A 110,878-nucleotide genomic window follows, 5' to 3' on the forward strand; every position below is an offset into this window, starting at 1 on the left:
CATAACCCGAAATCCATAAACAGAGGTGGCTCACTTCTCGATGAAAAACCCGGCTCACTTCTGGGTGGAAATCAACAGTCCAGGGTCCTGAAGGCCCGGGACCCGGCCCTCCACCACCCGCTGCTGGTCTCCCACTGGCCCTCGGTCACAGCGCCGACAAAGATTTGTCGGCCCTCGGATGTCTCGAATATGTCGTAGACCGGCCACGAGAACTCGCGCTCCGGCATCGGTGGCGCCTCGCGGCCCTCAATGTCGAACTGAACCATGTGTTGTGCCACCAGCAGTAGGCAATTCTCAAAGAGGCCGGTGCGCAGCACATGCCCTTTGCCGTCCTTGCCCCGTTCGAGCAGCGCCGCCAGAACGGCAAAGGCCCCGAACAGTCCGCCCATGATGTCGTTGGCCGAAGATCCGATCCGCAGCGGTCGTCCGGTCGGTCCCGTCATGTAGGCCATGCCGGTCATCATCTGTACGACCTCGTCCATCGCCGTGCGGTTCTCGTATGGACCTTTCAGAAACCCCTTCAACGAAGAGACGATCAGCTGCGGATACCGCGCCCGCAAGACCTCGGGCGCAAATCCCATCTTTGCCAGTGAGCGATCCCTGAAGTTCTCGATGAAAACGTCGGCACCCTTCAGCAGCTTGTGAAGTGCGTCGCGTCCTGCGTTCTGCTTGAGGTCGAGCGTGATGCTCTTCTTGCCGCGGTTGAAAGTCGGATAGAACCCACGACCCATGCCGGTCAGCTTGCGCGTCTTGTCGCCCTCGGGCGGCTCCACCTTGATCACCTCGGCCCCCAACAGGGCCAGAAACATTCCGCAGGACGGCCCCATAATCATGTGGGTCATTTCGACAACGCGGATACCCGCCAGTGGCCTGATGTCTTCGGTCATTGGATTTCCTCTCGAATCCGACCATAGCCAAACCCTTGCGAACGCAATACTATAACGTTCTGATGCTTCCCTTCTGGTTTTTAGAATGCTGGATACAAGACAACTCCTCTATTTCGCGACGATATATGAAACCGGATCGCTGGCGCAGGCATCGACCAACCTTCGGGTTGCGGCCTCTGCACTCAGCCATCACCTCGCTCAGTTGGAAACCCGGCTCGGCACACCGCTGTTTCTGCGCAAACCCCGTGGGATGGAGCCGACCGCCGCCGGACACCGGCTGCACGAACACGCCCGCTCGATCCTCAAGGTGATCGAGGCCGCGGAAACTGATCTGCTGAATCGCGAGGGAAAGGTTTCGGGACCGGTGTCCGTCGGCATGTCCTACTCCGCCGTCAAGGCAATCGGAGTTGCGTTCGTATCGCAGGTTGTGCGGGATTACCCGGCGGTGCAACTTGCGCTGACTGAAAGCCTTTCCGGAGCCGCGCTGTCACATTTGCTTGCTGCGGACATCGACACCGCGCTGGTCTACAATCCGCCATCTGATCCGATGATCCGCGCCGAGCCTGTGCTGGAGGAAAAGATGGTTTGTATCGGCAGGCCGGAAATCATTGGTGATACCGACAGCCCCATCACCTACGCCGAACTTCTGGAACTGCCCATCATCCTGCTCCGCCAGGGCGTTTCGGCGCGTGCTATAATGGATGACGTCACGCTTCTGAAAAAGATCGAAACGCGCGCGGTCCTGCAGATGAACTCGGTGCAAGCCATTGCCGGTGCGATCGAGGCCGGCCTTGGGTGCGTGATTGGCACCTCGCTGTTCATGCGGGATCAGCTGCAACGCGGCACCGTCCGAGCACGATCGATTGCAAGCCCGGAACTGTCCCGCACGCTCTACCTTTGTCATCTGTCCTCGCGGCCGCACACATATGCCTCTGAAGAAATGCGTGCGTTGTTGCTAGCTCATGTCCGTGAGGCTGTCCGGTCCGGCATCTGGGAAGCACAACTGGTGTTGGCCGAATGACGTGAACCACAGGCAGCTGCCGCTTGCCAAGCGAGGAGCACCCTGATCAAGTAAAACTTTCCCTGAGTTGGAGTGGAAATGCCATGACTATATCTCACTCAGATGATCGGGAAGTTGAGGAGAAATGGATAGACCCAACGGCGCATCCCATTGAGTTTCTGGGTCATTGAACTGCGCGAAGCCCTAGTACCCCTATGTGAAGATCAATGGGATGCATTCTGGCGCCGCTATATCCACTACTCGAAAGCTTCCATAGGAAACAGCGTGGGGATTGTGAACAAACCGCCTGGAGATAGAGTCTGCGGAACCCGAAATGAAGGCGAAGACCCTCGATCTTGACTGTGCAATTTGCGCCAGACCACACTGGCCGGAGCGTGACTGCGGGGTGTCACACCCACGCCAATGCCGCCAGGATCACCACCAGATAGCGCGTGCCCTTGGCCAGCAGGACGATCGGGATGAAACTCCGTAGCGGTTCGCGCATTACCCCAGCCACCACGGTCAAAGGATCGCCGATGATCGGAACCCAGCTGGCCAGCAAGCTCCAGCGTCCGTAACGGTGATAGCGGGTTTCCGCGCGTTGCAATGCAGCCGGCGACACCGGGAACCAGCGCCTGTCGCGGAACCTCCGCAGGAAACGGCCACAATACCAGTTCACCACTGACCCGAGCACGTTGCCAAGGGTGGCCACGCAGAACAGTCCTGCCACCCACAGGTCGGGGTTGGTGACAAGGTAGGCTAGCAACGCCTCGGATTGCATCGGCAGGATGGTGGCTGCGGCAAATGCCGCTCCGAACAGGCCCAGATAGGTCCACACGCTATTGGCAGCCCGGCGGCAGTATCACGCCGCCTCGTAGTGGCGATACACCTCGGCCGATCCATCCCGGCGCATCAGCATCACGTCATAGGCCTCGCGCTCAGCCTCCGGCCCCATTCCGGGCGACCCGTAGGGCATGCCCGGCACCGACAGCCCCACTGCATCAGGTCGCTCGGTCAGGAGACGGTAGATTTCGGCGACCGGAACGTGGCCCTCGACCACGTAACCCTCAACAAGGGCGGTATGGCAGGAGGCCATTGCCTCGGTCACCCCGCTGATCGCCTTGAAGCGATTGAGTTCGTCCTGCCCGACATTCGCCTGCTGGACCTGGAATCCCTCTGCCTCGAGGATCTCAATCCAGGCCGAGCAGCAGCCACAATCGGGGTTCTTGAAGACCCGGATTTCAAGCCCGGCAGCCGAAAGACGGGCAGGCACACAGCACGCCGCCGCAATCGCACCCAGAAATCCCCGTCGTGAAAGCCGATCAATCATGCCAAACCCTCCAAAGCCGCAATGATCAATGTGTAGTCTGCCGCTGACGCTGACAAGACCATGTTGAGCTGTGGTCAGGGTCGTGATCGCATCCGGAAGGGACCGGATACGTCGGTCCATCAGTCAGCAACGTGCCGCGCTCGCCGTATCTTTCCGCTCGTACAACACATCACGTTCCGGCCATTGAGGGGCGACCGGAAACCCGAGGACGAACGTGGGCCGCATCCTGATGGCGCTGGTCAAAAAAGGCAGAGCCACATTCAGGCCAGGGCCTTCACGGTCGCCTCCCGAGATCTCAGGCTCTTTTCAACATCAGAAGCGCAAAGAATGCCGCAAGGCCGATCCCGGCCGTCAGCCAGATGGCCGACAGGCCCCAGGCCGTGAGCGCGGCGCCAAAGACAAGCGGTGCCGCCGCTTGCAAGATCCGCGCCGGCGCATTGAGCCAGCCAAGGCGCCGCCCATATCCGGCCGCACCGAACAGGGCCAAGGGCAGTGTGCCCTTGGCAATGGTCAGGATCCCGTTGCCTGCCCCGTGCAGCAGGGCAAAGGCATAGGCTGCCGGCCCGCCAAAGCTGACCAGCACCACGGCAGCGACCGGATGCGCCGCGGCGGCCACACGGGTCAGGACCAGGGGATGAACCCGGCGGAGCAGGCCGAATTCCAGGACGCGCGCAGCGACCTGCGCCGGACCGATGAGCGCCCCGGCTGCGATGGCGACCGCTGTGCTGGCCCCCGCGGCCTGTAGCAGGCCGGGCAGATGCGCGGCCATCGCGGTCGAGTTGAACCAGGTCGCAGCAAAGACGAAGGCAAGCAATCCCAGCGCCAGGCGTGACGGCGGCGGGCCGTCCTCGACGGGCATGGCAGGCGCGGGGGGCGTCCTGGTGCCCTTGGGCAGCCAGGCGTTCAGTGGCAGCGCGACAACCAGATGGATCAACGCCCAGCCCAGGCAGGCCTCGCGCCAGCCCCAGGTCGCCAACATCAGCCCCGACAGCGGCCAACCCACCGTGCTGGCAAAGCCGGCGATCAGGGTGATGCCGGTGATCGGCCCGCGCGCCTCCCTTCCATAGATGCCCGCCAGTGTGGCGAACCCCGCCTCGTAAAGCCCGATCCCCATGCCAAGCCCGATCACCGCCCACCCTGCGAACAGGACCACCGCAGTTGGCGCCACCGCAAGCAGAACAAGCCCGGCGGCAAAAACGAGGTTCGACAGCATCAGGACGCCCCGCCCGCCAAATCCGTCTATGCGCGCTCCGGCCCAGGGACCGACCATTGCCGAGACTACCATCGCCATCGAGAAGGCGCCAAAGACCCAGACCGGCGACAGGCCGAGGTCTTTGGCCATCGGCACGGCCAGGACCGCAGGGATGTAGTAGCTAGAGGCCCAACTCACGGTGAGGGACGTGCCAAGCGCCGTGACGATCAGACCGCGCCGGTCCGGGGAGAGTCTGGAGATCATGATGCGGTTCGATCTGAGAGAGAACGGCGAGACGATGCGCCTCGCCGAAAGGGATCATAGCACCGACACCAAGAGCTGGAACAGCATCCCCGCAGCAATGGCGCCGTTCGGCGACAGCCCTATATAAGCCGCAGAGACCGGCGGCTGCGCCAGAGCCCAGACCGCCATCGCCGCCGGGACCGAGGTGGCGCCACCTGCCACGGGAAAGGCCATCCCGGCCGCCAGCGCCATGCCCTACTCAATCGGCCCGCCGACCAAAGGCAGGGCGGCATAGCCTGTCCACTTAACCTTCTTGACTGACGAATGACATGACGATTTCGATGGGCCGTCGGCCCATGTTGCGGTATCCGAGATGCGGGCGCTCGGTGTTGTAGTGGATTAGCCAGGTATCGAGATTGGCCTGCAGCGCCTCGACGGTCTCGTAGAAAGTCTCGCGCATCTTCACCCGGAAGAATTCGTCAGTCAATAAGGTTAAGTGGACAGAAAGGTTAATCAAGAACGAACAGGGTTCAAAACTTGACGAACCCAATAAGAAATGTTCGACAAAGTGAATAGTAATGTAAATTAAAACAGTCGCATGGATGCGACATTGGTCGGAGTGAGAGGATTCGAACCTCCGGCCCCTGCCTCCCGAAGACAGTGCTCTACCAGGCTGAGCTACACTCCGACCGTGGCGCGTGATCTATACCCGACATTTCGCACATGCAAGAGGTATTCTGTCCGATTGCGTGGAATCAGGACCGCTTGCCCACCACGGGGAGTTGCGGGAAACTGGACCCAAACGAGCGGTGAAAGATGGACGGAAATTTCTTCTTACTGGTTGGCGGTATAGGCATGTTTCTCCTGGGGATGGAGATCATGACGGCCGCCTTGCGCGATGCGGCAGGCAGCAACCTGCGCACGATCCTGACACGCTTTACCACCACGCCCATGCGGGGTGTCCTGACCGGCGCCGCGACGACGGCGGTGGTACAATCCTCAAGCGCGACAACCGTGATGACGGTCGGATTTGTCGGAGCGGGGCTGTTGTCCATGCCACAGGCGCTGGGCGTGCTGTTCGGGGCCAATATCGGAACAACCGCAACGGGCTGGCTGGTCTCTATACTGGGCTTCAAGCTCAAGCTCGGCAACATCGCCATGGCGCTGCTTCTGCCGGCGGCGCTGGCCGATCTTCTGGGCAGGGGCACCATCGCGCGGGCCGGGCGTGTCCTCGCTGGGCTGTGCCTGTTGTTGATCGGTCTTGACCTGATGCAGTCCGGAGCAGGCGACCTTACGGCCTATGTCACTCCGGACATACTGCCCAGCGCGGGGCCGCTGGGGCTCTTGGCCATCGTCGGGCTTGGCGCGGGCATCACGATTGTGATGCAATCCTCCAGCGCGGCAATGGCCTTGTCGCTGGTCATGCTGTCGGCCGGGGCGATTTCGCTGGTGCAGGCGGCGGCGATTGTCATCGGAATGAACATCGGCACGACTTTTACCGCCGTGCTTGCCTCGACCGGCGGATCGGTCCCGATGCGGCAGACGGCCCTGGCCAATCTCTTGTTCAACATTGTGACATCCGTCATCGCCTTTCCCACTCTGCTGCTGATACGTCCGTTCCTGGAGCATATGGCCGATAACAGAGACGCAATGACCGCGCTGCTGGTGTTTCATACCGGGTTCAACCTGGTGGGAACCGCGTTGTTCCTGCCATGGACCGCCCGGTTCGCCGATTGGGTTGCGCGTATCATGCCGGACAAGAAACCCGACCGCCTGTTCATTCTCGACCGTGGAATACTGGGCGATGCAAACACCGCCCTGCTGACGGCGCAATCGGCCACGGCCCTGGTCGCCGGGCGGCTGTTTTCAGCGCTCGCCTCGGCAATGGCCGAGCGGCCGGATTATCGGCCTCTGTCCGCGCTCGGCGTATGTGAATACGCACTCGAGGATCTGCGCGGCTTCCTGTCCGAGATCAGTCTTTCCAAGGAACGCCGGACCGAGATGCTGGTCTATTCCGACCTGTTGCACCAGATCGACCATCTGTCACGGTTGCTGGAGCGGGCGACACAGACCGAGAACATCGACAAGCTGTTGAACGACCGGCTGTTGCGCAGGCCAACCCTTGCCACTGGTGCCGCGCTTGGGCAAGCCAGTGGAGCTTTGGCTGCCAGTGGGACGGTCAAGAGGCTGGAACGCCTGGGCGGGATCGTTCACGCCCGGCGCAATCGTCACCGGCGCGCGATGCTGCTCGGGGAACATGCCGGATTATTCAAGTTGACCGAGGTCTTTTCGCACACCGATGCCATGCGCTGGCTGGATCGGGTGCTGCACCATGCCGAGCGCGTCGCGCATTATCATCGGTCGGCGGCCGGTGGATTGCCTGCGGCGGACGGGTCCACCGCAGGCTGAAAGGTTTTACAGGCTGGCGTCGAGCGCGGCCACCACGGCATCGCCCATCTGGGTGGTCGACACGGGGGTTACCCCTTCGTCGCCCAGCAAGTCCGCGGTACGTACGCCATCGGCCAACACCTTCTCTACTGCGGCTTCCAGGCGGTCCGCCTCAGCGCCCTGGTCAAAGCTGTAACGCAGCGCCATGGCAAAGCTGAGAATGCAGGCGATCGGGTTCGCCTTGCCCTGGCCCGCGATGTCGGGGGCAGAGCCGTGTACCGGTTCATACAACGCCTTGGGGCGGCCATTGGCCATCGGGGCGCCCAGCGACGCCGACGGCAGCATGCCCAGAGACCCGGTCAGCATGGCTGCACAGTCAGACAGGATGTCGCCGAACAGGTTGTCGGTCACGATCACGTCGAACTGCTTGGGTGCGCGGACCAGCTGCATGGCGCCGTTGTCGGCGTACATGTGGCTCAGTTCCACTTCGGGATAGTCCTTGCCCACCCGGGTCACCACCTCGCGCCAGAGCACGCCGGATTCCATCACGTTGGCCTTTTCCATCGAGCAAAGCTTCTTGTTCCGGCGCATCGCCAGTTCAAAGGCGGAACGCGCGGCGCGTTCGATCTCGCTCTCGGTATAGCGCTGGGTGTTGATACCCACACGTTCGTTGCCTTCCTCGAAGATGCCGCGCGGCTCGCCGAAATAGACGCCCGATGTCAGTTCGCGCACGATCATGATGTCGAGCCCGGCCACCACGTCCTTTTTCAGCGACGAGAAGTCGGCCAGCGCATCGAAGCACTGGGCCGGACGCAGGTTCGAGAAAAGGTCCATCTCCTTGCGCAGGCGCAACAGGCCGCGTTCGGGTTTCAGGCTGAAGTCGAGGTCGTCGTATTTCGGGCCGCCCACGGCGCCCAGCAGAACCGCGTCGACTTCTTGCGCTTTGGCCATGGTTTCATCGGCCAACGGCACACCGTGCACGTCATAGGCCGCACCGCCGACCAGGTCTTCGCTCACGTCGAATTTCAGGCTTCGATTGGCACCGAACCAGTCGATGATCTTGCGCACTTCGGCCATGACTTCCGGGCCGATACCGTCACCGGGAAGGATGAGGAGCGAAGGGTTGGGCATGGGGCGTCTCCTAGCGTTACGTCGCAATCGCCCTAGCGTGGCGCGCGCATCCGGTCAATGCGGCGCAGGACCCAAAATCAACGGAAAACACCAGAAAACGGGCGGTTTGGGGCCTGAGAGGCTTTGTCTTACATCCGGGCTGTGCGCAATCCGTCGGCCAGCAGGTCCCACACCCGGCGGATGCGTGGCGTTTGACGCATCGCCTGGGGTGCGGCCAGCCAGACTTCGAGCCGCGGGATCTGCAAGTCGAACGGAAGGATTTCGACCAGCGGGTCGTGTTCAGCGATGGCGCGCTGGGAAAATCCGATGCCGCAACCAGCGCGGATCAACTGCCAATAGGCGCTTTGATTGTCGCAGCGCACGGCGAAGTCATGCCGGGTGACGGGCCAGTCCAAGGATTGCATCGTATTGATAATCAACGGGTTTTCATCGAACCCAACAAGGTCGTGGCTCAGAAGGTCCTGTGCGGTGGCGGGGCGGCCGGCGCGGTCCAGGTAAGAGGTCGCGGCGCAGGCACACATTTCGATGTCGCGGATGTGGCGTGCGACGATGTCCACCTGCCGTGGCCGATACATGCGCACGGCGATGTCAGCGGCGCGGAACAGCAGGTTTTCCGAGGCGTCCGTGGGCACGAGTTCCAGTTCGATCGAAGGCTCAAACCCCCGTATTTTCGAGATAATTTCCGGCAGAATGTAATGAGACGCAAAGACCGAGGCAGTGATGCGAACGGTGCCTGCGAGGGTTTGCGACTGGCCCTCGGCCGCCAGTGCAATGGCGCTCATCGCCTCTTGGGCCTGTTGCGCCAGCGGCAGGATGCGTGTGCCCGCCTCGCTAAGCTTCAAGCCCCTTGGGTGCCGTTCGAACAGGGAAAGATTCAGCGCCTTTTCAAAGGCTTGGATGTGACGACCCAAGGTTGGTTGGCTGAGCGCAAGGCGCCGTGCGGCAGCGGAAAGAGAGCCGGTTTCAGCCACGGCAAGAAAGCTTTGAACATGCGACCAATCTGTATGGGAGGGGAGTCTATCCATTCACGAATGAAGACATGAAATGCGAAAATGTGCAATTTATACATGCCCGATGAATGGATATGTCCGTTTTGTACCATGATGTACACGACAGGAGACCAGCCATGACCCAGACAGTTCTGATCCTCGGCGCCTCGGGCCGGTTCGGCCGCAATGCGGCAACAGCCTTTCGCCAGGCGGGTTGGACCGTGGTCGCGTTCGACCGTACGCGCGACGACCTGCAAGGCGCCGCGCGCCGGGCGGACGTGATCGTGAACGCCTGGAATCCGCCATACCCGGACTGGGCGCGGCAGGTGCCCGGGCTGCATGCGCAGGTGATCGAGGCCGCGAAAGCCGCAGGGGCGACCGTCATCGTGCCCGGGAATGTTTATGTGTTCGGCGCGGAAACGCCAGCGCCCTGGGGGCCGGATACGCCGCACCGGGCGACCAACCCGCTGGGCCGGATCCGGATCGAGATGGAGGCGGCTTATCGCGCCTCAGGCGTGCGCACCATCATTCTGCGCGCGGGCGATTTCCTGGATACCGAAGCCTCGGGCAACTGGTTCGATCAGATCATGATCAAACCACTGGCGCGGGGGCGGTTTACCTATCCCGGCAATCCCGACATCGCCCATGCCTGGGCGTTCCTGCCGGACCTGACCCGCGCCGCCGTTGCGCTGGCTGAACGGCGAAAGGCGCTGCAGCAATTCTGCGATGTGACATTTCCGGGATACACCGCGACCGGCCGGGACATTGCGCAGGCCCTGACACAGGTGACGGGCCGTCAGGTGACGCTGAAACAGATGAGCTGGCTGCCATTGCATCTGGCGCGGCCGTTCTGGCCGATGGCGGGGTGCCTGCTGGAAATGCGGTACCTGTGGAACACGCCGCACCGGCTGGATGGTGCGGTGTTTGATGCGCTGCTGCCGGAGTTCCGGCAAACGCCGCTGATACAGGCGGTGGCACAGGCGATACCACCCGGGTTACGGAAGGGCGATGTCCACCCAGACCAACCGGTGGCGGCTGGCGTCTGAGGCGTCTTGCGCGCCGGGTTCCCCGGGCACGGGCCAGAACACGCCGCTGTCCATGACCCGCCAGTGGGTCGAGGGCAGGACGTAGTCGACCCGGTAGCGGCCCACACCGGGCCAGTCGACCGTATCCTGCGCGTCGGGCCCGGTGTGCCCTTGATCGCCCGCTTTGGCGCCACCTGTGCTGGTGGGGGCGGGGTCTTGTACCCGAGGGTCGGCCAGCAGGGCGCGCAGGGTCTGGTTGAACCCCTCGCCATCCCAGGGGTCGAGATTGCTGCCTCCGAGCAGCACGAAAGGGGCGTCGGGCAGGGGCCCGAGGTCGCCGTCCAGTAGCACCTGCCAGAAACGGTTTTCATCGCGGTTGCGCAGGCCGTTGCGATCCTCGGCCCCGTCGAACACGGGCGGTCCCGCCTGATAGGTCAACAGCGATATCCGGCCCAAGGGCGTGTCGATCGGAACCAGCCAATGCCCGGTCGAGGACAGGCGCTGCGTGGCCTGGGCCGTGGCCGAGGGAAACGGCGCTCCGTTCCGGGTGGGCAGGGTTGCGCCCGGCAGGTCGCGCCACAAGAGCGTGGAGAAATCGCGCGCCTCGTCCGCCGCGATTGGATAGCGCGACAGGATGGCGATACCGTTCTGGCCGGTGAACCGGCCATAGCCCTGCGAGTCAGCGGCGCCGCCGATGCGCCCATCGCCGTCGAGATCCAGATCGCTGGCGAGGCCGCTGTTGGGCCGGTTGGCAAAGAGATGCGGCATGACCCAGCCCGCCTCGACCAACCGGGCCGACAATGCCGCCATTGCGCGCCCATCAAGGTCCCAATCCACGCCCTGCAAGGCAAGGATGTCGGGCTTGATCCGGGCGATGACGGCAATGACAGCGGCAACCTGTGTGTCCCGCCCGCCCTGGATATCGCGCAGCATCAGGCCGGGACCATCGCGACCCAGCTCTGCGTTGAAAGTGGCGATGCGAAGCGGCTCGGCACCGGCGCAGGTGGCCAGAAGTGCCACCAGCAGGGCCGCCCAGCGGATCATGCCGTCTGTATCGCCTCGGCGTTCAGATAGGCGCGGCGGCGTTTTTCCTCGATCATCTCGGCAATGCGCATCATCGCCAGCCCGCGCATGATCATCGAGGCCGGAAGGAAGGCCCATGCGCTCATCGTCCAGATCAGGGTCTGGGGGCTTTGCAGGCTGATCGGGTTGATCAGATCGGCGGCCATCTTGACGATGGCCGGGATGAAGAAGGGCAACAGGACGCCCAAGATCATGTTGAACCGGCCGTCCCGCTGCATCCGCGCGACGACATCGCCGCCGGTTGTCGGGTCAAACAGCGGCAGGTTGATCCAGACGTTGAAGGCGCCGTTGCCGGCCGGCCATCCCCGGACCCGCACCGCGAACCAGAAGGCCAGCACGGTTATCAGCGCGATGACATAGGTCACGGCGGCGGCAATGCGGACGTTCTGTATCAGTTCGGGGGTGGCGCCGACGGGCAGCATCAGAACAACCAGGCGGACCGGGGAATAGGGAAAATCCGCAAGCCGCGCGATCAGCAGACCGAGGCCGGAAAACAGCGCGGTGACATTAGTCGGCTCGTAATTGTGTTTCACGATCAGCGTCAGGCAGGTGATCATGGTCATCAGCGCGATGAACCGCATCCGGTTCAGCGGCGGCGCATCGCGGAATTCGATAAAGCTGGGAAAGGCGGCGCTGTATTCGGAGAATGTCATCACAAAGCCGAGGATCGCCAGAAGAACGACGATCTCGGTCGATGTAGCAGCGGTGCTGGGCAGATACAGTGCAGGAATGACGACGACCAGCGCCACCAGTATTCCACGCAGAGCTGCGCCCGTGATGCGTCCTATCACTGTCCGATCCCTTCAAACTGGACAGGCCGATGCGTTGCCGAGCCTTTGTTCCAACTTGATCCCGCTTTCGCGGGTGCCTCATTTTGGCCTCATTTGTGCCGCCATTTGGTCATGCGCTCAAGCTGTTGAGTCACGAGACCCGGCATTTGGGGCGAAATCATGGCAAAACTGGTGCCTTCTTGCATCAGAAAGCGTGAATTTTCAGGCCGCTTGCACAGATTAAACCACATTTAGTGGTTGTGACAATTCCTGGACATATTCGTCTTATGAGTGTGCGATTGGACCGCAAAGAAAACAATGCCGCACCCAAGGGGCGCGGCATCGTCAGGCATCGTGATCCGGTCAGGTCAGACCCAGGGGCGCGACTGGGCGGACCGAGATTCGAACGTGTCGATGGCGGTGGCCTTTTCCATGGTCAGGCCGATATCGTCGAGACCGTTGAGCAGGCAGTGCTTCTTGAAGGCGTCGACCTCGAACGGGATAGTGTCGCCGTCCGAGGTTGTGATCTCCTGTGCTTCGAGATCGACGGTCATCCGGGCGTTTGCGCCCTTTTCTGCGTCTTTCATCAGGGTATCGACTTGTTCCTGCGGCAGGACGATGGGCAGGATACCGTTCTTGAAGCAGTTGTTGAAAAAGATGTCGGCGAACGAGGTCGAGATCACGCATTTGATGCCGAAGTCCTTGATTGCCCACGGCGCGTGCTCGCGCGACGAGCCGCAGCCGAAGTTGTCGCCGGCCACCAGAATCTCGGCATCGCGGTACTGAGGCTTGTTCAGCACGAAATCGGGGTTCTCGGACCCGTCGTTGTTGTACCGCATCTCGTCGAACAGGTTCACGCCAAGGCCAGACCGCTTGATGGTCTTGAGAAACACCTTGGGGATGATCATGTCGGTGTCGATGTTGATAAGCGGCATCGGCGCGGCGATACCCTGCAATTTTTCGAACTTGTCCATATCCAGGCTCCTGGTTCGGGCCCGTGTTTCATGCGGGCGCTATATCTCTGATAGGGATCGGGTTTGCGCATTCACGCAACCCGATCCAGTTTCAAAGAGTCACAGGCGCGGACGGACTGTCCCCGGTCCCGTGACCCGGTTACGCGTGTTTTCCCGCGCTGCGCACGAAGAGCGCGGCGAAGATCAGGCCGAAGCCGTTGAAGAGCATCTCGATACCCATCAGGATACCCAGAAGGCTGAACGCCAGGCCAACCCCCGCATTCGCCATGACATAGGCGGCAAGGCCCAGCGACAGGATGCCGGAAATGAGTGTCGGCAAGAACAGACCGGTGCCGCGCATCTGGAACGACAGAATGATCCGGGCGATGCCACCAGCGGCAAACAGGATCATAACCACCGTGGCGAGCGTCAGCGTGCCTTCGAGCGGGTTCGACAGGAACGACCAGCCGAGGAAGACCATGATGATACCCATGATGATCGACAGGATCTTGTTGCCCGCGCCTTCGACGGTGAACCCGCCCACAACCTGAAGCCCGCCGCCGATCAGCAGCATGATCCCGGTCAGGGTGGTAATGGCCACCGATGCCACCACCGGCGCGCCCAGGACGATAATCCCGAACACGACCGATAGCAGGCCCAGCAGCATCAATTTCAGCCAGTCACTCATTTCCGTATCCCTCAAAAGTTAATTTGTGAGGGTAGTTTACATCAGTTCACGCACATCTGTCAGCTTTCCCGTGATTGCCGCAGCGGCAGCCATCGCGGGGCTGAGCAGGTGGGTGCGTCCGCCGCGGCCCTGACGGCCCTCGAAGTTGCGGTTCGAGGTCGCGGCACAGCGCTCGCCCGGCTGCAACTGGTCGGGGTTCATGGCCAGGCACATCGAGCAACCGGCAAGGCGCCATTCGAAACCGGCCTCCTTGAAGATGTCGGCGATGCCTTCTTCCTCGGCCTGGGCGCGGACAAGGCCCGAGCCGGGCACGACCATGGCGCGAATGCCGTCCTTGATCTTTTTGCCTTTCAGGATCGCGGCGGCGGCGCGCAGATCCTCGATCCGGCCGTTGGTGCAGGAGCCGATAAAGACGGTGTCGATCTCGATATCCGACAGTTTCTGGCCGGGAGTCAGACCCATGTATTCGATCGAGCGGCGCGCGGCCTCGACCTTGCCACCCGTGAAATCCTCGGGGTTGGGGACGGTCGCGGTGATCGGCAGCACGTCCTCGGGCGAGGTGCCCCAGGTCACGACGGGGGCAATATCCTCGCCCTTGATCGTCACCACCTTGTCCCAATGGGCGTCGTCATCGGAATAGAGCGTCTTCCACCAGGCAAGCGCGGCTTCCCACTGGGCGCCCTTGGGGGCGTGCGGGCGGCCCTGGACGTAATCGAACGTCTTCTGGTCGGGCGCGATCAGGCCAGCGCGGGCGCCGCCTTCGATGGCCATGTTGCAGACGGTCATGCGGCCTTCCATCGAGAGATCGCGGATCGCCTCGCCACAGTATTCGATGACATAGCCGGTGCCGCCGGCGGTGCCGGTCTTGCCGATCACGGCCAGCGTGATGTCCTTGGCGGTGACGCCCGGGTTCAGCTTGCCGGTGATCTCCACCTTCATGTTCTTGGATTTCTTCTGGATCAGCGTCTGGGTGGCCAGAACATGTTCGACCTCGGAGGTGCCGATGCCATGGGCGAGCGCGCCAAAGGCGCCATGGGTGGCGGTGTGGCTGTCACCGCAAACCACGGTCATGCCCGGCAGGGTCCAGCCCTGTTCGGGGCCGACGATATGCACGATACCCTGACGGATGTCCGAGACCGGGTAATAGTGGATGCCGAAATCGCGCGCGTTCTTGTCGAGCGCCTGCACCTGGATGCGGCTTTCCTCGGTCATCTGCGCGGGATCTTCGCGGCCCTCGGTCGTGGGCACGTTGTGGTCCGGCACGGCGATGGTCTTTTCCGGCGCGCGCACCTTGCGACCCGCCATGCGCAGCCCTTCGAAGGCCTGCGGGCTGGTCACCTCGTGTACGAGGTGGCGGTCGATGTACAGCAGGCAGGTGCCGTCTTCGGCCTGGTGCGCAACATGCGCATCCCAGATCTTGTCATAGAGTGTCTTGGGGGACATCTGTCCTCTCCCGTGTTTTGATTGAATTAGCTGTGGTCATTGCTGGGACCGCCTTATAGGCGGGCCAGCACCGACCGGGTCGCACCGAAGAACCGCTCGCGCAGGCGGGCGCGGTCCTGAAGGTTCATGTTCGGTGCGTTATAGGGTTTCATGAATGTCCAGATACAGGTGTCCCCTGAGTCTCGCAAGGTCTTGCGAAACAGGGTGTGGGACTGTCAAGCTGGGGGCGGGAGCGACCGAATGAACAATGACATCCTGCCCGCCACGCTGGAAGAGCTGTTGGCGGCGATCCTGACCACCGGCCAGAAGCTGCTGGAGCTGTTCACGACACCGGGTTGGCGGCAATACCAGATGCTGGTCATCGTGGCGCTGGTCGCCGTGTCGATGCTGTTGTCGCTGATCACCCGGCGGTACTGGGAAGACTGGGCACGGACGCGCGAAGGCTGGCCGAAATGGCAACTGCGCACGCTGGTGCTGCTGATGCGGCGGCTGTCGCTGTTGTATTTCGTGGTGCTGAGCTGGATCGTCTACCTGGTGATGCAGCAGGCCACATGGCCGTCGCGCAGTTATCTCATCGGGGTGGTGGCAACGCTGGCGACCGCGCTTTTGGTGATTGCACTGGTCGCGCGGGCGGTGCGCAACCGCACGCTGCGGCTGATCTTTCGCTGGTCGATGTGGGTCTATGCCACGCTTGTCGCGCTGAACCTGACCGATACGGTTGCCTCGTTCCTCGACGGTGTAGCCATCGAGGTGGGGGCGCTGCATATCTCGGTGCTGGGGATCCTCAAGGCGGCGTTGCTGATCGGGGCGCTGATCACACTGGCACGGCTGGCCTCGCACGGGGCGTCGAATGCGCTGAAGCGCAACGACGATATCTCGCCCTCGATGCAGGTGCTGCTGGGCAAGGCGGTGCAGGTGCTGCTGTATGGCTGGGTGCTGATCGTGTCGATCCGCACGCTGGGGTTCGACCTGACCGGGCTGGCGTTCCTGTCCGGTGCTATTGGTGTCGGCATCGGCTTTGGCCTGCAAAAGGTGGTGTCGAACCTGATTTCGGGCGTGATCATCCTGATGGACCGGTCGATCAAGCCTGGTGACGTGATTTCCCTGGGCGAGACCTTCGGCTGGATCAACGCGCTGGGCGCGCGCTACGTCTCGGTGGTGACCCGTGACGGGCGGGAGTACCTGATCCCGAACGAGGATCTGATCACCGGGCAGGTGGTCAACTGGTCCCATTCGGACCAGTTCGTGCGGCTGGATCTGACTTTCGGCACCAGCTATGCCGACGACCCGCATGTGGTGCGTGCGGTGGCGATCCGGGCCGCCAAATCGGTCAAGCGGGTGCTGAGCGGGCCGGGCCACGACCCGGTGTGCCATATCACCGGTTTCGGCGACAGCAGCGTCGATTACATTCTGCGCATCTGGATCAGCGATCCCACCGCCGGGCTGACCAACATCCGCGGCAACGTGTTCCTGGCACTTTGGGACGCGTTCAAGGCCGAGGGAATCTCCATTCCTTTCCCGCAGCGCGAGGTGCGCCTGCTGGGTGACACGCCCGAAACAGGGGCGGATGCGCAACAAATCGGGGCAGAGTGAACCGACGTTGCGCTCATGGCGCCAAGGTTCATTGAATTGTCGTCACCGGATTGCTAAATTTACCGAACCCCAGCGTCGGGGGAACTGTCGACGCGTTGTATAGGAGGACGATGTCCTGTTACCTCATTCCGTGGCGGCCGAGGCCGTCCAGTCCGGGGCCGCGCTGATGGCCTCAACTGACACCACCAGCGAATTGCTGCTGGAGCGAATTCTTTCCTCTCTCGATGATGACAAGGCCGAAGACGTTGTGCAGATCGATCTGCGCGGCAGGTCCTCGATGGGCGATTACATGGTGATCGCATCGGGGCGTTCGACCCGTCAGGTCTCGGCCATGGCCGAAAAGCTGGCGCAGCGCATCAAGGATGAATTCGGCTTCACGGCCAAGATCGAAGGCAAGGACGCCGGCGACTGGGTGTTGATCGACACCGGTGACGTGATCGTTCACATCTTTCGTCCCGAGGTTCGTGAATTCTATCAGCTGGAAAAGATGTGGCTGCCGCAGGGCGCCAGGGCATCGGCCAACTAAGGCGGTCCGCCGGTCCCGGTTGAGGGGCCGGAGAGACGAAAGAGCATGCGTGTCAGCATATGTGCGGTCGGCCGAATGCGCGCCGGACCGGAGAAAACCCTGATTGACGACTACATGACCCGGTTCGAGCGCACTGGCCGTGCGCTGGGCCTTGGTCCTGCGCGCGTGGTCGAGGTCGACGACCGCAAGGGCGGCGGCATGGGCGCCGAAGCGTTGTTGTTGCGCAAGGCGGTCCCGGCGGGTGCGGTGCTGTGCACGCTGGACGAGCGGGGCAAGGTGATCTCTTCGCCCGATTTTGCCGATCGGCTAGCGGGCTGGCGCGATGCCGGGCGGCAGGATCTGGCGCTGGTGATCGGCGGGGCGGATGGCATCGACCCCGACCTGCGGGCCGAGGCCGATTTCTCGATCTCCTTCGGGGCGATGGTCTGGCCGCATATGCTGGTGCGGGTGATGCTGGCCGAGCAACTCTACCGGGCGGCCACCATTCTGGCCGGCAGCCCCTATCACCGGGTCTGACGGGCATGGCGGGCCTGCTGATCGTCCATCATTCCAGAACCGGCGGCAGCCGTCAGATGGCCGAGACCTGTGCCGACGGAGCCCGGACCGAAGGGCCGGTTCTGCTCCTCGGCGCCGAAGAGGCCGGGCCAGATCACCTGTTGGCGGCGGGCGGCTATGTGTTCTGCTGTCCCGAGAACCTGGCGGCGATCTCGGGCGCGATGAAGGAATTCTTTGATCGCTGTTATTACCCGGTCTTGGGCCGGATCGAAGGCCGGGCCTATGCGCAGATGATCTGCGCCGGGTCCGACGGGCAGAACGCCGCCCGGCAGGTGGCGCGCATCGCCACCGGCTGGCGCCTGAAAGAGGCGCAGCCGCCCCTGATCGTCTGCACCCATGCGCAGACGCCCGAGGCCATTCTGGCCCCCAAGACCATCTCTGCCCCGGATCTGGAGACCTGCCGCGATCTGGGCCAGGCGCTGGGCGCCGGGCTGGCGATGGGGATTTTCTGAGAAAGGCACGTTTTCCTTGCCGCCTTGTGCCGGGCAACGGTACCCTTCCTTTCTGTCGAAGGTGAAAGGAGACCGGGCAATGCTGGCCGATGTCTGGCTTGCTATCCGGAATTGGGCGACCGAGCGACCAGAAGGTGTGGACGACCGGTTGGCCCGTATCAACGTTCTGGCGCGGGTCGGGTTTCCGAATGCGTTGATGGTTCACGCCGCCTTTGTGTTCCTCTTCTGGTATCTGGAAATCTGGCCGCTGATGATCTTCAACATCTTCAGTGTCCTGCTTTGGGCTGGCGCGACCTGGTGGATCACGATTCACAATATCCTGCACAGACCGCTGTTCTATCTGTGCCAGTTCGTCGAGGTCCCGCTGCACGGTGTTGTGGCAACGGTCTATCTCGGGCTTGCGCCGGGGTTCTTCTTTTACCCGCTGCTGACGATGCTGATCACTTGTATCCTGACTTTTGTCAGCCGCCCGATGCGTGCCTCTCTGTGCATCGTGTTCATCGTGACGCTGGCGGCCAGTGGCGCCTATGTCATTTCCGCTGGACCCATCGCGCCGCAGTCGGCCACGTTCGATGCGGTTCTTTTCGCGATAAATTCGGTGATGTTTTCCGGCATGCTGGCTGTGCTGTTGGGCTTGTTCGAATGGTTGGAGGAGGTCTCGGAGGCTGAACTCGTCGACTCGCGCCAAAGGCTGGAGTCCGTGTCCGCGCATCTGGCCAAATACGTGTCGCCGCAGCTGTATCAGGCCATTCAAAGCGGAAAGCAGGAAAGCCGCGTGGTGTCGCGCCGTCGCAAGCTGACGGTGTTCTTTTCCGATGTCGTGGGGTTCACCGAAACCGCCGAGCGGATGGAATCGGAGGAGCTGACGGCGCTGCTGAACGAATACCTGACCGAGATGTCGAAGATCGCGCAGGCGCATGGCGCGAATTTCGACAAGTTCATCGGCGATGCGATCGTTCTGTATTTCGGTGATCCCGACACGCTGGGTCCTGAAGGGGACGCGCTGCGATGCGTCGAGATGGCTTGTGCCATGCAGAAACGGATGAAGGAGTTGCAGCAGCGCTGGAAGGCGAAAGGGCTGGAACATCCGTTCCGCATCCGCATCGGCATCAACACCGGTTATTGCACGGTGGGCAATTTCGGCAGCGACGAGCGGATGGATTACACCATCATCGGGCGTCAGGTAAACCTGACGGCACGGCTTCAGGCGGCGGCCGAGCCGGGGCAGATCCTGTTGGCGCACGAGACCTGGGCGCTGGTGAGCGACCGGGTCGCCGCCGAACCCGGCGAGACGGTCACGATGAAGGGGATCGCACATCCGGTGCGCACCTATCGGGTGGTGACGGGCGTGCCGGCTCAGAACCCGGTGGTGAGGGTGGACACGCCGGGGATCAGCCTGCGGCTGGATCCGGGTGGCATGGACGAGGCTGCGCGGGCCGAGGCCGCAGCGACGCTGCGGGCGGCGCTGGGCGCGCTGGAAAAACAGTAAACAGCGGGTTATTGCGCCTGCCGCAGCCGTTCGAGCACCCGCAGCGAGGCATAGCCGTCGGGCATGATCCCAAGCGACAGCTGATAGTCGCGCACTGCGTTGATGGTAAGCGGGCCGATCTTTGCGTCAATCTTCTGCGTGTCGAACCCGGCGGCGGTCAGGCGTTCCTGCAACTCGATCCGTTCGTCGAATGTGAGCGCGCGGTCCTGGCGTGGCCAGTCGCCGCGGATCGGGCCGCGACCGGCGATGCGGTCACCCAGGTGACCGACCCCGATCACATAGGCATCGGCGGTGTTATACGTCTCTAATACAGCGAAATTGTCAAAGATCATGAAGACCGGGCCGGTGCCGCCGCCCGGCAGCAGGATTGAGGCCGGGCCATGGTCGGGGACCGGTTTGCTATTGGAATCGCGCACCCCCAGAGCCGCCCATTCGGACGGCATCCGCGTCAGTTCCCGCCGCGCGCTTGCCAGATCGAAGCCTTGTGGCAAGGTCACCTCGACCCCCCAGGGCTGGCCGGTGACCCAGCCGTTGGCCTTGAGATAGGCGGCAGTCGAGGCCAGCGCGTCGGCCGGATCGTCCGACCAGATGTTGCGCCGCCCGTCGCCATCGAAATCGACCGCGTGATCGCGGTAGGAAGTGGGCATGAACTGGGTATGCCCCATCGCGCCCGCCCAGCTGCCGCGCATGTCGGTGAGCCGGACCTCGCCCGCGTCGAGGATTTGCAGCGCGGTCAGGAATTGTTCGCCAAAGAACTCGGGCCGTCGCGTGTCGAAAGCCAGCGAGGCCAGCGATTTCAGCGTACTGTCATTGCCGCGCACCAGCCCATAGGCGCTTTCCAGCCCCCAGATGGCGGCGATGACATGGCGGTCGACACCCCATTGCGCCTCGATCCGGTCGAACAGGGCGGCATGGCGGGCGATGGCCTTTTGCCCCGCGTCGATGCGGGCAGAGGAGACCGCGGTGTCAAGATAGTCCCAGACGGTCTTGGTGAACTCGGCCTGGTTGCGGTCTCGGCGCACCACCTCGGCGTCGTAGGTGAGGCCGGGCAGGGCGGCGTCGAGCGCTTTCGCGGACACGCCTTGGGCCAAGGCCCGGGTCCGGAACTCGGTCAGCCAGAGCTGGAATCTGGCTTCGATGTCTGCTGTCGCGGGTGTTGTCATCTCGGGCCGACTGACGGGGCGGGCAGAGCTGGCCACGGCCAGTACCAGAGGCGCTTCGGCCAGTGCCGGGGCGCCAAGGCAAATCGCCAGCGTGAGGGTGAGTGGTTTCATGCTCTGTCCAGTCCTGCTGCCGTGTCTTAATTTAGCGGCAAACCAGGGTTCGACAAAGGGGTCAGGCCGGTTGCGCGCGGATCTGTGCCAGCGCATCGCGCAGCATCGGCACCCGCCGGGGTCGAAAGCTGTCACTTGTCACCACAAGGTCGCGCATCCGGTCGAGCCGGAACACCCGCACATCGACCCGCAAGAGGCACCAGGCGATCAGCACGCTGGAGCGATCCATGTAGACGATGGACAGTGGATACACCGTGCGCTGGGTCTGTGCCCCGTGCATGTCGGTATAGCCGAATGCAACGGCAAGTTCGTCCCAGGTGGCGGCGCGCAGTGTGGCGACCGGGATCGTTGGCGGTTCGGGCCGGTCGAACCGGGTTGCGGTCAGCACCGCATGGGTCAACCGGTGCGACTGGCGCGGCGGCAGGCGGCCCTGCAACTTGCGCAGGGCCTGGCTGGCAGCATGGCTGAGGTCGGGGTCGCCGATCAGTTCGGCCTCGCGCAGGCCAAGAACCAGCGCCTCAAGCTCGTCATCGGTAAACCCCAGCGGCGGCAGGGTCGCGTCCTCGATCAGTGTAAAGCCGAACCCCGCCTCGCCGTCGATCACGGCGCCAAGGCCACGCAGGGTATCAATGTCACGGTGGATCGTGCGGGGTGAGACGCCAAGATCCTGTGCTAGCGCGGCGGAGGTATGCGGCGGCGGGCCGGAGCGCAGCGCCTGCATGAGCTGGAACAATCGGGCAGTTCTGGACATGGGTTATGTTGACCCGGATCTGATGACAGAAATTGTCATCTGACTATCCTATCCCTCGGGACATCATACAAGGATGAACCCGATGCTGACCCTTTTGACCTTTCCTTCGGCCTTTGGCCTCTATTCCGGCAGCCCGTTCTGCGTGAAGGCGGCCTATATGCTGCATCTCTCGGGACTGGACTGGCGTCGGTCCGACCTGCTCGATGCCCGCAAGATGCCGCATGGAAAACTGCCGGTGTTGCGTACGCCCGAGCGCCTGTTGGCGGATAGCGAGGCTATCCGCCACTGGCTGGAGGCGCAGGGGGCGGAGTTCGATCAGGGCCTGAGCGACCTGCAACGGGCGCAATCACGGGCGATGATCCGGATGGCCGAGGATCATATGTACTTCCAGCTTCTCATGGATCGCTGGAGCAATGACGAGGTCTGGCAACATCTGCGCGATCGCTTCTTTGGTGAGGTGCCGCGCCTGATCCGCAATCCGGTCGCCAATGGCGTGCGGCGGTCGGTGTTGCGGGGTCTGAGGGCGCAGGGCATGGGGCGGTTCAGCGCGGCTGAGCGGATGGACCGGGCAGAACGCGATTTCGAGGCGATCACTGCTTGCCTGTGGCATCGGTCGTTCCTGCTGGGCGACCGGGTCAGCGCCGCCGATCTGTCGGTTGCGCCCATGCTGGCGGCGATGCGGGCGACACCGGCGGCGACCCCCTTGCAACGGCGGGTCGCGGGTGACCGGATATTGTCTGACTATGTCGATCGGGTGGATGCGGCGGTCGGCCTGCCGTAAGCCTGAACGGCAACGCGCGCCATGCCTGGAGGAACACGGCGCGCGCCAGTGCTGCGATAACCGAGGGAGGTACGGTTTATCGCAAGAGATCCGCCAGCCCGGTAAACCGCAGGGGCGGGCGGATCCGAGGTCAGTTAACCGCCTTGGCCTCGACGAGATCGGACTCGTCGGCAGGTTTGACCGAGGCAATCTCGATCCGGCGGGGCTTCAGCGCTTCGGGCACTTCGCGCTTCAGGTCGATGTGCAGCATGCCGTTTTCATGGCTGGCGCCGGTGACACGCACATGATCGGCCAGGGTGAACCGGCGTTCGAATGCGCGGGTGGCAATGCCGCGATGCAGATAGGTCCGTGCGGTGTCATCGGCCGCTTTGCGGGCCGCTACCACCAGGGCGTTTTCCTTGACTTCGACCGACAGGTCGCTGTCGGCGAAACCGGCCACGGCGATCGAGATGCGATAGGCGTCGGGCGCGGTCTTTTCGATGTTGTACGGCGGATAGCTCGGCTGGGTCACGTCGCTGGTCATCACGCGGTCCATCAGATCGGCGATCTGATCGAAACCGATGGTGGCACGGTGCAGCGGAGCAAAGTCGAAAGTACGCATGGGACAATCCTCTTCTTCGAGCGATTTGTGATGAGTGCCCTCCTGTACGGACGGGCGGTTTTCCACACCGGACCCCGCCCTGCGGCGATCCGGTACACTCGAGATGGGAAAGACTGGTCCGGGTTTCAAGACCCGCCGGGGCGGATGAACTTGGGGCCGGTTCCAGAGCTGCCGGACAGGCCGCTGCCGACCTTGAGCCGTTTGATCGCGGCCTGTGGGGCAGGAGTGTCGCGCCGCATCTGGCGTTTGAGATCCTCGACCGTGCCGGACAGTTCCATGCCAAAGCCGACCGGGCGGCCCTCGACCGAGGTTCCGGCCGAAACCAGTGACAATATGCGACCCCGGCTACCCTCGTGCGCCAGAATGGCCGCGCCGGACGAGCCAAAGGTCACGTCGCAGTCAAAGGACATCAGCCCGGCCTGCCGCCACAGCAACTGGCACGAGCGCTGGCGCGAGATCGCCTCGGCCCGACCGCGCCCATAGGACGAGACGCTGATTTCGCTGCCGCTGAGGTCGCCGGAATGCAGGGCAAAGGGATCGGCCAGCGCGGTGGGGATCGGATCGGCCAGCCGCATCAGTGCCACATCGGCGCGGATGCGGTCGGCCGACGGGGCGGCATTGGGGATGAACCCGTCGGGGGTGACGATCTGAACCACGGTGCGTTCGGCAACCGACTTGCCATCGCGGAACCCGGCGCGAAAGGTGATCTCGCCGGGCTGGTAATGGGCCCGTGTACGGGCGTCGAAGGCGCAGTGCGCTGCGGTCAGCACCAGGTCCGGGGCGATCAGGGTGCCGGTGCAGAACCCGGTACCGGTGATGTCGAGCCGCCCGACCGCCTCCCATCCAAAGAGGTCATCGCGCTCGGTCAGGCGGCGCAGACCCGAATTCTGCGCCGCCGCCGGCAGGGTGAGGCAAAGGCCAAGGAGAAGGGCGAGCAGAGCCCTCATGGCTTGACGAACTTTGCCCCGGAAACGGTGCCGGTGCCGCCGGGTGTGCTGCGGTTGACGCGCGGCAGGGTGCCGGGCGCGGCGGGGGCTGGGTTTTCCAGCCCCGCCTTGAGCAGCACGAGCGTTTCCCCCAGGGACGAGCCCAGCGCGACGCGCGCCCCTTCGACCTCGGCCTTGGCCGAGACAACGGACACGATGCGGGGATGATCGCCGTCAAAGCTGAAGACAGGTGCGCCCGACGAGCCGAAATCGACATCGCAGGACATCACCAGCACCCCTTGCTGACGGGCCATTACCGGGCAGAGCCGTTGCAGCGACGGTGCCTCGGCCCGATCGTGGGCATAAGACACGACGCCGACCGACTCGCCGGTCCGGGGCTGGTTGCCGGTTTCGAACGGGATCACGGTGGTGTTGCGGATCGGCTGTTGCAGTTGCAGCAGGGCAACATCGTTGCGGACGCGGTCGGCCGAGACATCGCCATCAAACCGATAGTCCGGGTGTTCGACGGCGCGGCGCACCGGGCGATAGGCCGAAGCTGCACCCCGCCGCCAACCGGCCAGAAACTCGATCCGGGTCGGGTCGATCCGCTGTTTCGTGCGTTTGTCGTAAAGGCAATGCGCGGCGGTCAGAACCAGGTCGGGCGCGATCAGCGCACCGGTACAGAACCCGGTGCCATCGACATCAAGCCGCCCGACCGCCAGCCATTCGCGGCCCGCGTCGGTGGTTTCCAGGCTTTGCAGTCGGGTCGCCTGGGCCTGTGCAACAACCGGCAGCGCGGCCAGCGCAAGTGTGATGATCCATTTGTACACGTGGCCCTCCTGCAACGGCTGCTGTTCGGGGTACGGGATGCGTGGGGCGAAAATGGGGCGCAGTCTGGGCATCTTGGCGCGCCGCGTGCTCTGCCGTGGCTTGCGCCGCGTGGCCAAGCTTGGCAGGGTCGCGTCAGGCTTGCGCATGGCGCGACGCCGCAGTCAGAACGAGGGTTCCCAATTGCAATTTTGTCGAGCGGTCAGGCCATGACGCTGTCTGCATCTCGGTCGTGGCTGGTTCTGGCGGGATTGGCGCTGGGCGTGACGGTGACCAACGGGTTTGCCCGTTTTGCCTACGGCCTGCTGCTGCCCGCGATGAAATCGGAGATGCAGTGGAACTATGCCCAGGCGGGCTGGCTGAACACCGCCAATGCGCTGGGGTATATCGCGGGCGCGGTGCTGACCATGGTGGCGATCCGGCGCGTCGGACCGGTACGCCTGTTCATCACCGGGCTGATTGCCACCACGCTGGCGCTGCTGGCCACCGGAGTGAATGCCGAACTGTGGTGGCAAACCCTGTGGCGCATTCTGGCCGGGTTTTTTGGCGCGATGTCCTTTTCCACTGCCGGAACGCTGACCGCTGGCCTGTTCCGCGACGATCCAAGGCGCAACGCGCTGGCCATCGCGATCCTGTTCGGGTCGGGCGGGGGGCTGGGCATCGTTCTGGCCGGTGCCGCGCTGCCGCTGTTTCTGGAGGCGTATGGCCCGGCGGCCTGGCCGCTGGCCTGGTATCTGATCGGCGGCGCCAGCCTGACCTTCCTGCCGCTTGCCCTGTGGGCTGCGGTGCAACAACCCGCCCCGGTCCAGTCGCAGGCCGGGCATGCCCCGTTGCCGCTGCGCCGGATGCTGCCTGAGCTGGCGGGCTATGCCGGATTTGGGCTGGGATATATCGTGTACCTGACCTTCCTCTCGGCCTGGATGACCGAGCAGGCGGCCAGTGCCCCTTTCATCGCGCTGGTCTGGGTGATCCTGGGGCTGTGCATCTCGGTCTCGCCGCTGGTGTGGCGGCCGGTGCTGGCGCGGCATGCCTCGGGCCTGCCGCTGGCGATGATCCTGACCGGTATCGCCGTTGGCTCAGCCTTGCCGGTGGTGTTGCCCAATGGTCCGGCCCTGCTGGTCTCGGCGGTGGTTTTTGGCCTGTCGGTGTTCATGGCGCCGGGCGCGGTGACCAATTTCGCGCGCCAGAACCTGCCGCCGGAAAGCTGGGGCCGGGCGATCAGCCTGTTCACAGTGGTGTTCGCAGTGGCCCAGACGCTCGGCCCCTATGGCGCGGGGCTGGTCGGCGATCTGGTCGGAGATATCGGCATAAGCCTTCTGGTCGCCGCCGGCCTCTTGCTGGCCGGGGCGGCGATTGCGTTGCGGCAGAAACCGCTCTGAGATTAGCGCAGGATCGGCACCTCGGGTGCGCGTTTGCCCGGTGCCGTCATCGCCGGAGGCTGCGGTCCGCCCGTAGCCCAATCCAGCAGTTCGACCGTGTGCATGATGGGCAGTTCGGTCCCCGAACCGATCTGCATCAAACAGCCGATATTGCCCGCCGCGATCAGGTCGGGCTTTTTTGCCTCAAGCGTGCGGATCTTGCGGGCCTTTAGCTTGCCCGAGATCTCGGGCTGCATCAGGTTATAGGTTCCGGCCGAGCCGCAGCACAGGTGGCTGTCGGCAGGTTCGACCACCGAAAAGCCCGCCCGTTTCAGCAGGTCCTTGGGATAGGTCTTGATCTTTTGCCCGTGTTGCAGCGAGCAGGCGGCGTGATAGGCCACGGTCAACCCCTTGTCGGTCCCTTCTGGCAGGTCGAGCTGCATCAACAGCTCGCTTATGTCCATGGCGATGGCCGATACCCTGGCGGCCTCGGCCGCCAGCGGCTCGTTGCGGAACATGTGGCCGTAATCCTTGACGGTGGTGCCGCAGCCGCTGGTGTTGATCACGATGGCATCAAGACCGGCGCCATCCATCTCGCGCACCCAGGCACGGATGTTCTTGGCCGCCGTAGCGTGGCTCTCGCTCGTGCGCCCCATGTGATGGGTCAGCGCACCGCAGCAGCCCGCGCCCTCGGCCACCACGACCTCGCAGCCCAGCCGGGTCAGCAGGCGGATAGTGGCATCATTGATATCTGTGTTCAGCGCCTTTTGCGCACAGCCTGTCATCAGGGCGACCCGCTTCTTGCGCGTGCCAGCCGGTGCAAAGCTCTGCGGATCGTCGTTGCGGCTGACCGGCGGGATATGTTTCGGCGCCATGTCGAGCATCGCGCGCAGCCGCGCATCGGGCATCAACCCGCGGAACGGACGGCCGATCTTGGCCCCCAAGAGCGCCAGCCGGAACCGTGTGGGATAAGGCAGGATGCGCGCCAGAATCCAGCGCAGCGCCCGGTCGCTGAACGGTCGGCGGTAGGTCTGCTCGATATACTCGCGCGCATGATCGACCAGATGCATGTAATGCACGCCCGAGGGGCAGGTCGTCATGCAGGCCAGGCAACTCAGGCAACGGTCGATATGCTTGACCGTTTTGGCATCCGGCACCCGGCTGTTTTCCAGCATGTCCTTGATCAGGTAGATGCGCCCGCGCGGGCTGTCGAGCTCGTCGCCCAGCACCTGATAGGTCGGGCAGGTGGCGGTACAGAACCCGCAATGCACGCAGGAACGCAGGATCTCGTTGGCGCGCTGGATGCCGGGATCGGTCAGTTGTTCGGCGGTGAAATTCGTCTGCATCGCTTACCCCATAAGTCCCGGATTGAAGAGCCCTTTCGGGTCGAACCGCTGCCGCAATCCGCGCGACAGGGCGGCGAGCGGAGCCGGTTCCGGCTGGAACATGGCGCGCTGGGTCCGGTCGCCCCGGACCAGTGTCGCATGGCCCGCAAACTCGCCCAGCCGACCGCGCAGGTCGGCGCCTTCGGGCATCAGCGCCCAGATCAGCCCGCCGCCCCAGTCGAACAGCAGCGCTTCGGCCTTGCAGCGCTCGGCCAACTCTGGCGCGTCGCCCGGTTTCACCGAGATCCGCCAGACATCGCCCACGCGCCCTTGGAACGGGGTCACGTCACGAATGCCCGGCCAGGGATCGTCCTCCAGCCGCGCCACCGTTCCAAATGGTGCAAACAACCGGCTTAGCGCCTCCGCCCGATAGTCGACCGAGGCTTCGAACCCCTCGATCCGAACCAGAGCCTGCCCCAGGGCCGGATCATAGGCCGCGCCGGTCACCTCATAGGGAGAGCCCAGCCCGGCCGACAGCGCGCGCACCGCGGTTCCCGCATCGGGCACAGAAACCATCAGCGTGGCTTGTGTCTCGGCTTTTGGCAGCACCTTCAGCGAGACCTCGCTCAGCACCCCCAGCGTGCCCCAGGACCCGGCCATCAGCTTGACGAGGTCATAGCCGGTGACATTCTTCATCACCCGGCCACCATTGCTGATCACCTGGCCCATGCCGTCGACATAGCGCACGCCCAGCAGGAAATCGCGCGCCGCGCCCGCCTGTATCCGGCGGGGGCCCGAGATATTGCCAGCCACCACGCCGCCGATGGTGGGCGTGCCCTCGGTCGCCATCACCCCGCGATGATCCATCGGCTCAAACGCCAGCCGCTGCCCTTCAGCGGCCAGCGCCGTCTCGATCTCGGCCACGGGCGTTCCGGCCTTGGCGACCAGCGTCAGCGCGCCGGGCTCATAGAGCGTGATGCCGCTCAGCCCCGAGACGTCCAACTCGGCATCCGGCCCCGGCACGCCCCGCGTCCCGCCGCCCCGTATCCGGACCGGAGCAGTCAGCCCGGCCACGATCTGGGCCAGTTCGGCCTCGCTTTCTGGTCTCAGCATTGGCTTTCCTCTTGCTGAAAATATCCCGGGGGGAATTGGCCGCAGGCCAAGGGGGGCAGCGCCCCCGCTACTCCGCGGCCACCTGTACCGCGCGTCGGCTTTCCGAGACCGACAGCGGAAACACCTTGGCGGGGTTCAACAGCCACTGCGGGTCGAACACGTCCTTGACCGCCATCTGCGCCTCAAGATCTTCTGCTGCGTATTGGTGCAGCATCAGGTCGCGTTTCTCGATCCCTACCCCGTGTTCGCCGGTCAGGCAGCCGCCCGCATCGACGCAGAGTTTCAGGATATCGGCGCCAAATGCCTCACATTTCTCCAGGTCACCCGGCATGTTGGCATTGAACAGGATCAGCGGGTGCATGTTGCCATCGCCCGCGTGGAACACGTTGCCTACTTTCAGACCGTATTCGCGGCTGAGTTCGCCAATCCGGCGCAGCACCATCGGCAGGGCGGAGACGGGGATAGTGCCGTCGAGGCACATGTAGTCGTTGATCTGCCCCATGGCGCCAAAGGCCGACTTGCGGCCCAGCCAGATGCGGGCGCTTTCCTCGGCCGATTGGCTTTCACGCAGTTCCAGCGGGTTATGGCGCCGGGCGATCTCGATGATGCGGGTCAACTGGTCGTCGATTTCGGCCTCGGACCCCTCGACCTCGACAATCAGCAGTGCTTCGCATTGCGGGTAACCGGCCTTGGCAAATGCTTCGCAAGCCTCGATGCAGAGCCGGTCCATGAACTCGATCGCCACCGGCAGCACGCCGGCCTTGATGATGTCGCTGACGCAGGCGCCGGCGACCTCGTTGCTGTCGAACGCCATCAGCACCGGGCGTGCACCCTCGGGCTTGCGCAGGATGCGCAGCGTGGCTTCGGTGACCACGCCCAATTGCCCCTCGGACCCGCAGATGACACCGAGCAGGTCCAGCCCGCCCGCATCCAGATGCGCGCCGCCGATCTCGACCACGGTGCCGTCCATCAGCACCATGGTGACACCCAGCAGGTTGTTGGTGGTCACCCCGTATTTCAGGCAATGCGCCCCGCCCGAGTTCATCGCGATATTGCCCGCGATGGCGCAGGCCAGCTGTGACGAGGGGTCGGGGGCGTAAAAGAAATCCTCTGCCTCGACCGCTCCGGTGACGCTCAGGTTGGTGCGACCCGATTGCACCCGGATGATGCGGTTGTCATAGTCCGTCTCCAGCACCTCGTTCATCCGCGCCACGCCCAGGATCACGCTGTCGGCGGTGGGCAAGGCGCCACCCGCCAGCGACGTGCCCGAGCCGCGCGGCACCACCGGTACGCCCTCTTCATGGCAGATCCGCAGCACATCCGACACTTGCTGCGTGCTCGACGGAAGCACTGCCAGCAGCGGCGGGCAGCGATAGGCGGTCAGCGCGTCACATTCATAGGCTCGGGTCTCGGACAGGTCGTCGATCACCGCGTCGGCGGGCAAGACCTGCCGCAGCCGTTGCACCAGGCGCGGTTTCTTGGCCAGAACGGTCGGGTTCGGGGTGGGCATGTCCATGAACAATCCTCCATCTGGTAAATTAATATTACCAATTTTAGGTTCTGGCAAGAAAAACCGGTAAGCCGTACTGTCGCGCCATGACCTGGACTGACCGCATACTTGTTTTTTCCGCGTTCGACTATGGCGCCGTGGCCGCGCTGATCTGTTGCTGGGTCTGGATCGGCTGGCGGATCGAGCATCCGGCGCCGGGAAGGCCGTCTGTTTCGGCTCTGATGGCCGATTTCCGGCGCGACTGGATGCGCCAGATGGTGACCCGGCAACCACGGGTGTTCGACGCGCAACTGATTTCGATCATGCGGCAGGGAACCTCCTTCTTTGCCTCGACGGCGGTGATCGCGGTGGGGGGCGGGCTGGCGCTGATCGGCAATACCGACCGGCTGGCCGGGGTGGCCGACGATCTGGCGCTGGGCGTGGCGCCCGCGCTGGTCTGGGAGATCAAGATACTGATCGTGCTACTTTTCCTGTCGAACGCGTTTCTGAAATTCGTCTGGGCGAACCGGTTGTTCGGCTATTGCGCGGTGTTGATGGCGGCGGTGCCGAACGATCCCGAAGACCCGCATTGTTTCCCGCGGGCGGCGCAGGCCGCCGATATCAACATCACCGCCGCCCGCAGTTTCAACAAAGGGCTGAGGGCCACGTATTTTGCGCTGGCCTCGGTCGCCTGGTTCGCGGGGCCGCTGGCGTTGGTCGCGGCGGCCGTGGTGACGACGGTCATCCTGTATCGGCGCGAGTTCGCGTCGCATTCGCGCGAGGTGCTGTTGCGGCTGCCGGCGGATAGCGGGTCGCACACGCCATCGTGAAACGCGCCAAACCGGTGTTGCGATAGACTGCGGTAATGCGCAGCCTGTTTCCCTTGCTTTTCGTGGCCTCACCCGTTCTGGCCGATCCCCCATCCATCGAAGCGGTAACCGCGACTCGAGCGGCCGACGGGTGGCGATTCGACGTGACACTGCGCCACCCGGATACCGGTTGGGACCACTATGCCGACGGCTGGCGAGTGCTGGACTTGCAGGGCAACGAAATCGGGATGCGGACCTTGTTGCATCCCCATGAGACAGAGCAGCCCTTTACCCGGTCCTTGAGCGGGGTACAGCTTGCCGAAGGGGCGCGGCAGGTTCAGGTGCAGGCCCGGTGCAATGTCGATGGCTGGGCACCCGTGATGCAAATCGTGGACATCAAGTAGATCGCAAAAGAAAAGGGCCGGTCACCCGGCCCCCTGGTCTTTGATTTGCGGATCCGATCAACCGGGCGACATGCCGCGCAGCCGTTCCGAGCGGCGGCGCAGCAGTTCCACCACCGTCAACAGGGCGATCGAGATGATCACCAGGATCGTGGCCACCGACAGAATCGCCGGGCTGATCTGTTCGCGGATACCGTTCCACATCTGGCGCGGGATCGTCTGTTCGTCGAGTCCGCCGACAAAGAGCACCACCACAACCTCGTCAAACGAGGTGACAAAGGCAAAGAGCGCGCCCGAGATCACACCGGGCAGGATCAGCGGCATTTGTACCCGAAGGAAGGTGGTGACCGGATCGGCGCCCATGTTGGCGGCGGCCCGGGTCAGCGAGTGGTCGAAACCCACCAGCGTTGCGGTCACGGTGATGATCACGAAGGGAATGCCAAGGGTGGCATGCGCCAGAATGATGCCCAGATAGGGAATGCCCCAATCCTGGATCCGGATCGACGAGTAAAAGAAGAACAGACCGGTCGCGGTAATGATGATCGGCACGATCATCGGCGAAATCAGGATTGCCATCACCGCGCGGCGGCCCGGCATCTCGGGCCGCGACAGGCCCAGGGCGGCAATCGTGCCCAGGGTGGTCGCCAGGATCGTCGAGAAGAAGCCGATGATGATCGAGTTCTTGGTCGCCTGGATCCATTGCGCGTTCGACCATGCGTCGGCCCACCAGGATCCGTCGCGCGGCGCTTCGGGGGCCTGCATGCCAAAGGTCAGCAGCAGGTCGTACCAGCGCATCGAATAGCCCTCGGGATCGAACTTCAGCATCTTGTCGCTGAAGGTGAAGTAGGGCTCGGCGTTGAAGCTGAGCGGGATGATCACCAGGATCGGTGCGATCAGGAAGATGAAGATCGCGACACATATCACCAGGTAGGTGTAGTGCCAGACCCGTTCCAGCGTCGAGGCATGTTTGGGAAGAGCCATGTGCGGTTACCCCAGCTTCAGGTTGTCGATGCCCACGAGCTTGTCGTAGAGCCAATAAAGGAGCAGCACACCGCCAAGCAGCAGCGCGGCCAGAGCGGCGGCCAGCGACCAGTTAAGCGATTTCTGCATATGGAAGGCGATCAGGTTCGAGATCAGCTGCCCGTCGGCGCCGCCGACAAGGGCGGGGGTGATGTAGTACCCGACAGCCAGGATGAACACCAGGAGCGCGCCGGCGCCAATGCCGGGCACGGTCTGCGGAAAGTAGATGCGGCGGAATGCTGTCCAGCTGGTCGCGCCCAGAGAGCGCGCGGCGCGCACATAGGACGGGTTGATCATCCGCATTACCGAATAGAGCGGCAGCACCATGAAGGGCAGCAGGATATGTGTCATCGCAATGACGGTGCCGGTGCGGTTGTACATCATCTGCAACCGGTTATCGTCACCCAGCAGACCCATGCCGACCAGCGCGTCGTTCACCACGCCCTGGCTTTGCAGCAGAACCATCCAGCTGGTGGTCCGCACCAGAAGCGAGGTCCAGAAGGGCAAAAGAACCAGGATCATCAGCAGGTTCGAATGGCGCAACGGCAGGGTCGCCAGCAGATGCGCGATCGGGTAGGCCAGCACGAAGGTGAGGAAGGTGATCAGCAGCGACAGGGTCAGCGTGCGGGTGAACAGCTTGACATAGACCTGCCGGTTTTCCGGCACCATCACGATAGAGCCGTCGGCATCACGCTCGCGGTCGATCGCGGCCAGATAGAAGTTCAAGGTGTAGGACGACGAAGCACCGCGCATCGCCTGCCACAGGTCCGGGTTGCCCCAATCCTTGTCGAGGTCCAGCAGCGCCTCTTTGTAAGGCGGTTCCAGCTTGTTGGCACTGCGGGCGGCCTTGGTGAACATCGAGCGCGAGCCCGACAGTTCATAGTTGATGCGCGTCCCGGCCTGGCCAGGTGCCTTCAGCTCGCGCAGCACAACTAGGTCGGCGGCCAGCGCGGCATAGGCCTCTTCGTTTGGCTCGGTACCGGGCGGGTTGGCGTCGAACCAAGCGGCGAGATTGGTCATGATCGGCGTACGGTCGCCGGTTGTGACGTCTTCCTGCCAGGTGAACCCTTCGTTGTAGACCGATTTGTACAGCATTTGACCGATCGGAAAGACGAAGGTGATCAGGATAAAGGCCAGTAGTGGCAGCACGAGCAGGAAAGCCCGGCGGCGGGCGCGGGCCTGAGCTCGCATCAGCGCCCCTTTGAGCGGTTTGCCGTCAGCGGTCGTTAGCGGCTGAGCGATATCGGTCATCTGGCGTTGTCCTGGATATTCGGGAAAGGCTGGGCCGCCCCCCGGTGGGGAACGGCCCGGTTTTCAGATCAGTTCGCCAGCCAGGCGTTGAAGCGCTCGTTCAGTTCGGCGTCCTTGTCGACCCAGAACTCGAAGTTGTTGACCAGCGCGTTCTTCAGGGCTGCTTCCGAGGTCGGCATGTGCGGCGCCATCTCGGTCTTGCCGTCCTGATAGAGGCCGACCAGAGCGCCCGAAGATTTGCGTGCCGGGCCATAGCTGATCCACTTGGCCTGGTCCGCCAGCGCCTGGGTGCTGGTCGAGAAGGCGATGAACTGCATCGCGGCTTCTTTGTTAGGCGCGCCTTTCGGGACCACGAACAGGTCGAAGTCGAGGATCTGGCCGTCCCACATGATCTCGAAGGGCTGGCCTTCGGCAACGGCTGCGTTGAAGATACGGCCGTTATAGGCGGTCGACATCACAACTTCGCCGTCTGCCAGCAGCTGCGGCGGCTGTGCGCCGGCTTCCCACCAGACGATATCGCCCTTGATCCGGTCGAGCACGGCGAATGCGCGGTCGACGCCTTCGTCGGTGTCGAGCACTTCATAGACTTCGTTTGCCGGAACGCCATCGCCCATCAGAGCCATTTCCAGCGTCGCCTTGGCCGACTTGCGCAGGCCGCGCTTGCCCGGGATCTTGCCGGTGTCGAAGAAATCGGCGATCGAGGCCGGTGCCATCGAAACGTTGGCGGTGTTATAGGCAACCGCGGTCGACCACACGATGTTGGCGACTGCGCAATCCTGGATCGCACCGTCGATGAAGTCGTCGGTGGCTGCGGTGCCATCGGGTGCGGCAGCCAGCATGCCCGGATCGATTTCTTCCAGCAGGCCTTCGTCGCAGAGGCGCACGGCGTCCGAGAACTCGACGTCGGCGACGTCGACCGACACGTTACCGGCTTCGACCTGTGCCTTGATCGGGGTTGCCGGGTTGTCGGCGTCGACCGAGTTCACCTTGATGCCGGTCGCCGCGGTGAAGGGCTTGTGATAGGCCTCAACCTGGCTCTTGGCATAGGCGCCGCCCCAGGACATGACGGTGACTTCTTGCGCCGAGACGGCAAAGGCCGCCGACGTCAGAGCTGTTGCCAGCAATGCGGTCTTGAGTTTCATGTAGTTCTCCCATGTTGACCATTTTGGTTCGGTTTTTTGGATCGGTCGAAGCACGCCCCGGCCGTTTCCGAATTCAGCGCCCGTGAAAACGGGCGCGTGTTTGCGGCACCGGATCAGGCGTCCAGCGCGCGGCAATCTTCGGGCAGCCAGCCGATCTCGATCTGGGCGCCGGGCTCGAGGCGGACCTGGTCGGGTGCGTTCCGGGTCTTGATGATGAATTCATCATTGCCGGCCACCTTCAGGCGGGTGCGGAAAATGTCACCCATATAGATGAACTCCATCACCTCGGCCTTGAGCGTATGCGCGCCAGGTTTGAGCCGCGATTTGTTGAATTCGACCCGTTCCGGGCGGATCGACACCCGCGTGCGTTCGCCGGGCTTGCTGACGTTGACCGGTTTGCAGTCGATCAACTCGCCATCGTCCAGCCGCACCACCGCGATACCATCGCGGACTTCCATGACCTCGCCTTCGAGCGTGTTGTTCTCGCCGATGAACTGGGCGACGAAGCTGTTGGCCGGTTGTTCGTACAACTCGTCGGGCGGCGCCAGCTGTTGGATCACGCCGTCGTTGAACACGGCCACCCGGTCCGACATGGTCAGCGCTTCGGTCTGATCGTGGGTCACGTAGACAACGGTGATACCCAGGTCATGAGCCAGGCGGGTAATTTCGAACTGCATCTTCTCGCGCAGCTGCTTGTCGAGCGCGCCCAGGGGTTCGTCCATCAACACCAGTTCGGGTTCGAACACCAGCGCACGCGCCAGCGCGACCCGCTGTTGCTGACCACCAGACAATTGTGCCGGCCGGCGTCCGCCAAAACGACCCATTTCCACCATATCGAGCGCGCGCTTGATCTTCTCTTCGCGGTCGGACTTGCCGATCTTGCGTACCTCAAGCGGGAAGGCGAGATTTTCGGCGATCGTCATGTGGGGGAACAGGGCATAGTTCTGGAACACCATGCCGATGCCGCGCTTGTGCGGCGGGATGTTGTTGATCGGGCGCCCGTCCAGCTTGATCTCGCCATGTGTGGCTGTTTCGAACCCGGCCAGCATCATCAGGCAGGTCGTCTTTCCCGAACCCGACGGCCCAAGCATGGTCAGGAACTGGCCCTTAGGCATGGTGAGATTAAGGTCTTTGACGACTAGAGTTTCGCCATCATAACTCTTCTGAACGCGTTCGAATTCAACGAACGCGTCATTGCTGGCGCGTGTGGTCAATGCCACCTCCCCGTAATGAACGTACTGGCGATCTGCGTCGCGATTGACCCAAAGTTAAGCGCGCATGGCGGGTCGTTGCAACCGAATTGCGACAGTTTCAATACAGTTGCGACGCTTTCTGAGGGCATTCGACCAAGAGGGGCGAAAAAACAGGCCGCTGAAAAAACAGCGGCCTGTCGATTCTCTGCGGGTGCCTAACGGGTCAGGCGGCGCTTTTCAGAAGTCCGCGTTCGTTGATCTCGGCATGCGCTTCGTCCAGCGACTTGCGGATACGCACAAACATCTCGTCAATCTCGTCCGGGGTGATGACCAGCGGCGGGGAAATGATCATCCGGTCACCGACGTGGCGCATGATGACGTTGTTCTTGAAGCAGCGCTCGCGGCAGATATAGCCGATCGTGCCCGGTTCCGACGCGAACTTCGCGCGGCTTTCCTTGTTCGGGGTCAGGGCGATGGAGCCCATCATGCCCACGATCTTTGCCTCACCCACCAGCGGATGATCCAGCAGGGCCTCCCATTTCTGCTTGAGATAGGGGGCGGTCACGTCGCGGACCCGGTCGACAATCTTCTCTTCTTCGAGAATGCGCAGGTTTTCGAGCGCCACGGCCGCGGCCACCGGGTGACCGGAATAGGTGTAGCCATGGTTGAACTCATCCATGCCGATGACTTCGGCCACCTCGTCGCAGATGATCGAGGCGCCGATCGGCACATAGCCCGAGCTCATGCCCTTGGCGACGGTCATGATGTGCGGGCGGATGCCCAGGGTTTCGCAGCCGAACCAGTTGCCGGTACGGCCGAACCCGCAGATCACCTCGTCCGCGATTAGCAGGATGCCATACTTGTCGCAAATGCGCTGGATCTCGGGCCAATAGGTGTCGGGCGCCACAATGACGCCACCGGCGCCCTGCACCGGTTCTGCGATAAAGGCCGCGACGCGGTCCTGACCCAGTTCCAGGATCGCCTCTTCCAGCTCGCGGGCGCGGGCCAGGCCGAATTCGGCCGGGGCCATGTCGCCGCCCTCGGCCCACCAGTTGGGCTGGTTGATGTGGTGGATGTTCGGAATCATGCCGCTTTGCGCATGCATTCCGGCCATGCCACCCAGCGCGGACGAGGCGACCGAGGAACCGTGATAGGCATTCTTGCGGCTGATGATGATGTTCTTGTCCGACTGGCCCTTGTTTTGCCAGTAGGTGCGCACAAGGCGGATATTGGTGTCGTTGGCGTCGGATCCGCCCGAGGAGAAGAACACGTGGTTCAGATCGCCGGGCGCCAGTTCCGCCAGTTTCTGGGCCAGTGCGATGACCGGCACATGGGTGGTCTTGAAGAAGGTGTTGTAATAGGGCAGCTCGCGCATCTGGCGGGCGGCGACCTCGGCCAGTTCGTCACGGCCATAGCCGATGTTGACGCACCACAGGCCGGCCATCCCGTCGAGGATCTCTTCGCCTTCGCTGTCGGTCAGCCACACACCCTTGGCACGGGTGATGACACGGGCGCCTTCGCGGCCAAGTTCGGTATTGGCCGAAAACGGGTGAACATGATGTGCGGCATCCAGCGCCTGCAACTCGGCCGTGGGCATGTGGTTGGTAATTGTCACCATCGGGTGAGTCTCCTGCGAAATTCGGTTTAGGGGCAGAATATGATCAAATTTTTCGGTGTCAAATCGAATCGTGTCACGCCTCGTTTTCGGATAGCACGCCAAGCATCTGTTCCATGCCTTGTTCGACGTCCTGCTCCATTGCGCGCGCAACGCCTTCGGCATCCCCGGCGCGCAGGGCATCCAGCATTTCCTTGTGCCGGTCGGGCAGGTTCTGGGTGCCGAATCGGCCGCATACAACCCGCAGCGACGGACCGAAGCGAAGCCACAGCCGATCCGCCATTTCGGTGAGAATCGGCGCATCCGCGATTGCGTAGAGTAAAGCGTGGAAATCGTAGTTGGACCTCAGATAGCCGCTGACATCTCCGGTCTCGATTGCGAGGTCCAGGGCGATATCCAAATGGTCCAAAGCTTCGACCGCCGCCGGCGTCATCTTCTGCGCGGCGCGGCGTGCAAGCTCGGCCTCGATTGATTTCCTTACGAAAATGACCTGGCGCAGATCCTCTTGCGTCAGCACCGGCACACTGATGCGGCGATTGCCCTGGAACATCAGCGCGCCCTCGGACATCAGGCGGCGGATCGCTTCGCGCACAGGGGTCATGCCAACACCGAGCGAATCAGTCAGTCCCTGGATGGTTACAGCCTGTCCCGGAGCCAGCTCTCCGAACAGAATCATGGCCCTCAACGTCTGGTACACCTGTTCGTGAACAGGTTGTTTCGTGTCCTGTTGGACGGGTTTCGACGCCTGTTTTTTGATCATATTCAAAGGACTTGCCCCTATTTCGACATCACGGCTTGTCAGGTGTTCTACTTGATGAAAACATAAACACTGTTGCCGTAGAAGGCAAAACTTGATCAAATCTAGGCAGGCGGGAAAATACCCTCCAGCTCGCAGGGAGACATTCAATGACTTTTAAATCGCTGACACTCACGGCGGTGATGGCGCTGGCCACATCGGCGGCCTTCGCCGAAGAGGTGCGCGTCTACAACTGGTCGGACTACATCGACGAAGAGTTGCTGACCAAGTTCGAAGAAGAAACCGGCATCAAGTTGATCTACGACGTGTTCGACAGCAACGAGGTTCTGGAGACCAAGATGCTGGCCGGCGGGTCCGGCTATGACGTTGTGGTGCCCACCGGGACTTTCCTTCAGCGTCAGATCCAGGCCGGCGCGTTCCAGAAACTGGACATGTCGAAACTGCCGAACCACGCCAACATGTGGGACCTGATCGAGTCGCGCACTGCGCAATACGACCCCGGCAACGAATATTCGATCAACTACATGTGGGGCACAACCGGTCTGGGTGTGAACGTCGGCAAGGTCAAGGAAGTGCTGGGCGAAGACGCGCCGATGAACAGCATGGATCTGGTGTTCAAGCCCGAGAATATGGAAAAGCTGGCCGCCTGTGGCGTGCATTTCCTGGATGCACCGACCGAGATCATCCCGGCAGCTCTCAAGTATCTGGGCGAGAACCCGGACAGCCACGAAGCCGACGTGATCGAAAAGGTAGAACCGCTGCTGATGGGAGTGCGGCCTTACATTCAGAAGTTCCACAGCTCGGAATACATCAACGCGCTGGCCAATGGCGATATCTGCGTCGCGGTCGGCTGGTCGGGTGACATTCTTCAGGCCCGTGATCGCGCCGCCGAAGCGGACAACGGTGTCGAGATCGAATACCACGCCTTCAAGCAAGGGTCGCTGATGTGGTTTGACCAGATGGCGATCCCTGTCGACGCGCCGAACCCCGACGCCGCGCACAAGTTCCTGAACTTTATCATGGACGCGCAGAACATGGCGGCGGCGTCGAACTATGTTTACTACGCCAACGGCAACAAGGCCTCGCAAGAGTTCCTGGTCGAGGATGTGATCGGCGATACCGCCATCTATCCGGACGACGAAACCATGCAGAACCTCTATACCACCTCGCCCTATCCGGCGAAGACGCAGCGGACCGTGACCCGCCTGTGGACCAAGATCAAGTCGGGCACCTGATCGCCGACATCAATTGCGGGGCGGGCCGAGTGGCCTGCCCCGTTGCGTCTACCCCACTTTAACGAGACAGACGGGGGCTTACCTTGCAATCTTCGAAATTTGCGCCTTGGGACGATCCTGACGCGAAACCGTTGATCCGTTTCAAGAACGTGACCAAGCGGTTTGGTGAATTCACTGCAATCGACAACCTGACACTGGATATTTACGAGCGTGAGTTCTTTGCTCTGCTCGGTCCCTCGGGTTGTGGCAAGACGACCATGATGCGCATGCTGGCCGGGTTCGAAAGCCCGACCGAAGGCGTGATCGAACTGGCCGGGCAGGATATCGCCCCGGTGCCGCCGAACAAGCGGGCGGTGAACATGATGTTCCAGTCCTATGCCCTGTTCCCGCATTTGTCGGTCTGGGACAACATCGCCTTTGGCCTGCGCCGTGACCGCATGCCCAAGCGTGATGTCGAAGATCGCGTGGAAGAGATGCTGCGGTTGGTCCGGCTGGAGAAATTCGCAAAGCGCAAGCCGCACCAAATCTCGGGCGGGCAGCGGCAGCGGGTTGCACTGGCACGGTCGCTGGCCAAGGCGCCAAAGCTGTTGTTGCTGGACGAACCGCTGGGGGCGCTGGACAAGAAGCTGCGTCAGGATACCCAGTTCGAACTGATGGACATCCAGGAAAAGACCGGCACCACCTTTGTCATCGTGACCCACGACCAGGAAGAGGCGATGACCGTCGCCAGCCGGGTGGCGGTGATGGATCAGGGGCAGTTGATGCAGGTGTCGACCCCGGACCGCATCTATGAAACGCCCAATTCTGTCTATGTTGCCGATTTCATCGGCGACGTGAACATCATCCAGGGCCGTGCCACGCCCGAAGGCGAAGAGACCTATCGGATTGACTGGTCCGAGGGGGTGCAACCCCTGACGGCCAAATCGTCGAACGAGTTCGCGGCCGGTCAGACTTGTCATCTGGCCATTCGACCCGAAAAGGTGGCGATCACGGCCGAACGCCCCGAGGATGCCGCCAATGCGGTGCAGGGCCGGGTGCATGACATTGCCTATCTGGGCAACCTGTCGACCTATTACGTGGAACTGCCCAACGGTACGATCATCAAGGCGCAGACCTCGAACACGCGCCGGATCTCGCGCCGGACCTTTACATGGGAAGACACTGTCTGGCTGTCCTGGACGGCCACGGCGGGCGTTCTGCTGGCCAACTGATGCGCAGATTTCTTCTGATCGCCATTCCCTATGCCTGGCTTACGGTGCTGTTTCTGGTGCCGTTCGCCATCGTGTTCAAAATCTCGCTGTCGGACTATGCCGTCTCGATCCCGCCTTATGTGCCCCAGTTCGACTGGGCCGAGGGGATCATGGCGTTCATCCGCGAACTGGATTTCGAGAACTTCGTCTTTCTGACCGAGGACGACCTGTATTGGAAAGCCTATCTGAGCAGTCTCAAGATCGCCATTTCGGCGACCTTTCTAACGCTCTGCGTTGGTTACCCAATCGCCTATGGCATGGCCCGCGCGCCCGAGGAATGGCGCCCGACGCTGATGATGCTGGTCATCCTGCCGTTCTGGACCTCGTTCCTGATCCGGGTCTATGCCTGGATGGGGATCCTGTCGAACGAGGGATATCTGAACCAGGTCCTGCTGTGGACCGGGATCATCAACGAGCCGCTGACCATCCTGAATACAAATACCGCAGTCTATATCGGTATCGTTTACACCTATCTGCCCTTCATGATCCTGCCGGTTTACTCGGCCCTCGACCGTCTTGACGGATCATTGATCGAGGCGGCCGAGGATCTGGGCTGCTCACGGGCAAAGGCATTCTGGCTGGTGACCATTCCGCTGTCGCGGCCGGGCATCATCGCGGGCTGTTTCCTGGTCTTCATCCCGACATTGGGTGAATTCGTCATCCCGTCGCTGCTGGGTGGATCGGGCACGCTGATGATCGGCAAGGTGTTGTGGGAAGAGTTCTTCTCCAACCGCGACTGGCCGGTAGCCTCGGCTGTGGCAGTCATCCTGCTGCTGATCCTGGTGATCCCGATCGTGCTGTTCCAGCGCAATCAACAGAAACAGGCGGAGGCGGAGCAATGAACAGGCTGAGCTGGTTCAATACCGTATCCCTGACCCTGGGATTCGCCTTTCTCTACATCCCGATGGTCATCCTGATCGTCTACAGCTTCAACGAAAGCAAGCTGGTGACGGTCTGGGCGGGCTTCTCGACCAAGTGGTATGGCGAGTTGCTGGGCAACGACGCGTTCCTGAGCGCGGCCTGGGTGACCGTGAAGGTCGCGGTGCTGTCCTCGACTTTCGCCACCGTCCTGGGCACCATGGGCGCCTATGTGCTGGTGCGCGGCGGGCGCTTCATGGGTCGGACCCTGTTTTCCGGCATGATCTATGCGCCGCTCGTCATGCCCGAGGTGATCACCGGCCTGTCGCTCTTGCTGCTGTTCATCGGCATCGGGATCGAGCGCGGTGTGATGACCATCGTTCTGGCTCATACGACCTTTTCGATGTGCTACGTGTCGGTGGTGGTGTCATCGCGACTGGTGACATTCGACCGCTCGCTGGAAGAGGCCGCGCTGGACCTCGGTTGTTCGCCGGCAGAGGCGTTCCGTCTGGTGACCCTGCCCATCATCGCGCCTGCGGTGATCTCGGGCTGGCTGTTGGCCTTTACCCTATCGCTTGACGATCTGGTCATCGCTTCGTTCACCTCGGGACCCTCGGCAACCACCCTGCCGATCAAGATCTTCTCGGCCGTGCGTCTGGGCGTCAGTCCGGAAATCAACGCGCTGAGTACGATCATGATCGGAATCGTCACGGTTGGGGTCATATCTGCCTCGCTGATCTCGAAACAGGCACTGGTTCGCCAGAAACGGGACGAGCAGGCGGCAGCACGCGCGCAATGAAGCGGATATTCTCTGACTTCGCCTATGGCGCCGGGCCGCGCCAGGCTTGCTGGTGGGACGAGACCATCGATGCGCCGGACTGGCCGGTCGCCTCTGGCGACATCCGGACGGATGTCGCCATTGTCGGCGGCGGTTTCACGGGCATGTCGGCCGCCCTGCATCTGTCCGAATGCGGCGTGGCGGTGACCCTGCTGGAAGCAGAGGCGCCCGGTTGGGGCGCCTCGGGGCGCAATGGCGGGTTCTGCTGCCTGGGTGGCACCAAGCTGAGCGATGCGCAAAAGCGCAGACGTTTTGGCGACGATGGCGCCCGGGCGTTCGACCAGGCCGAGGTGGACGCGGTCGACCTGGTCGCGGAGCTGATCGCGCGCCACGGGATCAATGCCGATACGCATTCCAAAGGGGAAACGCGGCTGGCGCATTCCGCGCGCGCCATGGAGTCCCTTCGGCGCGAGGCGGACGCGGGTCATGGAAGGCTGCACGAGAAACATGATCTGGAGGCTGATGGGCTGAACGGTCAGTTCTTCGGTGGGCTAACCAGCGATGTCGGATTTGCGCTGAACCCGCGCATGTATCTGTTCGGGATGGCTTCTGCGGCGGCCGCGCGGGGTGTACGCCAGTTCCGCAACAGCCCCGTGACCCGGATAGAGCCGGGTAGACGGGGTCATGTTCTGCATACGCCTGCGGCCCGGATCGAGGCAGAAACCGTGCTGATCTGCACCAATGGCTATTCCAGCGAGGACATGCCACCCTGGCTGGCGGGCCGCTATATGCCCGCGCAATCCAGTGTGATGGTAACCCGTCCGATGACCGATGCGGAGCTGCGGGCACAGGGCTGGACGTCGGATCAGATGGCCTATGACACCCGCAACCTCTTGCACTACTTCCGACTGATGCCGGATCGGAGGTTTCTGTTCGGGATGCGGGGTGGCTTGTTTTCCTCGCCCAGAGTCGAAGCGGCGATCCACGCCCGGATGCGTCGTCATTTCGATGCAATGTTCCCGGCCTGGACGGGGGTCGAGGCGACAAACCTGTGGTCCGGCATGGTGTGCCTTGCGCGGGATCTGATGCCCTATGTCGGGCCAGTTCCCGGGTCGCCGGGCATGTTCGCGGGGCTTGCCTATCACGGCAACGGGGTTGCGATGGGCACCTATTCGGGCCGCGCCTTGGCGCGGTTGGCGCTGGGCGAACCGGCGGATCTGCCGCTGGCCATGCAGGGTCCGCTCAGGCGGTTTCCCCTTGGTCGCTTCCGTCGCGCGGTAATGCCACCGGCCTATCTGGCCTTTGGACTGGCCGACCACCTTTGAGCCTTGCTTATTCGGTCAGCGCTGCGACCTCCAACCGGTAGGCGGGCGCATAATCAGGCGCGCCATTCTGCGCCCGCCACAGGCAATAAGCCGCCATGCGCCAGTGGAAAAAGGGTTTCAGCGCCTGATACCGACCGGTGACCTCAGGTTCCGCGTAGGCGGCAAGGAAGGAGCGTTCTTCGGCGATGGTCAAAGCCTTGCCGCGATAGACATGCTGCATGGCGGGGGACAGGAAGATTGCGATATCCTCGGCCGGATCGCCGATCGCCGGACATTGCCAGTCGATCAGCACCACCCCGCCTGCATCCAGCAGCAAATTGCCCGGCACCGGATCGCCATGGATCAAAGATGTGCGTCCGGGAGCAATCATGCCTCCGGTCGGGCGCAATCTTTGCAGCTCAACGCACGCCTCGGCGGCGCACAAAGCCAGTATGTCTTCGGCATGGTCAAGCAGTTCGCAACTGCCATTGCGGCCGCTGGGCAGGTCTATACCCGGCTCAAGGCTGTGCAGCCTGGCCAATGCTTCTGCCGCGCGGCGCGTATTGTCTTGCCAGGGCGCGCCCGGCGCATGATCGTAAAGCGCCCAGGCCTGGTCAGCATATTTCCCGGTTGCGCGCAATCGCGGCGCAAGGCTGGTATCGGCCAGCCGTTCAAGGCAAGCCCTTTCGGACATGGGATCGTTCCGGAACAGGGGATTGTGGAAATCCGTCCTGTAGAGTTTCAACACCAGATCTCCGGCATGACCATGCAGACGCCAGACCCGGTTGGTGCGGCCACCGTACAGAATCTCGAACCGGTCGCCGACGCTGGACAGGCCGCGCGCGCGCAAGTCCGCGACAATGTCTGCTGGCGGTTTCTGGTCTGGCTGGGACAGGACGGGCCTCGGTCATTTGATTGGGCCTGATTGCCCTGGGCGACGATACGGCGTCCGGTTTAACCATTGGCACGCACCGCTGTCACCGTCGAGGCCAAGATTGCCTGACCGCCATCGAGGATCAAGATCACTTCGCCATCTTCGATCTGTGCTTCTGTGACGGGGTGATAAACGGCGCTTGCTTCCTCCAGCAAAAGTTCATCGCCCTGATAGCTCTGGATTGCAAAGCTATACAAGCCTTCGGGCCGCGCGTCGCCGTTGTCGTCAAGGCCGGACCATTCGACAGGCTCGGCCGAGATCGGCACTTGGAACCGGTCGACAACCTCGCCCGAATCATCTCGGACAACGATGAAAGCCTTGTCTGCCGCTGCCAGCGGCGCGGGTGAAATCGTCACCGGCTGACCCGAAAAAAACGCTGGGGCAACGGCGCGCGCCTCTTTGCCGATCCAGCCGGACAGACGCGCCATGTCCGTTGCGCCCAGTTGCTGAACCAGCGCAACAAGGGTGTCGTTGGTCTTTGTCTGCTGCTCGACCATCGAGAACTGCGCCAGTTGCGACGCGTATTCGGAGGAGTCCAGCGGCTCCAGCGGGTTTTGGTATCGGGCCTGTGTCGTCAGCATCCGAATGAACGTGTCGAAATCCGAAACACTGCTTTTGGTTTCGTTTTGTCCTGAACGCGGTGTTTGCGTGGCGCTCTGGGTAGCGGAATGTACTGGTGCCGTCATTGTCAAAGCCTCATATCCAAACCGTTTGCGACGATGTGCGGACGGCTGGTTTCCTGTGCGCCAGGCACGGTTTCGGGAGTCTCGGGGGCAGCGTGGCCTTGATAGCCGGTTTGGCGCCCTTCGGTGCCATACCCGTTCTGCGACCCAGCAAAACTCAAGGTCACGTCGCTGTAGCCCATCGCGCGAAACTCGGCGGAAAGCTGGTCGATATGTCGCCTCATGAGATCCAGGGTTTCTGGCCGGTCAGCGACAATGGCCATTGTCAAACTGCCGTCGCGCAACTTGAGCGACATCTGGACCGAACCAAGTTCTTCGGGATCCAGTCGGATGTCCACTGTTCCGGCCTCGGGCGAGGCGGCGATGGCGCTGGCCATCTGGCTGGCGATTTGCCGAGCGGTCTCTGGCGGAGCGGTGGTGGTCGCGGGAAATGGAGATGCTCCTATCGCAGGACCGGAATACAAGGTATCGCGACCGCCAAGGGCAAAATCGATTCCATGGCCAAGCTCCCCTTGCAGCAACCCGCCATCGTTTGCCGATGTCAGGGCGTTCCCGCCATCGTCCGCCGACCACAGCCCGGTGGCCATGTCCGGTCGCCCAGGCGTACCCGATCCGGACAGCGGCGGCGTTGACGGGGCCCTGAGGATCGGGTCGGGGCCACGGCTCGGCGTATCCGGTTGGGTCGCTCTGGCTTCGGCAGGCACTGGCTCAAATGACGCGGGCGTAGAGGAAAGCTGTCTTGAAACAGGCCACTGAGGAATGTCGCGGGCATTGATCCCCGCGGCACTTGGTGTTTTGGGCTGATTCTCTCCGTTGGCCTGCCCGACTGGCACGAGTTGTGAGGGGTTGGCCAGACCTGCCCGGTGCGCGTCACCGGAAACAGCAGCGGTCTCGGGATCGACGAAGCCTGCCCAAGTAGCTGGATTGATTGAATGTTGTAGCGCGCCGTCTCTGGCGCGACCCGGCCTCACCTCTGCCTGAAGAGGGTACAAGGCCTGTTGGGGCCGGGACATGGCTGAGATTTCGACGGCACCGCGCGGTTGGCCCGTTTCTTTCCCGGTTCCGAGTGTGTAAGGCGTTTCGAGAGCCAAGGTTTGATCGGTCGATTGATCCTGGTGCGAGCGGGCATCGGGCGGCGGCGCAGACAATGCCGCCCGTGGAAAAAGAGATTCTCCTTGCCCGTATGTCGTCGGTGCATTGGGCCAGGTGACAAGCCGATCTTCAGGGCGAACTCTGCGCCCCTCAGGCGCGGGGTCTTCCGCGTTCAGCCCGGCGGTCACGTCGACCCGCGTCCGCTCATCCTCTGGCGCGCGTGCCTTTGTTTCCACTGGCGTCAACTCAAGGTGATCTCCGACGGGCGAATCGGGAACCGTGGTATCGCCCGGCTCAACCCCGATAGTTTCGAGCCCATCATCGCGCTTAGTATCGGGGCTCCGATCGACTGGTCCGGAGGACTCTCCATCTGTTTCGGTCGTCTTGCCCTGGCTTGCCGGGACCGCATCCTGCAAAGAATAAATTCCCAGAAAATCCACAGCCAGAGCGGTGCCATTCGGGCGGGTCAACGCCGCGCCCGGTCCGGTCGTCTGGCTGCTCCCGGTCGACGAGAAAAGCTGGGAGAAGGTCGATAATTTCATGCGAAACCCGTTTGCTGCCTTGTGGATCTTTGCGGCAATTCGGTTACGTTTTTTTTAACCGCTTTTCGGTCTGATCGGGAAAGTTCGAAACAATTTCGAGGTTCCCCATGGAAATTCCTCACATATCACGGCCGCCAGTCGCGGTTTCTCAGGACGCCGCAACATCGCCCCTGCGAGAGGCGGCCGTTCGGCTCGAGGCGACCTTTCTTGCCGAAATGCTCAAGGCTGCTGGTCTGGGGCAGACACGCGATGAATTTGGTGGTGGTCCGGGGGAGGACCAGTTCGCCACCTTCCTGGTCCAACGACAGGCCGAACACATAGCCCGGGCGGGCGGGATTGGTCTGGCTGAAACCTTTTTCAATGCCCTGAAGGATACCCAAAATGGAACATGACACCCTTAGCGAGCTGCTTGCGTCGCTCGACAAACTGCTTGATTTGGAACGGACCGCGCTTGTCAGTGGCGAGCTGGATCAGCTTGGCCCCATGACGGACGAGAAAGAAAGGCTGGTCGCGCAGATCAATGCATCCGTCGACCTGACGCCCGAGCAACTGGAGCCGCTGCACAGGAAGGTGACCCGCAACCAGGCGCTGTTGAACAGCGCTTTGGATGGGATTCGTTCGGTTGCGAACCGGATGGCCGAGTTGCGCCGGGTGCGCCAGGGGCTCGAAACCTATGACAGCGCCGGCCAGAAGCACCGGTTCAGCGCCACACGCAGTTCGCAACTGGAGAAACGGGCCTGAGGTGGAATTGAGTCAAATTCGCCGAATGGGACGGCGGCGTTTTAGCGATCCATTAGGAGATCGGGGGCAATGGTGGCCTCGCACCTCGGAATGAGTGTGGCGCGAGACCGGATCCCGGACTTTCGCACTCGTCAGAAAGACGTTTCCGAACGCCTGAACGGGCGGATGCAAACCCGGGCCAAAGGCCCACAAGATCAAAGGATGATGCTATGTCCAGCATTCTGACGAACAATGGCGCCATGGTTGCGCTGCAAACCCTCAAGTCGGTCAACATGAACCTGGGTCAGACCCAGAACGCCATCTCGACCGGCAAGAACGTGGCCACCGCCAAGGACAACTCGGCCGTCTGGGCCATCTCGAAAGTGATGGAATCCGACGTCAAGGGGTTCAAGGCGATCAAGGACAGCCTGAGCCTGGGTGAATCGACCGTCGCCGTGGCCCGCAACGCGGCCGAAACCGTGACCGACCTGCTGACCCAGATGAAGGGCAAGATCGTTGCGGCGCAGGAGGACAACGTCGATCGCAACAAGATCAACGCCGACGTCACCGCTCTGAAAGACCAGATTGCGGCCGTTGTGGGCGCCGCCCAGTTCAACGGGCTGAACCTGGTTGACGGGACTGCCGCGTCGGCATCGGTCCTGGCCTCGCTCGACCGTGACAATGCGGGCAATGTGACCGCCTCTTCGATCACCGTGGCCGGTCAGAACCTTTCCACCGGCGGCTATACCGCCAAGGCAGTGTTTGACGCCACCAACACCGATGGTGTGTCGGCGGACGGTCAGGACACGTTCGGCTTCTCGCTGGACGCCAATGGCGGCACCGACGATAACGGCCAGATCGAGTTCGAAGCGCTTGCTACCGCCGCCTATGCGGCAGGCGACAGCTTCACGCTGCGTCTGGGTGATACCGAGGTGAGCTATACGGTGACCGCCGAAGATATCGCCTCGACCTCGGCGGCAGATGTGATCGCTGTCGGCATGAAAGCGGCGATCGAGGCCTCCGGTGCCAACGTGACTGTCGACTACAACGCGGCAAACTCGGGTCGGCTGGTGATCACCAATGGCGGGACCGACAGTCTGCAAGTGTCGGGCCAGTTCTCCAACGCCAACGCTGGCGGTCTGGGCGCGCTGGCTGCGATCGACGTGTCGAACTCGGCAGGTGCGGCAGCGGCTCTGGGCTCGATCGAAACCCTGATCGATACCTCCATCGACGCAGCCGCGGCCTTTGGTTCGGTCCAGGGGCGGATCGAGACCCAGAAGACCTTCATCTCGAACCTGACCGACTCGCTGAAGTCGGGCATCGGTTCGATGGTGGATGCGGATATGGAAGAGACCTCGGCGCGCTTGCAGGCGCTTCAGGTCCAGCAGCAGCTGGCGGTTCAGTCGCTGTCCATCGCCAACCAGGCGCCGCAGTCGATCCTGTCGCTGTTCCGCTAAGCGTTCCGGCCGGGGCAGTCTTGCCCCGGCCTCCCTCGCCGATATTTCCCAACAGTAAGGACATCACGTGAACGCGCTTCTTCAGGCACGCCAGGCCTATTCGGCCGCTTCCGCACCGATTCGGACGCCGCGGAACATGGAATACGAGGTTCTGTCCAGAATCACCCACCGCATGCACGACGCGGCCCAGCGCGGCAACGCCGGGTTTGGGGCCCTGGTCGAAGCCCTGCACGAAAACAACCGTCTGTGGGGCGTCCTGGCCGCCGACGTGGCTGACAGCGCCAACAGCCTGCCTGCCGATCTGCGGGGGCGGTTGTTCTACCTGGCCGAATTCACTCAGGTCCACACCAGCAGGATCCTTCGCCGCGAAGCGTCCGTTCGGCCGCTTCTGGAAATCAACACGGCCGTTTTGCGCGGCCTTCGCAACGGAGGGTCGGCGGCATGAGCGGCCTTGTCCTGAAACTCGCTCCCAAGGAACGGGTGCTGATCAACGGAGCGGTGATCGAAAACGGAGATCGTCGTGGCAGGTTGTCGATCATGACACCCGACGCGAACATCTTGCGCCTGCGCGATGCCATCCACCCCGAGGAAGCGACGACCCCGGTACGCCGTGTCTGTTATGCGGCCCAGCTTATCCTGTCGGGCGATAGTGACCCATCCGCCGCCAAACTGTCGCTTTTGCGGCGCATAGAAGAGCTGAGCCAGGTCTTCACAGACCGGGACAGCCGCAAACTTCTGTCCGAGGCGACCGAAGCCCTGGTGGCGGAACACTACTACAAGTGCCTCAAGGCGCTGCGCGGTCTGTTGCCGCGAGAGGAGCGCATTCTGGCGCTGCGCCCGCAATGAGCTTTCAGCCCGTTCTTGTTTCGAACGGGATCGCGGGTTGGCGGTTCCTGCAACGGACATATGACAGTCAGTTACAGAGCTTCTCGAAATCCGCCGCGAGAAACCGAGAGGCCGATTATTTCACGGATAAGATCGGTACCGTCAAAAGCGCCGAGGATCTCGTGTCTGACAGGCGCCTTCTGCAAGTGGCGCTCGGGGCGTTCGGGCTTCAGGACGACATCAACAATACCTATTTTGTCCGCAAGATCCTGGAGGATGGAACCACCTCGCCGGATGCGCTGGCCAACAAGCTGTCGGACAAGCGTTACCGCGAATTTTCCAAGGCGTTCGGTCTGGGTCCGGGCGAGATCCGCACCACCGGGCTGGTGACCTTCATGGAAGATATCGTTGCTCGCCACGAAGCTGCCGGTTTCGAGACGGCGATCGGCACCCAGGACGAAAGCCTGCGCATCGCGCTTTATGCGCAGCATGAACTAAAGGCTCTGGCCGAAGATCGCTCGGGCGAGAACGCGAAATGGTTCTCCCTGATGGGTGTTCCACCGCTCAGGCAGATGATGGAGACCGCGCTGGGCCTGCCGTCGGGACTGGGGCGGATCGACATCGACCAGCAGCTTGAGATTTTCAAGGACAAGCTGCAAGAACTGACCGGTTCGGATTCGATCTCTCAGTTCACCGACCCCGAAACGGTGGAAAAGATCACGATCGCCTATCTGGCGCGGGCACAGATCAACAGCCAGGTCATCGGAACCTCGGCCGCGCAAAATGCGCTGACCCTTCTGGGTGCCGCGTTCCGCTGAGGCATGGCGGTCGCTCCGGCAGGCGCCCGGATCGGTTCCCCGAACATGTTCAGGCGGCAATCGCGTAACAGCTGACCGGATCGGTCACGTTGTGAAGCGTCACGGCGCCCAGGGACAGGCAATCGCCGCAGACCGGGCGAATGTCCTCTGACACCACGATCCGATGCTGTGCAGATTTTCCGTAGTCGCCCAGACGGGCGGCCACATTGGCCGCCTGGCCGATCACGGTGAAATCCAGCCGTTCGCGAGATCCGACATTGCCATAGGTCACCCGGCCATAGGCAATCCCGATGGCGCAGTCGAGCGTCGGCGCCCCGTCGGTGCCTTGGTCCAGGGTCGACACGATGCGGGTCGCGGCGTCCAGAGCGTTTCGTTGCGCGGTCTCGGCCGTCGTGGCATTTGGAAACACCGCCAGTACCGCGTCGCCGATGAACTTCAAAACCTCACCGTCATGTGCATGCACGATGTCCGACACGGTTTCAAAAAAGCGGTTCAGCAGGGCGATGTATCGGGCGCGACCCATCTGCTCCTCCAGCCGGGTCGAGCCGCGCAGGTCGCAGAACATGATGGCGGCATCGATATCGTCGCCGTCGCCGCGCCGGATATCGCCGCCCAGCACCCGCGCGCCGGTGCGCTTGCCGACATAGGTTTCCAGCAGCGCGCGGGCATTCTCGGCTTGGGTGAACACCTCGTAATAGCGCCCGATCACCGCCGTGCATTCGAACACCAGGCCGAGGTTCGCGGTGGTGAACCCGTCTGGGTGATCGCAAGTCAGGGTCAGGACATTTGTGCGGCCATCCGAAAACGGCATCGGCATGGCGACGTAATCTGTCGCCCCCCGTGCCCTGAGGTCTTCCATAATCGGAAAGCTGTTTTCGGGAGTGTCATCGTTCAACCGTTGACGCACGCCGCCCAAACCGTTCGAGACATGCCGCAGCGGGCTGTTCTGATAGGCGGGATTGTCGTGCAGTTCGTATGTCGGGGCAAAGGTCGAAATCTCGGTCTTGCCCTTTTCCCAGATGTAATGTTTGCCGGCGATCAACGGGTGCAAGGACCAGACCATCACGCCCAGGCGGGACACGGCAATGCCGTGTTCCAGCATCTTTTCGGCCAGCGCCAGGGTGAATGCCTCGGGGCTGCGGATTTGGGACGCCCTGCGCATCAGCCAATCCACCAGCGGTCCGCTGATATGGCCGGGATCGCCCTCGCTCAGCTCGTTCTCGCCCAGGTCCATCCGCGTGTAGGCACCGGGCATAAAACCGACATGGCCGCGAATGCCCTCGCTTTCCGGCAGGGGGTTTTCATAGGCCCAGACCGCGTTTTCCACGCGCTCGTCCTCCAGCAGCAGATCCTGGTAACTGGCGGTGCCCTTGAAGGGACAAAAGGTCTGCAATTCGGATCGGTCGCCAAGGCGCACCAGGACATCTTCGCGTGGCACGTAGACGGTTGGCGAAAGCCGGGTTTCGTACATCACCCTTGCACGGGATGTCACGGCCAGCAGGGTGCTGCCGCGGTATATCTCGACACGGCCCTTGAGCGGTTCGGTCCGGATGCCGTAACCTTGGCCCAGCGACGTGGCATGGACGTTCATGAGCGGACTCCTTTTTGCCCATCCTATCAAAGGATGGGCGGGCAGGATCCCGAATCCAAGGGCACGCGCGGGGATTTTACCGGTGGTTGGCGGATGCGACTTGTTCTGATGACACTTCTTGGCATGGTTCTGACCGGGCCGGTGGCCGCGCAATACAAGAAACCGTGGCAGCCGACACGCGACCAGTGCATCTGCATCGCCGTATGTCAGGCACGTGAAAACCCGGGCCGGATGATCAGCCAGCCGGGGTATGGCTGCCCTCACATCCGGGACGAGCTGATCATGGACAACATGGCGCGCTGCAAATGTCCGGCCTGGACACCGAATAAACCGGTAAAACCCGAGCCGGGGCGCCCGTCGCCCAACCACTGAGCTTCAGACCATCTGGATGACCGACTTCTCGATTGCCAGCATGTAACCGCGCTTTGCGATATTCTTGACCAACAGCGCGCTGATCATCTGATTGCCGAGCGTATCGCGCAGCCGCTTGATCCGGGTGGCGCCTGCCGCCTCTTCACAATCAGTAGCATCGCGGCCGGAAATCACCGCCTCGATCTGGGCGCCTGACAGCACCTCGTCATCCATCCGCGCCTCGGCCAGAACGGCAAGGGTTTCGATGGCGGCCGGGGTCAGCTGGAACTCCATGTTGTTGAGATACACGGTGTTCTCCTCGCGGCTGATCAGCAGCGAGGTGACCTGAATGCCGGTCCGCTCGATCTGGGCCATGCGGCGGTTGATAAGCACCAGCATTGCCAGAAAAACCAGCGCCGCGATCATCATCGCGCTGGCAAAGACCAGCAGGACGAAGATCACCATGCGATAGCTTGACAGGGTATCGGCAAAGGCGGTGCCCGATTGGGCGAGAATTTCCAAGAGCCGGATCTCGGCCTGGGTGGTCAGATCGTTTTCGATAAACACCCGCTCGACCCGCGCGTTGAACGCGTTGGCGTCGGGCAGGGTGAGGAACAGGAAGGTGGCGGTCGTGGCGAGGATGACCACGATTGCAGCGATCCCCATCCCGATCAGCCGCGTGCCCGAGCGGCGCGCCTCAGAAACGGAGAAAATAGGGTCCGGCATCGGCCTTCCTCTTGTCCAGGCCTTCGGGACCGAAGACAGAGATCACGTTCAGCAGGGTCCAGCCGGCAGCTTGCAGGCGCGCGGCGACTTCCGGAGTGGCCTGACCGGCAGAGCAGGCGGCCACCTGCATGACCCCGTAGTGAAGACGCAGGGGTTGCTCTTGCTTGGCCTTGTATTCGGCATAGCAATCAGCGGCGCGGGCTGGAACCGGAAGCAGGGACAGGGCCAGAATGGCCAGTATCGGGACGATGTGTTTCATGCCGCTCATCCTGCGCCCGAAGCCGGGGATATTCAATAACAACAGGGCGATGCGGCCTTTGATATCGGATAACAGGGCGGCGATATTGCTTGTCCGGCACGGGCGGCTCCAGGTTGGTGGCATCTCGAACACGCCCCTTGATGCGGGGCGCCCCAATCACCGCTGGACAGGAGTTCACCATGCACCGCAAGTTCATCGCCCTCGTCGTATCCACCGCCATTGCCGTCACCGGTGTTTCCGCCAGCCAGGCCCGGGCCGCAGATGCAAAGGACATTCTCGGTGGACTTGCCGCCATCGCCATTCTGGGAGCCGCGATCCACCAATACGACAAGAAGAAGGAGCGGCGCAGACAGCAGGAAGAGCATGTTTCGCGCAACCCGATCCACCCTTATCCGATCCCGCAGCCCGAACCCAAGACGCACGGTTATCCCAAGCCGCGCCCGCTGCCCAAGGACATCGCCGGCTATAGCCTGCCGTCGCAATGTCTGCGCGAGGCCGAAGGGTATCGCGGTGCCGGGCCGGTTCTTGGGGCGCGCTGCCTGTCGCGCTACTACAAGTATTCGGAAAGCCTGCCGGAACAGTGCAAGGTCGCCTATTGGAATGGCGAACGTACCCGGTCGGCCTATGAGCCCAACTGCCTGCGCAAGTACGGCTACAAGGTCGCCTACAACTATTGAATCGAGCAGCCCGACGCGAAACGCGTCCACGGGCAGGGGGTACGCCTCCTGCCCATTTTCTCTTGTCTTGATGGCGGAATTGCGGTTTGCCAGAGAGATGATCTATCCGGATTTCGAATTTGAAAAGGCGCTTGCTGCGCGTGGGTTTCTCCGCATCGCGGGGGTTGACGAGGTGGGGCGCGGTCCGCTGGCTGGCCCGGTAGTGGCCGCCGCCGTAGTCCTGAACGCCGAGGCCATTCCCGAAGGGCTGAACGATTCCAAGAAGCTGACCGGCAAGCGGCGCGGCTTGTTGAGCGACCTTCTCAGGCAAGCCGCCGAGGTTGCGGTCGGACAGGCTTCGGTCGATGAGATCGAGCAGTACAATATCCTGCGCGCCTCGCACATGGCGATGCGACGCGCGGTCGAGGCATTGGACCCACCGCCCGATTTTCTGTTGATCGACGGGAACATGATTCCACAGGGGATCGACATTCCGGCGCAACCGGTGGTCAAGGGCGACACAAGGTCGGTGTCGATTGCAGCGGCCTCGATTGTGGCAAAAACATGGCGCGACAGGGTCATGGTGGATTTGGCGCAACAGCATCCCGGTTATGGCTGGGAGCGGAACGCCGGATATCCGACACCCGAGCATCGCGCGGCGCTCCAACATCTTGGCCCAACCCCACACCATAGGCGTTCGTTCAAGCCGGTGCACAAGATATTGTATCAAGAGTAATTTGTAACCTGCTGATTCAAAAAAGAATTTGACCGGGAATCCGGTTTGACTCATCCTGTCCTCAACCAAATGAGCGCAAAAAGCGCCGTGGAACTTGAGGCAGTATATGACGACCACAAAGACTCTGGGCGCAACCGCGCTCCCGTTAAACACGATTCTTTCCGGCGATTGCGTCGAGGTGATGAATTCATTGCCTGCGGCCTCTGTCGATCTGATCTTTGCGGACCCGCCGTATAACCTGCAACTCAAGGGCCAGCTGCACCGCCCGGACAACAGCCAGGTCGATGCGGTCGACGACCATTGGGATCAATTCTCCAGCTTTGCCGCCTATGACCGGTTCACCCGTGACTGGCTGAAAGCCGCGCGGCGATTGCTGAAACCGAATGGCGCGATCTGGGTGATCGGATCTTATCACAACATCTTCCGGGTCGGCTCGGCGCTTCAGGATGCGGGTTACTGGATTTTGAATGATGTGGTCTGGCGCAAGTCGAACCCGATGCCGAACTTTCGCGGCAAGCGGTTCACCAACGCGCATGAGACGATGATCTGGGCCTCGAAATCCGAAGGCGGCAAGTACACGTTCAATTACGAGGCGCTCAAGGCGCTGAACGAAGGTGTGCAGATGCGCAGCGACTGGGTCCTGCCAATCTGTACCGGGCACGAGCGGCTCAAGGATGAAAACGGCGACAAGGCGCATCCGACGCAAAAGCCCGAGGCGCTGCTGCACCGGGTTCTGGTCAGCTCGACCAATCCGGGCGACGTGGTGCTCGACCCGTTCTTTGGTACCGGCACCACCGGTGCGGTGGCCAAGATGCTGGGCCGTGAATTCATCGGGATCGAGCGCGAGGAATCCTATCGCAAGGTTGCCGAAAAACGCATCGCCAAGGTGCGCAAGTTCGACCGCGAGGCGCTGGAAGTCAGCGCCAGCAAGCGGGCAGAGCCGCGCATTCCATTTGGCCAGCTGGTCGAGCGCGGCATGCTGCGCCCGGGCGAAGAGCTCTACAGCATGAACCAGCGGCACAAGGCCAAGGTGCGGGCCGATGGCACCCTGATCGGCCAGAACATCAAGGGCTCGATCCACCAGGTCGGCGCGTTTCTGGAAAACGCGCCCTCGTGCAACGGCTGGACCTATTGGTGTTTCAAGCGCGACGGCAAGGTGGTGCCGATCGACGTGCTGCGCCAGCAGATCCGTTCGGAACTGGAAAACTAACCTCGCAAGACCCAAGCATACCGCCGGTGCCTGTGGCCTGACACAAGGCACTACACCTTGCCCCGCCGTACTTCGGCGGGGTTTTTTTCAGTGTCGCACCCGGTTTGCGGTTGCGGTTATCATGCCTATCTCGACCGTAGGAACGAGGAGCCGACCGAAATGGCCGACATCACAGCACCGGCACGCCGTCGCGAACGCTTTTTCTTTACCCAACCGGACGAGTTCGATTTGGAAAACCGGTTCACCGAGGCGGCGCTGGAACGGCACAAGCGCGAGGGGCTGGAACTGGCCGTGCGGGCCCGCTGGGTTGCCATGGTGGTCATCGCGGTGTTGCTGGTCTTCGTCAATCCCCAGTGGGAGGTGCTGTATTATCACGGCATTCTTGGCCTGATCGCGCTGAACGGCTGGTTCATTCGCCGTGCCGGGCGGGTGGGCCAGTCGCGGACCGAATTGTTCCTGATCTTTGTAGATCTGTTGATCATGACGCTGGGCATGATCGTGCCAAACCCGTTTTCCGAGGATGTGCGCCCACTGGCGATGCAATACCGGTTCGACAATTTCCAGTATTTCTTTGTCATTCTCGCCGCCGGGACGCTGGCCTATTCGTGGCGAACGGTTATCGCGATAGGAACCTGGACCGGTGTCATGTGGACGCTGGGCTGGGTCGCCGCCTGGTGGCTGGCCACCCCGATCCCCGAGTTGACCCAACGTGCTGCGACGGCCTTTTTCGGCTATCCTGACGTGATCGAGTTTCTTGACCCCAACAGCTTCATGCCCGAGCTTCGCGTGCAGGAGGTGGTGGTCTTTCTCATCGTCGCGGTCACCTTGGGTGTCTCGGTCCGGCGCTTCAACCGGCTCCTCATGAACAACGCCGGGCTGGAGCGCGAGCGGGCCAACCTGTCGCGCTATTTCTCGCCGAATGTGGTTGATGCGCTCAGTCAGAACGACGAGCCGCTGAAACAGGTGCGGCAAGAGGATATCGCGGTCCTGTTCATTGACATCGTGGGGTTCACCCGTTTTGCCGCGGGTCGCGATCCCTACGAGGTGATCGAGGTGCTGCGCGGTTTTCACGCCCGGATGGAGGCGCAGGTGTTCCGCCATCACGGAACGCTCGACAAATATCTGGGCGACGGGCTGATGGCGACGTTTGGCACGCCGGTGGCCGGCGAGCGCGACGCCACCAATGCGTTGGCCTGCGCCCGGGAGATGGTGGTCGAGATCGAAAAATGGAACCGTGAGCGGAAGCATGCAGGCGAGACGGAAATCCATGCCGGGATCGGCCTGCATTTCGGGCCAGCGGTTCTGGGTGATATCGGTGCCAACCGGCTGGAGTTCGCTGTGATTGGCAACACGGTCAACGTCGCCGCCAAGCTCGAGGCGCAGACCCGCCTCTGCGCCGCGAAAATCGTGATCAGCGACGAGCTGCACGACCAGGTGCTGGAGGAGAATGGCGGCGCCAGCCGCTTGCTCGAAGGGTTCAGCAAACGCGAGAACGAAAGCCTGCCCGGCATCGGCGATCCGATGACGGTCTGGACGCTCTGAAAGGGCGGGCTGCTCTCGCCCGTCGGCCGGCGCATCGCAGATGCGCCACCTCCCGTTGGGCCGGGCGGCGCGCGCGGCGCGCCGCGGTTCAGCGCGGGGCCGGGTTCAGCGCCTTGTTGTAAGGTTTCCAGTCGGAAATCTCGGGGTAATATTGGCGCCGCCAGGCGCGCACGCGGGGGTTCATCACCCGCCGCCACAGCGGCGGGATCATCGCCGCCACGGTCATAACGGGATAGCCATAGGGCAGTTGCGGCGCGTCCGCCTCGGTATGGTTTTGCAACAACGGAAACCGGCGGTCAGGCTTGTAGTGATGGTCGGAATGGCGTTGCAGGTTGATCAGCAGCCAGTTCGACGCCCGTTTTGCCGAGTTCCAGGAATGGCGCGGTTTGACATGTTCGTATTTGCCCTCGCCCAGGTGTTTCCGTGTCAGCCCGTAATGTTCGACGTAGTTGACCACCTCGAGCTGCCAGATCGCGGTACCGGCCTGCACCAGGAACAGGCCCAGACCGGCCCAACCGCCGATCAGCCCGGCGAGCGTCAGCATCACCCCCTGCAAGGCCCAATAGCGCCAGAACGGGTTGGCCGGATCGGTCCAGCGCCTGTCTTTGCGCGCCAGCATCTCGCGCTCGGCGCGAAAGGCCGAGCGCAGGCATTGCACCAGCACCCGCGGATAGAACCGGTGAAACCCTTCGTTATAGCGCGCGGTTACCGGGTCGCGCGGGGTGCCGACATAGCGGTGATGCACCAGCAGGTGTTCGGACCGGAAATGCGAGTAGAGAACCATCGCCAGCAGGATATCGCCCAACCAGCGCTCGAACCGGTCCTTCTGGTGCATCAATTCGTGCGAATAGTTGATCCCAATGGTCCCGGTGATGACACCGACTCCAAAAAACAGCGCGATCCGTTCTCCTGTGGAAAGGTGGTCGGCGCGGGTGGCGTACCAGATCAGGCCATAGAGCGTGATGAACTGCACCGGCACCCAGAGCTTGGTCAGCAGGATGTACCAGCCCAACGCCTCTTCGCCGGTCTCCGGGTCGGCGTTTTCCAGGTTCTCGCCCGTCGCCTGGTCAAGGGCCGCAAAGGCCCACCAGGTCGACAACGGAACCGCCAGCAGCCAGCAGCCGCCCTCAGTTGCCGCGAACCAGACCAACGGCACCAGCAGGTAGGATATCCAGAAGGGCAGGGCGCTTTGCCGGCGCGAGAGTTTCTCTGGGGCGATCATCGCACACTCCACAACAAACTGCCTGAATCCTAGACGTTTTTCCGGTCTCTGCCCATCGGTCTATTGGCCGCGCCACAGGTCATATGCCTTGCGCATCACAGTCGGCAGGTCCGAGGGGCGGAAGGCGTCCCTTTCGACGATATGCAACCCCTCGGGCGGTGGTCCTTTGGGCAGTTCGGCGCTGTGGATGCGCAGGATCAGGTGAAAATGGGTAAAGGTGTGGCGCACCTCTCCCGGCAGTTCGCGCCAGTCTGCCGCAAAGGGTGGCTTGGGGGCGGGGGCTTCGGACCAGTCCGACCCGGGCCAGCCCAGCATCCCGCCCAAGAGGCCGCGATCGGGCCGCCGCTCCATCAGCCAGCTGCCATCGGCATGCCGCGCCAGGTAGACATGGCCGAGGCGCACCGGCTTGTCCTTCTTCGGCGCTTTGCGCGGCAGGTCGGGCGCGGTCCCACGCGCCCGCGCCAGGCAGGGGTCGCGCAGCGGGCAGATGCCGCAGGCGGGCGATTTTGGCGTGCAAATCGTGGCGCCCAGATCCATCACCGCCTGGGCATGATCGCCGGGTCTGTCGATGGGGGTCAGGTCGGCGGCCCGGGCCTTCAAGACCGGTTTAACCCCCGGCAGCGGTTCGGGAATGTCGTAAAGCCGGGCCATCACCCGCTCGACATTGCCGTCCAGCACGGTTTCTGCCCGGTCAAAGGCAATGGCGGCAATCGCGGCGGCGGTATAGGGGCCGATGCCGGGCAGGGCGATCAGGCCCTCGTAGGTATCGGGAAAGGTCCCGCCACGGTCCTGTGCCACCACGCGAGCGCATTTCAGCAGGTTGCGGGCGCGGGCGTAATATCCCAGACCTGCCCATTCGCCCATCACCGCCTCGTCCGGGGCGGCGGCCAGCGCCTGAACCGTGGGCCAGCGCGCCGTGAAGCGGTGGAAGTAATCGCGAACGGCAGCGACGGTGGTCTGTTGCAGCATGACTTCGGACAGCCAGACCCGATAGGGATCGGGGCGCACGCCAGCGGCGCGCGCCGCCGGGCCGACCCGCCATGGCATTTCGCGGGCATGGACGTCGTACCAGGCCAGCAATTCAGCGCTCACGTTTATGTGTTGCTGATCGCGCACGGAAAATTCTCCCTGACTGTCGGGTTTCTCTGGCGCCGCTGCGCCCGGGACATACAATAGCGCCATCAGAGTCGGATGCCAGATGACAGACAGACGTTCCACGACCCGCGGTTTCAAACGCACGGCGATCCTGCTGGGCGACCAGATCCGCCGTGCCGGCGAAAGCCGGGGGTTTGCGGTCAGCCGGGTGTTGACCCACTGGCCCGAGATCGTGGGCCAGGACCTCGCCGCTATCGCCCGCCCGGTCAATATCGGTTATGGCAAGGGTGGCTTTGGCGCCACGTTGACGGTCCTGACCACCGGGGCACAGGCCCCGATGCTGGAGATGCAAAAAGAGCAGCTGCGCGAACGGGTCAACGCCGCCTATGGATATAACGCGATCAGCCGTGTCAGGATCACCCAGACCGCGCCGACCGGTTTTGCCGAAGGGCAGGCAACATTTGAACACCGACCCAAGGCCGTCTCGACCGGTCCCGCGCCGGAAATCGTGACCGAAGCGTCCCGTGTCGCGCAGGGTGCCAAAGATGAAGATTTGCGCGCTGCCCTTGAAAGACTAGCACAGAGCGTTTTATCGAAGCAGAAATCATAAGAAAGGGCCTGAAATGAGCCGTATGGGAACCGTGATCTGTGCTGCCGTGGCGATTGCCGCGGGTGCTTACTGGCTGAGCCTGCCGTCGTCGTCCGGCAGCCTGCCGGCCTCGCCGCTGATCGGCAGCGCCGATGCACAGCAGGCCGAGGTCGATACCTCGACCATCGTCGAAATGGTGCAAGGGGCTGAGGACGCGCCGGTCGAGGTCATCGAATATGCCTCTTACACCTGCCCGCATTGTGCCCGGTTCCACGAGGACGGATACAAGCAGCTGAAGGCCGATTTCATCGACACCGGCAAGGTGCGGTTCATCTATCGCGAGGTCTATTTCGACCGTTATGGTCTCTGGGCTTCGATGGTGGCGCGCTGCGGCGGCCCCGAGAAATTCTTTGGCATCACCGACCTGATGTTCAAGAGCCAGTCGGAATGGGCCCGCGCCGGTGGCCCGGCCGAGATTGCCGACGAACTGCGCAAGATCGGCCGCCTGGCGGGCATCGACAATGACAAGCTCGACGCCTGCCTGGGCGATGCGACCATGGCACAGATGCTGGTCGCCTGGTACCAGGAACACGCCACCCGTGACGAGATCGACTCGACGCCGAGCTTCATGATCAACGGCAAGAAGGTCGAAAACCAGCCCTATGCCGAATTCAAGGCCTTGATCGAGGCAGAGCTGGCGAACTGATGTCACGGGCCGCGCCGCTTTCGGGCCTCAGGGTCGTCGAACTGGCGCGCGTGCTGGCTGGCCCCTGGGCCGGCCAGACCCTGTCAGATCTGGGCGCCGAAGTGATCAAGGTCGAAAGCCCCGCAGGTGACGACACGCGCGCCTGGGGGCCGCCTTTCGTGACGCGCGACGACGATGTGTCAGCCGCGTATTTCCACTCGACCAATCGGGGCAAGGCATCGGTCGTTGCCGATTTTTCAACCGGCGAGGGGCAGGAAAAGGTGCGCGCACTGGTGCGCGACGCCGATATCCTGATCGAGAACTTCAAGGTTGGCGGGCTGGCCAAATACGGGCTGGATTACGCCTCGCTGTCGGCGATCAACCCCCGGCTCATCTATTGCTCGATCACCGGCTTCGGGCAGGACGGCCCCTATGCCCATCGCGCCGGATACGATTTCATCATCCAGGGCTTGTCCGGGCTGATGTCGATCACCGGCGAGCCCGAGGGCCAGCCGCAGAAATCGGGTGTGGCGATCACCGATATCTTTACCGGCATCTATGCGGTTACCGGCATTCTGGCCGCCCTGCACCAGCGCGACCGTACCGGTCGCGGACAGCATGTGGATATGGCACTGCTCGACGTGGCGGTTGCCGTCACCGCCAACCAGGCGCTGAACTATCTGACCACGGGCGAAGTGCCGCCGCGCATGGGCAACGCCCATGTCAATCTTGCCCCCTATCAGGTGTTCGACTGCGCTGACGGCCATATCATCATCGCCACCGGCAATGATCGGCAATTCCAGCGGCTGTGCCGGGTGCTGGGGCTTGATGACATGGCCGAGGCGCCCGAGTTCCTGAAAAACCGTGATCGCCTTGCCAACCGCCGGGTGATGATCGCGCGGCTGAACGGCGCTACTGCGATCCGCGCCAAGGCCGAGTTGCTGGCCGCATGCGAGGCGCAGGGCATCCCTGCCGGTCCGATCAACGACATGGCCGAGGTGATGGCAGACCCGCAGGTGATCGCGCGCGGCATGCAGATCGCGCTTCAGGGTGTGCCGGGCGTCCGCGCACCGTTCCGGTTCTCGGACGCCGACCTGGCCCTGCACCGACCCGCGCCCAAGCTGGGCGAGGACGGTTGAGGTTTAGGGCGCGGGGGCAACCGCCAGCAGCATGTCGCGCACCCGGTCCGCATCTGCCATTTCCAGCCGCACCGGCAGGGTGATGACCTTGGACCGGAACGCGGGCGGCAGCCGAACCGCGTCTTTTTCGGTTGTCACCATCTGTGCACCAAGCAGCCGCGCCTCGTTTTCGAGCCGTGACATCAGCGCGGGCGTCAACGGCTGGTGGTCGTCCAAGGCCTCGGCCCGCAACACGTCCGCCCCTTCGTTGCGCAATGTGCGAAAGAACTTGGCCGGGTTGCCGATACCGGCAAAGGCCAGAACCGGGGTAGCGGCCCAGTCCATGCCGGTTTTCAGGGGTTTGAGTTCCGCCGTGGCATGCGGCAGGTCAATCATCGCCCCCCATCGGGCGGCGAAATCCGCCTGCGCGGCGGCATCCCCCAGCGAAAGGAGCATATCGGCGCGCCGCAGCCCCACGTCGACCGGTTCGCGCAGCGGCCCCGCCGGAATGCACAGCCCGTTGCCGAACCCCTGCGCCGCATCCACCACGATGACCGAGAAATCCTTGACCACCGCCGGGTTCTGGAACCCGTCATCCAGCACGATCACAGTAGCGCCGGCCGCTTCGGCTGCCCGCACGCCAGCGGCCCGGTCCTTGGCGACCCAGACCTCGGCAAAGGCCGCCAGCAGCAATGGCTCGTCGCCCACCTGTTCCGACCTGTGGCGTCCCGGATCGACCTGCACCGGCCCTTGCAGCGCGCCGCCGTATCCGCGCGTGACGACATGCGGTTCGTGACCTGCGTCGCGCAGCCGCTCGACCACCCAGATCGCGGTCGGCGTCTTGCCGGTTCCGCCCGCGTTCAGGTTGCCGATGCAGATCACCGGCACAGCGGCGCGGATCGGCTGACCCGTCCGCAACCGCCGCGCGGTCGCCCCGGCATAGAGCGCTCCCAACGGTCGCAGCAGAGTTGCGCGCAATCCGGGCCTTGCCGGATCGGTGTTCCAGAAATCAGGCGTCCGCACGTTCTGCCCCCCGCCGGTCCAGGCGATCCTGGACAAGTTCGATCAGCTCATCGGTCAGGTGCGCGGTTTCGGTCACCACCTCCCACCCGGCCAGCGCCATCGCGGCGGCGGCATCGGGCGCCAATAGATGCACGACCTCGGACCCCAGCGCATCGGCGTCGCGGACCGATCGCGCGGCACCGGCCGAGGCCAGACGAACATATGTGTCGATATGGTTGCGCACGTTCGGACCATAGAGTAGCGCCGAACCGAGAGCCACCGCCGTTAGCGGGTCCCGTCCGCCCGCGCCGGGCTCCAAAGAACTGCCCAGAAAGGTCAAGGGCGACACCCGGTACCAGAGCCCCAGGGTCTCGGGGTCCGCGCTGATCGCCACCTGGGTGTGATCGTCGATCATGTCACCGATATCCCAGTTGATACAGCGCAGGTCCATATGCTCCAGCCGTTCGCGCAGGGGCCCGGCCTCTTCGGGGTCGGCGACATGCACGACCAACAGCGCCCGGTGCAGTGATCGCAGTGCAAAGCGATGGGCGGTCAGGACCGAGATGAACTCCTTGGCCTGGGTCCAGGCAGACAGCCAGACCGGGCGCCCCCCCAAAGCCGCATTGACGGCCGCCAGCTCGTCTTCCGGCCAGGGCGCCGGGTTCGCACTGACCTGTAACGGAGGCGAAGAGCGCACCTTGGCAGGGGCGACGCCTGCACGGCGCACCTGGCGGGCGGCGGCCTCTCCATTGGTCACGATCAGGTCAAAGCAATCCAGAACCGTGCGCGTAAGGTCGGGCAACCACCGGTGCTTGCGCGCGGCCAGGTCGCTTTCGGCAATGTCGATCAGAACCATGGGCAGCCCGGATTGCGCCGCCTGGTCGATCAGGTTCGGTTTCAGCCCGCCGCCGGACCACAGGCACATGTCCGGCGTCCAGTGGTTCAGAAAACGCCGTGCCGACATCGGGTGATCTTCGGGCAGGACCGATACCAACCCTGTGGGCGACGGCCAATCGTCAGTTCTTGTATCCCCGGGAATGGTGAACAGTGTCGACAGGTCGGGGCGCAACGTGACAAGGCGCTGGGCCAGATCGCACAGGGCCGGAAAACGGCCACGGTCGGCCACGTGAATCCACAGCAACTCCCCTTCGGGCCGCGACGGCATGTCCTTGCCCGGGGGATGCGCGCCCCGCCAACTGAGCACGCGATAGGCCGTAAGGCTGAGCGAACGCGCCATGGTCTAACGTCTCACCGGCCCGGGGCGGGCCGTGAAACGGGAAAACGGGAAAAGGGCGCAGGCCATGCGGTCGCTCCGGCGGGTTCGGTTCAAAATCCGCGGCAACCTAAGGCATCCGCGCTACAGGTCAAGCTTGCCCAATCCCGGCAAGACGCGGTCAATGGGCCGAAATCCCCGTGCCTGCCGGGTCAAGCGCCGCGGCCAGCCCTCCATGCACCGTGTATCCGCCGGCGATCACCCCGGCCAGGCGAGGCCGGGCGTTGTTGAACCTGAGCGGGGCGCCGAAGCGGTCGGTACAAAGACCGCCCGCCTCGCGCAGGATCAGGTCACCGGCGGCAATGTCCCATTCCCAGCTGGGCCGCAGCGTCAGCATGCCGTCGAACCGGCCTTGCGCCACCAGCGCCAGCCGGTAGGCCAGCGATGGTCGATAATCGCGCTGGAACGCAGGCGGCGTTCGCCCGATCCAGTGTTCCGGTAGCAGATTGGGCCTTGCGGCCAGAATATGCGCCTGCGCCAGATCGGCAGGGGCCGAAACCCGGATCGGATCTCCGTTCAGAAACGCGCCACCGCCCGTCACGGCCGAAAACAGCAGGCCGCGCATCGGCAGATAGATCACCGCCGCTGTCACAACGCCGCGTTCAGCAACTGCCAGGGCATGTGCCCAGGTGCGCGAGCCGTCGGCAAAGCTGCGGGTACCGTCGATCGGGTCGACAATGAACACCCGGTCGCGGTTCAACCGGGCGGCACTGTCCTCTGTCTCCTCGCTCAGCCAGCCGTATCCGGGCCGGGCGGTTGGCAGCATATGCTCCAGCATGGCGTTCACCGCCAGATCCGCCTCGGTCACTGGTCCTGCACCGTCGGGTTTGTCCCAACGCTGCGCCTCGCGACCCGAATACCGGGTGGCGATACGCCCGGCCTCGTGTGCGGCACGGATCAGCAGGTCGAGGTCAGTTTCCGGCAAGCGTCATCCCCTCGATCAGGATCGACGGCACCACCCGCGACAGCCAGGTGCGGGCGTCGTTTGCAGGCACCATCCGCAGCATCATGTCACGCAGGTTGCCCGCTATGGTGCATTCGTTCACCGGATAGGCGATCTCGCCATTCTCCACCCAGAACCCCGAGGCCCCGCGCGAATAGTCGCCGGTGTTCGGGTTGATGGTCGAACCGATCATGGATGTCACCAACAGACCGGTTCCCATGTCGCGCAACAGGTCGGCCCGGCTGGCCGTTCCCTGTGTCATGGCGATGTTCCAGTTGCTGGGCGAGGGCGGGCCGGAAATGCCACGCGCCGCGTTTGCGGTCGATCCCATCCCCAGCTTGCGTGCACTGGCCAGATCCAGCGTCCAGCCGGTCAGCACCCCGTTTTCCACGATGGCGCGACGCCGGGTCGCCAGCCCCTCGGCATCGAAGGGGCGCGAGCCCGAGACACGCGGGCGATGCGGGTCTTCGATCACCGACAGATGAGACGGCAGCACCTGTTCGCCCAATGCGTCCTTGAGCCAGGACGATCCGCGCGCAATCGCGGCACCATTGGCCGCGCCCAGCAGATGACCGATCAGAGACGACGAGATTCGTTCGTCGAACAGCACCGGGAATGTGCCGGTCGCGGGCTTTCGGGCACCTTGCGCGGCAACCGCCCGTTCACCGGCGATGCGCCCGATTTCGGCGGGGTCGCGCAGGTCCGACTGCCAGCTGCGGCTGTCGCCGTCGTATTCCCGTTCCATCCCGGTGCCGGTACCCGAAATCGCCATGCAAGAGATTGAGCGGGACGTGCGCCTGTAGCCGCCGGAAAACCCGTTTGTGGCGGCAATATGGATCGTATTGGCCCCGTATCCGCCGCCTGCATCCGACACCTGTGTCACGCCTGCGATGGCCAGCGCAGCGGCCTCGGCCGCCAGCGCATCCTGCATCAATGCTTCGGCGGTGGGTTCGGGGGCCGGATCACACAGTTCCAGCGCAGTCGTATCAAGGTTCTGGCAGATCTCCGACGGGTCAGCCAACCCGGCATAGGGATCCTCTGGCGCCTCGCGTGCCATGGCCACCGCCCGTTCCGCCATCGCCGCCAGTGTCTCTGGCCGACTATCAGAACTCGACACGATGGCCTGCCGCTTGCCGATGAACACCCGCAGCCCCAGATCCGTGCCTTCCGACCGTTCGGCATGTTCCAGTGCGCCACCTCGGACCTCGACCGAGACCGATGTGCCCTGGGTGACCATCGCGTCGGCGGCCTCGGCCCCCGCCTTGCGGGCCGCATCCAGAAGTGCGTGACTGATTTCCTCTACGGTGCGCGGCATGGCCCCTCCTGTCATCCTGTCACCGAGGTAGCCGCCGACCGGACCTGCTGCAAGCCCCGCGCCGCGAATTGGCGAACCGGGCGCCGTACGCCCGGTCCCGAGAGTGTTCAGATCACTTGATCCGCTGGCCGTTGGCCATGATATGGCCTTGCTTGTTGATCTCGATGGTCGAGTTCAGCGTGTCGGGCGCATCGCCCGGTACCGCCAGCATGCCCATCATCATCCGCGCGCCCATCGCGTCCTGGTCCGAAACGAAACCCATCGCGATCAGCTTGTCGATCAGCGCATTTGCCCCCACCAGCGTCAGGTTGGCGACACCCGAGGGCGCGGGCATCCCGTCGAAGCTCTCCAGATCGCTGTTGTCGAACTCGAACGCGCCGGTGCCGGTCAGCTTGGCGCCCACCATCGACACCAGCAGCTGGTTGATTTGCAGGGTGTTCAACTCACCCGGTGCGGCTCCGGTCGCTTCCAGCGTCTCGGCAACGGTGGGGTCGAGGAAATCGACCAGCACCTTGGCCGTCCCCGTCAGGTCGAGCGCGATGGTCGCCGGGTCACGCGGCAGCGCACCAACAGGGTCGAACATGCCCCAGATCATGTCGGACATGGTGAAATCGGTCAGGTTCAATCCCAGGCCAAAGGGTTGCGGCGCATCGCCCGCCTGCACCGGGATATCCAGCTTGAACCCCGATTTCGCCATCGCCAGATCAACCGGGAACGGCAGTTCCTGCGTGGTCATCGAAATCTCGGCCCTATTGCTGGTCAGGTCATAAACCACATGCGAGGAATCCATACCGATCCGGAAATCGCCGCCCTGCGATTTCGAGCTGAAGGCAAAGGTCTCGCCATCGCCGGTGCCGTTCATTGACCCGTTGCCCGCCGTGTAGCTCAGCGTGCCGTCAAAGGCGAAACCCGACTTCAGCATGTTCGAGAAGTTGGCGGCATCGAACTCGGTCGGGATGGTGCCACTGCCGGCATAGGTAATGCCGCTCATTGCGCCGTTGAACGTGCCTTCATCGTCGGATTCGGGGTCGTCGAAGGACAGCGCATAGCTCAGCCCGTCGGCGGTGAAACTCTGCACCATGTCGCGCATCGCGCCGATCTTCATCTGCGAGGTTCCGGCGACGCCGGTGATGTCCATCGACGCGGTAATCGCGCCTTCGGGCATCGCTTCGCCTTCTGCTTCCAGCGCGGCGAGGCTGACCGTCACCTGATCCGCCGAATAGGCATAGGTCATGTCCTCGGGGGCACCGGAGACGACCATCGACATGTTGCGGTTCAGATAGTTCACCGTGCCCTTGACCGCGTCCTCGCCTTCCGGGGTCACCACGAAATTGATCGGGAACTCTTCGGGCAGGACGATGCGCACGGTTCCATCGCCCTGATCCGTCAGGCTCATTTCCGGCAAGGTCACGGCCAGCGCGCCTTCGGCGTCGGGGATCTGCATGGTCATCGACATGCCCGAGATTGTCAGCGTATTGCCCGACCGGCTTTCGGTTCCGGAAACCTCGTAACCCATTCCACCAAGATAAGCTTTCCAGTCGGCCCAAACCTGATCGGCGCTCAGATCGGCCCAGGCGCTCTGGCTGGCTATGGCATAAGCGATCACGGCGCCTGACGTGCGGCGAAGGAAAACGGACATTCCAAGAACCTCTCTGGATAAATTTCGCGGCTATCGTCGGTTGTGGCGCGGCAGGCGTCAAGGGGCAACCACTAGACCCTTTATCCGAGCCAGAGTAGGACTTGACCGAAGTTGAAGGAGATTTGAATGACCGACATGCAGGGAAAAACCGTTCTGATCACCGGTGCCAGCCGCGGAATCGGGGCCGAGGCCGGGCGAATCTTTGCCGAGGCGGGCGCCAATGTGGTGCTGCTCGCCCGCAGCGCCGACGCTGTGGCCACGCTGGCTGCCGAACTGGGTGATCGGGCGATGCCGCTGGCCTGCGACGTGGCCGATGCCGGACAGGTGGCCGGGGCGGTGAATGCCACGGTGGCGCGGTTCGGCGGTCTGGATGTCCTGATCAACAATGCCGGTGTCGTCGAACCGATCTCGCATCTGGCCAGTTCCGACCCGGCCGGTTGGAGCCACGCGATCGATATCAACCTCAAGGGCGTCTACTATGGCATGCGCGCGGCATTGCCGGTGATGCGCAAGACGGGCGGCGGAACCATCCTGACGGTCAGTTCGGGCGCGGCCCACAACCCGGTCGAGGCCTGGAGCCATTATTGCGCCTCCAAGGCGGGTGCGGCGATGCTCACCTCCTGCCTGCATCTGGAAGAGGCGCATCACGGCATCCGCGCGATGGGCCTGTCCCCGGGCACCGTTGCCACCCAGATGCAGCGCGAGATCAAAAGCTCGGGCATCAACCCGGTCAGCCAGCTGGACTGGTCGGCGCATGTCCCCGCCGACTGGCCCGCGCGCACGCTGCTGTGGATGTGCGGCGCGGATGCGGACGAATTCCGGGGCACCGAGATCTCCCTGCGCGACGAGACCATTCGCCGCCGGGTCGGCCTGATATGATCGAGCTGGAGCAGGACGGCGGTCTGTGGACCGTCACGCTGAACCGCCCCGACAAGGCCAATTCGCTGACCGTGGCCATGTTGGAGCGGCTGGTCGAGATCGCCGAAGCGGCGGGCGAGGCGCGGGCGCTGATCCTGACCGGGCGCGGCAAGGTGTTCAGCGCCGGTGCCGATCTGGAGGCGGCGCGCGCCGGTCTCGCCACTTCGGACCTGTGGGAGAGGCTTTCAGGCGCCATTGCCGCTCTGCCCTGCCTCACCGTCGCGGCCCTGAACGGGACCCTGGCGGGTGGCGCCAACGGCATGGCGCTGGCCTGCGACCTGCGCATCGCGGTGCCCGAGGCGAAATTCTTCTACCCGGTGATGAAGCTCGGCTTTCTGCCGCAGCCGTCGGACCCGGCGCGCATGGCGGCGCTGATCGGCCCGGCCCGGACGCGGCTGATCCTGATGGCGGGGCAGAAGATCACCGCGCAGGAGGCCTATGATTTTGGTCTCGTGGACCGGATCGTGCCTTCCGACCAGTTGATGGAGACCGCCCGGTCGTTGGTAGCTGATTCGGTTACCGCCGACCCGGGCATCGCGGCTGGGATCGCAGCCCTCTGTCCATGAGGTTGGCCGCCCTCCACCTGCGCGCCGCCGATGCGGCGGCGCTTGCGGGGTTTTATCGCGACACTCTCGGCATGACCGCCGGTAAACGGGGCGAGGCGTGGCATGTCGGCTATGGCGGGCCAGATGCCGACCTGATCCTGCATGCCGGTGGCGGCGGGTATCAGCATGATCGTGGCCAGTGCTATTGGAAGATCGGCATAACCCTGCCGGATGTTGACCTTGCCGTACAAGCGCTGCGGGCGCAGGGCGTCGCCGTCAGCGATCCGCGCCAGTTCGGAGACATCGGATACTTGTGCCACCTTACCGACCCCGAGGGCTTCGTCATCGAGCTGCTGCAACAGGATTTCGAAGGCAACCGGCCGCCCGGGGCGGCCGATCCTTCGGCACCGTTCGCCGCGGCGACCTTGGCCCATATCACCTTGCGCAGCGGCGATATCGCCCGGGACGAGGCGATCTGCCGAGGGCTGGGGATGACCCTTCTGTCGGTGCAGGAGGTGGTCGATTATGAGTTCGATCTGTTCTTTTTCGGGTTCAGTACCGAAACTCCGCCGGACCCCGACCTCTGGTCGGTGACGAATCGCGAATGGTTGTGGAAACGCCCCTATACGCTGATCGAGTTTCAGCATGTCGAAGGGGCGGAATTCGCCCCCGCTCCGGCGCTGGCGGGTATCGGCGTCGAGGGGCTGACAGCCACCGGCCTTGACCTGCGCGGCACGCCGCTCTTGCCATCGTGATCAGCGCCCCCGGCGCTTGCCCGGAACCTTTGACCGGAATCCTGGCGGGCGCTTGCTGACCCACTCCAGGAAACGTTCCAGCCGGGGATGTCTGCGCAGCGCCTCAATCGTGTGAAACCTGCGCGCCAGTTCCGTTTCGGTCAGGGTTGCGTGCACTTCCTTGTGGCAGATCTGGTGCAGCAGCACCGTCGGCCCGCCCTTGCCGCCCTTGAGCCGGGGGATCAGGTGATGCAGGCTGCCGCCTCCATCCGGGATCGGCCGGTCGCACAGCGGGCAGACCGGCGCGCTCTTGTCTTCCGTGTCCGTCATGGGCAAGAGGATGCACCACCACGCGACCGGTGCAAATAGGGACGGCAGGAAAGGCGACATGCGGATATCGGCCGAAACGGAACGTCATGCCGTGAAACCGGCTCTGGTCATCGGCGCCGGGCCTGCGGGCCTTATGGCGGCGGGCGAACTGGCCCGTGCCGGTTTGCCGGTGGTGGTGGCCGAGGCGAAACCCTCGGTCGCGCGCAAGTTCCTGATGGCGGGAAAATCCGGGCTGAATCTGACCAAGAACGAACCGTTCGAACAGCTTCTTTCCGCCTATGGCAATGCTGCTGGTTGGCTACGCCCGATGTTGGCCGAGTTTGACGCCGAGGCGGTGCAGCACTGGGCGCAGGATTTGGGGCAGGAGCTGTTCACTGGCTCCACCGGGCGGGTGTTTCCCAAGGTGATGAAGGCCTCGCCGCTGTTGCGGGCCTGGCTGGCCGAGCTGGCGGCGCAGGGGGTGGATATCCGCACCCGCTGGCGCTGGACCGGCTGGGATGGGGAAGCGTTCGTTTTCGACACTCCCATCGGCGCGCAGCAGATCCAACCCGTTGTCACCGTTCTGGCGCTGGGCGGGGCAAGCTGGGCGCGGCTTGGCTCGGACGGGCAATGGGCCGCCCTTCTGGAGGCACACGGGGTGGATCTGTCCCCGTTCACGCCCGCCAATGCCGGGCTGCTGGTCCATTGGTCCGATCACATGACCCCGCATGTCGGCGAACCGGTCAAGAATGTCACCTGGCGGGCCGGTACGCTGTCCAGCCGGGGCGAAGCGGTGATCTCCGCCCGCGGGCTCGAAGGCGGCGGCATCTATTCGGTCTCGACCGCCGTGCGCGACGGTGCGGCGCTGACGGTGGATCTCTTTCCCGATCTTGCAGAGGCCGAGCTGTCGCGCAGGCTGGCGAAACCACGCGGCAAGGCCAGCCTGTCGGCCCACCTGCGCAAGTCGCTGAACCTGTCGGGAGCGCGCGCGGCGCTGCTGATGGAATTTGGCCGCCCCTTGCCCCAAGACCCTCCGGCGCTGGCGGCGATGCTCAAGGCGCTGCCGGTCCGACATGCGGGGCCGCGCCCGATGGACGAGGCGATTTCGACCGCGGGCGGTGTGGCCAGAACCGCATTGGACGAAACGCTCATGATCCGCGCGCTACCGGGCGTCTTTTGCGCCGGTGAAATGATGGATTGGGAGGCGCCTACCGGCGGCTACCTGCTGACAGGCTGTTTTGCGACCGGCCGCTGGGCCGGCCGCGCGGCGGCAAGTTGGGCTCAGGCCGGGGTCAGTGCGCCCATGCGCTGAGACGCGGGGCGTGCGCGCATTTCCTTGGCGTAATCCTTGATCTTGCGAGAGGTGACCGGGAAGCCCGCGCCATTTGCCCAGTTCAGACAATGGGTCAGCAGGATATCGGCGATGGTCATCTTTTCCCCTTGCAGGAAGGGGCCTTCCAGCCGCGCCTCCAACCGGGCAAGGTTGCGCTCGAACTCCCATTTGGTGCAGTCGATGACGGCCGGAACCCGCTTGTCCTCGGGCAGGATGAACCCATGCCGGGCCGCGACCCACAGCACCGCGTCGATTTCGTCCAGCACGGTGTGGAACAGCGCATCCTGTTTGGCGCGTTCGATCGTACCGGCGGGATAGGTGAAATCGCCGTGTTTGTCGGCGAGATAGGTCATGATCGCCGAACTGTCGGTGATCATGTGCTCGCCGTCGACCAGGACCGGTACCTTGCCACTGCCGTTCAGTGCCACGACCTGCGGGTCATGCGGGCCGACATCGATATGCTCATAGGGCACGCCCAGCTCTTCGAGCAACCACAACACCCGCGCCGCGCGGCTGCGGACCCGGCCATAGACCTTGTACATTCGGAACCTCCGTTTCAGTTGTCCTGCAGAATGGCTTTCGCGCCGCCCGCGTCAAGGGCGCATGCCGCCTGCTCACATCAGCGCGAGCGCGACAGCATCGCCAGCCGGATCATTGCCCGCTCCACCAGCGGCATCTGCGGCGCCGACTGCCCGGCAGAGCGCAGGGCAAGGTCGGTGTCGGTCAGCACGGTCAGGGCCGTCTCCAGCCGCCGCGCGCCCCAGGTCTGCGCCTGCCCCAGGATGCGGTCGCGACGCGGGCCATAGACCGGCGGGCGCAGCCGGTTGATCCCCTGTCCCGGTCCGCCCGGGTCCGAGGCGCAGGCGTAAAGCGTGCGAAAATGGCGGGTGGCAGCGATGCACAGGCCGGTCGCATTGGTGCCCTGCGCCTGCAACCGGCGGAGCAGCGGGCCAACGGCATCCATCTTGCCCTCGGCCACGACGTTCAACAGATCGTCCAACCCGGCCTCGGTCGAGCGCGGCGCGCAATCGGCAATATCCTCAAGGCTGAGCGGCGCTGCGTCATTCAGCTTGTAAAGCGCCAGCTTCTCCAGCGTCTGGGCAAAATCGCCCGGACCCAGTTCGCGGGCAAGGTTGGCCAGCACCGACATCGGCTCGGTCGGAACATCCCGGATACCCGCCTGCGCCAGCATCCGTTCGATTTCGGCCCGCGACGGCGGATCGTCATAAATGCCCACGGCATAGGCGTTGGGATGGGTCTCGAACCCTTTGCGCAGCTTGGACGTGGCCTTGAGTTGCCCGGCGGTCACCACGATCTGCGCGTCGCCCGGCTCCCAATCTTCCAGCGCGGCCAGAACCGCAGGGGCCGACAGCTCGGGGCAATCCTCGACAAAGGCAACGCGCGGGCCGGGAAAGAACCCGACCGCCTTGATCGCATCGACCAGTTGCGCCGGGTCCTTGCGCAGATCGCCACCCGCCATCCGGGTCAGGCGCATCTCTTCCTCGCCATTGGGGCCGAGCAGGGCCGCGATCACCTGCTGGCGTTTCAACGCCACCCGCATCGCGTCACCGCCATAGATCAGCAATCCGGTCCGGCCTGCGTCGGGTTTGGCGAAATAGCCTTCGGCCTCGCGCGGGCTCAGCTTCATGCCGGCAGGTCCAGGGTGGAGTACAGCTTGGTTGTCAGCATGTCCGACAGAATCGTCATCAGCCGCTGCCGCGCGTCACGTTCACCCGCCAGCGTGTCCACCGTCGACCCGGTCGCGGAATAGCCGGTAAAGCTCTCGACCTCACCCGAGGCCAGAACCGCACCGCTGTCCTTGTCGCTCAGCTTGTAGGTCGCGGTGCCCACGATGGCATAGCGGGTGGTCTCGTTCGACGCGGTGATCGCCTGGCCCTGCGAGGTGGTCGTCACCTTGACGTCAAGCTTGTAATCGGTCCCGGCCGCCGCGCTGCGCCCCAGCGTCTGTTCCAGGTTCTGCACCAGCCAATAGCTGTCGACATCGTCAGGGGCGGACACCTCGACCTTGCCATAGAGCGCACTGCCCGCGCCGCCGGGCCCATAGACCGGCTGGAATCCGCAGGCGGCCAGCGCCAGCGGCAGCATCAACAGCGCTCTACGGTTAAACCACCACATTTATGATCCGGCCCGGCACGACGATCACCTTCTTTGGCGCGGCGCCATTCAGCGCCTTTTGCACAGCATCGGTCGCCAGCGCCAGTTTTTCAACCTCGGCCTTGTCCATATCGACCGGCACGCTGATTTCGGCGCGGCGCTTGCCGTTGATCTGGATCGGCAGCGTCACTGCGGTATCGACCAGCATCGCCGGATCGGCCTTGGGCCAGGGTGCTGTCGCAATCAACCCTTCGCCGCCCTGATGCGCCCAGATATCCTCGGCCAGGTGCGGGGTCATCGGCGACATCAGTTGCGCCAGCGTCATGATCGCCTGTTTCTGTGCCGCCGCCCCGGCATTGGATTTTGCCAGCGTATTGGTAAAGGCATAGAGTTTCGCAATCGCCGCGTTGAAGCCAAAGCTTTCCACGCCATTGGTCACGTCGCGGATGCATTTGTGCATCTCGCGCAGCAGGTCTTCGTCACCCTCGCCCGGCGCGCCCGGGTCCATCGCGGCGATCCGGTCGCATAGGTTCCACACCCGGTTCAGGTGCTTGTGCGCGGCCTCGGCGCCGGCATCGGTCCATTCCACGTCGCGTTCCGGCGGGCTGTCGGACAGTACGAACCAGCGCGCGGTATCGGCGCCATACCGGTCGATGATGGCGACCGGGTCGACCACGTTGTTCTTGGATTTCGACATCTTGGCCGAGGGGATGATCTCGACCTCCGTGCCGTCCTCCAGATAGCCCTTGCCGCCCTCGAGGCGCACCGCATCGGGGTAGTGATAGACCGGGCGGCCATCTGCGCCGGTGGTCTTGTAGATCGCGTGGGTCACCATGCCCTGGGTAAAGAGCGCGTTGAACGGCTCTTTCGATTTTTCGGGCAGGTGGCCACAGATATGCATCGCGCGGGCAAAGAACCGCGAATAAAGCAGGTGCAGGATCGCGTGTTCGATGCCGCCGATATACTGGTCGACATTCATCCAGTAATCAGCCTCGGCCATGACGGTGGGCGTTTCGGCGCGCGGCGCGGTGAAGCGTGCGAAATACCACGAGCTGTCAACGAACGTGTCCATCGTGTCGGTCTCGCGCCGGGCGGGCCGACCGCAGGACGGGCAGGCGCAGTTGCGCCAGGTCGGGTGCCGGTCCAGCGGGTTGCCGGGCACGTCAAAGGTGACATCGTCAGGCAGCCGGATGGGCAGATTTTCCTTTTTCTCGGGCACGACGCCGCAGGCATCGCAGTGCACAACGGGAATCGGGCAACCCCAATAGCGCTGACGCGACAGGCCCCAGTCGCGCAGGCGGAACTTGGTCACGCCAGTGCCCAGGCCCTTGGCCTCCATCCAGTCGATGGTGGCGTCGATCGCCTCTTGCCCGGTGGCCTCGTCCAGCCCGGCGAAATGGTTGATCCATTTCACCTTTTCGGTTTTCAGCGGCACAAAGGCCTCGGTCTCGACCGGCTTGGGATCGTCGAGCGCCACAAAGGTGTCGATCACCGGCAGGTCGTATTTGCGGCAGAAATCGAGATCGCGCTGGTCATGCGCCGGGCAGGCAAAGATCGCGCCGGTGCCGTAATCCATCAGGATGAAGTTGGCGACCCAGACCGGCAGTTCCCAGTCGGGGTTCAGCGGATGGCGCACGCGCAACCCGGTATCGGCCCCCAGCTTCTCGGCCTTCTCGATGGCTTCCTCGGTGGTGCCGCCCTTGCGCATCGCGGCTACCTTGGTGGCGAGGTCGGGGTTCTCGGCCTCCAGCGCCTTGGTCAACGGGTGATCGGGCGAGATGCCGAGGAACGAGGCCCCCATCAGCGTGTCGGGCCGTGTGGTATAGACGTCGAGCGAGTCGATGCCATGGGCGGGCTCGGTCAGCGCCCACGAGAATTGCAGCCCGCGCGACTTGCCGATCCAGTTCTCCTGCATCAGCCGCACCTTGGCGGGCCAGTCATCCAGCGTGTCAAGCGCATCCAGAAGCTCGCCCGAGAAATCGGAGATCTTGAAGAACCACTGGGTCAGTTCGCGCCGCTCGACCAGTGCGCCAGACCGCCAGCCGCGCCCGTCCTCGACCTGCTCATTGGCCAGAACGGTCATGTCGACCGGGTCCCAGTTCACCACCGCGTTCTTGCGATAGACCAGCCCTTTTTCAAGGAAATCGAGGAACAGCGCCTGTTGCTGTCCGTAATACTCCGGGTCGCAGGTGGCGAACATGCGCGACCAGTCCAGACCAAAACCAAGCGGCTTCATCTGCGCGACCATGGTCTCGATGTTCTTGTAGGTCCAGTCCTTGGGGTGGCCGCCGCTGGCCATGGCAGCGTTTTCGGCTGGCATGCCAAAGGCATCGAAACCCATCGGGTGCAGCACGTTGAACCCGTTCGACAGTTTGTAACGCGCGATCACGTCGCCCATCGTGTAATTGCGCACATGACCGATATGGATGCGCCCGGACGGATAGGGGAACATCTCGAGCACGTAGTATTTCGGCTTGTCCGCCGTGCGCGCGGCCTTGAAGATACCGGCCTTGTCCCAGGCCTCTTGCCATCTGGCTTCGATTTCGGTGGCGGAGTAGCGCGACATGGCAGGTACGGTCCTTGGTGAATGCAAACGCCGGGCGTGAACCCGGCGTGGTGATAGATCGAATTGCAGCGAGGTTCTAGAGTTTGTTGTCGGCGATCCGCAGTTGCCGGGCCCGCGACAGAATCGCATCTTCGACCGCGCGCGCGGTCGATGCGCTGACCGGGGCGCCGCCACTGGATTGCAGCGAAACCTTCAGCGAGCGTGCCTCCAGCGCCGGATCCTTGATATGGACAGTTGCTCGATAAGACCGGCCGCCGCCCGGCGGCGTGCCGTATCCAGTCACGATCACGCCGGTGAACGGATCGACCGACTGCACCGGCAGAAAACTCAGAACATCCAGCGAGGCAGCCCAGAGATAACGGTTCACCTGAACCGTCTGCTCGGCCTTCGAGGGCCCGAACACATCCCAGATCGACGATTTCTCGTAATTCGTGGGCGCGCTTTCGCGGTTGTTGGAGATATAGGAATCATCCGCGGGTGCGGCATCAGCGATGCGAACACCTCCACCGCGGTTGCCGCAGGCGGCCACACCCAGGCACAAGGACAGTACAAGGGTGGCTTTGAGCGCATTTTGCAACGTCATCGGACAATCCCACAGCTTTCTCGTGATGAATGTCCTACCCAAGCCGCTTCCTAGGGGCAAGCCTCTATAAACCGGGAACGCCCGCGCGCGTACGGGAAATCGGGCCCAAACCCCGAAACTGGGGGCGAAATCCGCAGGGCGCGCTCCGGGACTGTGGCAAAGCTGCACCATCCGTGACGACTTTGTCCCTCATCGCCCGGCAAGGCTTGCCAAAAAGGGGGTGAAAGAGCGAAACCCCTGTCCATACCCACGCCGGATTCACTGGTTTGGGCGTATGAATGAAAACCGAGGGAAACACGATGAAAAAAGTTCTCTTCGCAACGACTGCGCTGATCGCTACCGCAAGCGTCGCAGCAGCAGACGTTCGTATCAGCGGCTATGGCCGTTTCGGTCTGGACTACAACGACGCCAACGACCGCGCCGTGAACGGTGTCTCGAAGACCACCATCACCAGCCGTCTGCGTCTGCAGTTCGACATGTCGGCAGAAACCGACTCCGGTGTTGCTTTCGACGCTCGCTTCCGTGCACAGGCTGAAAGCCGTGACAACACCCCGGGTGGCGCAGCCTTCAACGGCGCTCGCTTTGGCGTGTCGTACCAGGGCTTCCGCGTGAACGTCGGCAACATCATCGGCGCAGTTGAAAACATGCCCGGCACCTACCTCGAAACCCGTACCGCAGGTATCGGTATCGACGGCGCCAGCTTCTACTCGCACGTTGGTAACGTGAACAACGAGTTCTTCAACTGGGATGCATACTCGTCGGCAGGTACCGGTGTGAACGGCGTCGAATTCATCTATTCGACCGGCGGCTTCACCGGCCACGTTTCGTACTCGACCCGTAACGGCGCCGTTGCTTCGGACCGTATCGGCGTGATGGGTGCCTACACCTTCGGTGACTGGACCATCGCAGCTGCTCACCAGTCGTCGGACGCCATGTGGGAAGACAAGACCCTGGTGTCGGTCGCCGGTGACCTGGGTCAGTTCGGCGTCCGCGTCGCATATGCCGACAACGACGGCATCTCGAAGTGGGGCATCTACGGCAACATGGACATCGGTTCGGCTTCGAACCTGCTGGTGTTCTACACCGACGAAAGCGCAGTTGACGCAGCCGACGTTCTCGCCGGCCGTGGCGACAACCGCGACAACGTCGCCGGTTCGAACGCCAACGAAGGTGGCTCCTACGGTATCCACTACTCGTACGACCTGGGCGGCGGCGCTTCGCTGGAAGCAGGCTACCGTCGTGCGTCGAACGACAACGACACCTTCCAGGCCGGTGTGTACTTCAGCTTCTAAGCTGTACACCGCTTGACGGTATCGAATGGGGGCAGGTCTTCGGACCTGCCCTTTTCTTTTGCGCCAACATGGTGTTTTCCTGCGGCAAACCAGATCGGGGGATGCCATGTCGCTGCAAGAGATCAAGAACCGCATCGCGAGTGCCGAGAAGGCCGCCGGCCGCCCAGAGGGCGCGGTCAAGCTGATCGCCGTGTCCAAGGTACAGCCAAACGACCGGGTCGAGGCGGTACTGGAACAGGGCCACCGCGTCTTTGGCGAGAACCGGGTTCAGGAAGCGGCCGGGAAATGGCCCGCGTTCAAGGAACGGTTCAGCGGCGTCGAACTTCACCTGATCGGTCCCTTGCAGACCAACAAGGCACGGCAGGCCATGGAACTGGTCGATGCCATCCATTCCGTCGACCGCCCGAAACTCGCCATTTCCCTGGCCCGGCTGGCACAGGAACTGGGCCATTGCCCGGATCTGTTCATTCAGGTCAACACCGGGGAAGAGGAGCAAAAGGCCGGTGTCCTGCCAGTCGAGGCGGACGGCTTCATCGCCGAATGCCGCGCGCTTGATCTGCCGGTGCGCGGGCTCATGTGTATCCCCCCGGTCGAGGAGGAGCCCGCCCTGCATTTCGCGCTGCTGGCCAAGATCGCCGCGCGCAACGGCCTTGACGGTCTCAGCATGGGGATGAGCGGCGATTTCGAAAGCGCCATCAGGCTGGGCGCCACCCATGTCCGGGTGGGCTCTGCCATTTTTGGCGACCGGACTACCGCGGCGGGATGATCAACCGGCTGCCGGGTTCGATCCTGCCCGCGATCCAATGCAGATCGCGGCGGGAAAAGGCGACACAGCCCTCGGTCGGATACCCAGGTCGCCGCCATTGGTGGATAAAAATAGCCGATCCACGCCCCGGTTCCGCATCGGGCCAGTTCCAGTCGGTCACCAGCACCAGATCATAAAGCGGATCGGCCCGGCGCAGCCGTTCGTGGCTGTGCCCATAAGGCGCCCGGACCAGATGGTTATAGGCGGCATCGCCCATGTCGTCTGACCACAGATCGCCCGGCCCGATGGGCTGCGCCCAAGGCGCAGGCGATGTCATCCGGTCGGCGCGGTAAAGCATTCCGACGATCCGGTGTTTGCCTACCGGCGTCGCTCCGTCGCCCTCGCGCTTGTCGGCCCGGACGCCGCCCTTGCCGATGGAACAGGGAAAATTCCGGCCCCAAAACCGCACCCCGCGCGGCGTCAGCACCAGATCACGCGGACTCACAGCATATGGCCCGATTTGGCCGCCTTGGTTGCCAGATAGCCGCGATTGTGCGCGGTCTCGCCCACCTTCAGCGGCACCCGTTCGGTCACCGCGATGCCTGTCCGCTCCATCATCGCGATCTTGGCGGGGTTGTTGGTGAGCAGGCGCACCGCCTTGAATCCCAGCGATTTCAGAATATCCGAGCCCAGTCGAAAGTCGCGCTCGTCATCCTCGAACCCCAGCCTATGATTGGCCTCGACCGTGTCAAACCCCTGATCTTGCAGGAAATAGGCCCGCATCTTGTTGGCCAGCCCAATGCCGCGCCCCTCTTGGTTCAGGTAGAGCAGCACGCCCGCGCCTTCCTCGCCCATCTGTGCCAGCGCCCCGCGCAGCTGCGGGCCGCAATCGCATTTCAGGCTTCCCATCAGGTCGCCGGTGAAACAGGCCGAATGCAACCGGGCCAGCACCGGCTTGTCCCGGTCGGGGCGGCCGATTTCCACCGCGTAATGCTCCTCGCCCCCATCCTCGGGACGGAACACATGCAGGCGCCCGGCCTCGGAGACTTCCATCGGCAGGCGCGCGGCGGCCACCTCGTGCAGCGGGCTGCGCTCGCCCAGATGCGGCGCAGCACGTGCGTGATCCAGGCAGGTCAGCCCATGCGCGACGGCAAAACCGCGCCCGTCCGCCACTGCGACAACCACCGCCGCGGGCAACAGCCGGGCGGATTTCGTCAGCCCGATCGCCAGCCGGTGCAGCGCCGCGCTGCCCTGCCGCTCGGTCGTCAGCGGCCCTTTCATGGGCTGCGCCAGATCGTCCGACGGATCGGCCACCGCCTGCACCCAGGCGAGATCGGCAAAACCGGGGATCAGAACGCGCGCCAAATCGCCGTCATAGGCCCGCGCCTTCAGCGTCTCGGCCCGCCGCCCGGTCACTGCGATCACCGGCATGCCCAGAGCGCGCAGATCGGCCAGTCGCGCGGGCGACAGGGTTTCCGCCGCAACGGCCAGAACGCTCTCGCCCTCTTCGCCGGTCAGAACCACCGGCACCCCCATCCGCAGGTCGGCACGCGCCCGCGCCAGCAATTCGGTAATGTCGGGGATCAGGCTCATGGGTCTTGTCCAGTGGCATCTACAGCACGTACCTAGTGCGTGATGGCCGAAATGTGAAACATATTGCTGACGAAAAACACGAGGGCGTGAGAGAATTGCAGCAATTCTTGCCGTTTGCGTGTGGCGTGCTCAACTGGTTGGAAACGAGATTAGGAGGAAGCCGCGATGGCGCAGCTCAAGAAGATCCTGCTGGTGGATGATGACGACGACCTGCGCGAAGCGCTGAGCGAACAACTGGTGATGACCGAGGACTTCGATGTCTTCGAAGCCGAAACCGGCCATGCCGCAACCGACCGGGTGAAAGAGGCGATTTATGACCTCATCATCCTGGATGTGGGTCTGCCCGACACCGACGGGCGCGAACTGTGCCGCCTGATGCGCAAGCAGGGGGTCAAAAGCCCGATCCTCATGCTCACCGGTCACGACGGCGACGCCGACACCATCCTGGGGCTCGATGCGGGGGCCAATGACTATGTCACCAAACCGTTCAAGTTTCCGGTCCTGCTCGCCCGTATCCGCGCCCAGCTGCGCCAGCACGAACAATCCGAGGACGCGGTGTTCCAGCTTGGGCCGTACACGTTCAAACCGGCGATGAAGATGCTGATCACCGAGGACGAGCGCAAGATCCGTCTGACCGAGAAGGAAACCAATATCCTCAAGTTCCTGTATCGGTCCAACGACGGTGTCGTTCCCCGCGACGTGCTGCTGCACGAGGTCTGGGGCTATAATGCCGGCGTTACAACCCACACGCTAGAAACACACATTTACAGGTTGCGTCAGAAAATCGAGCCCGATCCGTCGAATGCGCGCCTTCTGGTGACGGAATCAGGCGGTTACAGGCTGGTCGCCTGAGATATTTGTTGATTCAGGTCAAAGAAACACCTCGATGTTATCTTTAACCTGATACTTAACCCGTTCATGTCCGGGCAATGACATGTACCTCCCTGTTGGACTGGCCGGGCTTCGTGCCCGGCCTTTTTTTGCGCAGGCCATGGACATCGACGGACAAGGCGATAGGTTTCGCCGGACCCGATGAAAGCGAGACGCGCCATGTCCTTTACCCTTGCCACCTGGAACATCAACTCGGTCCGCCTGCGCGAACCCATCGTGTGCAGGCTTCTGGCCGAGGAAGGGCCGGACATCCTCTGCCTGCAAGAGATCAAGTCGCCCGTCGACAAGATGCCGGTCGAAAGCTTTGCCGACCTGGGATACCGGCACGTCGTGGCGCACGGGCAAAAGGGCTATAACGGCGTCGCCATCCTGTCCCGCCTACCCATCGAGGAAGTGGGGCGCGAGGATTTCGCCACCCTCGGCCATGCCCGCCACGTGGCGGCGCGGCTGGAAAACGGGGTGACGATCCACAATTTCTATGTCCCCGCCGGTGGGGACGTGCCCGACCGTGCGGTGAACGAGAAATTCGGCCAGAAACTCGATTACCTGACCGAGATGCGCGACTGGTTTCACACCAACAGCCCTGAGAAATCCATTCTCGTGGGCGACCTCAACATCGCCCCGCGCGAGGATGACGTCTGGAGCCACAAGCAACTGCTCAAGATCGTGTCGCACACGCCCATCGAGGTCGATCATCTGGGCCAGGTTATGGAGGCGGGCAAATGGGTCGACATCACCCGCCAGGACATCCCCGAGGGGCTCTTGTATTCCTGGTGGTCCTACCGCGCCAAGGACTGGAGCGCCGCCGACAAGGGCCGCCGGCTCGACCATGTCTGGGCCACGCCCGACATCTCGAACGCGGGCCATTCCAGCCGCATCCTGCGCGACGCCCGCGGATGGGAGCAACCCAGCGACCACGCCCCGGTGTTCGCCAGTTTCGACCTGTAGCACCCCGACGGATATTGCCGCGCCGCCCCGGCCACCTTACGCTCACCTCAACCAGAGGTGAGAGTAATGAGTGACGCCGACAAAGCCTATGCCGCTGCGGAACAGCTGATTGAAGAGGCGAAGAGGGAGGGGGCCAACACCCTCGACTTTGACCGGGAAGAGACCCACGCCCTCGACCGGCTGCCGCCGTCCATCGCAGAGCTGACGGAACTGCGCGTTCTAGATCTGAGCAACACGCAAGTATCGGATATCGCGCCCCTTGCCACCCTGACCCAGCTGACCCGGCTGTTGCTGGACAACACGCAAGTATCGGATATCGCTTCGCTTGCCACTCTGACCCAGTTGACCGCGCTGTCGCTGGGCAACACGCAAGTATCGGATATCGCCCCGCTTGCCGCCCTGACCCGGCTGACCAAGCTGTCGCTGGACAACATGCAAGTATCGGATATCGCTCCGCTTGCCGCCCTGACCCGGCTGACCGAGCTGTGGCTGAACACCACGCAAGTATCGGATATCGCCCCGCTTGCCGCCCTGACCCGGCTGACCGAGCTGGTACTGAGCAACACGCAAGTATCGGATATCGCCCCGCTTGCCTCCCTGACCCGGCTGACCAGGCTGGGGCTGAACACTACGCAAGTATCGGATATCGCCCCGCTTGCCGCCCTGACCCGGCTGACCGTGCTATCGCTGAACACCACGCAAGTATCGGATATCGCCCCGCTTGCCGCCCTGACCCGGCTGACCGTGCTATCGCTGAACAACACGCAAGTCTCAGATATCGCCCCGCTTGCCGCCCTGACCCAGCTGACCACGCTGAGGCTGAACAACACGCAAGCCCATGATCTGCGGTCGTTGCGGCGGCTGACGCGTCTTGTAACCCACCCCGGATTAAGCAGCCTTACCTTCACCAATTGCACCGCGGCACAACGGGACCCTGAGATCGCGCGGATTGCGGAGATCAAAGATCACGAGATCCGCGCCCTGACCCTGTTCGACTATCTGGAAGATTGGCAGCCGCCCAAAGACGCCGGACCGCCGCCCCCCGACCCGCTGTTCCCGGTGGCCCAGCAGGAGGGTAGGCTGGAGGTGGCCGCCAGTTGCCCGACTGCCGAAGAGCAGGAGGATGCGCTGAAACGCGCGATGCACCGGTCGCTCCCGGCACTTCTGGAGCGTTTGGCGCAAATGGCGGGCAATCAGTTTCCCCGTCTCGCTGATCTCGCGCGGCATCTGGTCCCGATGCTGCAAGACGAGTTCGAGGCGCTGGACATGGCGATGATCCATCTGGCGCTGAACGAGCTGCGCGCCGCCGAAAGGGCAGGGGCCGAGGAGGGCATGCCCTTTCCCGTCCCGCTTGCCGCCCTGCTGTCGAGCGTCTGCGACGCGGGCGGCGGGCTGACGGTGGATCACCCCACCGTGACCCTCTTGATGGAGCGCGCCCGCAAGGCCCGCGACAATCCCGACCCTGAAAAGGACATCGCCGCGCAGGATGCGCTCAGCCACCGGATCATCGCGGACCAGCAGGCGATGGGCGACCGCCTGCGCGCGCTTGAAAGCGCGATTGTCGAAAACCCCTCGCCCCAAGCGCGCGAGGCGCAGAAGGCGGTGAACCGGAACGTCTTGTGGCGGATCGGGGCTACTGCGATCGGATTTGGCGGGGCCGCTGTCGGCGGCAAAGTGATCGGCGACCTTTTGGGCCAGCCCGTCGTCGACTTCGTTTTGGCCAATCTCCCCACCCTCCAGAACGCCGCGCTGACCTATGGCGCCCCCTTTGCCGAATGGTTCCTGTCCGCGCTCTCGAAAGTGCCGGAGTTCGCGGCGATGATCGCAAATGTCCCGGACCGGCCAGACCGCCGCCAGTGACCCATATTTCCGGCAGAACGGGTTGGCACCACCGCATGCGCAGTCCATATATGTGCCAACTCATTCCGTAAGGACGCCCGATATGCTTGAACTTGGACAAAAAGCCGCCCCCGCCGCCGATCTGATCAAGGACACGAACGAAGCCACCTTCATGGCTGATGTCGTCGAGGCCAGCCAGACGGTTCCGGTGATCGTGGATTTCTGGGCGCCTTGGTGTGGCCCCTGCAAGACGCTGGGCCCCGCGCTCGAGGCTGCCGTGACCGCCGCCAAGGGTGCGGTGAAGATGGTCAAGATCAACGTCGATGAAAACCAGATGATCGCGGGCCAGATGCGGATCCAGTCGATCCCGACCGTCTATGCCTTCCACAAGGGCCAGCCGGTCGACGGGTTCCAGGGTGCGCTGCCCGCCTCCGAGATCAAGGGCTTCATCGACCGGGTGGTTGCCGCCGCTGGTGGTGAGGCGCCCGGCGCCGCGCTGGACGAGGCGGTTGCCGCTGCCGAAGAGATGCTGGAACAGGGCGCCGCCGCCGATGCCGCCGAAACCTTTGCCGCAATCCTGGGCGAGGAACCCAACCATGCAGCCGCCTATGGCGGTCTGGTCCGTGCCCATATCGCCATCGGCGATCTCGACCATGCCGAGGCGATCCTGAACGGCGCTCCGGCCGAGATCTCGACCAAGCCCGAACTTGAGGCCGCCCATGCCCAGCTGGAACTGGCCCGGCAGGCCGCCAATGCCGGACCGGTGGCAGAACTCGCCGCCGCGGTCGAGGCCGATCCGGCCAACCATCAGGCCCGGTTCGATCTGGCCAAGGCGCTGCATGCCGCCGGTCAGACCGAACAGGCGGTGGCCGAGCTTCTGGACCTGTTCCGCCGCGACCGCGAATGGAACGACGGTGCGGCCAAGACCCAGCTGTTCACCATCTTCGACGCGCTCAAGCCCAACGATCCGATTGTGCTGAACGGGCGGCGCAAACTCAGCTCTCTGATATTTGCCTAATCGCCGAACCGGACTACACTCGGATGCATGATGCAATCCGCTGACCTGCCCGAAACATTGGCCGTCTTTCCGCTGCCCGGGGCGCTGTTGCTGCCCCGGTCCCGGCTGCCCCTGCATGTTTTCGAGCCGCGCTATCTTCAGATGCTCAGCGACGCGCTGAAAACGCCGCAGCGCCTGATCGGCATGGTGCAGCCCAACCCCTGCCGCAGCGACAGTGGCAAGCTGCACCAGATCGGATGTGCCGGGCGCGTGACCCAGTTCTCGGAAACCGAGGACGGGCGTTACATGATCACGCTCACCGGGATCTCCCGGTTCCGGGTCAAGTCCGAAGTCGAGGGCTTCACCCCCTACCGCCGTTGCAATGTCTGCTGGAAAGGGTTCGACCGCGATCTGGAACGCGAATGCGAGGCCGACGCCCGCTTTGCCCGCGATCCGTTCCTGCGCCTGCTCAAACGCTATTTCTCGGCCCGCGATCTGGCGACCGACTGGGAAACCCTGTGCCAGGCCGATGATGAATTGCTGGTCAACTCGCTGTCGATGCTGCTTGACTTCACGCCCGAGGACAAACAGGCCCTGCTTGAGGCACCCTGTCTCAAGACCCGGCGCGAAACGCTGGTGACACTGATCGAATTCGCCCTGCGTGGCGGCCCGGATGAGGACAGACTGCAATGACCGAACCAAATACCGCTTTTGACCGCCGCATGCTCGAAGCGCTGGTCTGCCCGGTGACCCATGGCACGCTGGAATACGACGCCGGGGCGCAGGAACTACTGTCGAAATCCGCCCATCTCGCCTTTCCCATCCGCAACGGTATCCCGGTGATGCTGGTGGACGAGGCCCGCCGCCTGGATGACTGAACCGGCTGCGGCCTACATCCTGTGCGGCACGCCGCGCAGCGGCAGCACCCTTTTGTGCGGCTATCTCACCGACACAGGCGTGGCGGGCCAGCCCGATTCCTTCTTTCGGACCCAATCCATCGACTGGTGGGCGGAACATTGGGGCTTGCCATCGGCGCTGCGCCCGGGAACCGATGCCTTTCTCGGCGCCTATCTGGCCGCCGCGATTGCCGAGGGGCGTGGCGATACCCCCGTTTTCGGCCTGCGCCTGATGCGCGAGAACCTGGGCGATATGTCCGCCGCGCTCGACCGCCTGTTCCCCGGTCTGCCGACCGACGCCGCCCGCATCGACGCCGCCTTCGGGCCGACGCGTTATCTGCACCTGCGCCGCCGGGACAAGCTGGCGCAGGCGATCTCACTCGTCCGGGCCGAGCAATCGGGGCTCTGGCATGTCGCCCCCGACGGGACCGAGGTCGAACGCCTCGCGCCACACCGCGACCCGGTTTACGATTTCGACGCAATAGACCGCGAGGTAAAGGCGCTGGAAGCCTATGAACAGGGCTGGACCGACTGGTTTGCTGCCCAGCGTATCGTCCCGCTTGCTTTCCACTATGAGGATCTGGCGGATACACCCGAACGGGTGCTCTCCGCCATTCTGGACCATATCGGACAGGACCCGGCCAAGGCGCGCGGTCTGGAACCCACGGTTGCCCGCCTCTCCGACGGGCTCAGCGCCGAATGGGCCGCGCGCTATCGCGAAGACGCGGCTCGCTGACCGGGCTTCAGATCGGGCGGCCCTGCATCAGCTTCGGCAAGTCACCGGTCAGCCCCGCCGCCTCGCGCACGAACCCGCGCCGCACCCCGGGCAGTTTTCCCATCAGCCCCATGCCCAGTTCCCGTCCCGCCCGCAGGATCGGATTGTCATTGGAAAACAGCCTGTTGAACACATCGGTCGCCAGCGCCAGCGTGGCCGTGTCGAACCGCCGCCACTGCTGATACCGCTCCAGCACCAGGATCGAGCCGATATCCTCGCCCCGCCGTCGCGCCAGCGTCAGCACCTCGGCCAGCGCACCGACATCGCGCAGGCCCGCGTTCAGCCCCTGACCGGCAATCGGGTGCATCCCGTGCGCCGCATCGCCCACCAGCGCCAGCCGTTCGGCGACAAAGGCATTGGCGATGGTCAGGTTCAGTGGATAGGTAAACCGGGCCCCTTCCAGCCGGATCTCGCCCAGGAAATCGCCAAAGCGCGGGCGCAGGATCTCCAGATACTCCGCCTCGGGCAGCGCGTTGATACGCGCCGCCGCTTCGGTTCGCTCGCTCCAGACGATGGAACTGCGATTGCCCGGCAGCGGCAGGATCGCCAGCGGCCCCGGCGGCATAAAGAATTGATGCGCGATGCCGTGATGCGGCAGCTCATGCGTGATGGCGCAGACCAGCGCCGTCTGGCCATAGTCCCAGCCGGTCCGCTTGATGCCCGCGCGCGCGGCGGTGCCGCTCTTGCGCCCGTCGCAGCCCACCAGCAGCGCCGCCCGCCGGGTCGTCTCGTCGCTCAGCGTCACCGTCACGCCGGTGGCATCGACCTCTTGCGCCACCACCGACACGCCGTTCAACTGGGTGATGCCCGGCGTCGCGTCCATCGCCTCCAAGAGCGCGCGCCGCAGATACCGGTCCTCGACCATATAGCCCATCGGGCCTTCCTCGATCTCGGCATGGTCGAAATGCAGGAAGAAAGGCGACGGCCCTTCGCCCGCATGGCCGTCGGTCACCTTGATCTCTAGCATCGGCTGGGCGTTGTCCGCGACACGCGCCCAAACGCCGATGGCCGCCAGCAAGCGTTGCGAGGCCAGCGCCAGCGCATAGCCGCGCCCGTCGAACCCGGCATCGGCGCGCACCGGCTCGGGCAGCGCATCGACGATGGTCACCGAATGACCGTTTCCAGCCAGTGCCAAAGCCAGCGCCGGGCCGTTCAGCCCACCGCCCACGATCAGAATATCGGATCTCTGTTCCATGACGCGCAATATGCGCCTCGCTACGGGATTGTCCATGTGCAGTCCTGTCGCTACCGTCGCCCTCGACTCGCAGCGGGAGGATGACATGGGCGACTGGCTGAAGATGACGGCAAGCGATCTGGGGCGCGGGATCGGCGCGGGGCGGATCGACCCGGTTGAACTGACCGAGTGTTATCTCGATGCCATCGACGCGCATCCGCACCGCGACGCGATCTATGCCCGCGTCACGCATGATCGCGCCCAGGCCGAGGCCCGCGCCGCCGCTGACCGTGCCAGGCATGGCTTGCGCCGGTCGCTGCTCGATGGAGTGCCAATCAGCTGGAAAGACCTGTTCGACACCGCAGGAACCGGGACCGAGGCAGGCTCGGCCCTGCTCAAGGGCCGCGTGCCCGACACCGATGCGCTGGTTCTGCGCAATGCCACCGCCGCAGGCTCCGTCTGCCTTGGCAAGACGCATATGAGCGAGCTGGCCTTCTCGGGGCTCGGTCTCAACCCGATCACCGCGACCCCGCCCAATGTGCATGATCCGAAATGGGTGCCGGGCGGCTCCTCCTCGGGTGCTGCCGCCTCGGTCGCCTTCGACCTTGCCGCCTCCAGCATCGGCTCGGACACCGGCGGTTCGGTGCGCATCCCGTCCGCCTGGAACGACCTTGTGGGCCTCAAGACAACTTCGGGCCGGATCAGCCTCGAAGGCGTGGTGCCGCTCTGCCTCAGGTTCGACACCATCGGCCCGCTGGCCCGTTCGGTCGAGGATGCGGCCGAGGTTCTGGCCCTGCTTGAAGGCGGCAAAGCCGCCGACCTGCGCGGCGCCTCGCTGTCGGGCAAGCGGCTGGCGGTGCTTCAGACCGTGGCGCTCGACGATCTACGCGATCCACCCGGAGCGGCTTTTGACACCGCCGTGCGCAAACTGTCCAAGGCCGGGGCCGAGATCGTGCCGCTGCATATCCCCGAACTGGCCGATGCCATGCCGCTGTCGCCCGTGCTCTATACCGGCGAGGCCTATGGCCTCTGGCGCGACGTGATCGAGGCCAATCCCGGCGCGATGTATGCCGAGATTCTGGAGCGGTTCCGCGCCGGGCGCAATTTCACGGCGCCCGATTATGTCGCCGCCTGGGCCAAGCTCGATGCAGCCCGTGCCGCCTGGGACATGGCCACCGCCGGGTTCGACGCGGTTCTGGCGCCGACCGCGCCGATCATGCCGCCCGACCGTGACCGGCTGATGCAGGATCATGACTATTACGTGAGCGAGAACCTCTTGGCCCTCCGCAACACCCGCATCGGCAACCTCATGGGGCTCTGCGCGCTCAGCCTGCCCACCGGCACGCCGGGCTGCGGCTTGATGCTGATGGGGCGCCCGGACTGTGAAGAGGCGCTGCTGCGTACCGGTGCCGCCGCCGAGCGCGCCTTGGCCTGAATGCCACAATTCCCTGCCATGGCAACGCTTTGTCTGGACGCAAGCGGGGTTCATCTGTAATTTGGTCTCAAACGGGGCGCGATGATCCCGAGACGAGGCAGACCAGATGAATTTCCCCGATCGGTTTTCGAACCTACCGGCCTATGCGTTCCCGCGCCTGCGCGCGTTGCTCGACCATCATGCGCCGGGCGGCGAGGTCGTGCATATGACCATTGGCGAGCCCAAGCACGACTTCCCGGCCTGGGTCACCGATGTCATCGTCGAAAACGCGCATCTGTTCCAAAGCTATCCGCCGAACGAGGGCTCGCCCGCCCTGCGCGGGGCAATCTGCGACTGGATCGCCCGCCGCTATGGCGTGACGCTTGACCCCGAACAGAACGTGATGGCCCTGAACGGCACGCGCGAGGGGCTCTATAACGCCGCCATGGCGCTGTGTCCCGAGCAGAAGAACGGCCAGCGGCCCATCGTGCTGTGTCCGAACCCGTTCTATCAGGTCTATATGGTCGCCGCGATTTCGGTGGGCGCCGAGCCGCATTTCGTGCCCGCCACCGCCGCCACCGGCCATCTGCCCGACTATGCCAGCCTGCCCGCCGAGGTGCTGAACCGAACCGCCGTGGCCTATATCTGCTCGCCCGCCAACCCGCAGGGGGCCGTGGCCAGCCGCGATTACTGGGCCGAGCTGATCGGTCTGGCCGAACAATACGATTTCCGCATCTTCGCCGATGAATGCTATTCCGAGATCTACCGCGACGCGGCCCCCACCGGCGCGCTGACCGTGGCCCGGGACATGGGCGCGCATCCCGAACGGGTGGTGCTGTTCAACTCGCTGTCGAAGCGGTCGAACCTTGCCGGTCTGCGCTCGGGCGTGATCGCGGGCGGGCCGGAAACGCTGAAACATGTCAAACAGCTTCGCAACTACTCCGGCGCCCCGCTGCCTGGCCCGCTTCAGGCCGCCGCCGCGCGGGTCTGGGCCGACGAGGCGCATGTCGAAGAAAACCGCGCGCTCTATCAGGCGAAATACACAGTCGCCGATCATGTCTTTGCCGGGGTGCAGGGCTACATGCCGCCCGAGGCGGGGTTCTTCCTCTGGCTGCCGGTCGACGATGGCGAGGCGGCGGCGCTCAAGGTCTGGCGCGAAACCGGCGTCCGGGTTCTGCCCGGCGCCTATCTGGCACAAGGTAAACCGGGGCAGAACCCGGGCGAGAGTTACATAAGGGTCGCAATGGTGGCCCCAAAAGAAGAATTGCAGCGCGGGCTGATCAAGCTGCGCGACTGCATCTATGGCTGAGGTTCGAGGGTAGCATGGCATCATACAACGCACGCAGTCGGGATCCGCTTCTGGACAGCAACCTGCAAGCCGCGATCGAGCGGCGCGGGAAAGAGTTGCTGGGCATCGCGCTGATCGTTCTGGGTCTGATTGCCGCTGCCATGGTCGGCTCCTATACGCCGGATGACCCGAACTGGATGGTCTCGACCGATGCGCCGGTTCAGAACTGGACCGGCCGTATCGGCGCCTCGATTGCCGCGCCGCTCTTCATGATCGTGGGCTGGGGCAGCTGGGGCCTGCCGCTGGTGTTGATCGCCTGGGGCCTGCGCTTTGCCGTGCACCGGGGCGAAGACCGCGCCGTTGCCCGTCTGATCTTCATGCCGATCTGGATCGCCGTCGTGTCGATCTATGCCGCCACCCTGGTGCCAGGCCCGGAATGGCGCGCCACCCACAGCTTTGGCCTGGGCGGCCTGTTCGGCGACACGGTGATGGGCGCGATGCTGACGCTGGTGCCGGTCAGCTCGCATCTGATGGTCAAACTGACATCGCTGGCCATGGCGGCGGGGATGCTGGCGCTTGGCGTCTTTGTGCTGGGCTTCACCTGGCCCGAGGTCAAGCAGGGCGCGCGCCGCGTGCTGGTGGGGCTGATCCTGATGTATGGCGGGCTGATGACCCTGCTGGGCCGCAGCGCGACCGCCTCGCTCAGCGCGGCGCGGGCCTACAAGGAAACCCGCTCCGAACGCCGCGCGTCCGCGCGCCTGGCCGCGCAAGAGGCCGCCGCCCTGGCGGTACAAGAGTACCCCGAGGAAGAAGAACTGGTCGAAGACTTGCCGCCACCTCCGGCCGCGGTTCAGAAACCTTCGTTGCTGGCCCGTATGCCGACGCTGATCCGACGGTCCGAACCGATGCCGCAACCCGAACTGGTCGAACCCGTGCCGGTCAAGGGATACGACACCATGCCAGGCGCCGACCGCATCCAGTCCAAGATCGCCGCCGCCGTCCGCAGCCGCAAGGAGGCGACCGGCGTTGTCGCTCCTGAACCCGATCCGGCCCGTCCGCTGACCAAGGGGCGGGGCCGTGGCCCGGACCCGCTTGTGCTCAACACCAAGCGTCACGGCGACCTTCCGGCCGAACCGCCGGTCACCGCGCGCGCGCCACAACCTGTCGCGCAGGCCGCGGCGCGCTCCCCGTCGCTCGGACCGGCGGTGCCGCAGGCCCGCACTGCACCGGTCGAACCGCAGGTTCGCGTCACTCCAACTGAACCGCAGGTTCGCGTCACCCCAACCGAACCGCAGGTTCGTGCCAGCTTCGAACCGCAGTTGCGCGCCGCGCCCACGCCGGTACAGCCCCAGCGCCATGCCGAACCCGTCCTGATGCCCGAATGGGTCGAGGATGAGGTGACCGATCACTTCGATGCTTTCGAACCGGCCGATCACGTCCCTTCGGAGCCCTTGCCGCAAGCGCATCCCCAGCCGCGCCAGCCTGCACCGCAGCCGATGGCCAACATCCCCGCCGCGCAGCCGCGCAAGGCGGTGGTTGAACAGCCGCTGCGCCGCAGCTTCGCCCCCTCGCGCCGTGCCCAGGCCGAGGCGCAACCGGCGTTGTCCTTCGACGACAGCGCCGCGGCGTTTGAACTGCCGCCGCTCAGCCTGCTGATGAACCCCACCACGATCCAGCGTCACCACCTCAGCGACGAGGCGCTCGAAGAAAACGCGCGCATGCTGGAAAACGTGCTGGACGACTATGGGGTGAAGGGCGAGATCGTCTCGGTCCGCCCCGGCCCGGTTGTCACCATGTACGAACTGGAACCGGCGCCGGGCCTCAAGGCCAGCCGCGTCATCGGTCTGGCCGACGATATCGCGCGTTCGATGTCGGCGCTGTCGGCGCGGGTCTCGACCGTGCCGGGCCGCTCGGTCATCGGTATCGAATTGCCCAACGAACACCGCGAAAAGGTGGTGCTGCGCGAAATCCTCGCCTCCCGCGATTTCGGCGACAGCAACATGAGCCTGCCCTTGGCGCTGGGCAAGGATATCGGCGGCGACTCGGTCGTGGCAAACCTTGCCAAGATGCCCCACCTGCTGATCGCGGGCACCACCGGTTCGGGGAAATCGGTGGCGATCAACACCATGATCCTGTCACTGCTTTACAAGCTGACGCCCGCCGAATGCCGGCTGATCATGATCGACCCCAAGATGCTGGAACTCTCCGTCTATGACGGTATCCCGCATCTCCTCTCCCCCGTGGTGACCGACCCGAAAAAGGCCGTCGTCGCCCTGAAATGGGTGGTGGGCGAGATGGAGGACCGCTATCGCAAGATGTCCAAGATGGGCGTCCGCAATATCGAAGGCTTCAACGGCCGCGTCCGCGAGGCGCTGGCCAAGGGCGAGATGTTCAGCCGCACGGTGCAGACCGGCTTTGACGACGAGACCGGCGAACCCGTGTTCGAGACCGAGGAATTCCAACCCATCCCGCTGCCCTACATCGTGGTTATCGTCGACGAGATGGCCGACCTGATGATGGTCGCGGGCAAAGAGATCGAGGCCTGCATCCAGCGTCTCGCCCAGATGGCGCGCGCCTCAGGCATTCACCTGATCATGGCCACCCAGCGCCCCTCGGTCGACGTGATCACCGGCACGATCAAGGCCAACTTCCCCACCCGGATCTCCTTCCAGGTGACCTCCAAGATCGACAGCCGCACCATCCTGGGCGAGATGGGCGCCGAACAGCTCCTGGGCCAGGGCGACATGCTGTACATGGCAGGCGGGGCCAAGATCACCCGCTGCCACGGTCCCTTTGTCAGCGACGAAGAGGTCGAGGAAATCGTCAACCACCTGAAACAGTTCGGCCCGCCGGACTATATCGGCGGCGTGGTCGAAGGCCCGGACGAAGACAAGGCCGACAATATCGACGCGGTGCTTGGGCTGAACACCGGCGGCAACACCGAGGGCGAGGACGCGCTTTACGACGCCGCCGTGGCCATCGTGATCAAGGACCGCAAGTGCTCGACTTCGTATATTCAGCGGAAACTTGCCATCGGCTACAACAAGGCCGCCCGCCTGGTCGAGCAGATGGAGGACGAAGGCGTTGTTTCACAGGCCAATCATGTGGGCAAACGCGAAATTCTGGTGCCGGAACAGGGGTGATCTTTTCCGGCGCCCGGCGAATGCTTATCTGAGGTGACATGAAACGGATTGCACTCGCTCTTGCGCTGACCCTGGTCGCGCCGGCGGCCTGGGCGGCGGACAAGCTGCCCCTGGCCGAGATCTCGACCTATCTGAACGGTCTGAAAACCGTGCAGACCACCTTTACCCAGATCAACGATGACGGCTCGCTCAGCACCGGCAAGCTCTGGCTGCAACGGCCGGGCCGGATGCGGTTCGAATACGACCCGCCCGACCGCTCGGTGGTGCTGGCCAAGGGTGGCACCGTGATCATCCACGACCCCAAGTCGAACCAGCCGCCGGAACAATACCCGCTGAACCGCACGCCCTTGTCGATCGTGCTGGCGCGAACGGTGGACCTGGACCGGGCCAATATGGTGGTGGGCCATGCCTTTGACGGCACCGCCACCGTTGTCACCGCGCAGGACCCGGAAAACCCCGAATACGGCCGGATCGACCTCATGTTCACCGACGCGCCGGTCGAGCTGCGCAAATGGGTGATCCATGATGGCGCCGGGTCGCGCACCACGGTGATCCTCGGCCCGCTGACCAAAGGCAACAGCCTGAACCAGAACCTGTTCATCGACGGTCAGCCCGGCGTTTCCGCCAGCCGCTGACCGCCGGCCCGTTCAGTAGCGGAACTTGCGGCAGCTCGACAGCTGCCCGCCATACATGTCGGCCCGTGCCGCCACCTGGTCAGCAACACGCAGCAGCCACGACTTGGCCCTGTGCGAGCCGCGCGCATATCCGGCGTGGCCTTCGTGATAAGCCAGGTACTGGTTGCGCGCGTCGGTCAGCGCGATGCCGTTTTTCTCGCGAGTCTTGTTCATGTACCAGCCGATGAAATCCGACGCGTCCTTGATCCGGTCGCGCTTGGCGCCGCGGCGCCCGGTTTCTTTGCGGTACTGATCCCAGGTGCCATCCAGCGCCTGGCTGTACCCAAAGGCGCTGCTCTGCCGCCCGACCGGAATCACCCCCAGTACGAACTGATGCGGTGTGCGCGCATCGCCGCGATAGCGGCTTTCGTAATAGATGGTGGACATCTGCACATGCACCGGCACGCCCCATTTGCGCTCGGTCTGCTTGAATGCCTTCATGTATTCCGGGCGCTGCGCCGCAATGCTGCACGCATCGTCCAGGTTGCTGGGCGGCGCCTTGGACCCGCCGCTACACGAGCCAAGCACCAGCACTGCCGCCAGTGTAAACAGAGATCTGCTCATCTGCCTCTTGCCTTTTTTCTTGTATTCTAACGCATCCGACGATGCGATGGAATCACATTCGCTAGAGCACCAGCGCCAGAACCAGCGGCAAGGCGGCGACCGAAATCAGGGTCGAGACCATGACCATACCAGCCACGGTATCGGCATCCGCCTCGAACCTTTCGGCCAGCACATAGGACGTGACCGCAACTGGCGTGCACATCTGCACCACCAGCACGCCGAACGCGACGCCTTCCAGCCCCATGCCCAGCGCCACTGCCCAGCCCAGAGCAAAACACAACGCCAGCTTGACCAGCGACAGGATCACCGCGCGCGACACTTTGTGCGTGCTTAGCCGGGCAATCGCCACGCCCAGCGTGATCAGCATGAGCGGCACCGCCATCTGCCCGATCAGCTCCATCGCATTGGGCAGAAACCGCGGCGTCTGCCAGCCCTGCCACAGGAACAGAGCGCCAAGCAGCGTCGACCAGACCATCGGCTCGCGCACCACCTTGGCTAGCGACCCGCGTCCCGCAACCACGTGGATACCATAGGAAAACGACCAAAGCGCCGAGACCGAGAAGAACACGATGGCATAGCCCAGCCCGGTCTCGCCAAAGGCAAAGATGCACAGCGGCAGGCCCAGATTGCCGGTATTGCCGAACACAAGCGGCGGCAGATAGGTCCGCCGGTCCAGCCCCAAAGCGCGCAGGCCCAGTTCGACGACCAGCGACAACACCAGGACCGCGCCGATCACCGCCACCGCAAAACGAACCAGGTCGCCGCCGGGGATCTCGGTCTTGATCAAGGCTGTGAAGATCAGGCAGGGCACAGCAAGCGTCGTGGCCAGCCGGGTAACGAACTGGGTGCGGTACTCGAACCCCATCCGGACCCAGCCAAACCCGACCGCCGCCAGCAGAAAGACGGGCGCCACGATCTCGATCACTGTCACGGTAAGGTTCACAGACTGTTTCCCTTAATTTTCGATCAATTGTTGGACATGGACGGGTGATTAGCGGTACAAGCAATGCTCAGGGGCTGAAAGACAATGTTGAAAACGCACGCCAAATATCATTTGGGGCAAGTGGTGCGCCATCGGAAACACCCGTTCCGCGGTGTGATCTTCGATGTCGACCCGGAATTTGCCAACACCGAAGAGTGGTACCAGGCCATCCCCGAGGATAGCCGGCCGCTGAAGAACCAGCCGTTCTATCATCTTTTGGCCGAGAACGATCAAAGCTATTACGTGGCTTATGTTTCCGAACAGAACCTTGTTGTGGACTATTCCGGCGAACCGGTGGACCACCCGGACATTCCCGACATGTTCGGGCCGTTCCAGGATGGCGCCTATCCCTTGCATTTCCAGTTGAACTGATCCTGCCCGCCTGCCGGGCAGGACCGTTTCAGTAGCCCAGCGCACAGCCGTCCTTGCGCGGATCGCTGCCCGCTGTCAGCACCCCGTCAGCCCCGATTCGAATCGCCTGCGCACCGCCCAGCGGCTCTTCGGGGATGATCACCTTGTGGCCCATCCCGATCAGCGCCTGCCGCACGTCATCGGAATAGCCGCGTTCAACCTTCAACACCCCCGCATCGGCAAAGGCGCGCGGCATGTCGATGGCGGCCTGCGGATCCATCCCGAAATCCACCAGGTTCGAGGTGAACCGCGCGTGCCCGGTCGGCTGATAGGCGCCACCCATCACGCCAAAGGGCATCTCGACCCGGCCATCCCGGCACAGCATGCCCGGAATGATCGTGTGCATCGGCCGCTTGCCGCCCGCCATCTCGTTCGGGTGGCCCTCTGTCAGCGTGAATCCCGCGCCCCGGTTCTGCATCAGGATGCCGAATTTCTGCGATGCGATACCCGAGCCGAACCCGTGGTAGATGGAATAGATCAGCGACACCGCCATCCGGTCGCGATCGACCACGGTGATATAGATCGTGTCCTTGTGCACCGCCTCGGTCAGCGGCGCGGCCGCCGCCATGGCGCGCTTCGGGTCGATCAGCGCCGCCAGCCGCGCCGCCGTTTCCGGCGCCAGCATGTGATCCAGACGCGTGGTGTGGTCCGGGTCGGCAATGAACCGGTTGCGCGCGTCATAGGCCAGCTTGGCGGTCTCGGCTTCGATATGAATGCGCTGGGCGCCCAGCGGGTCCATCCCGGCAATGTCGAAATGTGACAGGATGTTCAGCATCAGGATCGCCGTCGCGCCCTGGCCGTTGGGCGGATGCTCGACCAGGTCGACCGCGCCATAAGATCCCGCCACCGGATCGGTAGGGGTACAGGCGGTGGCGGCGAAATCCTCGACCGTATGCACCCCACCAAGCCCGTTCAGCGCGGCGACCATGTCCTCGGCCACTTCGCCGGTGTAAAACGCATCGCGGCCGTCGCGCGCGATCCGGCGCAGCACCTCTGCTTGCCCAGGTGCTGCAAACATCTGCCCCGGTTTCGGGATCGTGCCACCGGGCAGGAACCAGTCCCGCGCCGCGCCCTGCAAAACCTCGGCATCGCTGACCCAGTCCGCCGCCACCCGCTGGGCAACGGGCACGCCCGCCTCGGCATAGCGGATCGCCGGGTCCAGCACCGCGTCGAGCCCGATGCGCCCCTCGGTCTCACACAGATGACAGAACGCGTCGATGGCGCCGGGTATGGTGACCGCCTCGGGCCCGGTCAGCGGCACCGCCGCCAGCCCCCGCGCCCGCAGCGCGGCGGCGCTGGCCGCCGCAGGCGCCCGGCCCGACCCGTTCATCGCCCGCACCGTGGTTTCGCCGGGCCGGTTGTAAAGCACGAAACAGTCGCCGCCGATCCCGGTCATCTGCGGCTCGCAAATGCCCAGCAGCACCGCGCCCGCAATCGCCGCATCCATCGCGTTGCCGCCGCGTTTCAGGGTTTCGATCGCCGTCTGGGCCGCCAGCGGGTGCGAGGTGGCGCACATCCCGGTCGTGGCAAAAACCGGCGATCTGCCGGGCAAGTGAAAATCGCGCATCGGGTTGGTCTCCTTCAAGTCCCGCCGACATTAATCCGGGCGCGGGCGAAGTCCAATCCGAAGCACAAACGGCGCCCGTGACCGGGACAGGGCAAGGCATCGAAAGGGGAAAAAGGGCGTCTGGCCTGGTACGCCCCTGGCATATAGTCCTCGACGTTGCGCACTGGGTGGGGGCTGTAACGCGCAACGTCGAGGGAAGCCATATGCAGCTACAGGTTCTGTATGTCCCCGCATTGCGGCACGAATTCGGATCAATTGCGGCCAGATTGAGGCATTTTCCACTTTCGGTCAGGCATCCGGCTTTTCCGGCAGATCGAACCTGAGCCACAGCAGGTTCTTGTCGCCGCGGCGTTCGTACTTGATCTCGGTCGCAAGTTGCCGAATCAGAAACCAGCCGAATCCCCCTTCGGGCAGATCTGCCGGTTCGGCGGGTTCCCCGCTTGGCAGATCGCCGCCCGGCATAGGGCGGCCGCGGTCATGGATACGAATCTCCAACCGGCCGGCGCGCAGATGGCAACTGACATGGATCTGCCCCGCCTCGACACCGGCATAGGCATGCTCGACCACGTTGTTTATGGCCTCGGCCAGCGCGATCTCGACATCGCCGGTCCGCTCTTCCGAAATCCCTTGCTGGCGAAGTTGTCCGGCAATGGCACGGATTCCCTCCCGGGCTTCCAGATCGTTGGCGCTGAAAGTCACGAGGAACCCTGCCCGATCCGTATCCAGGTTCACGCTGTCAATCTCCCCAACAGGTCACTTTTGCCGCGCGGTCAAGGCCTCGTCGAGCGTGGCAAAAAGGTTGAAGACGGTATCCATGCGGGTCAGGCGGAACACCTTGTCGACCACCGGCGTCAGGCCCGCCAGTTCCAACCGCCGGTCGCCGCCCAACTGCTTCATCGACGCAACGATGGCCCCCAGCCCGCTGGAATCGATGAACTTCACCTGCGACAGATCCAGCACGACCCGCTGCGGTCCGGCTTCGGTTTCGCTGCGCATGTCCTCCTTGAACTGGATCGCCATCGCTGCGTCGATCCGCTCGACATTGACGGCAATGATCCGTGTGTCACCGGAATCGGTACTGGTCAGACACATACTCCCACTCCTCGGGTGGCTACTTTTCGCCGCACGAGGGTAGACGGCAATTCTTACCATTCGGTATTCAGGCACAGAGCTTTCCTCAGGAGGACAGGATGAAAGAAGTTGTCATCGCCGGTGCTGCGCGCACACCGATGGGCGGGTTCCAGGGCATGTATGACGGCGTCAGCGCCGCCGAACTGGGCGGCGCCGCGATTCGCGCCGCGCTGGCCGGGGCAGGGGCCGCCACCGTGGACGAGGTGCTGATGGGCTGCGTCCTGCCCGCCGGTCAGGGCCAGGCCCCCGCGCGCCAGGCCGGTTTTGCCGGGGGTCTGGGCGAAGAGGTGCCCGCCACCACGCTCAACAAGATGTGCGGCTCGGGCATGAAGGCGGCGATGATCGCCTTTGACCAGATCGCGCTGGGCCACACCGACACCATGATCGCGGGCGGGATGGAGAGCATGACCAATGCCCCATACCTCTTGCCCAAGATGCGCGGCGGCGCCCGCATCGGCCATGGCCAGGTGATCGACCACATGTTCCTCGACGGGCTTGAAGATGCCTATGACAAGGGCCGCCTGATGGGCACCTTTGCCGAGGATTGCGCCGAGCACTACCAGTTCACCCGCGAGGCGCAGGACGAATATGCGCTGCGCTCGCTGCAAAACGCGCTGGATGCCCAGGCCTCGGGTGCCTTTGACGGCGAGATCGCCGCCGTCACCGTCAAGACCCGCAAGGGCGAGGTGGTGACCGATGCCGACGAACAACCCAAGAGCGCCCGGCCCGACAAGATCCCGACGCTGAAACCCGCCTTCCGCAAGGATGGCACCGTGACCGCGGCCAATGCCTCGTCGATCTCGGACGGTGCCGCCGCCCTGGTGCTGGCCTCGGCCGAGGCCTCCGCCGCCCAGGGTCTGACCGTGCGCGCCCGCATCCTCGGCCATGCCAGCCATGCACAGGCGCCGGGATGGTTCACCACCGCCCCGGTTCCTGCCGCCAGAAAACTGCTCGCCAATATCGGCTGGAGCGTCGAGGATGTGGACCTGTGGGAGGTCAACGAGGCCTTTGCCGTGGTGCCGATGGCCTTCATGCATGAACTGGGCCTGTCCCGCGACAAGGTGAACGTCAACGGCGGCGCCTGCGCGCTGGGCCATCCGATCGGCGCTTCGGGCGCGCGGATCATGGTGACGCTGCTCAATGCTTTGGAAAAGCGCGGGCTGAAACGTGGAGTCGCCGCGATCTGCATCGGTGGCGGTGAAGGCACCGCCATCGCCATCGAGCGGGTCTGACCCTTTTGAATTGTGGCGCGCCGGAGCGATCCGGCGCGTTCCTCAGACCTCGGCGCGGCGCATCAGGGCCAGCGACCCGGCAACCCCGATCATCGCCAGCCCACAGAACCGGCCTAGCCATTGGGTTGCCACGCGCCCGCCCTGGTGCCGCGAACAGGCGCCAACAGCGGCATAAAGGCTCATCACCAGCAGATCGGTCGCCACGAAGAGGGCGGCCAACACCAGATACTGCCGCGCCGCAGGCTGGGTGGGGTCGATGAACTGCGGCAAGAGGGCGGCAAAGAACAGATAGCCCTTGGGGTTGGTCACCGCGACCAGAAAGCTGCGGCGAAAAATCATCGCGGCGCGCTCCTGCGGGGCGCTCTCCATCGTGCCGGGCTGCGCCGCCCCCCGCAACAGCCGCAACCCGAGATAGGCGAGATAGGCCACGCCTGCCCATTTCACCAACCCAAACAGCAGGGCCGAGGCACTCAGCACCGCCCCCAGCCCCAGCGCCGCCGCCGTGATCAGCAGGACATCCGACAGGGCCGCTCCGACAATCCCCGGCACCGCGCCACGCATGCCGCCCCGCGCCCCGTTGCCCAGCGCCAGCAAGACTGTCGGTCCGGGGGTGGCGATGGCGGCCAATGCGGTCAGCAGGAAACCGGCAAGCATCAGCTCCATCAGCTCAGGCCCCTTGCCGCGACAGTGCAGGGAACAGGCGCACCAGCACCGTGATCGCGGCCAGTTGTGCAGCGATCACGGCGGGCCAGATCAGCGGGAACTGCGGGTCGAGGTATTTCTGCGGCCCGAACGAGACCAGCGCGCCGAGGGTGGCGAGCAGGGCCAGCACCCGCCCGGCGCGGCTCTCTCCCAGCACAATCGCCGCAATCGCCGCCGAGACCGAGGCGCCGATGAACGGCCCGATGCCGAAAAGCGGTGTCGCGATGGGTGGGTGCGGCGGCACCTCGGCATAAAGCGAAGACAGCATGATCAGCTGCAACAGGATCAGTACCACAAGGGCGGCAAGGCAGGGGCGGTCGGTCTGGGTCATGTCTCTCTCCTGAGTTAGTTACCGAGAAGCGTAATCATGATTACGGTTGCGAGTATCCGTAATCATGATTACGGTGCGCGTCAAGCGAAAGGAAACCCGATGAAGGATGACAGCCGCACCGACCGCCAACAGCAGATCGAGGAAGCCGCCTATGCGCTGCTCGAACAAAAGGGTTATGCGGGCACCTCGATGCAGGGGATCGCACGGCTGGCGCGCGCCTCGAACGAGACGCTCTACAGCTGGTATGGCGACAAGCAGGGCCTGTTCCGGGCGCTGGTGATCCGCAACACCGCCGAGGTGCGCGCGCAACTGGAGGCCGATCTGGCCGCCGACCGCCCGCCCCGCGACACCCTGACCGCCTTGGGACCCCGCCTGCTGTCTCTCCTGCTGGGCGACCGGGCGGTGGCGCTGAACCGTTCCGCCGCCGCCGACCCCAGCGGCGAGTTGGGCGCGCTGATCGCCCAATCGGGCCGCGACAGCGTGATGCCGCTGATCGTGCAGGTGCTGGAGGCGGCGCGGGCCGAGGGCCTGTTGCGTTTCGACGATGCCGGGGCGGCGGCGGGTCTTTACCTCGATCTGCTGGTGGGCGACCAGCAGATCCGCCGGGTAATCGGCCGCCTGCCCGCACCGTCCGAGGCCGCGTGCCAGGCCCGCGGGGCGGCAGCGGTCACGCATCTGTGCCACCTACTGGGCTAGCGCGCCTCTTGCCTTTGCCCGCGCGCCACGCGATAGGCTTGTTTCACGCCACTCCCAGCGGAGCCTTGCCATGACCGTTGACTACAACATCCTCGCCAAGACCATCGCCGCCCTGACCGAGGGCGAGACCGATCCGGTGGCGCTGATGGCGACGGTCACCTGCGAGGTGCATCATTCGGACGACCGGTTCAACTGGACCGGCTTCTACCGGGTAACCGAGCCCGGTGTACTCAAGATAGGCCCCTATCAGGGCGGCCACGGCTGTTTGCGCATCCCGTTTGACAAGGGCGTCTGCGGGGCTGCGGCGCGGACTGGAGAGGTGCAACTGGTGCCGGATGTCGATGCCTTTCCCGGCCATATTGCCTGCGCTTCTTCGACCCGGTCGGAACTGGTGCTGCCGGTGTTCGACGGGACCGGCGCGCTGATCGCGGTGTTCGACATCGACAGCGACCTGCCGGATGCCTTCACCGAAAAAGACGCCGCCGCGCTGGGCGCGATCCTAGAGCAGGTCTTTGCCCAGTAGGATCACCAGAGCGGTGATCTGAAACAGCACGATCGACCACAGCCAGCGGCCAAAGGGCTGCTTGCGGGTCTTGTGCCGGAACAGCCACCGCGACAACAGCGCCGCCGGGCTGCCGCCAAGCGCGGACAGCCAGAGCAGCAGATGCTCCGGCACCCGGCCCCGGTTCCACCGCGCCGAGAGCTTGTCCCAGGCAAACAGCGCCACCGTCAGCCCGTTGAGGACCCAGAGATAGAGGATCGCGTTCCACATGGGCGGGTCATACCGGGGGATCCAGCGGAGGTGCAAGAACCCGCGGGCAAAAAGGGGGCGCTGCCCCCGCCGCCGCAAAGCGGCGACTCCCCCGGAGTATTTGTTGCAAAGTGAAGGGGCTTTCTGGCGGTTCATGAAATTTTTGTTGAGAATTTCACGAGAATCACGGCATCATGAAATTCTAGGGTGATTTTTCACGAAGCTTGGGAGGCGCCAGTGAATACGCAAGCCCCGTCCAGCGCGACGCTTGGCGCCGATCTGCGCGCCCTGCGCAAGGCGCGTGGCCTGACGCTGAGCGAGATCGCGGCTCGGCTGGGGCGGTCTGTCGGCTGGCTGAGCCAGGTGGAGCGCGACATGTCCGAACCCTCGATCTCGGACCTGCGCCAGATCGCGGGCTGCCTGGGTGTGCCGATGTCGATGCTGTTTGCCCATGCCGCCGCCCCGGCCGAGGAACAGGGATATGTCGTGCGGGCAGGCGCGCGGCGCCCGATGGGTTCCGGCGAGGAGGGGCTGATCGAAGAGCTGCTGTCGCCGGATCTGACCGACGATTTCGAGATGGTGCATTCCACCTTTGCCCCGCGGTCGCGGATGCAGACCCCGGCCAACCGCCCGACGCAAGAGGTGGGCTACATGCTGTCCGGGCGGCTGGAGCTGACCATCGGCGGGCGCCAGTTCTCGGTCGGGCCGGGCGACAGTTTCCGCATCCGCCATGAACCCTATCAATGGGCCAACCCCCATGACGAACCCGCCGTGGCCGTCTGGGTGATCGCCCCCCCGGTCTATTGAGGGCGCTGGCATGAGTTTCGAAGCCTGGACCATATTCGCGCTGTTCTGGATCCTGTTCGCCGCCACGCCGGGGCCGAACGCGGTCAACTGCATCTCGAACGGGATGAGCCTGCCCTTTGGCAAGGCGCTGTTGGGGGTGCTGGCGATCCTGACCCAGGCGAGCGCCTTTCTGCTGCTCTCGGCCCTGGGGGTAACGGCGCTGATCACCGCCTCGCCCACCCTGTTTCTGGTGGCCAAGCTCGCGGGGGCCGGGTTCCTGATCTGGCTGGGCATCCGGGGCTGGCGCAGTGCCGCCAAACCCGTGCCCACGGCCGTGCGCCCGGCGCGCCATGTCTATCTGCATGCGCTGGCCGTCGCGACGCTCAACCCCAAAAGCGTGGCGGGCTACCTCGCCGCGTTCTCGCAATTCGTGCAGCCGGATGTGCCGATCTGGCAGCAGATGGGGGTGATCATGCCGACGGCGCTGATCATCACCGCGCTTTGCTACACCGGTTTCACGCTCTTGGGCGCGCTCATGGGTCGCGCGGCGCTGGGCGCGGTGTTCAGCACCTGGCTGCGCCGGGTCATGGCGCTTTGTTTCATCATCTATGGCGTGTTGCTGGGCACCAGCGCCGCGCCCGCAACAAGGGGATGACCATGATCAAAGGTTCCTGCCTGTGCGGCGATATCCGCTACGCGACCAAGGCCGAACCCCAGGGCGCCTCGATGTGCCATTGCGGTCAGTGCCGGCGGCAATCGGGCGGCATCTGGTCCTCGGCTTTTGTGCCCGAGGCCGACCTGACCATCACCGGCCCGGTCAGCTGGTTTGCCGCCAGCGACAGCGCCAAACGCGGCTTCTGCGCCCGCTGCGGCGCGTTCCTGTTCTGGAAGGCCAATGACGAGGACACGATCAGCTTTTCGCTTGGCTCTGTCGATGGCCCCACCGGCCTGCGCCTGACCAAGCACATCTTTGTCGCCGACAAGGGCGACTATTACGACATCGCGGACGATGCGCCGCACAAGGACTAGGGAGTGAACATGTCCGATTTTCCCAACAAGGCCCGCGTGGTCATCATCGGCGGCGGTGTGGTGGGGGTGTCCTCGCTCTATCACCTGGCGAAAAAGGGCTGGACCGACTGCGTTCTGCTGGAAAAGAACGAGCTGACCGCGGGCTCCACCTGGCATGCGGCGGGCAACGTGCCGACCTTTTCGACCTCGTGGTCGATCATGAACATGCAGCGCTACTCGACCGAGCTTTACAGCCGTCTGGGGGCCGAGGTCGATTATCCGATGAACTACCACCAGACCGGCTCGATCCGGCTGGCGCATACACGCGAGCGGATGCAGGAGTTCGAACGCGCCGCCGCCATGGGCCGCTATCAGGGGATGGATATCCGCATCCTTTCCCCAGATGAGATACAGGACCACTATCCGTTCATCGAGACCCACGACATCGTCGGCGCGCTGTTCGATCCGCATGACGGCGATATCGACCCGGCGCAGGTGACCCAGGCACTTGCCAAGGGCGCCCGTGACATGGGCGCCAAGATCATCCGCTTCTGCCCCGCGACCGGCGTCACCCAGCAGCACGACAACACCTGGATCGTGCATACCGACAAGGGCGACATTGCCTGTGACTACGTGGTCAATGCCGCAGGCTATTATGCCCAGCGGGTCGGCGAATGGTTCAAGCCTTATGGCGGGCGCACCGTGCCGATGATGGTGATGAGCCATCAGTATCTGCTGACCGAACAGATCCCCGAGCTTGAGGCTTGGTCCAAGGAGAATGGCCGCAAGCTGCCTCTGCTGCGCGACGTGGACGTGTCCTATTACCTGCGGCAGGAAAAGAATGGCATCAACATCGGCCCGTACGAGCCCAACTGCCGCGCGCATTGGGACAGCGACACGGACCCGATGCCCGACGATTTCAGCTTCCAGCTCTGGTCCGACGATCTGGACCGGATCGAGGATATCGTCGCCGACGCGATGGAACGCGTGCCCGTCACCGCCACCGCCGGTGTCAGCCGCATCATCAACGGCCCGATCCCCTATGCCCCCGACGGATTGCCGCTGATCGGCCCCATGCCCGGCGTGAAGAACGCCTTCGAGGCCTGCGTCTTCACTTTCGGCATCGCCCAGGGCGGCGGCGCGGGCAAGGTGCTGGCGGAATGGATCGTCGATGGCCAGACCGAATGGGACATGTGGTCTTGCGATCCGCGCCGCTATACCGATTACACCGATCACGACTACTGCGTGCAAAAGGGGATGGAGGTTTATGGCAACGAATATGCCATGCACTTCCCCTGGCACCGCTGGCCCGCAGCCCCCGACAAGAAACTCTCGCCGGTGCATGACCGGGTCAAGGCGCAGGGTGGCGTCATGGGCGTTTACAACGGCTGGGAACGCGCCAACTGGTTCGCGCAGCCGGGCGATGACACGTCCGAGGAAAGCACCCACACCTGGGGCCGCTCGGGCCCGTGGGAGCAACGGATCAAAGAGGAATGCGGGGCCGTGCGCGACCATTGCGGCGTGCTCGACCTGCCCGGCTTCTCGCGCTTTCTGGTCAAGGGCGCAGGCGCGGCTGAGGCGCTGCGCGGCCTGATCACCGGCGGCCTGCCCAAGGTGGGGCGGATGAACCTGGTCTATATCTCCGAAAGCCGCGGCCGCATCCTGACCGAGATGTCCTGCATCCGGTTGGGCGAGGACGAGTTCGTCATGATCACGGCGGCCACCGCGCAATGGCACGACCGCGATATCCTCCTGGGCGCCATGCCCGCCGGGGTCACGGTCGAGGATGTGACCACCACCCGCGACACGCTGATCGTCACCGGCCCGAAATCGCGCGAGATCCTCGCCGGGCTGTCGGACGCCGACCTGTCGCAAGGCTGGCTGACGCATCAGGCCGCCACCGTCGCAGGCCAACCCGCCCTCCTGATCCGGGTCTCCTTTGCCGGGGAACTTGGGTGGGAAGTGCACGCGCTCAACGAGCACATGCCCGCAATCTATGACGCGATCCTTGCCGCCGGGGCCAAACCCTTCGGCATGTGGGCGCTGAACAGCTTGCGGATGGAAAAGGGCTATCGCGCGTGGAAGGGCGATCTGTCGACTGACTACTCGATGCTCGAAGGCGGGTTGGAACGCTTCGTCAAGCTCGACAAGCCGCAGGATTTCCCGGGCAAGGCCGCGATCCTGGCCGAGAAACAGCGCGGGGTGAAGAAGAGCTTCGTCACCCTTCTGGTCGAGGCCGGAGATTGCGACGCGCCCTATATGTCCTGCCTCTGGCATGACGGGCAGATCGTGGGCGAGACCACCTCGGGCGCCTGGGGTTATCGCATCAACGCCAGCGTGGCGCTGGGCATGGTACGCGCCGATCTGGCGGTGCCGGGCACCGAGTTGGAGGTAGAGATCTACGGGCAGAAATGCCGCGCCGTGGTGCAGCCCGACGCCCCGCTTTGGGATCCGGAAAACGAGCGGTTGCGCGCATGACCATCCCCGCCACCATGTCCGGCGTCCAACTGACCCGTCACGGCGGGCCAGAGGCGCTGGCGTGGTGCGATGACATCCCCGTTCCGGCCCCCGGGCCGGGGCAGGTTCTGGTCCGGGTGCGTGCCGCCGGGGTCAACAACACCGACATCAACACGCGGATCGGCTGGTATTCCTCGGATGTGACCGGCGCCACCAACAGCGGCGAGACCGGAGAGGCGGGCGGCTGGGCCGGGGCGCTCAACTTCCCCCGCATCCAGGGCGGCGACCTCTGCGGCCGCATTGTGGCGCTTGGCGCGGGCGCGACCGGCTGGACCATCGGCCAGCGCGTCACCTGCCAGATCAACCTGCCGCGTCCGACACCCGACAACCCCTTCGGCTTCGTGGCCCTGGGCTCGGAACTGGACGGCGCCTTTGCCGAATACTGCCTGCTTGATGCGGATGACCTTTTCGACGTCACCGCCTCGCCGCTCTCGGACGTGGAAATCGCCGCCATGCCCTGCGCCTATGGCACCGCCTGGAACCTGCTGGCGCGCTGCGGCGTGGAGCAGAGCGAGGCGGTGCTGATCACCGGCGCCTCGGGCGGCGTGGGGCTGGCCGCCGTGCAACTGGCCGCGTATCTGGGCGCAACCGTGACCGCGATGACCGCGCCCGCCAAGGCCGATGCCGTCACCGCCGCCGGGGCAAAAACCATCCTGGGACGCGACGACACGCCCCCGCCCGCCCGTTTCGACCGGGTGATCGACGTGGTCGGCGGCCCGCTCTGGCCCGACCTGATCCGCGCCCTGAAACCCGGCGGGCATTATGCCGTCTCGGGCGCCATCGCCGGGCCCATGGTCAGTGCCGATCTGCGCCAGATCTACCTGCCCGACATCACCCTCCACGGCGCCACCTACCAACCGCGCGCGGTCTTTGCCGACCTGATCGCCCTGATCAATGCAGGCGCCATCCGTCCGCTGGTTTCCGCCACCTATCCGCTCCACCAGATCTCCGAGGCACAGGCCGAATTCATGACCAAACGCCTGCCCGGCAAGATCGTCCTCATTCCGCCACAGGAGGCCGCATGACCGACATTACCCTGCTTGATGGCTCCATCGGCCAGGAACTTGTCAAACGCGCGGGCAAGCGCCCGACACCGCTCTGGTCCACCTCTGTCATGCTCGAGGCGCCCGACCATGTCGGCGCCGTGCATCGCGATTATTTCGACGCAGGCGCCACCATCGCCACCACCAACACCTATGCGGTGCTGCGCGACCGGCTGGAACCGGCCGGGATCGGTGACCGGTTCGAGGCGCTGATCGACACCGCGCTGGCCCAGGCCGACACTGCCCGCGCCGCGCATGGCACGGGCCGCATCGCAGGCGCGCTGGGGCCGCTCGGCGCCTCCTACCGCCCCGATATCTGCCCTCCACCAGAAGAGGCCGAGGCGCTTTATGCCGACAGCGTGCGCGCGATGAACGACCGGGTCGACCTGTTCCTGATCGAAACCGCCGCCTCGGTCGCCCAGGCCGAGGGCGCGCTCCGGGGTGCGTCCATCGGCACCAAACCCGTCTGGCTCTCGGTCACCGTGATGGATGACGACGGCACCCGCCTGCGCTCGGGCGAAGGGGTGGGCGAGTTGGCCGCCATTGTCGCGCAATACCAGCCCCAGGCGGTTCTGGTGAACTGTTCCCGGCCCGAGGCCATGGCGGCCGCCCTCGACATCATCGCGGGCTTCGGCCTGCCCTTCGGCGCCTATGCCAACGGCTTCACCCGCATCACCGAAGGGTTCCTCAAGGACCGCCCCACGGTCGAGGCGCTCACCGCCCGCGTCGACCTGACGCCCGAGGCCTATGCCGATTTTGCCATGCGCTGGGTCGACCAGGGCGCCACCATTGTCGGCGGCTGTTGCGAGGTCGGCCCCGCCCATATCGCGCATCTGGCCCAGCGGCTGCGCGCCGCCGGGCACACCATCGTCTGAGGACCCCCGCCATGACGGCCAAACGCAACCTGCGTCTGGTGAACCCGGACAAGAAGATCTGGCAATTCGACGTGATCGTCGCCCCCGGCTTTGTGCTGACCGAGCTTGCGGGCCTCGTCGATGTGCTGCGCATCGCCAACCGGGTCTGCCCCAATCCGCCCTTTGCCTTCACCTACCGTTCCCTGCGCGGCGGCCTGATCGAAAGCAGCAGCGGCGCGGTCGTGGCGACCGAGCGGGTACCAAGCCAGCCGCAGGCCGACTACCTCTTTGTCATCGGCAACACCGACCCCGACCAGCCCGATCTGTCGCTGGGCCGCGTGGTGCAGGACTATACCTTTCGCGGCGCACAGGTGTTCCTGCTGGCCGAGGCCGCGAGCCGCTATATCAACGAACGCGGCAGCGCCGATCTGGCCACCCACTGGGAAAACGCGGCCTTTCTGCGCGAGCGCGGCGCGCGCTTCGACGCGCGCTTTTCCATCGCCACCCAGCAGGGTCCGGTGATCACCTGCGCCGGAATGGGCGCCACCGTCGACGTGGCGCTCTCGGTCATCGGGCGGCATATCTCGGGACCGGCCAAGATGACCGTGGCCGATATCATGCTGCACGAACACATCCGCGATTTCGGCTCGATGCAGCCGGTGTCCGGCCTCAAGACCAGCGCCACCGGCGACGATGCGCTCGACCAGTGCAT

General features: G+C 63.8%; 117 protein-coding genes and 1 tRNA gene (1 of these 118 cut by a window edge). 59 read left to right on the forward strand and 59 right to left on the reverse strand.

What is annotated here, in order from left to right; all coding sequences use genetic code 11:
- Positions 1-71 precede the first annotated feature (71 nt).
- On the reverse strand, positions 72-887 hold the full coding sequence (locus tag G0P99_RS12515; RefSeq protein ID WP_164130273.1) for a CaiB/BaiF CoA-transferase family protein: 816 nt from the start codon (positions 885-887) through the stop codon (positions 72-74).
- Positions 888-972: 85 nt separating this feature from the next.
- On the opposite strand from G0P99_RS12515, the gene G0P99_RS12520 reads away from it, so the two are divergent.
- On the forward strand, positions 973-1,908 hold the full coding sequence (locus G0P99_RS12520; protein WP_239059805.1) for a LysR family transcriptional regulator: 936 nt from the start codon (positions 973-975) through the stop codon (positions 1,906-1,908).
- 388 nt (positions 1,909-2,296) lie between these two features.
- Here the strand turns inward: G0P99_RS12520 and G0P99_RS12525 are convergent, their stop codons facing one another.
- The 6 genes from G0P99_RS12525 to G0P99_RS12550 form a co-directional block, all read right to left on the reverse strand.
- Positions 2,297-2,725 carry a YqaA family protein gene (locus G0P99_RS12525; RefSeq protein WP_370462777.1) on the reverse strand — a complete coding sequence of 143 codons (429 nt, stop codon included), beginning with the start codon at positions 2,723-2,725 and terminating at the stop codon, positions 2,297-2,299.
- Between the two features lie 24 nt (positions 2,726-2,749).
- Complete coding sequence (locus tag G0P99_RS12530) at positions 2,750-3,217, reverse strand: DUF411 domain-containing protein (RefSeq protein WP_164130275.1); 468 nt, start codon at positions 3,215-3,217, stop codon at positions 2,750-2,752.
- Positions 3,218-3,512: 295 nt separating this feature from the next.
- On the reverse strand, positions 3,513-4,673 hold the full coding sequence (locus G0P99_RS12535) for an MFS transporter (protein WP_164130277.1): 1,161 nt from the start codon (positions 4,671-4,673) through the stop codon (positions 3,513-3,515).
- A gap of 54 nt (positions 4,674-4,727) precedes the next feature.
- The gene (locus G0P99_RS12540; RefSeq protein WP_370462778.1) at positions 4,728-4,904 is read right to left on the reverse strand and encodes a hypothetical protein; all 177 of its coding nucleotides are present in this window, start codon (positions 4,902-4,904) and stop codon (positions 4,728-4,730) included.
- Positions 4,905-4,956: 52 nt separating this feature from the next.
- Positions 4,957-5,112, reverse strand: a complete 156-nt coding sequence (locus G0P99_RS12545) for an integrase core domain-containing protein (RefSeq protein WP_203583092.1) — start codon at positions 5,110-5,112, stop codon at positions 4,957-4,959.
- 151 nt (positions 5,113-5,263) lie between these two features.
- Positions 5,264-5,340: transfer RNA gene (locus G0P99_RS12550), tRNA-Pro, on the reverse strand.
- Between the two features lie 191 nt (positions 5,341-5,531).
- Here G0P99_RS12550 and G0P99_RS12555 point away from each other — a divergent pair.
- Entirely contained in the window at positions 5,532-7,061 is a 1,530-nt protein-coding gene (locus tag G0P99_RS12555) for a Na/Pi symporter (RefSeq protein WP_239059806.1), read from the forward strand.
- A 6-nt stretch (positions 7,062-7,067) separates the two neighbouring features.
- Here the strand turns inward: G0P99_RS12555 and leuB are convergent, their stop codons facing one another.
- Both leuB and G0P99_RS12565 read right to left on the reverse strand, forming a co-directional pair.
- Entirely contained in the window at positions 7,068-8,171 is a 1,104-nt protein-coding gene (gene leuB / locus G0P99_RS12560) for a 3-isopropylmalate dehydrogenase (RefSeq protein WP_164130282.1), read from the reverse strand.
- A 128-nt stretch (positions 8,172-8,299) separates the two neighbouring features.
- Positions 8,300-9,196 carry a LysR family transcriptional regulator gene (locus G0P99_RS12565; RefSeq protein ID WP_164130284.1) on the reverse strand — a complete coding sequence of 299 codons (897 nt, stop codon included), beginning with the start codon at positions 9,194-9,196 and terminating at the stop codon, positions 8,300-8,302.
- 101 nt (positions 9,197-9,297) lie between these two features.
- Between G0P99_RS12565 and G0P99_RS12570 the strand changes: the two genes are divergently transcribed.
- Positions 9,298-10,206 (forward strand): sugar nucleotide-binding protein, encoded by a 909-nt coding sequence (locus G0P99_RS12570; protein ID WP_164130286.1) that lies wholly within the window; start codon positions 9,298-9,300, stop codon positions 10,204-10,206.
- Here G0P99_RS12570 and G0P99_RS12575 read toward each other — a convergent pair.
- The 6 genes from G0P99_RS12575 to G0P99_RS12600 form a co-directional block, all read right to left on the reverse strand.
- On the reverse strand, positions 10,156-11,229 hold the full coding sequence (locus tag G0P99_RS12575) for an endonuclease/exonuclease/phosphatase family protein (protein ID WP_164130288.1): 1,074 nt from the start codon (positions 11,227-11,229) through the stop codon (positions 10,156-10,158). The genes G0P99_RS12570 and G0P99_RS12575 overlap by 51 nt on opposite strands.
- Positions 11,226-12,059, reverse strand: a complete 834-nt coding sequence (locus tag G0P99_RS12580; protein ID WP_164130290.1) for a hypothetical protein — start codon at positions 12,057-12,059, stop codon at positions 11,226-11,228. Before G0P99_RS12580 ends, G0P99_RS12575 begins: the two co-directional genes overlap by 4 nt.
- A 347-nt stretch (positions 12,060-12,406) precedes the next feature.
- Positions 12,407-13,012, reverse strand: a complete 606-nt coding sequence (leuD, locus tag G0P99_RS12585) for a 3-isopropylmalate dehydratase small subunit (RefSeq protein ID WP_164130292.1) — start codon at positions 13,010-13,012, stop codon at positions 12,407-12,409.
- 139 nt (positions 13,013-13,151) lie between these two features.
- Positions 13,152-13,679, reverse strand: coding sequence for an HdeD family acid-resistance protein (locus G0P99_RS12590; RefSeq protein WP_164130294.1), 528 nt, complete (start codon positions 13,677-13,679; stop codon positions 13,152-13,154).
- Positions 13,680-13,715: 36 nt separating this feature from the next.
- Positions 13,716-15,122 (reverse strand): 3-isopropylmalate dehydratase large subunit, encoded by a 1,407-nt coding sequence (gene leuC / locus G0P99_RS12595; protein ID WP_164130296.1) that lies wholly within the window; start codon positions 15,120-15,122, stop codon positions 13,716-13,718.
- A 53-nt stretch (positions 15,123-15,175) separates the two neighbouring features.
- On the reverse strand, positions 15,176-15,274 hold the full coding sequence (locus G0P99_RS12600; RefSeq protein WP_164130297.1) for an isopropylmalate isomerase: 99 nt from the start codon (positions 15,272-15,274) through the stop codon (positions 15,176-15,178).
- An 88-nt stretch (positions 15,275-15,362) separates the two neighbouring features.
- Here G0P99_RS12600 and G0P99_RS12605 point away from each other — a divergent pair, with 88 nt between their 5' ends.
- The 5 genes from G0P99_RS12605 to G0P99_RS12625 all read left to right on the forward strand — a co-directional run bounded on the left by G0P99_RS12605 (position 15,363) and on the right by G0P99_RS12625 (position 19,737).
- Positions 15,363-16,715, forward strand: a complete 1,353-nt coding sequence (locus tag G0P99_RS12605) for a mechanosensitive ion channel family protein (RefSeq protein WP_164130299.1) — start codon at positions 15,363-15,365, stop codon at positions 16,713-16,715.
- A 166-nt stretch (positions 16,716-16,881) separates the two neighbouring features.
- Positions 16,882-17,241: a ribosome silencing factor gene (gene rsfS / locus G0P99_RS12610; protein WP_164130301.1), complete on the forward strand. Its 360-nt coding sequence runs from the start codon at positions 16,882-16,884 to the stop codon at positions 17,239-17,241.
- A gap of 45 nt (positions 17,242-17,286) precedes the next feature.
- Positions 17,287-17,757, forward strand: a complete 471-nt coding sequence (gene rlmH / locus G0P99_RS12615; RefSeq protein ID WP_164130303.1) for a 23S rRNA (pseudouridine(1915)-N(3))-methyltransferase RlmH — start codon at positions 17,287-17,289, stop codon at positions 17,755-17,757.
- 5 nt (positions 17,758-17,762) lie between these two features.
- Complete coding sequence (locus G0P99_RS12620) at positions 17,763-18,248, forward strand: flavodoxin family protein (protein WP_164130305.1); 486 nt, start codon at positions 17,763-17,765, stop codon at positions 18,246-18,248.
- Positions 18,249-18,327: 79 nt separating this feature from the next.
- On the forward strand, positions 18,328-19,737 hold the full coding sequence (locus G0P99_RS12625; RefSeq protein ID WP_164130307.1) for an adenylate/guanylate cyclase domain-containing protein: 1,410 nt from the start codon (positions 18,328-18,330) through the stop codon (positions 19,735-19,737).
- A gap of 8 nt (positions 19,738-19,745) precedes the next feature.
- Here the strand turns inward: G0P99_RS12625 and G0P99_RS12630 are convergent, their stop codons facing one another.
- Positions 19,746-21,011, reverse strand: coding sequence for a lytic murein transglycosylase (locus tag G0P99_RS12630; protein ID WP_164130309.1), 1,266 nt, complete (start codon positions 21,009-21,011; stop codon positions 19,746-19,748).
- A gap of 61 nt (positions 21,012-21,072) precedes the next feature.
- Complete coding sequence (locus tag G0P99_RS12635) at positions 21,073-21,762, reverse strand: YafY family protein (RefSeq protein WP_164130311.1); 690 nt, start codon at positions 21,760-21,762, stop codon at positions 21,073-21,075.
- An 82-nt stretch (positions 21,763-21,844) separates the two neighbouring features.
- Here G0P99_RS12635 and G0P99_RS12640 point away from each other — a divergent pair, with 82 nt between their 5' ends.
- Positions 21,845-22,543 (forward strand): glutathione S-transferase family protein, encoded by a 699-nt coding sequence (locus tag G0P99_RS12640; RefSeq protein ID WP_164130313.1) that lies wholly within the window; start codon positions 21,845-21,847, stop codon positions 22,541-22,543.
- Between the two features lie 130 nt (positions 22,544-22,673).
- On the opposite strand, the gene G0P99_RS12645 is transcribed toward G0P99_RS12640, so the two are convergent.
- The 3 genes from G0P99_RS12645 to G0P99_RS12655 form a co-directional block, all read right to left on the reverse strand.
- Positions 22,674-23,144: an Hsp20 family protein gene (locus G0P99_RS12645; RefSeq protein ID WP_164130315.1), complete on the reverse strand. Its 471-nt coding sequence runs from the start codon at positions 23,142-23,144 to the stop codon at positions 22,674-22,676.
- Between the two features lie 125 nt (positions 23,145-23,269).
- Positions 23,270-24,091, reverse strand: coding sequence for a serine protease (locus tag G0P99_RS12650; RefSeq protein WP_164130317.1), 822 nt, complete (start codon positions 24,089-24,091; stop codon positions 23,270-23,272).
- A complete protein-coding gene (locus G0P99_RS12655) occupies positions 24,088-25,047 on the reverse strand; it encodes a serine protease (protein WP_239059807.1) in 960 nt (319 codons plus the stop codon). The genes G0P99_RS12650 and G0P99_RS12655 overlap by 4 nt, the downstream gene beginning before the upstream one ends.
- Positions 25,048-25,107: 60 nt before the next feature.
- On the opposite strand from G0P99_RS12655, the gene G0P99_RS12660 reads away from it, so the two are divergent.
- Complete coding sequence (locus tag G0P99_RS12660; RefSeq protein ID WP_164130319.1) at positions 25,108-26,277, forward strand: YbfB/YjiJ family MFS transporter; 1,170 nt, start codon at positions 25,108-25,110, stop codon at positions 26,275-26,277.
- 2 nt (positions 26,278-26,279) lie between these two features.
- Here G0P99_RS12660 and glcF read toward each other — a convergent pair whose 3' ends face one another.
- The 3 genes from glcF to G0P99_RS12675 all read right to left on the reverse strand — a co-directional run bounded on the left by glcF (position 26,280) and on the right by G0P99_RS12675 (position 30,210).
- The gene (glcF, locus tag G0P99_RS12665; protein ID WP_164130321.1) at positions 26,280-27,602 is read right to left on the reverse strand and encodes a glycolate oxidase subunit GlcF; all 1,323 of its coding nucleotides are present in this window, start codon (positions 27,600-27,602) and stop codon (positions 26,280-26,282) included.
- 3 nt (positions 27,603-27,605) lie between these two features.
- Entirely contained in the window at positions 27,606-28,691 is a 1,086-nt protein-coding gene (locus G0P99_RS12670; protein ID WP_203583105.1) for an FAD-binding protein, read from the reverse strand.
- A gap of 70 nt (positions 28,692-28,761) precedes the next feature.
- A complete protein-coding gene (locus G0P99_RS12675; protein WP_164130325.1) occupies positions 28,762-30,210 on the reverse strand; it encodes an FAD-linked oxidase C-terminal domain-containing protein in 1,449 nt (482 codons plus the stop codon).
- 80 nt (positions 30,211-30,290) lie between these two features.
- Here G0P99_RS12675 and G0P99_RS12680 point away from each other — a divergent pair, with 80 nt between their 5' ends.
- Together G0P99_RS12680 and G0P99_RS12685 are read left to right on the forward strand one after the other, a co-directional pair.
- Positions 30,291-31,013: a DUF599 domain-containing protein gene (locus G0P99_RS12680; protein WP_164130327.1), complete on the forward strand. Its 723-nt coding sequence runs from the start codon at positions 30,291-30,293 to the stop codon at positions 31,011-31,013.
- A gap of 35 nt (positions 31,014-31,048) precedes the next feature.
- Positions 31,049-31,396 (forward strand): hypothetical protein, encoded by a 348-nt coding sequence (locus G0P99_RS12685; RefSeq protein ID WP_164130329.1) that lies wholly within the window; start codon positions 31,049-31,051, stop codon positions 31,394-31,396.
- 57 nt (positions 31,397-31,453) lie between these two features.
- On the opposite strand, the gene G0P99_RS12690 is transcribed toward G0P99_RS12685, so the two are convergent.
- The 6 genes from G0P99_RS12690 to G0P99_RS12715 all read right to left on the reverse strand — a co-directional run bounded on the left by G0P99_RS12690 (position 31,454) and on the right by G0P99_RS12715 (position 38,374).
- Positions 31,454-32,374, reverse strand: a complete 921-nt coding sequence (locus tag G0P99_RS12690; protein ID WP_164130331.1) for an ABC transporter permease — start codon at positions 32,372-32,374, stop codon at positions 31,454-31,456.
- Positions 32,375-32,380: 6 nt separating this feature from the next.
- Positions 32,381-33,664 carry an ABC transporter permease gene (locus G0P99_RS12695; RefSeq protein WP_164130333.1) on the reverse strand — a complete coding sequence of 428 codons (1,284 nt, stop codon included), beginning with the start codon at positions 33,662-33,664 and terminating at the stop codon, positions 32,381-32,383.
- 68 nt (positions 33,665-33,732) lie between these two features.
- Positions 33,733-34,806, reverse strand: coding sequence for an ABC transporter substrate-binding protein (locus G0P99_RS12700; protein ID WP_164130335.1), 1,074 nt, complete (start codon positions 34,804-34,806; stop codon positions 33,733-33,735).
- A gap of 113 nt (positions 34,807-34,919) precedes the next feature.
- Entirely contained in the window at positions 34,920-36,020 is a 1,101-nt protein-coding gene (locus G0P99_RS12705; RefSeq protein WP_164130337.1) for an ABC transporter ATP-binding protein, read from the reverse strand.
- A gap of 202 nt (positions 36,021-36,222) precedes the next feature.
- A complete protein-coding gene (locus G0P99_RS12710) occupies positions 36,223-37,617 on the reverse strand; it encodes an aspartate aminotransferase family protein (RefSeq protein ID WP_164130339.1) in 1,395 nt (464 codons plus the stop codon).
- A 73-nt stretch (positions 37,618-37,690) separates the two neighbouring features.
- The gene (locus G0P99_RS12715; RefSeq protein WP_164131152.1) at positions 37,691-38,374 is read right to left on the reverse strand and encodes a GntR family transcriptional regulator; all 684 of its coding nucleotides are present in this window, start codon (positions 38,372-38,374) and stop codon (positions 37,691-37,693) included.
- A 146-nt stretch (positions 38,375-38,520) separates the two neighbouring features.
- Here G0P99_RS12715 and G0P99_RS12720 point away from each other — a divergent pair, with 146 nt between their 5' ends.
- The 5 genes from G0P99_RS12720 (at position 38,521) to G0P99_RS12740 (ending at position 43,817) form a co-directional block, all read left to right on the forward strand.
- Positions 38,521-39,606 (forward strand): polyamine ABC transporter substrate-binding protein, encoded by a 1,086-nt coding sequence (locus G0P99_RS12720; protein WP_164130341.1) that lies wholly within the window; start codon positions 38,521-38,523, stop codon positions 39,604-39,606.
- A gap of 83 nt (positions 39,607-39,689) precedes the next feature.
- A complete protein-coding gene (locus G0P99_RS12725; protein WP_164130343.1) occupies positions 39,690-40,817 on the forward strand; it encodes an ABC transporter ATP-binding protein in 1,128 nt (375 codons plus the stop codon).
- Positions 40,817-41,698 carry an ABC transporter permease subunit gene (locus G0P99_RS12730; RefSeq protein ID WP_164130345.1) on the forward strand — a complete coding sequence of 294 codons (882 nt, stop codon included), beginning with the start codon at positions 40,817-40,819 and terminating at the stop codon, positions 41,696-41,698. The genes G0P99_RS12725 and G0P99_RS12730 overlap by 1 nt, the downstream gene beginning before the upstream one ends.
- Positions 41,695-42,513, forward strand: a complete 819-nt coding sequence (locus tag G0P99_RS12735) for an ABC transporter permease (protein ID WP_164130347.1) — start codon at positions 41,695-41,697, stop codon at positions 42,511-42,513. The genes G0P99_RS12730 and G0P99_RS12735 overlap by 4 nt, the downstream gene beginning before the upstream one ends.
- Positions 42,510-43,817, forward strand: coding sequence for an FAD-binding oxidoreductase (locus G0P99_RS12740; RefSeq protein WP_164130349.1), 1,308 nt, complete (start codon positions 42,510-42,512; stop codon positions 43,815-43,817). Before G0P99_RS12735 ends, G0P99_RS12740 begins: the two co-directional genes overlap by 4 nt.
- Before the next feature lie 7 nt (positions 43,818-43,824).
- On the opposite strand, the gene G0P99_RS12745 is transcribed toward G0P99_RS12740, so the two are convergent.
- The 3 genes from G0P99_RS12745 to G0P99_RS12755 form a co-directional block, all read right to left on the reverse strand.
- Positions 43,825-44,646, reverse strand: a complete 822-nt coding sequence (locus G0P99_RS12745) for a phosphotransferase (RefSeq protein ID WP_239059808.1) — start codon at positions 44,644-44,646, stop codon at positions 43,825-43,827.
- Positions 44,647-44,750: 104 nt separating this feature from the next.
- Positions 44,751-45,416: a flagellar hook capping FlgD N-terminal domain-containing protein gene (locus tag G0P99_RS12750; protein WP_164130352.1), complete on the reverse strand. Its 666-nt coding sequence runs from the start codon at positions 45,414-45,416 to the stop codon at positions 44,751-44,753.
- 2 nt (positions 45,417-45,418) lie between these two features.
- The gene (locus tag G0P99_RS12755) at positions 45,419-47,047 is read right to left on the reverse strand and encodes a flagellar hook-length control protein FliK (RefSeq protein ID WP_164130354.1); all 1,629 of its coding nucleotides are present in this window, start codon (positions 47,045-47,047) and stop codon (positions 45,419-45,421) included.
- A 107-nt stretch (positions 47,048-47,154) separates the two neighbouring features.
- Between G0P99_RS12755 and G0P99_RS12760 the strand changes: the two genes are divergently transcribed.
- The 6 genes from G0P99_RS12760 (at position 47,155) to G0P99_RS12785 (ending at position 50,867) form a co-directional block, all read left to right on the forward strand.
- Positions 47,155-47,439 (forward strand): rod-binding protein, encoded by a 285-nt coding sequence (locus G0P99_RS12760; protein WP_164130356.1) that lies wholly within the window; start codon positions 47,155-47,157, stop codon positions 47,437-47,439.
- The gene (locus G0P99_RS12765; protein ID WP_164130358.1) at positions 47,429-47,788 is read left to right on the forward strand and encodes a flagellar biosynthesis protein FlgN; all 360 of its coding nucleotides are present in this window, start codon (positions 47,429-47,431) and stop codon (positions 47,786-47,788) included. Before G0P99_RS12760 ends, G0P99_RS12765 begins: the two co-directional genes overlap by 11 nt.
- Positions 47,789-47,997: 209 nt before the next feature.
- Positions 47,998-49,224, forward strand: coding sequence for a flagellin (locus G0P99_RS12770; protein WP_164130360.1), 1,227 nt, complete (start codon positions 47,998-48,000; stop codon positions 49,222-49,224).
- A 67-nt stretch (positions 49,225-49,291) separates the two neighbouring features.
- Positions 49,292-49,669 carry a flagellar biosynthesis regulator FlaF gene (gene flaF / locus G0P99_RS12775; protein WP_164130361.1) on the forward strand — a complete coding sequence of 126 codons (378 nt, stop codon included), beginning with the start codon at positions 49,292-49,294 and terminating at the stop codon, positions 49,667-49,669.
- Positions 49,666-50,070 (forward strand): flagellar biosynthesis repressor FlbT, encoded by a 405-nt coding sequence (gene flbT / locus G0P99_RS12780; protein WP_164130363.1) that lies wholly within the window; start codon positions 49,666-49,668, stop codon positions 50,068-50,070. The genes flaF and flbT overlap by 4 nt, the downstream gene beginning before the upstream one ends.
- Positions 50,067-50,867: a DUF1217 domain-containing protein gene (locus G0P99_RS12785; RefSeq protein ID WP_164130366.1), complete on the forward strand. Its 801-nt coding sequence runs from the start codon at positions 50,067-50,069 to the stop codon at positions 50,865-50,867. Before flbT ends, G0P99_RS12785 begins: the two co-directional genes overlap by 4 nt.
- A 49-nt stretch (positions 50,868-50,916) precedes the next feature.
- Here the strand turns inward: G0P99_RS12785 and G0P99_RS12790 are convergent, their stop codons facing one another.
- Positions 50,917-52,458 (reverse strand): DUF427 domain-containing protein, encoded by a 1,542-nt coding sequence (locus G0P99_RS12790; RefSeq protein ID WP_164130367.1) that lies wholly within the window; start codon positions 52,456-52,458, stop codon positions 50,917-50,919.
- Positions 52,459-52,551: 93 nt separating this feature from the next.
- On the opposite strand from G0P99_RS12790, the gene G0P99_RS12795 reads away from it, so the two are divergent.
- On the forward strand, positions 52,552-52,830 hold the full coding sequence (locus tag G0P99_RS12795; RefSeq protein ID WP_164130370.1) for a hypothetical protein: 279 nt from the start codon (positions 52,552-52,554) through the stop codon (positions 52,828-52,830).
- A 3-nt stretch (positions 52,831-52,833) separates the two neighbouring features.
- On the opposite strand, the gene G0P99_RS12800 is transcribed toward G0P99_RS12795, so the two are convergent.
- Both G0P99_RS12800 and G0P99_RS12805 read right to left on the reverse strand, forming a co-directional pair.
- Positions 52,834-53,535: a hypothetical protein gene (locus tag G0P99_RS12800; protein WP_164130373.1), complete on the reverse strand. Its 702-nt coding sequence runs from the start codon at positions 53,533-53,535 to the stop codon at positions 52,834-52,836.
- Positions 53,507-53,794: a hypothetical protein gene (locus tag G0P99_RS12805; RefSeq protein ID WP_164131154.1), complete on the reverse strand. Its 288-nt coding sequence runs from the start codon at positions 53,792-53,794 to the stop codon at positions 53,507-53,509. The genes G0P99_RS12800 and G0P99_RS12805 overlap by 29 nt, the downstream gene beginning before the upstream one ends.
- Positions 53,795-53,973: 179 nt before the next feature.
- Here G0P99_RS12805 and G0P99_RS12810 point away from each other — a divergent pair, with 179 nt between their 5' ends.
- The 4 genes from G0P99_RS12810 (at position 53,974) to G0P99_RS12825 (ending at position 57,938) form a co-directional block, all read left to right on the forward strand.
- Positions 53,974-54,471 carry a hypothetical protein gene (locus tag G0P99_RS12810; RefSeq protein ID WP_164130375.1) on the forward strand — a complete coding sequence of 166 codons (498 nt, stop codon included), beginning with the start codon at positions 53,974-53,976 and terminating at the stop codon, positions 54,469-54,471.
- A gap of 97 nt (positions 54,472-54,568) precedes the next feature.
- Positions 54,569-55,186 carry a ribonuclease HII gene (locus tag G0P99_RS12815; RefSeq protein WP_164131155.1) on the forward strand — a complete coding sequence of 206 codons (618 nt, stop codon included), beginning with the start codon at positions 54,569-54,571 and terminating at the stop codon, positions 55,184-55,186.
- A 106-nt stretch (positions 55,187-55,292) separates the two neighbouring features.
- Entirely contained in the window at positions 55,293-56,396 is a 1,104-nt protein-coding gene (locus tag G0P99_RS12820) for a site-specific DNA-methyltransferase (RefSeq protein ID WP_164130378.1), read from the forward strand.
- A 159-nt stretch (positions 56,397-56,555) separates the two neighbouring features.
- The gene (locus tag G0P99_RS12825) at positions 56,556-57,938 is read left to right on the forward strand and encodes an adenylate/guanylate cyclase domain-containing protein (RefSeq protein WP_164130380.1); all 1,383 of its coding nucleotides are present in this window, start codon (positions 56,556-56,558) and stop codon (positions 57,936-57,938) included.
- An 88-nt stretch (positions 57,939-58,026) separates the two neighbouring features.
- On the opposite strand, the gene G0P99_RS12830 is transcribed toward G0P99_RS12825, so the two are convergent.
- Positions 58,027-59,160, reverse strand: coding sequence for an alkane 1-monooxygenase (locus G0P99_RS12830; protein WP_164130382.1), 1,134 nt, complete (start codon positions 59,158-59,160; stop codon positions 58,027-58,029).
- A 60-nt stretch (positions 59,161-59,220) separates the two neighbouring features.
- A complete protein-coding gene (gene mutY / locus G0P99_RS12835; protein WP_370462781.1) occupies positions 59,221-60,276 on the reverse strand; it encodes an A/G-specific adenine glycosylase in 1,056 nt (351 codons plus the stop codon).
- Between the two features lie 82 nt (positions 60,277-60,358).
- Here mutY and G0P99_RS12840 point away from each other — a divergent pair, with 82 nt between their 5' ends.
- Genes G0P99_RS12840 through G0P99_RS12850 form a run of 3 tightly spaced genes read left to right on the forward strand, consistent with a single transcriptional unit; the run spans position 60,359 to position 62,668 of the window.
- A complete protein-coding gene (locus tag G0P99_RS12840; RefSeq protein ID WP_164130386.1) occupies positions 60,359-60,865 on the forward strand; it encodes a DUF721 domain-containing protein in 507 nt (168 codons plus the stop codon).
- 13 nt (positions 60,866-60,878) lie between these two features.
- Positions 60,879-61,550: a DsbA family protein gene (locus G0P99_RS12845; protein WP_164130388.1), complete on the forward strand. Its 672-nt coding sequence runs from the start codon at positions 60,879-60,881 to the stop codon at positions 61,548-61,550.
- Positions 61,550-62,668 carry a CaiB/BaiF CoA-transferase family protein gene (locus G0P99_RS12850; RefSeq protein WP_164130390.1) on the forward strand — a complete coding sequence of 373 codons (1,119 nt, stop codon included), beginning with the start codon at positions 61,550-61,552 and terminating at the stop codon, positions 62,666-62,668. The genes G0P99_RS12845 and G0P99_RS12850 overlap by 1 nt, the downstream gene beginning before the upstream one ends.
- A gap of 3 nt (positions 62,669-62,671) precedes the next feature.
- Here the strand turns inward: G0P99_RS12850 and lpxK are convergent, their stop codons facing one another.
- The 5 genes from lpxK to G0P99_RS12875 all read right to left on the reverse strand — a co-directional run bounded on the left by lpxK (position 62,672) and on the right by G0P99_RS12875 (position 68,819).
- Entirely contained in the window at positions 62,672-63,670 is a 999-nt protein-coding gene (lpxK, locus tag G0P99_RS12855) for a tetraacyldisaccharide 4'-kinase (protein ID WP_164130392.1), read from the reverse strand.
- Positions 63,657-64,886, reverse strand: coding sequence for a 3-deoxy-D-manno-octulosonic acid transferase (locus G0P99_RS12860; protein ID WP_164130394.1), 1,230 nt, complete (start codon positions 64,884-64,886; stop codon positions 63,657-63,659). Before G0P99_RS12860 ends, lpxK begins: the two co-directional genes overlap by 14 nt.
- Positions 64,887-65,043: 157 nt before the next feature.
- Positions 65,044-65,847, reverse strand: a complete 804-nt coding sequence (locus G0P99_RS12865; protein ID WP_164130396.1) for a 3'(2'),5'-bisphosphate nucleotidase CysQ — start codon at positions 65,845-65,847, stop codon at positions 65,044-65,046.
- Positions 65,834-67,180 (reverse strand): TldD/PmbA family protein, encoded by a 1,347-nt coding sequence (locus G0P99_RS12870; protein ID WP_164130398.1) that lies wholly within the window; start codon positions 67,178-67,180, stop codon positions 65,834-65,836. Before G0P99_RS12870 ends, G0P99_RS12865 begins: the two co-directional genes overlap by 14 nt.
- A 112-nt stretch (positions 67,181-67,292) precedes the next feature.
- Positions 67,293-68,819 (reverse strand): DUF2125 domain-containing protein, encoded by a 1,527-nt coding sequence (locus G0P99_RS12875; protein ID WP_164130400.1) that lies wholly within the window; start codon positions 68,817-68,819, stop codon positions 67,293-67,295.
- A gap of 126 nt (positions 68,820-68,945) precedes the next feature.
- Here G0P99_RS12875 and G0P99_RS12880 point away from each other — a divergent pair, with 126 nt between their 5' ends.
- From G0P99_RS12880 to G0P99_RS12890, 3 genes are read left to right on the forward strand one after another with little or no spacing between them, the layout of a single operon-like run.
- Positions 68,946-69,698 (forward strand): SDR family oxidoreductase, encoded by a 753-nt coding sequence (locus tag G0P99_RS12880; protein ID WP_164130403.1) that lies wholly within the window; start codon positions 68,946-68,948, stop codon positions 69,696-69,698.
- On the forward strand, positions 69,695-70,303 hold the full coding sequence (locus G0P99_RS12885) for an enoyl-CoA hydratase/isomerase family protein (RefSeq protein ID WP_164130404.1): 609 nt from the start codon (positions 69,695-69,697) through the stop codon (positions 70,301-70,303). Before G0P99_RS12880 ends, G0P99_RS12885 begins: the two co-directional genes overlap by 4 nt.
- Entirely contained in the window at positions 70,300-71,037 is a 738-nt protein-coding gene (locus tag G0P99_RS12890) for a VOC family protein (protein WP_164130406.1), read from the forward strand. Before G0P99_RS12885 ends, G0P99_RS12890 begins: the two co-directional genes overlap by 4 nt.
- Here the strand turns inward: G0P99_RS12890 and G0P99_RS12895 are convergent, their stop codons facing one another.
- Complete coding sequence (locus G0P99_RS12895; protein ID WP_164130408.1) at positions 71,038-71,346, reverse strand: HNH endonuclease; 309 nt, start codon at positions 71,344-71,346, stop codon at positions 71,038-71,040.
- Positions 71,347-71,404: 58 nt separating this feature from the next.
- Here G0P99_RS12895 and G0P99_RS12900 point away from each other — a divergent pair, with 58 nt between their 5' ends.
- The gene (locus tag G0P99_RS12900; RefSeq protein WP_164130411.1) at positions 71,405-72,637 is read left to right on the forward strand and encodes a TIGR03862 family flavoprotein; all 1,233 of its coding nucleotides are present in this window, start codon (positions 71,405-71,407) and stop codon (positions 72,635-72,637) included.
- Here G0P99_RS12900 and G0P99_RS12905 read toward each other — a convergent pair.
- From G0P99_RS12905 to G0P99_RS12925, 5 genes are all read right to left on the reverse strand, one after another.
- Positions 72,607-73,200 carry a glutathione S-transferase family protein gene (locus G0P99_RS12905; protein WP_164130413.1) on the reverse strand — a complete coding sequence of 198 codons (594 nt, stop codon included), beginning with the start codon at positions 73,198-73,200 and terminating at the stop codon, positions 72,607-72,609. The two genes, G0P99_RS12900 and G0P99_RS12905, sit on opposite strands and share 31 nt — an antisense overlap.
- 77 nt (positions 73,201-73,277) lie before the next feature.
- Entirely contained in the window at positions 73,278-74,306 is a 1,029-nt protein-coding gene (holA, locus tag G0P99_RS12910) for a DNA polymerase III subunit delta (protein ID WP_164130415.1), read from the reverse strand.
- Positions 74,303-74,794 (reverse strand): LPS assembly lipoprotein LptE, encoded by a 492-nt coding sequence (gene lptE, locus G0P99_RS12915; RefSeq protein WP_164130417.1) that lies wholly within the window; start codon positions 74,792-74,794, stop codon positions 74,303-74,305. The genes holA and lptE overlap by 4 nt, the downstream gene beginning before the upstream one ends.
- Positions 74,781-77,339, reverse strand: coding sequence for a leucine--tRNA ligase (gene leuS, locus G0P99_RS12920; RefSeq protein WP_164130419.1), 2,559 nt, complete (start codon positions 77,337-77,339; stop codon positions 74,781-74,783). Before leuS ends, lptE begins: the two co-directional genes overlap by 14 nt.
- Before the next feature lie 76 nt (positions 77,340-77,415).
- Positions 77,416-77,922: a DUF3576 domain-containing protein gene (locus tag G0P99_RS12925; RefSeq protein ID WP_164130421.1), complete on the reverse strand. Its 507-nt coding sequence runs from the start codon at positions 77,920-77,922 to the stop codon at positions 77,416-77,418.
- A 299-nt stretch (positions 77,923-78,221) separates the two neighbouring features.
- Between G0P99_RS12925 and G0P99_RS12930 the strand changes: the two genes are divergently transcribed.
- A complete protein-coding gene (locus G0P99_RS12930) occupies positions 78,222-79,214 on the forward strand; it encodes a porin (protein WP_239059809.1) in 993 nt (330 codons plus the stop codon).
- A gap of 106 nt (positions 79,215-79,320) precedes the next feature.
- Positions 79,321-79,980: a YggS family pyridoxal phosphate-dependent enzyme gene (locus tag G0P99_RS12935; protein ID WP_164130425.1), complete on the forward strand. Its 660-nt coding sequence runs from the start codon at positions 79,321-79,323 to the stop codon at positions 79,978-79,980.
- Here the strand turns inward: G0P99_RS12935 and G0P99_RS12940 are convergent.
- Positions 79,964-80,464 carry a L,D-transpeptidase family protein gene (locus tag G0P99_RS12940; protein ID WP_164130427.1) on the reverse strand — a complete coding sequence of 167 codons (501 nt, stop codon included), beginning with the start codon at positions 80,462-80,464 and terminating at the stop codon, positions 79,964-79,966. The two genes, G0P99_RS12935 and G0P99_RS12940, sit on opposite strands and share 17 nt — an antisense overlap.
- On the reverse strand, positions 80,461-81,552 hold the full coding sequence (gene ribA / locus G0P99_RS12945) for a GTP cyclohydrolase II (protein ID WP_164130429.1): 1,092 nt from the start codon (positions 81,550-81,552) through the stop codon (positions 80,461-80,463). Before ribA ends, G0P99_RS12940 begins: the two co-directional genes overlap by 4 nt.
- A gap of 165 nt (positions 81,553-81,717) precedes the next feature.
- On the opposite strand from ribA, the gene G0P99_RS12950 reads away from it, so the two are divergent.
- The 7 genes from G0P99_RS12950 to G0P99_RS12980 all read left to right on the forward strand — a co-directional run bounded on the left by G0P99_RS12950 (position 81,718) and on the right by G0P99_RS12980 (position 87,859).
- Positions 81,718-82,404: a response regulator transcription factor gene (locus G0P99_RS12950; protein WP_164130431.1), complete on the forward strand. Its 687-nt coding sequence runs from the start codon at positions 81,718-81,720 to the stop codon at positions 82,402-82,404.
- Positions 82,405-82,602: 198 nt separating this feature from the next.
- Positions 82,603-83,391, forward strand: a complete 789-nt coding sequence (locus G0P99_RS12955; protein ID WP_164130433.1) for an exodeoxyribonuclease III — start codon at positions 82,603-82,605, stop codon at positions 83,389-83,391.
- 66 nt (positions 83,392-83,457) lie between these two features.
- On the forward strand, positions 83,458-85,251 hold the full coding sequence (locus G0P99_RS12960) for a leucine-rich repeat domain-containing protein (RefSeq protein WP_164130435.1): 1,794 nt from the start codon (positions 83,458-83,460) through the stop codon (positions 85,249-85,251).
- 82 nt (positions 85,252-85,333) lie between these two features.
- The gene (trxA, locus tag G0P99_RS12965) at positions 85,334-86,248 is read left to right on the forward strand and encodes a thioredoxin (RefSeq protein WP_164130437.1); all 915 of its coding nucleotides are present in this window, start codon (positions 85,334-85,336) and stop codon (positions 86,246-86,248) included.
- A gap of 27 nt (positions 86,249-86,275) precedes the next feature.
- Entirely contained in the window at positions 86,276-86,920 is a 645-nt protein-coding gene (locus G0P99_RS12970) for an LON peptidase substrate-binding domain-containing protein (RefSeq protein WP_164130439.1), read from the forward strand.
- Complete coding sequence (locus G0P99_RS12975; protein ID WP_164130441.1) at positions 86,917-87,105, forward strand: Trm112 family protein; 189 nt, start codon at positions 86,917-86,919, stop codon at positions 87,103-87,105. Before G0P99_RS12970 ends, G0P99_RS12975 begins: the two co-directional genes overlap by 4 nt.
- On the forward strand, positions 87,098-87,859 hold the full coding sequence (locus G0P99_RS12980) for a Stf0 family sulfotransferase (protein ID WP_164130443.1): 762 nt from the start codon (positions 87,098-87,100) through the stop codon (positions 87,857-87,859). Before G0P99_RS12975 ends, G0P99_RS12980 begins: the two co-directional genes overlap by 8 nt.
- 7 nt (positions 87,860-87,866) lie before the next feature.
- Here the strand turns inward: G0P99_RS12980 and G0P99_RS12985 are convergent, their stop codons facing one another.
- Complete coding sequence (locus tag G0P99_RS12985) at positions 87,867-89,093, reverse strand: FAD-dependent monooxygenase (protein ID WP_164130445.1); 1,227 nt, start codon at positions 89,091-89,093, stop codon at positions 87,867-87,869.
- An 85-nt stretch (positions 89,094-89,178) separates the two neighbouring features.
- On the opposite strand from G0P99_RS12985, the gene G0P99_RS12990 reads away from it, so the two are divergent.
- The 4 genes from G0P99_RS12990 to G0P99_RS13005 all read left to right on the forward strand — a co-directional run bounded on the left by G0P99_RS12990 (position 89,179) and on the right by G0P99_RS13005 (position 95,552).
- Positions 89,179-90,507: an amidase gene (locus G0P99_RS12990; RefSeq protein ID WP_164130447.1), complete on the forward strand. Its 1,329-nt coding sequence runs from the start codon at positions 89,179-89,181 to the stop codon at positions 90,505-90,507.
- 106 nt (positions 90,508-90,613) lie between these two features.
- The gene (locus G0P99_RS12995; RefSeq protein WP_164130450.1) at positions 90,614-91,795 is read left to right on the forward strand and encodes an aminotransferase class I/II-fold pyridoxal phosphate-dependent enzyme; all 1,182 of its coding nucleotides are present in this window, start codon (positions 90,614-90,616) and stop codon (positions 91,793-91,795) included.
- Between the two features lie 14 nt (positions 91,796-91,809).
- Positions 91,810-94,917, forward strand: coding sequence for a DNA translocase FtsK (locus G0P99_RS13000; protein ID WP_164130452.1), 3,108 nt, complete (start codon positions 91,810-91,812; stop codon positions 94,915-94,917).
- Between the two features lie 38 nt (positions 94,918-94,955).
- A complete protein-coding gene (locus G0P99_RS13005; protein WP_164130453.1) occupies positions 94,956-95,552 on the forward strand; it encodes an outer membrane lipoprotein carrier protein LolA in 597 nt (198 codons plus the stop codon).
- Between the two features lie 12 nt (positions 95,553-95,564).
- On the opposite strand, the gene G0P99_RS13010 is transcribed toward G0P99_RS13005, so the two are convergent.
- Both G0P99_RS13010 and G0P99_RS13015 read right to left on the reverse strand, forming a co-directional pair.
- A complete protein-coding gene (locus tag G0P99_RS13010; protein ID WP_164130455.1) occupies positions 95,565-96,155 on the reverse strand; it encodes a lytic transglycosylase in 591 nt (196 codons plus the stop codon).
- A 61-nt stretch (positions 96,156-96,216) separates the two neighbouring features.
- Complete coding sequence (locus G0P99_RS13015; protein ID WP_164130457.1) at positions 96,217-97,098, reverse strand: AEC family transporter; 882 nt, start codon at positions 97,096-97,098, stop codon at positions 96,217-96,219.
- 84 nt (positions 97,099-97,182) lie between these two features.
- On the opposite strand from G0P99_RS13015, the gene hspQ reads away from it, so the two are divergent.
- Positions 97,183-97,509: a heat shock protein HspQ gene (gene hspQ / locus G0P99_RS13020; RefSeq protein ID WP_164130459.1), complete on the forward strand. Its 327-nt coding sequence runs from the start codon at positions 97,183-97,185 to the stop codon at positions 97,507-97,509.
- Positions 97,510-97,537: 28 nt separating this feature from the next.
- Here the strand turns inward: hspQ and G0P99_RS13025 are convergent, their stop codons facing one another.
- The 3 genes from G0P99_RS13025 to G0P99_RS13035 form a co-directional block, all read right to left on the reverse strand.
- On the reverse strand, positions 97,538-99,115 hold the full coding sequence (locus tag G0P99_RS13025) for a gamma-glutamyltransferase family protein (protein WP_164130462.1): 1,578 nt from the start codon (positions 99,113-99,115) through the stop codon (positions 97,538-97,540).
- A 288-nt stretch (positions 99,116-99,403) separates the two neighbouring features.
- Positions 99,404-99,847, reverse strand: a complete 444-nt coding sequence (locus G0P99_RS13030) for an ATP-binding protein (protein ID WP_164130464.1) — start codon at positions 99,845-99,847, stop codon at positions 99,404-99,406.
- A gap of 21 nt (positions 99,848-99,868) precedes the next feature.
- A complete protein-coding gene (locus G0P99_RS13035; RefSeq protein WP_164130466.1) occupies positions 99,869-100,207 on the reverse strand; it encodes an STAS domain-containing protein in 339 nt (112 codons plus the stop codon).
- 98 nt (positions 100,208-100,305) lie between these two features.
- Here G0P99_RS13035 and G0P99_RS13040 point away from each other — a divergent pair, with 98 nt between their 5' ends.
- Entirely contained in the window at positions 100,306-101,478 is a 1,173-nt protein-coding gene (locus tag G0P99_RS13040; RefSeq protein WP_164130468.1) for an acetyl-CoA C-acyltransferase, read from the forward strand.
- 42 nt (positions 101,479-101,520) lie between these two features.
- On the opposite strand, the gene G0P99_RS13045 is transcribed toward G0P99_RS13040, so the two are convergent.
- Together G0P99_RS13045 and G0P99_RS13050 are read right to left on the reverse strand one after the other, a co-directional pair.
- The gene (locus G0P99_RS13045) at positions 101,521-102,141 is read right to left on the reverse strand and encodes a LysE family translocator (RefSeq protein WP_164130470.1); all 621 of its coding nucleotides are present in this window, start codon (positions 102,139-102,141) and stop codon (positions 101,521-101,523) included.
- 4 nt (positions 102,142-102,145) lie between these two features.
- Positions 102,146-102,511, reverse strand: a complete 366-nt coding sequence (locus tag G0P99_RS13050) for a hypothetical protein (protein WP_164130472.1) — start codon at positions 102,509-102,511, stop codon at positions 102,146-102,148.
- A 99-nt stretch (positions 102,512-102,610) separates the two neighbouring features.
- Here G0P99_RS13050 and G0P99_RS13055 point away from each other — a divergent pair, with 99 nt between their 5' ends.
- Together G0P99_RS13055 and G0P99_RS13060 are read left to right on the forward strand one after the other, a co-directional pair.
- Complete coding sequence (locus G0P99_RS13055; RefSeq protein WP_164130474.1) at positions 102,611-103,207, forward strand: TetR/AcrR family transcriptional regulator; 597 nt, start codon at positions 102,611-102,613, stop codon at positions 103,205-103,207.
- 70 nt (positions 103,208-103,277) lie between these two features.
- Positions 103,278-103,730: a GAF domain-containing protein gene (locus G0P99_RS13060; RefSeq protein WP_164130476.1), complete on the forward strand. Its 453-nt coding sequence runs from the start codon at positions 103,278-103,280 to the stop codon at positions 103,728-103,730.
- Here G0P99_RS13060 and G0P99_RS13065 read toward each other — a convergent pair.
- Positions 103,707-103,979: a DUF1294 domain-containing protein gene (locus G0P99_RS13065; protein WP_164130478.1), complete on the reverse strand. Its 273-nt coding sequence runs from the start codon at positions 103,977-103,979 to the stop codon at positions 103,707-103,709. The two genes, G0P99_RS13060 and G0P99_RS13065, sit on opposite strands and share 24 nt — an antisense overlap.
- 216 nt (positions 103,980-104,195) lie before the next feature.
- Between G0P99_RS13065 and G0P99_RS13070 the strand changes: the two genes are divergently transcribed.
- The 7 genes in view from G0P99_RS13070 to G0P99_RS13100 are tightly spaced (at most 11 nt apart) and all read left to right on the forward strand, a layout consistent with a single transcriptional unit that may run on beyond the window.
- Positions 104,196-104,765, forward strand: coding sequence for an XRE family transcriptional regulator (locus G0P99_RS13070; RefSeq protein WP_164130480.1), 570 nt, complete (start codon positions 104,196-104,198; stop codon positions 104,763-104,765).
- 10 nt (positions 104,766-104,775) lie between these two features.
- Positions 104,776-105,399, forward strand: a complete 624-nt coding sequence (locus G0P99_RS13075) for a LysE family translocator (protein ID WP_164130482.1) — start codon at positions 104,776-104,778, stop codon at positions 105,397-105,399.
- A 2-nt stretch (positions 105,400-105,401) separates the two neighbouring features.
- Positions 105,402-105,773, forward strand: a complete 372-nt coding sequence (locus tag G0P99_RS13080) for a GFA family protein (RefSeq protein ID WP_164130484.1) — start codon at positions 105,402-105,404, stop codon at positions 105,771-105,773.
- A gap of 9 nt (positions 105,774-105,782) precedes the next feature.
- A complete protein-coding gene (locus G0P99_RS13085) occupies positions 105,783-108,230 on the forward strand; it encodes an FAD-dependent oxidoreductase (RefSeq protein WP_164130486.1) in 2,448 nt (815 codons plus the stop codon).
- On the forward strand, positions 108,227-109,294 hold the full coding sequence (locus tag G0P99_RS13090) for an alcohol dehydrogenase family protein (RefSeq protein WP_164130488.1): 1,068 nt from the start codon (positions 108,227-108,229) through the stop codon (positions 109,292-109,294). The genes G0P99_RS13085 and G0P99_RS13090 overlap by 4 nt, the downstream gene beginning before the upstream one ends.
- Positions 109,291-110,187 (forward strand): homocysteine S-methyltransferase family protein, encoded by an 897-nt coding sequence (locus G0P99_RS13095; RefSeq protein ID WP_164130490.1) that lies wholly within the window; start codon positions 109,291-109,293, stop codon positions 110,185-110,187. The genes G0P99_RS13090 and G0P99_RS13095 overlap by 4 nt, the downstream gene beginning before the upstream one ends.
- Positions 110,188-110,198: 11 nt before the next feature.
- On the forward strand, positions 110,199-110,878 hold the 5' portion of the coding sequence (locus G0P99_RS13100; protein ID WP_164130492.1) for a GlxA family transcriptional regulator. 304 nt of this gene lie beyond the right edge of the window; only the first 680 of its 984 coding nucleotides appear in the window; the start codon lies at positions 110,199-110,201; its stop codon lies beyond the right edge, outside the window.

This window comes from Ruegeria sp. PrR005, from assembly GCF_010500245.1.
Lineage (GTDB): Bacteria > Pseudomonadota > Alphaproteobacteria > Rhodobacterales > Rhodobacteraceae > Ruegeria_B > Ruegeria_B marisflavi.

Bases quoted from the DNA above. Each gene is read 5' to 3' on its own strand.
- G0P99_RS12805 (WP_164131154.1), bottom strand. From the start codon at position 53,794: ATGAAACACATCGTCCCGATACTGGCCATTCTGGCCCTGTCCCTGCTT.
- G0P99_RS12870 (WP_164130398.1), bottom strand. From the start codon at position 67,180: ATGCCGCGCACCGTAGAGGAAATCAGTCACGCACTTCTGGATGCGGCC.
- G0P99_RS12535 (WP_164130277.1), bottom strand. From the start codon at position 4,673: ATGATCTCCAGACTCTCCCCGGACCGGCGCGGTCTGATCGTCACGGCG.
- G0P99_RS12790 (WP_164130367.1), bottom strand. From the start codon at position 52,458: ATGAACGTCCATGCCACGTCGCTGGGCCAAGGTTACGGCATCCGGACC.
- G0P99_RS12885 (WP_164130404.1), top strand. From the start codon at position 69,695: ATGATCGAGCTGGAGCAGGACGGCGGTCTGTGGACCGTCACGCTGAAC.
- rsfS (WP_164130301.1), top strand. From the start codon at position 16,882: ATGGCCTCAACTGACACCACCAGCGAATTGCTGCTGGAGCGAATTCTT.
- G0P99_RS13075 (WP_164130482.1), top strand. From the start codon at position 104,776: ATGAGTTTCGAAGCCTGGACCATATTCGCGCTGTTCTGGATCCTGTTC.
- G0P99_RS12975 (WP_164130441.1), top strand. From the start codon at position 86,917: ATGACCGAACCAAATACCGCTTTTGACCGCCGCATGCTCGAAGCGCTG.
- G0P99_RS12985 (WP_164130445.1), bottom strand. From the start codon at position 89,093: ATGGAACAGAGATCCGATATTCTGATCGTGGGCGGTGGGCTGAACGGC.
- G0P99_RS12765 (WP_164130358.1), top strand. From the start codon at position 47,429: ATGGAACATGACACCCTTAGCGAGCTGCTTGCGTCGCTCGACAAACTG.
- G0P99_RS12605 (WP_164130299.1), top strand. From the start codon at position 15,363: ATGAACAATGACATCCTGCCCGCCACGCTGGAAGAGCTGTTGGCGGCG.
- G0P99_RS13090 (WP_164130488.1), top strand. From the start codon at position 108,227: ATGACCATCCCCGCCACCATGTCCGGCGTCCAACTGACCCGTCACGGC.
- G0P99_RS13010 (WP_164130455.1), bottom strand. From the start codon at position 96,155: ATGAGCAGATCTCTGTTTACACTGGCGGCAGTGCTGGTGCTTGGCTCG.
- G0P99_RS12820 (WP_164130378.1), top strand. From the start codon at position 55,293: ATGACGACCACAAAGACTCTGGGCGCAACCGCGCTCCCGTTAAACACG.
- holA (WP_164130415.1), bottom strand. From the start codon at position 74,306: ATGAAGCTGAGCCCGCGCGAGGCCGAAGGCTATTTCGCCAAACCCGAC.
- G0P99_RS12680 (WP_164130327.1), top strand. From the start codon at position 30,291: ATGACCTGGACTGACCGCATACTTGTTTTTTCCGCGTTCGACTATGGC.
- hspQ (WP_164130459.1), top strand. From the start codon at position 97,183: ATGTTGAAAACGCACGCCAAATATCATTTGGGGCAAGTGGTGCGCCAT.
- G0P99_RS12710 (WP_164130339.1), bottom strand. From the start codon at position 37,617: ATGGTGACAATTACCAACCACATGCCCACGGCCGAGTTGCAGGCGCTG.
- G0P99_RS12760 (WP_164130356.1), top strand. From the start codon at position 47,155: ATGGAAATTCCTCACATATCACGGCCGCCAGTCGCGGTTTCTCAGGAC.
- G0P99_RS12740 (WP_164130349.1), top strand. From the start codon at position 42,510: ATGAAGCGGATATTCTCTGACTTCGCCTATGGCGCCGGGCCGCGCCAG.
- G0P99_RS12755 (WP_164130354.1), bottom strand. From the start codon at position 47,047: ATGAAATTATCGACCTTCTCCCAGCTTTTCTCGTCGACCGGGAGCAGC.
- G0P99_RS12620 (WP_164130305.1), top strand. From the start codon at position 17,763: ATGGCGGGCCTGCTGATCGTCCATCATTCCAGAACCGGCGGCAGCCGT.
- G0P99_RS12625 (WP_164130307.1), top strand. From the start codon at position 18,328: ATGCTGGCCGATGTCTGGCTTGCTATCCGGAATTGGGCGACCGAGCGA.
- G0P99_RS13055 (WP_164130474.1), top strand. From the start codon at position 102,611: ATGAAGGATGACAGCCGCACCGACCGCCAACAGCAGATCGAGGAAGCC.
- G0P99_RS12575 (WP_164130288.1), bottom strand. From the start codon at position 11,229: ATGATCCGCTGGGCGGCCCTGCTGGTGGCACTTCTGGCCACCTGCGCC.
- G0P99_RS12715 (WP_164131152.1), bottom strand. From the start codon at position 38,374: ATGATCAAAAAACAGGCGTCGAAACCCGTCCAACAGGACACGAAACAA.
- rlmH (WP_164130303.1), top strand. From the start codon at position 17,287: ATGCGTGTCAGCATATGTGCGGTCGGCCGAATGCGCGCCGGACCGGAG.
- trxA (WP_164130437.1), top strand. From the start codon at position 85,334: ATGCTTGAACTTGGACAAAAAGCCGCCCCCGCCGCCGATCTGATCAAG.
- G0P99_RS13025 (WP_164130462.1), bottom strand. From the start codon at position 99,115: ATGCGCGATTTTCACTTGCCCGGCAGATCGCCGGTTTTTGCCACGACC.
- G0P99_RS12520 (WP_239059805.1), top strand. From the start codon at position 973: ATGCTGGATACAAGACAACTCCTCTATTTCGCGACGATATATGAAACC.
- G0P99_RS12955 (WP_164130433.1), top strand. From the start codon at position 82,603: ATGTCCTTTACCCTTGCCACCTGGAACATCAACTCGGTCCGCCTGCGC.
- G0P99_RS12645 (WP_164130315.1), bottom strand. From the start codon at position 23,144: ATGCGTACTTTCGACTTTGCTCCGCTGCACCGTGCCACCATCGGTTTC.
- G0P99_RS12905 (WP_164130413.1), bottom strand. From the start codon at position 73,200: ATGTACAAGGTCTATGGCCGGGTCCGCAGCCGCGCGGCGCGGGTGTTG.
- G0P99_RS12875 (WP_164130400.1), bottom strand. From the start codon at position 68,819: ATGTCCGTTTTCCTTCGCCGCACGTCAGGCGCCGTGATCGCTTATGCC.
- G0P99_RS12845 (WP_164130388.1), top strand. From the start codon at position 60,879: ATGAGCCGTATGGGAACCGTGATCTGTGCTGCCGTGGCGATTGCCGCG.
- G0P99_RS12630 (WP_164130309.1), bottom strand. From the start codon at position 21,011: ATGAAACCACTCACCCTCACGCTGGCGATTTGCCTTGGCGCCCCGGCA.
- G0P99_RS12545 (WP_203583092.1), bottom strand. From the start codon at position 5,112: ATGCGCGAGACTTTCTACGAGACCGTCGAGGCGCTGCAGGCCAATCTC.
- G0P99_RS12990 (WP_164130447.1), top strand. From the start codon at position 89,179: ATGGGCGACTGGCTGAAGATGACGGCAAGCGATCTGGGGCGCGGGATC.
- G0P99_RS12660 (WP_164130319.1), top strand. From the start codon at position 25,108: ATGACGCTGTCTGCATCTCGGTCGTGGCTGGTTCTGGCGGGATTGGCG.
- G0P99_RS12830 (WP_164130382.1), bottom strand. From the start codon at position 59,160: ATGATCGCCCCAGAGAAACTCTCGCGCCGGCAAAGCGCCCTGCCCTTC.
- leuC (WP_164130296.1), bottom strand. From the start codon at position 15,122: ATGTCCCCCAAGACACTCTATGACAAGATCTGGGATGCGCATGTTGCG.
- flbT (WP_164130363.1), top strand. From the start codon at position 49,666: ATGAGCGGCCTTGTCCTGAAACTCGCTCCCAAGGAACGGGTGCTGATC.
- G0P99_RS13065 (WP_164130478.1), bottom strand. From the start codon at position 103,979: ATGTGGAACGCGATCCTCTATCTCTGGGTCCTCAACGGGCTGACGGTG.
- G0P99_RS12565 (WP_164130284.1), bottom strand. From the start codon at position 9,196: ATGGATAGACTCCCCTCCCATACAGATTGGTCGCATGTTCAAAGCTTT.
- G0P99_RS13040 (WP_164130468.1), top strand. From the start codon at position 100,306: ATGAAAGAAGTTGTCATCGCCGGTGCTGCGCGCACACCGATGGGCGGG.
- G0P99_RS12785 (WP_164130366.1), top strand. From the start codon at position 50,067: ATGAGCTTTCAGCCCGTTCTTGTTTCGAACGGGATCGCGGGTTGGCGG.
- G0P99_RS12695 (WP_164130333.1), bottom strand. From the start codon at position 33,664: ATGACCGATATCGCTCAGCCGCTAACGACCGCTGACGGCAAACCGCTC.
- G0P99_RS12555 (WP_239059806.1), top strand. From the start codon at position 5,532: ATGACGGCCGCCTTGCGCGATGCGGCAGGCAGCAACCTGCGCACGATC.
- G0P99_RS12635 (WP_164130311.1), bottom strand. From the start codon at position 21,762: ATGTCCAGAACTGCCCGATTGTTCCAGCTCATGCAGGCGCTGCGCTCC.
- G0P99_RS12600 (WP_164130297.1), bottom strand. From the start codon at position 15,274: ATGAAACCCTATAACGCACCGAACATGAACCTTCAGGACCGCGCCCGC.
- G0P99_RS13085 (WP_164130486.1), top strand. From the start codon at position 105,783: ATGTCCGATTTTCCCAACAAGGCCCGCGTGGTCATCATCGGCGGCGGT.
- G0P99_RS12900 (WP_164130411.1), top strand. From the start codon at position 71,405: ATGCGGATATCGGCCGAAACGGAACGTCATGCCGTGAAACCGGCTCTG.
- G0P99_RS13000 (WP_164130452.1), top strand. From the start codon at position 91,810: ATGGCATCATACAACGCACGCAGTCGGGATCCGCTTCTGGACAGCAAC.
- G0P99_RS12815 (WP_164131155.1), top strand. From the start codon at position 54,569: ATGATCTATCCGGATTTCGAATTTGAAAAGGCGCTTGCTGCGCGTGGG.
- G0P99_RS13035 (WP_164130466.1), bottom strand. From the start codon at position 100,207: ATGTGTCTGACCAGTACCGATTCCGGTGACACACGGATCATTGCCGTC.
- G0P99_RS12935 (WP_164130425.1), top strand. From the start codon at position 79,321: ATGTCGCTGCAAGAGATCAAGAACCGCATCGCGAGTGCCGAGAAGGCC.
- G0P99_RS12925 (WP_164130421.1), bottom strand. From the start codon at position 77,922: ATGACGTTGCAAAATGCGCTCAAAGCCACCCTTGTACTGTCCTTGTGC.
- G0P99_RS12850 (WP_164130390.1), top strand. From the start codon at position 61,550: ATGTCACGGGCCGCGCCGCTTTCGGGCCTCAGGGTCGTCGAACTGGCG.
- G0P99_RS12570 (WP_164130286.1), top strand. From the start codon at position 9,298: ATGACCCAGACAGTTCTGATCCTCGGCGCCTCGGGCCGGTTCGGCCGC.
- G0P99_RS12735 (WP_164130347.1), top strand. From the start codon at position 41,695: ATGAACAGGCTGAGCTGGTTCAATACCGTATCCCTGACCCTGGGATTC.
- G0P99_RS12980 (WP_164130443.1), top strand. From the start codon at position 87,098: ATGACTGAACCGGCTGCGGCCTACATCCTGTGCGGCACGCCGCGCAGC.
- G0P99_RS12930 (WP_239059809.1), top strand. From the start codon at position 78,222: ATGAAAAAAGTTCTCTTCGCAACGACTGCGCTGATCGCTACCGCAAGC.
- G0P99_RS12530 (WP_164130275.1), bottom strand. From the start codon at position 3,217: ATGATTGATCGGCTTTCACGACGGGGATTTCTGGGTGCGATTGCGGCG.
- G0P99_RS12860 (WP_164130394.1), bottom strand. From the start codon at position 64,886: ATGGCGCGTTCGCTCAGCCTTACGGCCTATCGCGTGCTCAGTTGGCGG.
- G0P99_RS12995 (WP_164130450.1), top strand. From the start codon at position 90,614: ATGAATTTCCCCGATCGGTTTTCGAACCTACCGGCCTATGCGTTCCCG.
- G0P99_RS12770 (WP_164130360.1), top strand. From the start codon at position 47,998: ATGTCCAGCATTCTGACGAACAATGGCGCCATGGTTGCGCTGCAAACC.
- G0P99_RS12700 (WP_164130335.1), bottom strand. From the start codon at position 34,806: ATGAAACTCAAGACCGCATTGCTGGCAACAGCTCTGACGTCGGCGGCC.
- G0P99_RS12750 (WP_164130352.1), bottom strand. From the start codon at position 45,416: ATGACGGCACCAGTACATTCCGCTACCCAGAGCGCCACGCAAACACCG.
- G0P99_RS12540 (WP_370462778.1), bottom strand. From the start codon at position 4,904: ATGGCGCTGGCGGCCGGGATGGCCTTTCCCGTGGCAGGTGGCGCCACC.
- glcF (WP_164130321.1), bottom strand. From the start codon at position 27,602: ATGCAGACGAATTTCACCGCCGAACAACTGACCGATCCCGGCATCCAG.
- G0P99_RS12690 (WP_164130331.1), bottom strand. From the start codon at position 32,374: ATGGCTCTTCCCAAACATGCCTCGACGCTGGAACGGGTCTGGCACTAC.
- G0P99_RS13050 (WP_164130472.1), bottom strand. From the start codon at position 102,511: ATGACCCAGACCGACCGCCCCTGCCTTGCCGCCCTTGTGGTACTGATC.
- leuB (WP_164130282.1), bottom strand. From the start codon at position 8,171: ATGCCCAACCCTTCGCTCCTCATCCTTCCCGGTGACGGTATCGGCCCG.
- lptE (WP_164130417.1), bottom strand. From the start codon at position 74,794: ATGTGGTGGTTTAACCGTAGAGCGCTGTTGATGCTGCCGCTGGCGCTG.
- G0P99_RS12650 (WP_164130317.1), bottom strand. From the start codon at position 24,091: ATGAGGGCTCTGCTCGCCCTTCTCCTTGGCCTTTGCCTCACCCTGCCG.
- G0P99_RS12675 (WP_164130325.1), bottom strand. From the start codon at position 30,210: ATGGACATGCCCACCCCGAACCCGACCGTTCTGGCCAAGAAACCGCGC.
- G0P99_RS12720 (WP_164130341.1), top strand. From the start codon at position 38,521: ATGACTTTTAAATCGCTGACACTCACGGCGGTGATGGCGCTGGCCACA.
- G0P99_RS12685 (WP_164130329.1), top strand. From the start codon at position 31,049: ATGCGCAGCCTGTTTCCCTTGCTTTTCGTGGCCTCACCCGTTCTGGCC.
- leuS (WP_164130419.1), bottom strand. From the start codon at position 77,339: ATGTCGCGCTACTCCGCCACCGAAATCGAAGCCAGATGGCAAGAGGCC.
- G0P99_RS12640 (WP_164130313.1), top strand. From the start codon at position 21,845: ATGCTGACCCTTTTGACCTTTCCTTCGGCCTTTGGCCTCTATTCCGGC.
- G0P99_RS12950 (WP_164130431.1), top strand. From the start codon at position 81,718: ATGGCGCAGCTCAAGAAGATCCTGCTGGTGGATGATGACGACGACCTG.
- G0P99_RS12890 (WP_164130406.1), top strand. From the start codon at position 70,300: ATGAGGTTGGCCGCCCTCCACCTGCGCGCCGCCGATGCGGCGGCGCTT.
- G0P99_RS12590 (WP_164130294.1), bottom strand. From the start codon at position 13,679: ATGAGTGACTGGCTGAAATTGATGCTGCTGGGCCTGCTATCGGTCGTG.
- G0P99_RS12895 (WP_164130408.1), bottom strand. From the start codon at position 71,346: ATGACGGACACGGAAGACAAGAGCGCGCCGGTCTGCCCGCTGTGCGAC.
- G0P99_RS12810 (WP_164130375.1), top strand. From the start codon at position 53,974: ATGCACCGCAAGTTCATCGCCCTCGTCGTATCCACCGCCATTGCCGTC.
- G0P99_RS13005 (WP_164130453.1), top strand. From the start codon at position 94,956: ATGAAACGGATTGCACTCGCTCTTGCGCTGACCCTGGTCGCGCCGGCG.
- G0P99_RS12880 (WP_164130403.1), top strand. From the start codon at position 68,946: ATGACCGACATGCAGGGAAAAACCGTTCTGATCACCGGTGCCAGCCGC.
- G0P99_RS12840 (WP_164130386.1), top strand. From the start codon at position 60,359: ATGACAGACAGACGTTCCACGACCCGCGGTTTCAAACGCACGGCGATC.
- ribA (WP_164130429.1), bottom strand. From the start codon at position 81,552: ATGAGCCTGATCCCCGACATTACCGAATTGCTGGCGCGGGCGCGTGCC.
- G0P99_RS12730 (WP_164130345.1), top strand. From the start codon at position 40,817: ATGCGCAGATTTCTTCTGATCGCCATTCCCTATGCCTGGCTTACGGTG.
- G0P99_RS12800 (WP_164130373.1), bottom strand. From the start codon at position 53,535: ATGCCGGACCCTATTTTCTCCGTTTCTGAGGCGCGCCGCTCGGGCACG.
- G0P99_RS12795 (WP_164130370.1), top strand. From the start codon at position 52,552: ATGCGACTTGTTCTGATGACACTTCTTGGCATGGTTCTGACCGGGCCG.
- G0P99_RS12960 (WP_164130435.1), top strand. From the start codon at position 83,458: ATGAGTGACGCCGACAAAGCCTATGCCGCTGCGGAACAGCTGATTGAA.
- G0P99_RS13095 (WP_164130490.1), top strand. From the start codon at position 109,291: ATGACCGACATTACCCTGCTTGATGGCTCCATCGGCCAGGAACTTGTC.
- G0P99_RS13060 (WP_164130476.1), top strand. From the start codon at position 103,278: ATGACCGTTGACTACAACATCCTCGCCAAGACCATCGCCGCCCTGACC.
- leuD (WP_164130292.1), bottom strand. From the start codon at position 13,012: ATGGACAAGTTCGAAAAATTGCAGGGTATCGCCGCGCCGATGCCGCTT.
- G0P99_RS12970 (WP_164130439.1), top strand. From the start codon at position 86,276: ATGATGCAATCCGCTGACCTGCCCGAAACATTGGCCGTCTTTCCGCTG.
- G0P99_RS12825 (WP_164130380.1), top strand. From the start codon at position 56,556: ATGGCCGACATCACAGCACCGGCACGCCGTCGCGAACGCTTTTTCTTT.
- G0P99_RS13080 (WP_164130484.1), top strand. From the start codon at position 105,402: ATGATCAAAGGTTCCTGCCTGTGCGGCGATATCCGCTACGCGACCAAG.
- G0P99_RS12515 (WP_164130273.1), bottom strand. From the start codon at position 887: ATGACCGAAGACATCAGGCCACTGGCGGGTATCCGCGTTGTCGAAATG.
- G0P99_RS12655 (WP_239059807.1), bottom strand. From the start codon at position 25,047: ATGCGCAAGCCTGACGCGACCCTGCCAAGCTTGGCCACGCGGCGCAAG.
- G0P99_RS13045 (WP_164130470.1), bottom strand. From the start codon at position 102,141: ATGGAGCTGATGCTTGCCGGTTTCCTGCTGACCGCATTGGCCGCCATC.